We start from the raw sequence: 109,777 nt of genomic DNA, 5'->3' as shown, positions 1-109,777 counted from the left end.
CGTCGTCACGCTCGCCGTCTGCAGATAGGACGTCATGCCCGGCGCGATTTGAAGGCCGTAGCTCTGGAACATGGCGGCGACATAGGCGGCGGCGACACCCTCGTCCGGGGTGGCGCTGCCGCGGCCGCGCAGGGCGTCGCCGGCCAGGAAGGCCTCATGGGCGGCGACCCATTCCTGTTTGACCTGCCAGGTTCCGGAAGCGGTCTGGGCGTGAGCCGAGGCCGACGTGAGAGCGAGGATCGCGGCGGCGATCAGGGCGTGGCGCTTCGACATTGGATGGTCCCCAAAAGACAGGAGAGCACGGTTAGGCGGCCCCGCGCCGGGGCGTCAAGCGGGCGGTTCATCGCGCTGAAACAAGAAACCGCTCGACGTCGCCGCGCCGTGGATTTAACCGCCGGGGCAGCCTCATTCCTCATGCGAGTTCCGTCATGAAACGCTTCGCCCTCGCCGCCATCGCCATGCTGGCTGTCGCGGTCCCCGCCGCCCAGGTCGACGCCTGGGGTTCGACCGGTCACCGGCTGGTGGGTGTCGCCGCCGTGCGCGCCCTGCCGGACAGCCTGCCGGCCTTCATCCGGGGCATGGACGCCGCCGCCGAGGTGGGCGAGATTTCGCGCGAACCCGACCGCTCCAAGGGCGGCGGCCAGCCGCACGACCGCGAACGCGACACGGCCCACTTCGTCGATCTGGACGACACGGGCCACGTCATGAACGCCAACGGCATGTCGATCGACGCCCTGCCGACCCTGAAGTCCGAGTACGACGCCCAGCTCCTGGCCGCCGGGATCAAGGTCGATGACGCCGGATACCTGCCCTACGCCATCATGGACGGCTGGCAGCAGCTGGTGCGGGACTTCGCCTACTGGCGCGTGCTCAACGCCATCGAGCAGCGCGAGACCGATCCGGCCAAGCGCGCCTGGTACCGCGAGGACCGTCTTCGTCGCGAGGCCCTGACCCGCCGCGATCTGGGCTATCTGTCCCACTACGTCGGTGATGCGTCGCAGCCGCTTCATATGTCGATCCACTTCAACGGCTGGGGCGACTATCCGAACCCGGAAGGCTTCACCAACTCGCGACAGACCCACTCCATGTTCGAGGGCGGCTATATCCGCCGCAACGTCCGTCTGGACGCCGTCGAGGCGGCCATGCCGGCGCCGGCTCTGGAAGGCTTCCAGATGAAGCCCTCGATCGTCGCCTATCTGAAGGCGGGCGTCGCCCAGGTGATCCCCTTCTACCGGCTGGAGAAGGCCGGCGCCTTCGCCGAGGGCGATGCGCGCGGTGCGGCTTTCGCGACCGAGCGGGTGGCGGCGGGCGCGGCCGAGCTGCGCGACCTGACCATCCAGGCCTGGCAGGCCTCGGAGACCGCCACCGTCGGCTGGCCGGCGGTCAAGGTCGCCGATGTCCAGAGCGGCGCGGCCGATCCGTGGGCTTCCCTGTACGGCGAGGACTGATCCCCCCTCCCGCAGGCGTGCGACGGGGGCTATGAAGCCGCCATCATGACCAGTCCCGTACCTCCCGTCGTCATCCTCGACCGGCCGCAGATGGCCGAGAACATTGGCGCGGTAGCGCGGGTCATGGCCAATTTCGGCCTCGACCAGTTGCGTCTCGTCGCGCCGCGCGACGGCTGGCCGCAGGAGCGGGCCTGGGCCACAGCCTCGGGCGCCGACTGGGTGCTGGAGGGCGTGCGGGTTTTCGAGAGCGTGGCGGACGCCATCGCCGACCTGAACACCGTCTTCGCCACCACGGCCCGGCCGCGCGAGACCCGACAGCCGGTCCGCACCCCGCGCGAGGCCACCAGGGTTCTCTATGACGACCGCGCCTCGGGCCTCGAGATCGGTCTCCTCTTCGGCGCCGAGCGGGCCGGGCTGGAGACCACCGACATCGCCCTGTGCCAGGGCATCGTCACCATCCCTATCGATCCGCGCCACCAGAGCCTGAACCTGGCCCAGGCCGTGGCCATCAACGCCTATGAGTGGCGCACGCTCGTTCTGGACGCGCCGCCGCCGAACTTCCGCGAGGGCGAGCCGCCGGCCGCGGGCGAGCTGCAACTGGGCATGTACGAGCATCTGGAGAAGGAGCTGGACGCCGCCGGCTTCTTCCACCCGCCCGAGAAGTTCCGCTCCATGAGCCAGAACCTGCGCGTCATGCTGGGCCGCGCCGCCTTCACTGCGCAGGAAGTCGCCACCTTCCGCGGCGTGATCACGGCCCTGTCCAAGGGGCGGGGTCGGGTGCTGGAACGGTTGGCGAAAGAGAAGGCGGGGAAGGCCTAGAGGCTTCCGAAAAACGCCGGGACTGTCTCGGTCGCCGGGCCGTAGATCCGCTCGTCGAAGGCGCTGGCGCCGAGGCTGGGCTCCAGGTTGATCTCGACTGTTCGCGCGCCGGCCATCTTCGCCAGCTGGACGAAGCCCGCGGCCGGATAGACCGCGCCGGAGGTGCCGATGGAGACGAACAGATCGCAGCGCGAGAGCGCCGCCTCGATCCGGTCCATGTGGAGCGGCATCTCGCCGAACCAGACTATGTGGGGCCGCATCCGTCCCTCCGGGTGATCGGGAGAGGGTTCGTCAGGCGCCATGTCGCCGGTCCAGTCGCTGACCACGCCGGAGCGGGTGCAGCGGCCCTTGAGCAACTCGCCATGCATATGGATCAGCTCGAACCCCGGCGCGGGCGGAAACTCGGCTTCCGCGCGGTCGTGCAGGTCATCGACGTTCTGGGTCACCAGCAGGAAATCGCCCTCCCATCGCGCCGCCAGCTCGGCCAGGGCCCGGTGGGCGGCGTTGGGCTGGACCGTCGGCAGGGCCGCGCGGCGCAGATTGTAGAACCTTTGCACCAGCACCGGATCGCGCGCGAAGGCTTCGGGCGTCGCCACATCCTCGAACCGGTGGCCCTCCCAGAGCCCGTCCGCGCCGCGGAACGTCGGCACTCCCGATTCCGCCGAGACGCCGGCGCCGGTCAGGACGACGAGGTTCATGCGAGGAACTCCGGGCGAAGGTCGGAATAACCAGGGTTGATCAGGAGCGTCGCCTCCTTATTGATCATGGAATTCGCCCATAGGAAACTGCATGGCCCAAGACCTCTATGAGACCTATCAGGACTTCAAGGGCTGGTCGGATGTCGCTTCGGGCGGAGACCCCGAAACCTATGCGGACCTGCTGCGCACGAGCGGCAAGACGGGCGATCTGGACGTCCTGGAAATGGGGTTTGGCGATGGGTCCTTCATGGACTGGGCGCGTTCGACCGGGCACCGGATCGCAGGTCTGGAGATACTCGACTATTCGGTGACCACCGTCGCCGCCCGGGGCCATGAGGCCTATCTCGCCTGGACCGACATTCCCTCGGATCGACGCTTCGATGTGATCATGTTGATCGACGTGATCGAGCATCTGGGCGCGACAGGATTCGAGGGTCTGTTCGCGCTCGCCGACAAGCATCTGAGGGACGATGGCGTCGTCGTCGCGCGCTTCCCTAACGGCCAGAGTCCCTTCTCCGGCTGGTATCAGTACGGCGACATGACCCATGACAAGCCCCTGACCCCGGACGCGATCAGCCAGATGATCCGGTCTCGGGGCTATCGGCTCATCAAGGCTCAGAATCCCCGCCCCCTGCCACGCCGGTTTGGCGCGCGCCTGAAATATATGGCGGCCTATCTGTTGCGCGACATTGTCGAGGTCGTCCTGGGCTACGCCTATCTGGGCCAACGACTGCCGATGGACCCCAATGTGGTGGTGGTTCTGGGCCGACAGGTCGCCGCCAGGGGCTGAGCATGCGGGAGGCGGCCCTGATTTCCCTGTAGAGGCGGTTTCGGTCCGTGCGCCCGCCCGCTAGAACCTCTCCAGACTCACGGAAAGGACCTCCCCATGAAAACCCGCGCCGCCGTCGCCTTCGAGGCCAAACGTCCGCTGGAGATCGTCGAGGTCGATCTGGAGGGGCCGCGCGCCGGCGAGGTGCTGGTCGAGATCAAGGCGACGGGCATCTGCCACACCGACGCCTATACGCTGGACGGTCTGGACAGTGAGGGCATCTTCCCCTCGATCCTGGGCCATGAGGGCGCGGGCGTAGTGGTCGAGGTCGGCCCGGGCGTGACCTCGCTGGCCGTCGGCGATCACGTCATCCCGCTTTACACGCCCGAGTGCCGCCAGTGTAAATCCTGCCTCAGCCGCAAGACCAATCTGTGCACCTCGATCCGCGCCACCCAGGGCAAGGGTCTGATGCCCGACGGCACGAGCCGCTTCAGCTACAAGGGGCAGGCCATCGCCCACTATATGGGCTGCTCGACCTTCTCGAACTTCACTGTCCTGCCCGAGATCGCCCTGGCGAAGATCCGCAAGGACGCCCCGTTCGACAAGGCCTGCTACATCGGCTGCGGCGTGACCACCGGCGTCGGCGCGGTAGTCAATACGGCCAAGGTCGAGCCCGGCGCCAATGCCGTGGTGTTCGGTCTGGGCGGCATCGGCCTGAACGTCATCCAGGGCCTGAAGATGGTCGGCGCCGACATGATCATCGGCGTCGACATCAACGACACCAAGGAAGAATGGGGCCGCCGCTTCGGCATGACCCACTTCGTCAACCCGAAGAACGTCAGTGATGTCGTCGCCCATCTGGTCGAGATGACCGGCGGCGGCGCCGACTACACCTTTGACTGCACCGGCAACACCGTGGTCATGCGTCAGGCGCTGGAAGCCTGCCACCGCGGCTGGGGTGAGAGCGTTATCATCGGCGTCGCCGAGGCTGGCAAGGAGATCGCCACCCGACCCTTCCAGCTGGTCACCGGTCGCGTCTGGCGCGGCTCGGCCTTCGGCGGCGCGCGCGGCCGCACCGATACGCCCAAGATCGTCGACTGGTACATGGACGGAAAGATCGAGATCGATCCGATGATCACCCACACCCTGCCGCTGGAACGCATCAACGAGGCCTTCGACCTGATGCATGCGGGCGAGAGCATCCGCAGCGTCGTGGTGTTCTGAGACAACGATAACTGAGGGAGGAGAAACGCATGTTCACGCACCTGACGGTGGGCGCCAACGATATCGAGGCGTCGCGCAAATTCTATGATGCGGTTCTGCCGGCGCTGGGTATTCCGGCCTCGGTGGGGCCCGATCCCAAGGGGCGCTACTGGTGGCGCACAGACAAGGGCGGCTTCGCGATCGGCAAGCCGATCGACGGGGAGCCTGCCTGTCACGCCAATGGCGGCACCATCGGCTTCGCGGCCCGTGACGCGGCGATGGTGCAGGCCTTCCATGACGCCGGCGTCGCGGCCGGCGGCACCTCCATTGAAGACCCGCCCGGCGAGCGCAACGGCGCCTTCGGCACGCTCAACCTGGCCTATCTGCGCGATCCGTCGGGCAACAAGATCTGCGCCGTGCATCGCGTCGGCTGAGCGGCCGCGACGGATCGGCGGGGCGCGGGCGTTCAGGAAGCGGGAGACCGTTCGATGAAAAGCCAGATCACCCCCGTCGTCCTCGCCCTTTGCGCGGTCCTGTCCGCAGGAGGGTTGGCCGGTCCGGCGGCGGCCCAGCAGGTCGTCGACCAGGGCTTCACGCCCCATGTCGCCCATCCGGCCTGGACGTCTGACGGCCCCACGGTCGTGATCGACGAAGCCCACCGGAATTTCCACACGGCGGTGGGACGATACGCGCCGTTCGCCGCCCTGTTGCGGGCCGATGGCTTTCGCATCGCGCGGGGCGTGACGCCCTTCACCGACGACGGCCTGAAGGGGGTGAAGCTTCTGGTCATCGCCAACGCGGGGTCGGCCGACGGACGCGATACGACCGAGCCGGCCTTCACCGAGGCGGAGACGGCGGCGGTCGCGCGGTGGGTCTCCGCCGGCGGCTCCCTGTTGCTGATCGCCGACCACGCGCCCTTCGGTACGGCGGCGCGCGGACTGGCCGAACGGCTCGGCGTCGGCATGGGCGCCGGCTTCGCCTTCCACCCCGAAGGCCGGACGGTGAACCCGCAGCTTCAGTTCTCGCGCGGGGACAGGACCCTGGGCGATCATCCGATCCTCGACGGCCGGTCGCCGGCGGAGCGGGTCGAGACGGTGCACAGCTTCACCGGCCAGTCCCTGATTCCGCCGCCGGGGGCGACGCCCCTGCTGATCCTGCGCCCTGAGGATCGCGAGGCGCCGGACCGCGCGACCCTCCAGACGCTCCGCCGCCGCCTGAACGCCGGAGAGGACGTGGATGCGGTCCTGAACGCCCTGTCGGCTCCGGTCGGCGATCGGGTCCAGGGCCTGGCCCTGACCCATGGCGAGGGCCGGGTCGTGGTGCTGGGCGAGGCGGCCATGCTGTCGGCCCAGGTGGTCCGGGCTCCGGACGGATCGGAACGGCCGATGGGGATGAACGCCCCGGGCAGTCAGGACCAGCAGTTCGCGCTCAACATCCTGCACTGGCTGGCGCGGTTGGATTGAGCGGTTTCCGCCGTGCTCTGCGCCCGCTAGAAGGGCCCGCATGGCTCTCGAAACGACCAAGACCCACGCCGTCCACGGCGGCACGCTGCGCTATCTGAAGCACGACAGCACTGCCACGGGCACGCCCATGACCCTGTCGGTCTTCGTCCCGCCCGGGGCTGGACCCTTCCCGGTGCTGATCTGGCTGTCGGGCCTGACCTGCACCGAGGACAATTTCACCACCAAGGCCGGCGCTTATCGGGCCGCGGCCGAACACGGCGTGATCATCGTCGCGCCCGACACTTCGCCGCGTGGCCCGGACCTGAAGGGCAGGGCGGTCGCCGACGACGCGGCCTATGATCTGGGGCAGGGCGCCGGCTTTTATGTCGATGCGACCGAAAAGCCCTGGGCGCCGCATTTCCGCATGGAGACCTATGTCGTCGAGGAGCTGATCGCCCTCATCGACTCCGAATTCCCGACGACGAAGACGCGGTCGATCAGTGGCCACTCCATGGGCGGCCACGGCGCCCTGACCCTGGCCTTGCGCCATCCCGAACTGTTCAAATCGGTCTCGGCCTTTGCGCCGATCGCGTCCCCGACCCGCTGCGCCTGGGGTGAGAAGGCCTTCACCGCCTATCTGGGCGAGGACCGGTCTCTGTGGGACGCCCATGATGCGGCCAAACTGGTTGCGGGGGGCGCGGCCCAAAACCCTGGGGGAGGGGGCGCGTTCGACGACATCCTGATCGATCAGGGCGACGCCGACGGCTTCCTGACCGACCAGCTCAAGCCCGAATTGCTGGTTGAGGCGGCGAAGGCTGTGGGCCAGAGCCTGACGCTCAGGATGCAACCCGGGTACGACCATTCCTACTTCTTCATGGCCAGCTTCATCGCCGACCATGTGGCCTTCCACGCCAAACGACTGAAAACCTCATGACCGACACTGCCCAACCCGATTACGCCGAGATGTTCGCCGCCCTGTGCCGCGAGCTGGGCTACTGCCTGCATGTGAAGGGCGAGAAGCGGGTCATTGCCGCACTGCCGCAAGGGCTGGACGCCGCGGTCAAGGCGGTGCTGGAGGCCGAGGGCGCGGATTTCCTGAACACCTCGGGCTCGCTGAAGCGCCAGATCCGCGACTGTCTGAAGGCCAATCTGCCGGCGGGCTGACGCCGCCTCAGTTTCCGCCGGGGTGCAGCCGGTCGTCGATACGGTGATGCACCTTGCCGCGCAGCTGGCGGCGTGTGCGCAGGGCGTCATGCAGATGATCGGCGAGGCAGAGAATCTGTTCGTCCGCCATATAGTCCGCGGCCTCGCGGACCTGGCGGCACAGCTGTTCGAGCTGAGTTTCACTCAGTCGCGGGGGGTAATAGCTCAGCGACTGTCGCACGCGGCCGTCCTCCATGATGTCATGGCAGCCCCCCGTCCCTGAGCCCTCAATGGTTGCAGGAGCAGTTCTGTTCCCGAGCGAAATAGCTAACGACTCGCAACAGGAACGAAATCGCATCCTTCGGCTTGGGTTCGGCGAAAGGGCGGACTATCTGCTGCCTTACAACCTTGACCGCACAACCTGCCGCACGGAGCTCCCCGATGGCCTTCACCCTGCCCCCGCTGCCCTATGCCTATGACGGCCTGTCGCCGGTGATCAGCAAGGAGACGCTGGAGTTCCACCACGACAAGCACCATCAGGCCTACACCGACAACCTGAACAAGGCGCTGGACGGTCTGGCCGAGGCCGAAGGCAAGTCGCTGGAAGAGATCTTCGCCGAGATGTCGAAGTACCCCAAGGCCGTGCGCAACAACGGCGGCGGCTACTGGAACCACATCTTCTACTGGGAAAGCATGGCCCCCGCCGATGAGGCCGGCGCCCCCTCGGCCGAGCTGGCCGCCGCCATCGACGCCGACCTCGGCGGCATGGACGCCTTCAAGACCGCCTTCGAACAGGCCGGCGTGACCCAGTTCGGCTCCGGCTGGGCCTGGCTGATCTTCGCCGACGGCAAGCTGAAGGTGATCAATACGCCGAACCAGGACAACTCCCTGATGGACATCAACCCCGACAAGGGCGTGCCCCTGCTGGTCAATGACGTCTGGGAACACGCCTATTATCTCGATTACCAGAACAAGCGCCCGGCCTTCCTCGGCGCCTTCTGGCCGATCGTGAACTGGAACAAGGTCAACGAACGCTTCGCCGCGGCGAAAGCGGGCTGAAGCCTGAGGGTTTGAATACAGCGCCCGCCGGTCGATCCGGCGGGCGTTTTCGTCACTGGAGGATGCGTCCATGAAACTGCTGACCCCGAAACTCGTCACGATGGGCGCCGTCGCCGCCCTGATGCTGGGCGCAGCCGCCTGCACCCCGGCCGAGAACGCCAAACGGCCCGAGGCCAGGGCCGAGGCGGCGGCCGTTGTGGCGTCGAATGCGGTTTATCCGTTCAAGATCGGGGCGCTGGACGCCTTCGCCCTGCTCGATGGCGACAACCTCGTGCCGAACGACAACTCGGTCTTCGGCGTGGGTCAGACGCCGGAGGCGGTCGCCGCGGTGCTGACCGCCGCCGGCCAGCCGACGGACGGTCTGGCGCTGAGCATCCATCCCCTGCTGGTCAAGACCGGCGACCGCACGGTCCTGCTTGACGCGGGCGCCGGCGCGGCCTTCGGCGACAAGGCCGGCAAGCTGACGGTCAGCCTGGCCGAAGCGGGCGTTGATCCGGCCGCGATCACCGACGTCCTGATCTCTCACGGCCACCCCGACCACGTCGGCGGTCTGGTCACGGCCGACGGCGCCCTGACCTGGCCGAACGCCACCATCCGCATGTCGCAAGCCGAATGGGCCTCACTGCAGGCCAATCCGGATATGGCGGTCCTCGTTCAGGCCATCGCGCCCAAGGTTCAGGCCTTCGCGCCCGGCGCCGTCGTCGCCCCGGGCATCACCGCCATCGCCCTGGCCGGCCACACCCCGGGCCATACCCTCTACGAGATCGCCTCGGACGGTCAGAAGCTGCTCTACGCCGGCGACACGGCCCACCATTTCGTGGTCTCGCTGGCCCATCCGGAATGGGCCATGGGCTATGACGGCGACAAGGTCGCGGGCGCCGCGCAGCGTCAGGCCGAGCTCGCCGCCCTCGCCGCATCGGGCGAGCGCGTTTACTTTCATCATTTCCCCTTCCCGGGCATCGGGCGGGTTCAGAAGGCCGCTGAAGGCTATATCTGGGTTCCTGAGGGCTGAGGTCTGAGACCAAAGTCATACGGCGAGAATGTAAAACAATCTTTGGTTGCGAATCCAGTATTCACCAGTATTCCGGCGTCCGGTAACGCTCATACTGGGGCGGTTTATTAACCAGCGAGGGCTAGGGTGGGCTGCCCCGAAACAGCTCTCCCCGGCCGTTGATGCGTATTCTCTCCTGTCTGGTTCAGGATCATAACCTTCTGCTCGTCCTGCTGGCGGCCGCGATCTGCGTCGTCGGCGCCTGGACCAGCATCCGGCTGTTCAACCGCATTCGTAGCCGCCTCGACGGCCAGAAGGCGGCCTGGCTGTTCCTCGGGGCCGTCGCCGCCGGGGCGACCATCTGGTGCACCCATTTCGTGGCCATGCTGGCCTATCAGCCGGGCGTGGCGGTGACCTATGCCCCGGTCCTGACCGGCGTCTCCCTGCTGGTCGCCATGGTCGGCTGCGGTCTGGCCATGGGTCTCGGCGCCCTGAACCACCGGTTCGCGCCGGCGGTCGGCGGCGCCGTCTTCGGGGGGGCGGTGGCGACCATGCACTACACCGGCATGGCGGCCTTCGCGGTCGACGCCTTCGTCGTCTGGTCCGGCCCCTATGTCGCCGCCTCCCTGATCGCGGCCCTGGGCCTGGGCGCGCTCAGCTTCCATCTCGCGGCGCGCGAAGACACGCTGAAGAGCCATCTGATCGGCGCCGGCGTGATGGTTCTGGCCATCGTCGCCCTGCATTTCACCGGCATGGGGGCGATGGAAATCTTCCCCTTCGCCCCGCGCAACATGGCCACCACCGCCGACGACGCCTCGGCGATCATGGCCTTGGGCGTGGCCGGCGTGGCCTTCCTCGTGCTGGGCATCAGTGTCGCCAGCCATATGATCGACGCCCAGATGAGCGCCCAGTCGCGCTCGCGCCTGCACGACCTGATGGAAGGATCCGTCGACGGCATGGTGGTGACCCGCGACGGTCTGGTGATCGCCGCCAACTCGGCCTTCCTGACCCTGTCCGGCTTCGATCTGGACGCCCTGATCGACCAGCCGGTCGAACGCTTCATCGAATGCGCCGGAGAGATGCAGGAGGGCGCTCTGATCCAGTGCCAGCTGTCGTCCCTCGCCGACGGCGCCATCCCGGTCGAGGTCGCCGTCCGTCATGAGACAGGCGTCGGCGTCCAGGCGGTCATCTTCGCCGTGCGCGACCTGCGCGCCCGTCTGGCGCAGGAGCGCCGCATCAGCCATCTGGCCCGAAACGACAGCCTCACTGGTCTGCCCAACCGCACCTCCTTCCTGGAACGGCTGGAGCGCGGCGTCGCGGCGGTGAAGACGGGCGAGAGCCTGGCCCTGCTGGCCATCGACCTGAACCGGTTCAAGGAGGTCAACGACCTCTATGGCCATGCCGCGGGCGACCAGCTGCTGGTCCATGTCGCCGACCAGATGCGCTCGGTCCTTCTGGATGGAGAATTCGTCGCCCGTCAGGGCGGAGACGAGTTCGTGGTCATCGTGCCCGGCGTCGACCGTGACGGCGCCTTCCGCGCCGCCGAGCGCCTGCGCGCGGCCATCGTCGTTTCGACCGAGATCGATCGCGCCGAGGTGTCGTGCGGCGCCGCCATCGGCATCGCCCTCTATCCCGACGACGCGACCGAGCCCTCGAACCTGATCAATGACGCCGACCTGGCCATGTACCGGGCCAAGGGGTCGCTGACCCAGTCGATCTGCTTCTATGAAGAGGCGATGGACGAGGCCGTCCGCACGCGCCGCCGCCTGACCCAGGGGCTGCGCGAGGCGCTGGATCAGGACCAGTTCGAACTCCATTATCAGGTTCAGGGATCCCTCGAGACCGGCAAGGTCACCGGCTACGAGGTGCTGCTGCGCTGGCGCCAGCCCGATGGCTCCTTCATTCCGCCGGATCAGTTCATTCCGCTGGCCGAGGAGACCGGCCTGATCCTGCCGATCGGCGAATGGGTGCTGCGCCATGCCTGTCGCGAGGCCGCGACCTGGAGCGAGCCGCACAAGATCGCGGTCAATCTGTCGCCGATCCAGCTGGCCCACGTCGACCTGCCGCGTCTGGTCCACCAGATCCTGATCGAGACCGGCCTCAAACCGTCCCTGCTGGAGCTGGAGATCACCGAGACGGCGATGATCAGCGATCTGGACCGCACTACCCACATCCTGCGCCAGCTGAAGCTGCTGGGCGTGTCGGTGGCCATGGACGACTTCGGGACCGGCTATTCGTCCCTTTCCACCCTGCGCGCCTTCCCGTTCGACAAGATCAAGCTGGACCGGTCCTTCATGCTGGAGCTGGACGACAGCCCGCAGTCCAAGGCGATCATCCGCGCCGTCCTGGCCCTGGGTGAAAGTCTCGAAATCCCGGTCCTCGCCGAAGGGGTCGAGACCATGGAGCAGCTGATCTTCCTGCGCGAACAGGGCTGCGACGAGGTCCAGGGCTATCTGCTGGGCCGTCCCAAGCCCGAGGCCGAGCAGGTCGCGGCGCCGGAGGCCATCCTGTCGACCGAGGCCGACTTTGAGGACCATCGCCGGGTCGCCTGATCCCGCCAAAGTCCATACGGACATTGACTCCAGGGAGGCGGGCCGTCATAAGCCCGCCTTTCCCGCATTCGGCCCCTGGTCGAAGGCGCGAAGACACTACGGACGATGCGTGGACCGCCGTTGAGATCGTCTTCCCACTTTCGGGGAGGCCGGGCCGCATCAAAGTGAAGAGAATAGAATGTCCAAGCGCCACAGCGCCAAGTACAAAATCGACCGCGCCATGGGTGAAAACCTGTGGGGCCGCGCCAAGAGCCCGGTCAACAAGCGTTCGTACGGCCCCGGCCAGCACGGCCAGCGCCGCAAGTCCAAGGTCTCCGACTTCGGCCTGCAGCTGAAGGCCAAGCAGAAGCTCAAGGGCTACTACGGCAACCTGACCGAAAAGCAGTTCCGCAAGACCTATGACGAAGCCGCTCGTCGTAAGGGCAACACCTCGGAAAACCTGATCGGCCTGCTGGAAGCCCGTCTGGACGCGATCGTCTATCGCGCCAAGTTCGTCCCGACCGTCTGGGCCGCCCGTCAGTTCGTCAACCACGGCCACGTCACGGTCAACGGCAAGAAGGTGAACATCGCCTCCTACCGCGTGAAGCCGGACGACGTCGTCGCCGTCAAGGAAGCCTCGCGCAACATGGCTCTGGTGCTCGAAGCCCAGCAGTCGTCGGAACGCGACGTCCCCGACTACATCGAACAGGGCGACCGCGGCTTCTCGGTCCGCTTCGTCCGTCAACCCGAACTGGCCGACGTGCCGTTCGCGGTGAAGATGGAGCCGAACCTGGTCGTCGAATACTACGCTTCGTAAGTCGACTACCGGATCGCAAGATCGGAAGGGCCCCGGGGGAAACCCCGGGGCCTTTTCATTTCCGGCGAGCGTGCGATAGTCCTGCAGGTTGTGGGGAAGCTTCAATGCTTGGTGTTGTTCTGGCTCTCGCCCTGCTGTCCCAGACAGCGGATCCGCTCGCGGCGGCGATACAGGCGCAGCGCGCCACGCCGGTGACGGAGCCGGCCAGACGGCCGCCGTCCATAAATTTCTCGCCGACCGGGGCAGTGAGCTATGCCGTGCAACACGGCTGCGTGCCTGCGGCGGCGACCGGTCTGCCGGCGCGGCGCTTCTTTGAGCCCTCGGTCTTCTCGCGCGGACCGGACGAGGGGCCCGGTGTCCATATGGTCACTTCCACGGTCTTTCTGGAACAGGACCGGCTCGGCTTCTGCACGGTCAGTGCGATACGCGGCGATCCCGAGGAGCTGCGCGCTTCCGTTCTGGCCGCCCTGTCTGAAATGGGCGTGACCCAGATGGTCAAATCGGACAGCGGCCCGGGTTCGCGCGACTCGAACGGGTCGTTCCGGCAGGAACTGATCTGCCTGACGATCGACGGAAAGCCTGCCTTCTTGGTGATGTCGACGTCCAGCGAGCGCAACCGCAAGCGACTGATGGCCAGCTTCGGCCTCGACACCGACGCGGGCTGCAGAGGGCGCTGAGAACGACATCGGCGTTGATGCGTTGGGTGTCAGGAGGAGACACCGATGATCGACTGGGACGCGCCGACACGCCACAAACACCCGGGCACACGCCGGGCATTGGCGGCCTATGCCGCGATGGCGGGTTTTTCGCTCCTGATCTGGACCGGCGTCACCGCGATCCTCGCCTGGGCGGGTTGAGGGCCTAGAGGGCGGGCTGGGGTCCGTATTCCCACGCATAGGGCACGCCCGTCTCACCGAGTATGAAGCGCACAAGCGTCGGGAAGGCCGCTTCCGAGCGCACGTCATTGGACAGGATCAGCACGCAGCGACGGCTTTGCTCGACGCAGACCCAGCTGTTGCCGGTCGAGTCATTGTGCCCGCCCTTGAAGAAGCCCGGCCCCTGAGGACCCGTGAAGGTGACGACGCCGAGGCCGGCGGACAGACCGGGATGCTGTTCCGCCAGCGGCAGCTCGTCCTGAAAGCTGGGAAACTGGGTTGCGGTCCGGATCGGCAGTTGGGGCCGGACCAGTTCGGCCGCCGAAGCGGGGGTCAGGCCGTCGCGGCGGACATAGGCGGCGACGAAGTTCGCAAGGTCAGCGATGGTCGTGTCCATCGATCCGGCGGCACGGGGTTTTGAACGTTCGTCGTGCGGCTCGACCGAGCCATCCGCTTCCCAGCCGTCAGCCAGATTGGCCGCGAAGTCGGGCCGCCACATCATTCCGGTCATGGGCATGCCGAAGCGGTCGAAGACGCGGCGCTGCATCTCGGCGCCGATATCGAGGCCGAGACCCTGTTCCAGCACGAACTGCAGCAGGATCAGGCCGTCGCCGGAATAGGCGTAGCGCGTGCCCGGATCGAAATGGATCTTCAGCTTCCCGTCCGGCTCCAGGAAGCCGAAGTTGGAAAAGCCCGCTGAATGGGTCAGCAGGATGCGCGGGGTGATGGCCCGCCAGCGCGGATCGTCGGCCAGACCGCGATAGTCGGCGTAGCGGTCGGCGAGATCCTCGCTCCAGTATTCCGGCAGAGGCTTGGGCAGGTAGTTCGCGATCGGGGTGTCCAGGTCGATCTTCCCCTCATCGACCAGTTGCATCACCGTCCAGGCGAAGACGGTCTTGGTCAGGGAAGCGCCGTACATGACCGTGTCGGTCTGGAGCCGGTCCCCCTTGGCGTTGCGGTCGCCCCAAGCCCGCACGAGGCTCACCTGACCGTCGTCGATAACCGCCAGCGCCAGACCTTCGGAATGGGTCGCGGCCATCAATCGCTGGACCTCGGCGTCGACGGCGGCCGGCGAGGGGAGGGGGCGCGTCTGGGTCCCCGTCTGCGCCACGGCCGGGGCCGCGACAGACATCAGGGCGACCGCGGCGAGAGCCGCGAGAGACTTCACAGGCGTGGTCATCGTGGCCATGGGGGCAACTCGCTTTTCGGGTGCTTTCAGAGGCGAATTAAGCGCATAATGAGGGACTGGCTGTTGAGGGTAAGGGGCATGGCGCCCATCCGCGCATTAATTCTTTGTGGGGTTTCGGTCCTCGTCCTGACCGCCCTGTCCGGGTGCGCCTCCGTAGGCTCGCGCCTGGGGCTGGGTCAGGCCCAGCAGGCCGAGCTGCCGCCGCCGATGCCCGGCGTGCTTGAGCCTATCCACGCCGCCGCCCTGCTCAACAACACCGCCGTCTTCTGGGTCAGCTCCAACGGCTGCACCAAGAAGGACGACCTGCAGCCGTTCGTCTCCTTCCACGGCGACGCCTCGGTCATCACCCTGCGCCGCATTTCCGAGGACCGCTGCACCACTCCCGAGGACGAGGGGGTGGAGATCAAATGGTCGTTCGAGGAGCTGGGCCTCAAGCCCGGGGCGAAGGTGTCGGTCAACAACCCCTACCAACTGCCCCAGACCTGAGGGTTATGCCGGGGCGTGAACCCGGCGATAGCCCGGCCAGGTGCTGTCGGTCGCCCGCGCATATTGATCCGGCAGGCCCTCGGGCTGACCCAGGGCCGAGGCCGCGTGGTGCGGCCAGTTGGGATCGTCGAGCACCGCACGGGCGATAGCTATGGCGTCCGCCTGACCTGAAGCCACGATCTGCTCGGCCTGATGCGCGTCATAGATCATGCCTACGGCGATGACATTGGCCTCGGGAATCGCAGCCTTCACCGCCTCGGCGAAGGGCAGCTGATAGCCGGGCTGGTCGCCGGGGATCTTCGCCGTTGCGACATTGCCGCCGCTGGTCAGGTGCAGATAGTTGTAGCCCAGATCGTGCAGGGCCCGGCTGAAGGCAACGGCCTCATCCGGCGTGATGCCGCCCTCGGTCCAGTCCGATCCGTTCAGGCGCGCCCCCAGGGCCTTGTCGCGGGGCCAGGCGTCACGCAGGGCGGCGGCCACCCGCAGCGGGAAGCGCATGCGGTTCTCCAGCGCGCCGCCATACGCGTCCGTCCGATGGTTCGACAGGGGCGACAGGAACTGGGTCAGCAGATAGCCGTGGGCGGCGTGCAGTTCGACGACGTCGAAGCCGGCGCGCAGGGCTCGCTGAGCGGCCTGGACGAAGCCGTCGATGACGCGCTGCATGCCGGCCTCGTCGAGCGCCTCGGGCGTGTGCCAGTCATCGCGGAACGCCTCGGCGGAGGCGGAGAAGGTCTGCCAGGCCTTGTCGGCGCCGGCCGGGCCGCCGCGCTCGATCCACGGCGGATTGGTCGAGGCCTTGCGTCCGGCATGGGCCAGCTGGATGCCGATTGGGGTGTCGGAATAGGTGCGGATTTGCTGGATCAGGGTCGCGAAAGCGGCCTCCTGCTCGTCGTTCCACAGACCGGTGTCGGCCCATGAAATCCGGCCCGCGGCCTCGACGCCCGTCGCCTCCACGATCACCAGCGAGGCGCCCGACAGGGCCAGTTTGCCCAGGTGCTGGGCGTGCCAGGGCTGGGGCACGCCGTCAACGGCGGAATACTGGCACATCGGGGCAATGATGATGCGGTTCTTCAACGTCAGGGGGCCGACGGCGAGGGGCGAAAACAGCTGGCTCATGAAAGGCGTCCGTGGGGAGGAGGCTCAGTAGCTATGCCGGTTGCGGATCGGATCAAGGGGCGCCTGTCCCGGACCCGTCAGGCGTGAAACCCTTTCCGATTATTCACGTGTGTTTTGAACGGCGTCGGGTGATCAAGGATCACAAGCTTAGCCCAAGGGGATCATACCAATGCTTCGTCTCGCTCTCGCCATCGCCATCGCCGCCCCGCTGCTGTCGGGCTGCATCATCATCGCCACCGACAAGCCGACCACCCGCGTCGTCCAGACCGCTCCGGCCGAAGGCCAGTAATGCGCGCCGTCAAAGGCCTGCTTTTGGCGGCGGCGATCACGCCGCTGCTGGGCGCCTGCGTCATCTATGACGGCAGCGGCGAGGACAATGTCTCGGTCCGTCTCGGGTCGCACACCACCACCGCCTGGAGCGATGATTCCGAGGTGCTGCGCGCGGTCCGTTTCGAGCCGGGCGCCCTGGTCGTCCAGGCCGATTCCAACGGCTGCACCGAGGCCTCGTCCTTCGCGGTCGAGGTCGGCGAGGGCGACGGCCCGACCCGCATCACCCTGACCCGCCGGTCGCCGGATGTGTGCAAGGTCATGGTCCCCGACGGCGTCGAGCTTCGCTGGACCTTTGAGGAACTGGGCCTGAAGCCCGGTTCGGCGGTCGCGGTGAGCAATCCGGTCCGCCTGCCGTAAGAGTACAACGAGGGGCGGACGCAGTCGTGTCCGCCCCTTTTTCGTTCGCCCTTCTCCCAACGGCGGGGGACGCGCTAGAACGCCCCATGTCCTCCGCTCCGCTTCCCGACGCCCCCCTTCCTGACGCGAGCCGCAACTGGGTTGACGCCCATGCGCCGGAGGCCCTGAAGCCGTGGCTGAAGCTGGGGCGGTTCGACCGGCCCATCGGCATCTGGCTGCTGCTGCTGCCCGGCTGGCAGGGGATCGCCCTGGCCCACGCCCGCTATGGCGAGACGCCGGGCCTGTATGCGCTCTGGCTGTTCGTCGGTTTCGGTCTCGGCGCCTGTCTCATGCGGGCCGCAGGCTGCGCCTTCAACGACATCGTCGACCGCGACATCGACGCTAAAGTCTCGCGCACCGCCCTTCGCCCCATTCCGTCGGGCCGGATTTCGGTCAAACAGGCTTGGGTCTTCGTCATCGGTTGCAGCCTGATCAGCCTGCTGATCCTCCTGACCCTGAACCTGCCCGCCATCCTGCTGGGCGTCGGGTCGCTGGCGCTGGTGGCGGCCTATCCCTTCATGAAGCGGATCACCTGGTGGCCCCAGGCCTGGCTGGGTCTGACCTTCAACTGGGGCGCCCTGATGGGGTTCGCCGCCGCCGTGACGGTCGCAGCCGCAAGCTTCGTCGCCAGGGCCGCCTTGGAGACCGGCGCGGGCCACGACGCCCTGGAGCCCGTCTGGAGCCTGCAGGACGCCCTGCCGGCCCTGTTCCTCTATGCCGGGGGCGTGTTCTGGACCCTGGGCTATGACACCATCTACGCGCTTCAGGACATTGAGGACGACGCCATGGTCGGGGTGAAGTCCTCGGCGCGGCGGCTGGGTTCGGCGGCGGGCCGCGGCGTGGCCACCTTCTACGGCCTGACGGTTGCAGGCGCGCTCGCCGCTGGCTGGGTGGCCGGGCTGGGGCCGCTGTTCTACGCCGCCATCCTGATCTACGCCGGCCATCTGATCTGGCAGGTCCGCAGCCTTCGCCTCGACAACGCCACGCTTGCGCTCAAACTGTTCAAGTCGAACCGGGAAGCCGGTTTCATCCTGCTGGGCGCCATTGCGCTCGGCGCTGTCCATTTCGCCTGAGGATTCCGCATGACGCTCCCCCGCTCATCGACCCTGAAAGCCCTGCTGTTGGCTACGGCCGTCACCGCGACCCTGTCGGCCTGCAACCGCGACAAGGACAATTCCGCGGCGCCGGCGCCGGCTCCGGTCGCTACCGTCACGGAGACGCCCGCCACGGCCGGGGCGCCCTTCGGCTACAAGTCCGAGACCCCCTATGCCACGGTGGAGCTGAAGCTGCCCGAGGCGGTGAAGACACAGCCCGATCTGCACGTCCGGCTCTATGCGGACTCGGTCAAGGATCTGAAGGCCTTCGTCGAGGGCGCGCAGGCGGACCGCACCGAGGCTGGCGGCGATCAGGGCATGCCTGCCTATGAATCCCTGATCACCTTCGACACCCCGGTTGAGACCGGCAAGCTCTTCAGCCTGGCCCGCTCGGACTATGAGTTCACCGGCGGGGCGCACGGCAATACGGCCTATACCGGCGTCCTCTGGGACAAGGCGATGAAGCGGCCGGTCACGGCCTCGGGCCTGCTCAAGCCGGGCGTCGCCCTCTCGGCCCTGGACAACGCCCTGTGCGCCGCCCTGAACGTCGAGAAGCGCAAGCGCGATCCGCAAGCCGTGACCCTGACGCTCAACCCGAAGGCGGCGGGGGACTGGAGCTGCCCCCATGCCGCCGACACCCCCATCGTCCTGGCGCCCGGCACCGAGCCGGGCAAGGCGGGCGGGCTGGTCTTCCTGATCGGCCCCTATCAGGCCGGCCCCTATGCCGAAGGGTCCTATCAGGTGCCGGTGCCCCAGGCCGCGATCCGCAGCCTGCTGGCCCCCGCCTATGCCGACGAGTTCGCCGGTACGCCGCTGATGCCCAAGCCGAACTGAGGCCTACTTCAGGAAGTCGTCGACCAGTGCGTCGAAGCGGGCGGGCTGGTCGGCCATGATGAAGTGGCGGCTGCCATCGACACGGATCAGCTTCACCCCGGGCAGGGCGGCGTATTCGTGCGCCCAGAGGCCGTCGGCCATGGCGGCGGGCGCTCCGCCGTCGGCGTCCGAGGCGTAGAGGGCGGTGACCGGCGTGGTCATGGCGGCCAGACCCGGGCGGGCGTCAGTGGTCATGACGTCCTTCAGGGCCGCGGCCAGGGCGTCACGGTCGCTGGCCATGGACCAGTCGACGACGAGGGTGCGGGTGGCGGGATCGCGGACGAGACCGGCGGCCGTCTGGGTCTGCTGCGTGCGGAACGCGGCTTCGTCGGCCGACAGGATGCCGGCGGCGGCCTGATCGGCGAAGGGGCGGGCCTGTTCGGCGGTGACCTGCGGCCCGTACATGGCGCTGAAGAAGGGCAGGGAGTCGACGCTCATCAGCCGTCCGACCAGCTCGGGATGGGCCTGGGCCAGCAGCAGGCCCGACAGACCGCCCATGGAGTGGCCGATGACCGCGGGGCGATCGAGGTGGGCGGTGCGGATATAGCGGGCCAGTTCCTCGACTTCAGGCGCGACGAAGGCGCCGTCGCCATGGCTCCAGGGTTCACCCGCGAAGCCCGCCAGCTGGACCAGATGCACGCGGTGCGTCGCCGACAGCCGCGTGGCCAGCGGCCGCCAGACCTCGCGGGAGGAGGCGAGGCCGGGGATCAGGATGACGTCGGGGCCAGAGCCGATCACCTCCACCGACAGCCGATCGGAGGTGAAGGCCGATGCGGACGCCTGCGCTTGCGGCGCCTCGGCCTTGGCATGGTGGCTGCTGACGCTGATCGCCGTGATGATGGCGACGAGGACGGCGACCTTGGGGAAGGGGCGCGCACAGGCGCCGCGCAGGACCGCGTGGAACATCTCATGTATCCTTGTAAGGTTATCCTGACTTTCGGGTCGGGTCGGGTCGGGCCGGGTGTCAGGTGTCAGGTGTCAGGTGTTGGACGGCAGGATCAGGTCGGTCGCAGGCTCGGCGGCCAGGGCATGACCGGCGAGGACGCCCGCACCGATAATCAGGGCGACGGCGGAGGCGATGAACAGGACGCGCAGGCTCACGCCCCGCGGTGACGCAGGAAGAACATGTCGGTCTCCTTGGTGTGTGGGTCCGCCGGCCTCAGCCGTGCGGGTTTTCGAAGATGTCCTCGACCGGTCGGGCGAACAGCACGGCCACGCGATAGGCGAGGTCAAGCGAAGGGTCGTGTTTCTCGGTCTCGATGGCGTTGACGGCCTGACGCGAGACGCCCAGCGCCTGACCGAGCTGTTCCTGGGTCCAGCCGCGCTCGACCCGCAGCAATTTCAGTCGGTTCTTCATTTCGAGGTCTTTATGAAGGGGGCGACGAAACCATAGACACCCCAGAACAGGGGGTAGATCAGCCAGCCCGGCGCGTGCGGAGCATCGGCATAGCTTTCGGCGAAGCCCCAGGTGCTGAACAGGGCCATGGCGATCCCGGCGGCGATGATGAACTGTTTGGCCGTCAGGCTGCGCACGAACTCGTCGGATTCATTCATCAGCGAGAGCGTGGCCCACATCTGACCGGCAACGGGTGCGGAAACGACCAGCGCCAGCACCCATGCGGCAGGCTTGCCGTGGATCTCGTCGAAGGCGCCGAAGATGGCGGCGACATTCACCGCCACATAGCCGGCCATGAAACTGAGGGTCCGGATGACGTATTTCCGGTGCGCCGGAGTCGTGGATTTTCCCATTGCGAGCATGACGCATTCTCCTGACTTGATGTCAGGTGAACATGACACACCAAAAATGTAAGGTCAACGCGACATTTCGTCAGGCTGGCCTGACTTCTCAGAACGGGCCGTTCGAGACCACCCGTTCGTCGATGGTGGCGCGCAGTGCGGCGATGCGGCGGTCATAGGCGCGGCGCAGGCAGGGGACGTCGCCGGCGCAGCGGCCGCGCCCGGCCAGCCACTGGGCCTGTTCGCGACGAATGGCGTCGCGCGAACCCATCGGCACCAGCTTCAGGATCAGGCCGTAAAGGACCGACAGTTCGACGTCGCGGTCTTCCAATACCCGATTGCCGCAGATGGCGCGCTCATCGGGCGCTCTGGCGCGGGCGCAGTCGAAGCTGGCGGCCCGGGCGGTCGAGGCGAGGGGCGTCACGCCCTGCCCAACGACCAGAGCGCCGGCGAGGGCGAGGGTGGAAACGATCAGGCGAAGCGGGCGCATATCCGGTCTCCGATGACGGACTGAACTGACGGATCGGGACGCTAGTCCCGTCGGAAGCACGGCGCTATCCTGATCCCATGTCAGCCGCGCCGAGGATTTCCCCCTCCGACCTGTTTACGCCCGAGCAGTGGGCGCCGTTCCAGTCGCGCTCGGCGTGGAAGGGGCCGCTTCTGGTCGCCCACGCCTGGGGTGTCATCGCCCTGGCCGTCGTGGCCGGGGTGCTGTGGCCCGTGCTGATCCCGGTCTGTGTCATGATCATCGGCACGCGCCAGCTGGGTCTGGCCATCCTGATGCACGAGGCCGCGCACGGAGCCTTGGCGAAAAACCTCAAGCTCAACGACTGGCTCGGCCACTGGCTGTGCGCCGTGCCGATCGGGGCGTCGCTGACCGCCTACAGGCCCTATCATCTGTCGCACCACCGCTTCGCCCAGCAGCCGGAGGATCCGGATCTGATGCTGTCGGCGCCGTTTCCGGTGACGCCTGCCTCCCTGCGGCGGAAGATTTTCAGGGATTTGACCGGCCAGACCTTCTTCAAGCAGCGCGTCCTGCTGCCCATCGCCATGGCGCGCAAGGCGAAGTCGGAGGCGGGAACTCATGACTATGATTCCATCGTCACGGGCCGGTCCGTGCTGCCCTTCCTGTTGTTCAATATGGCGATGCTGGCCGGCTTCATCGCCGCCGGGGTCTGGTGGGCGTGGTTCGCCTTGTGGCTGCTGCCGATGGCGACCTGGTTCCCGCTGGTGACGCGACTTCGCAACATCGCCGAACACGCCTGCGTCGAGGGCTCGGCGACCGACCCTTACCGCGCCGCCCGGACGACACGCGCGAGCTGGTGGGAGCGCGCCCTCATCGCCCCCTACTGGGTCAATTTCCACGCCGAGCATCACCTGTTCATGCACGTCCCCTGCTGGAGCCTGCCACGCCTGCACCGCGAGATCGGCCAGCGTCCGCAGGCGAAGGGAATGGAGGTGGCGTCCGGCTATCTGGCGGTGCTGAAACAGGCGGCGTCGCGCCAGGCGGCTGTTCGTTGAGGGCCGCCGGTGTTCTCAGCGCGCTGTGGCTGCTGTTCTCGGCCGCGCCGGTCGCCGCCCAGTCGGATCGAACGGTCGCCCTGACCTTCGATGACCTGCCCTATGCCGGAGAGCTGGTGAGCGGCCCCGGCTCCGGCATGAGGTCGGCCGAGGTCGCGGCCCTGAATGCGAAACTGCTCGACGGCCTGCGCGTGCATCGGGCGCCGGCGATGGGCTTCGTCGTGGAGAAGACGCTGCAAGCGCTCGACGCCGGGGATCGAGACGCTGTGCTCGACGGCTGGACCCGGGACGGGTTCGACCTGGGCAACCACACCTGGAGCCACGCCGATTCCAACGGGCTTTCTCTCGACGAGGTTGAGACGGAGATCGTGCAGGGGGAGGCCTCGATCCGGCCGGCGATGGCGCGCGCCGGAAAGACTCTGCGCTATCTGCGAATGCCCATGAACCACACCGGCGACACGGCCGAAAAGCGCGCGGGCATCGAAGCCGTGGCGGTCCGCCATGGCTATGCGCTCGCGGCCTCGACCATCGACACGTCCGACTATGTGTTCGAAGCGGCCTATCAGCGCGCCCTAGGGCAGGCGGATACGGCCTGCGTCGCCCGCATCGCCGACGCCTATGTCGCGTTCAGCGCCGTGGAGATCGACTACTACGCCGGTCTGAACACCCGGGTTCTGGGGCGGGCGCCGGCCGAGGTCGCTCTGCTGCACGTCAACCGGATCAATGTCGACACGCTCGAGCGGCTGCTGGATCTTTATGCGGCGCGTGGCTACCGGTTCATCTCTCTGAGCGAGGCGCAGAGCGATCCCGCCTATGGCCGTCCGGCGACCTATGCCACCCGGTTCGGACCGATGTGGGGGTATCGCTGGGCGCGGGAGCTGGGCATCCGCGTCAATGGCGCGGAGGAGGCGGAGCCCCCGGCCTGGGTTGTAACCTATGGCGAGGCGGCGGGCGCGCCGTGCGTCGCTCCGGCCGCCTGACCGGCGGGGCGCAGGTCGTCGCCTACTCGGGTTCGCACCAGTACTTGAAGCCGGCGCCCTGGCCGTCGACGGGCGAACGCCAGAGCGTCTCTGTTACCTCACCCGGGTCGGCCGAAAACTGGTTGCCACCGCCGAAGCGCGACTGGAAATTCACCTCGATGCGGCGACGGGTGTGGTTGATCGCCCGGTCATAGGCCTGACCCCCGCTGATGCCGCGCTGGAACTCGATCTGGCCGGTCGGGCAATCGACATACTCGGTCGGCATGGTCTGGTCGGGATAGGTGTCCATCTCGGTCAGATAGGCCCAGTCAGAGGCCGAGCATCCAGCCAACAGCAACCCCGCCGCGGCGGCGAAAACTCCGATCTTCATATGTCCCCTCCCGAATGTGCGGGCGAGGCGCCAGGCTCAACCGCATCAGTGTTCTGCGATCAACGTTCCCTGATTATTTTATGTCGTCAATAGCTTGGCCTTTAGGTCAGGCCGCCGCCCGTTCCTCGGCGCGCAACGTCAGGACCCGCACCCCGTCCTTTGTCACCGCGACCGTGTGCTCGAACTGGGCGGAGAGCTTGCCGTCGGTGGTGACCACGGTCCAGCCGTCGTCCTCGGTGCGGACCGTGCGGCGGCCCTGGTTGAGCATGGGCTCGATGGTGAAGACCATGCCTTCGCGCAGGGTCATGCCATGGCCCGGCCGGCCGAAATGCAGCACTTGCGGCGCCTCATGCATCTCGCGCCCGATGCCGTGCCCGCAGAAGTCGCGGACCACCGAATAGCCGTGGCGTTTGGCGTGCTGTTCGATGGCGAAGCCGATGTCACCGAGCGTGGCGCCCGGCTTCACCGCCCGGATGCCCTTCCACATGGCGTCATAGGTCGCCTTGACCAGCTTGCGCGCCGGGCCCGCGACATTCCCGATCAGATAGGTCTTGGAGGAATCGGCGATGAAGCCGTGCTTCTCCAGCGTGATGTCGAAATTGACGATGTCGCCGTCCTTCAGGATCTCGTCGGGCGAGGGCACGCCGTGGCAGACGACGTCGTTGCGTGAGCTGTTCAGGGCGAAGGCGAAACCGTACTGGCCCTTGGACGCGGGGCGGGCGCGCAGCTTGTCGACGATGAAGGCCTCGACGAGGTCGTTGACCGCAAGCGTGCTCGTTCCCGCCAGCGGCTGCTCATCCAGATACGCGAAGACGGAGGCCAGCAGGGCGCCCGCCTCAGCCATCAGTTCGACCTCGGCCGGGGTCTTGGTCATGCCGCCAAGGTCCGGGCCGCCTGATCCACGGACTCAACGCCCGCCGCTTTCAGCTCGCGCGCGACAAGCTCCTGGAAGGTCAGACCAGGATTGAGCTCGCACAGCATGCCGATCTTGATCCAGAAGGCGGCTTGGCCATTGGTCGAGCGGCAGGCGGCTTTGGCGGCGCGGCGCAGCTGCTCGTGCAGCTCGTCTTCGATATTGACGATGCCCATGGGGTGTCTCTGACTATACGATACGTATGTGTTTCATATATCTCGATGGCTTTGGCTGCAATACGCTTCCGTTTCGGGAGGGAAAGCCGCAACAGGGAGGGGCCCTCAACCGTCTTCAGCCGGACCGCACCCTGACCCGCATCACCGATCCCGAGGCCTTCATACTGGCCAATACCCGGCTGCAGGTCGTGCCGCATACGCCGGAGATTTCGCTGTGGCTGGCCGACGAGATCACCCCGATCTGGCGCATGACCGAGGAGGAGCTGGGCGAGATCGGCCTGCCGCCCCCGTTCTGGGCCTTCGCCTGGTCGGGCGGGCAGGGGCTGGCGCGCTGGATCCTGGACAACCCGGCCGAAGTGGCGGGCAAGCGGGTGGTGGATTTCGCGACCGGGTCCGGGCTGGTGGGCGTGGCGGCGATGCAGGCGGGGGCGGCGGAGGTCCTGTGCGCCGACATCGACCCCTTCTGCGGCGCGGCGGTGAAGCTGAATGCGCAGGCGAACGGGGTGGTCCTGAACTTCACCGATGTCGATCTTCTGGACGGGTCGCCGCCTGAGGTCGACGTCATCTGCGCCGGCGACGTCTGCTACGAAAAGCCGATGACCGAGCGGGTTCTGGCCTGGCTGGCGAAGGCGCGGGCGAACGGGACGCGCGTCCTGATCGGTGACCCGCATCGGACCTATTTCCCGAAGGAGGGGCTGGAGTTTCTGGCTGAATATCGGGTGCCGACGACGCGCGAGCTCGAGGATTTCGAGATCAAGCGTTCGAGCGTCTGGGCCATGCCCTGAAAGCGATGAACGGCCGCGCCCGTTCGAGGCGCGGCCGAAACTCATCAGGCGGCGAGCGAGACCGAGGTCGTGCTGGTCGCGCTGTCGGTCGCCGAATTGGCGTTGGCCGCATAGGCGGCCAGTTGCTTCTCGAACAGGGCCTTGATCCCTGCCGTCAGTTCGTCCGACGCCAGTGAGCCGTCGCCGTTCGTGTCCAGTGACGAGAAGGCGCTGGTCAGGCTGGTGTCGTCGCTGTCCTTGCCGAGGATCGTATTGATCTCGCTCAGGCTCAGCGATCCGGTGTCGTCCGTATCGGCGGCGGACAGCAGGCTGGAAGCCGTGTCCGAAGCCGAGGCGGATTGTCCGGGAGGCGGTCCGTGCGGAGGCCCGCCCGGAGGCGGACCCTTGGCCTTGAAGCCCGCGTCCAGCTCCGTCGAGGTGATCTGGCCGTCGCCGTCCGTATCCACCGCGTTGAAGGCCTCCGTCAGGGTGGAGGAATCGGCGCTGAGCGAGGCCGCCAGCTCTTCCAGGCTCACCGTGCCGTCGCCGTTGGTGTCGGCGGCGTCGATGACCTCGGAGGAGAAGCTGGAGCTGGAAGAGCCAGAGCTCTCTTGGGCGCCCAGCAGGGACGACATTGTGTCAGCGCTGAAACCTCCGCCGTTCATCGAGGCGGGGGGAGGGCCCGGAGGCGGGCCCGACGGCGGGGCACTTCCGCCGCTTTCCGAGGCGAAGCCGGGCAAGGATTGCCCGGTCGACCCGGTGGAACTCGTCTGGAACAGGTCACGCAGGGCCTGGAGGGCCATGCTCGAACTCGCCGCAGACGATGAGGAGATCTGCATCTTCGGCTCCTTGAGAGGAAACGCCGGTGTCCCGAGGTCCTTTCAGGCCCCGTCCCGGCAGCCGGGAGGCATGCAAAAAACTCTCCGCGAATGGGGTGAAAACATTGAAAAGATTGAGATGTTTCAGTTCTGAAACATCGAGCGCCCGTCTCGGCCCGAAACCGGCCCCAGGTCTTGCCGAAAGATGAAGATCAGGCCGCGGTCGAGGCGTCGTCTTCGTCGGTCAGATCCGGCGAGAAGTGGATGTGGCGGTCCGGATTGGGATCCACGTCCAGGGTATGCGGATCCAGATCGGCGTCAGCGGGACGGCCGGTGCCACGCGTCTTCTCCAGCGCCTGATCGCGGCCGTAGCCGGGGTCGGAAGGGGTCATGGCGGTCATGAGCGTTCTCGCAAAGGCGTGGTCGTTTGTCGCTGACGGTAACCCTCTTGCGGCCCGGGCGTTCCGGTCACGCTTGGTGACGAATGGAAACGCGCCCATGTTCGAGGCCATGAAGACCCCTGTTCTGATGACCGTCCTCGCCTCTGCGGTTCTGGCTCTGTCGGTCTCGTCCGCCGGGGCGCAGGTGCGGCCCTGGACGCCCTTGGGGTCTGCCGGCGCCAGCGGTCTGGAGACCCAGCGCTACGCCATCGAACGTCAGCGTCAGCAGGCCGAGGCCGCCGAGGCTCTGGCCCGCCAGCAGCAACTGCAGACCCGGCTGACCCTGATGGAGCTGCAGGCGCGCCGGACCCCGTCGCCGACGCCGGACAATCCTGCGCCGGCCCTCAGGACCCCCGAACAGGAGCGCGCCGCGCGCGAGGCGGCGACGGCCCGGCGTCAGGCCACGGCGCAGGGCGTTGGACAGATCGACAGCTGGCTGGATCGCCAACCGCATTAGGGCGTTCGATCCCGGCGCTTTCCTCGCACGAGGCTCGGCGCTAGCGTGAACGAAGCTCCGGGAGGGATCGGCGATATGCGGTGGCAAGGCGGACGTGAAGGCGGCAACGTCGAGGATCGGCGCGGCATGGGCGGCGGCGCCCTCACCGGCGGCGGCATCGGTGTCGCGGTCCTGGGCCTGATCGGCTATCTGGTGTTCGGTATCGACCCCTCCACGACCCAGCAGGTCGCGGGCGCGCTCGGCGCGGGCGGCCAGGCCGAGCAACAGGGGCAGGTCGGTACGCCCAGCGATCAGGCGGGCCGCTTCGTCGATGTGATCGGCACTAATATCGACGACGTCTGGAAGTCGCGCATCCGCGGCTACGATTCCCCGACGGTGGTCATCTATGAACAAGGCACCCCGACCGGCTGCGGCTTCGGCCAGTCGGCGATGGGGCCGTTCTACTGTCCGTCGGACAACAAGGTCTATCTGGACCTCGGCTTCTGGCAGGAGATGGAGACCCAGCTGGGGGCCTCGGGCGCCGAGTTCGCGCGCGCCTATGTCCTGGCCCACGAATACGGCCACCACGTCCAGAACCTGGTCGGGACCTCCGACAAGGTTCAGGCCCAGGAGCAGCGCGCAGGGGGCGGGGCCGCGGCCAACCGCTATTCGGTGGCGCTGGAGCTTCAGGCCGACTGTTACGCCGGGGTCTGGGCGAAGAACGCCGCCGGCGCCTCCAACGGTCAGGTCGCCGTCGACGGCGCCGATCTGGAAGAAGGACTGAAGACCGCCAGCGCCATCGGCGACGACACCCTGCAACGCCGCGCGGGCCGCGAGGTCGCGCCCGACAGCTTCACCCACGGCTCCTCGGCCCAGCGGGTCCAGTGGCTGCGGCGCGGCTACGAGAGCGGCGATCCGTCGTCCTGCGACACCTTCGCCAGCCTGCCCGGAATGAGCTGAGGCTCAGGTTCGGGCTTCAGAGACCCGCCAGTTCCCCGGTGCGGGCGTTGTAGCATTCGCAGGCCAGTCGCTCGAGCGCGGCCCGATCGACGATGGTGATCCTGCCGCGTGAATAGGTGATAGCCCCGGCCTTCTGCAGGGTCTGGGCCGCTTCGTTCACGGTGGTACGCTGGGCTCCGAGCATACTGCCCAGATATTCCTGCGTCAGATGCAGTGTGTTGCCGTCGATCCGGTCATGGCAGCGCAACAACCATTTGGCGAAACGTTGATCTGCGCGGTGCAGGGCGTTGCAGGCGCCGGACTGTTCCAGCTCCGCCTGCAGACCCGAGGCATAGCCGGCGATCACCGCGCGCAGTCCATGGCGCTCGTTCATCAGTTCGCGGAGCTTCGACACCTCGATCCGACGAGACTGGCCGTCGGCCTGGGCGACGTGACGGGAATAGCTGCGGACCGGCCCGGGGCCCGTCGCCGACGGGTGGGTGACACCTTCCCGACCCACCATGAACACCTCGACCGTCCGGCCGTCCTCCATCGCCGCGACCGCGGAAATGATCCCGCTATCCAGGAAATAGACGTGTTCGATCTGGTCGCCGGCTTCGAGGAAGACATGGCCCACCTTGAAGTCGAACGGAACGGAAGCGGCCATCAAGGCCGCCCGATCCTCCGGTTGCAGGCTCTGAATGAGTGAATTGCGCAGCGTTGCGATAAGCATTGTCGCCGGATAGGGGAAAGCGGCGCGCGCCGTCCGTCGGAAACCGACTTTCGGTCACACTCAATACGCTGGCCCTTACGCAGCAGAACGGCCAAGGTTCTGTGCGGTTCCGTACAAAATATCGCGGGCGTCTATTTTGCCAGACGGTCCTGGCACTTGTCGGCGGCGAAGACGACGTCGGGGTCGGGCTTGTGGACCTTCGAGCCGGGCCGGTCGATGGCGTGCAGGATGTGGCGCAGGATGTTGATCCGGGCCGTCTTCTTGTCGTCGGTGGCGATGACGGTCCAGGGCGCATGGCCGGAATGGGTTTCGTCCAGCATGCGGTCGCGGGCGGCGCTGTAGGCGTCCCAGCGGGCCTGGGCCTCGCCGTCCAGCGAAGAGACCTTGAACTTCTTCAGCGGGTCCTCGATCCGCTCCTCCAGCCGCTTGGCCTGCTCCTCTTTCGAGATGTCGAGCCACAGCTTGATGATCAGGGTCCCGGCGTCAGCCAGCAGCCGTTCGAAACGCGGCGCATCCTTCAGGAACTGCTCGTGCTGCCGGGGCGTGCAGAAGCCCATCACCGGCTCGACGCCGCCGCGATTGTACCAGGAACGGTTGAGGATCACGATCTCGCCCGCGGCCGGCAGATGGCTGACATAGCGCTGGAAATACCACTGGCCGGTCTCGCGCTCGGTCGGCTTGGGCAGGGCGACGACCCGGGTCTGGCGCGGCGAGGCGAACTCGGTGATCCGCTTGATCGCCCCGTCCTTGCCAGCGCTGTCGCGGCCTTCGAAGACGATCAGGATCTTGAGCCCCTTTTCGATGGCCCAGGCCTGGGTGTCGACCAGTTCGATCTGCAGCTTTTCCAGATCGCGTTCGTAGTCGTTCTTCTTGCTCATGGTTCGAGAGTGGGCCCGGGCGCCCCAGACCGCAAGCATGTGACCGCAACGGGGGCGTGCTTCTGTTGCGGTTCTGGTCCAGTCTGCCGCGACGCCACTGGAGACCGCCGCATGACCCTGATCGACCGCCGCGCCCTGATGACCGGGGCGCTCGCCGTCTCCGGCCTGATCGTGAACCCGGCCTTCGCACAGTCAGCCGAGCCGGATGCGGCTCTGGATGCGGCCGTCGCCCTTGCCGGAGGACCGCCGGCCATCGCGGCCGGGATCGTCACGCGCGACGGGCTGGAGTGGTCGGGGGTGAGGGGCGTGCGTCAGGCGGGCGGGACCGACAAGGCGACCCTGGACGACCGCTGGCACCTGGGCTCGAACACCAAGGCCATGACCGCCGCCGTCTTCGCCCGGCTGGTCGATCAGGGGAGGGCGAAATGGGCCATGCCCCTGTCGGAGGCCTTCCCCGGCGCGACGCTCGACCCCGCCTTCGCCGACGTCACTCTCGACGATCTGATGCGGCACAAGGCCGGGCTGACCGATGCGGCCATGGCCTCGCCCAATGTCGCCCGCGCCGATCCCCGCCCCGTCATGGAACAGCGGGCCGCGGTGGTGGACAGCGCCCTGTCGCGTCCTCCAGCCGGGACAAAGGGCGCCTTCGCCTATGCCAACATCAACTATGTGCTGGTCGGCGCCGCCATCGAGCGGATCAGCGGCAAGCCCTGGGAAGAGGCGATGGGCTCGGAGATCTTCCAGCCGCTCGGCCTGACCACCGCCGGGTTCGGCGCCCCCGCGACCAATGCGAAAGGCGGCGCCAACGCCTGGGGTCACTACGTTGCGCCCGACGGCACGAAGACGCCGGTCGATCCCGCCGGGGTGTCGGACAATCCCCAGCTCTACGGCCCGGCCGCGACGGCCCATATGACGCTCGCCGACTATGCGACCTTTGTTCAGGCCATGATCGGCGGTGCGCCCGAGGGCTGGTTGCGGCCCGAGCGGATCGGCGTCCTCACCACGCCTCTGCCCGGCGACACCTATTCCCTGGGCTGGATCGCGCGGCCGGAGGCCTGGGCCGGGGACACGGTCACCATCGCCCATGAGGGCTCCAACACCCTGTGGCACGCCGTCACCGTGGCGTCTCCGGCAAAGGGGCTGGGCTTCATCGTCCTGTCCAACGGCGGGATTCAGGGCCGATCCGCCGCCGTGCCCCTCATCCAGAGGCTGATCCGGGAGCGGACGGCCGCCTGACAAACCTTAACAGTCTCGTGCGACCGGATGGCGTTCCGAGCGTTGCCGTAGGTCATCCGAGGGTCAAAGCTGAGGCGGCATGAAGCGCGACTTCGCCGATTTCTGGAATTTGTTGTGGGAGCTGGGGCTGGCCGCCTGCGCCGGCTTCGCCCTGATGAACGCCTTTGTCCCGCCCCAGGATCTGCCGTGGAAGCCGCTGGATCTGAACCATCCCGTCGGTCAGGCGACCAGCGCCAAGGTGGCGGATTTCGAACTGCCGTTCTCGGCCCCCGCCGAACAGGTCGAGGGGGCGACCGAGGCCTGTATCCAGACCCTGCGCGCAGCCGGGGTGGAGGTCGAACGCGTCCCGGACCGTAACGACGGCGGCTTCTGCAGGGTGCAGGGCGCGGTGCGGATCACGGGCGGGGCGGTTACGCCATTGGCCCCCAATGACGTGATCATGCAGTGCCCCCTGGCGGTCCGCTATGTCATCTGGGATCGCCAGATCCTGCAGCCGACGGCGCGAGAAGTCTTTGGTTCTTCAGTAAAATCCGTCAATGACTTCGGCACCTACTCCTGCCGTCGCATCTATGGCTCAACGGCGATCAGCGACCGGCCCAGCGAGCACGCGCGCGCCAATGCGCTCGACGTCGGCGGCGTGACCCTGACCGATGGGCGCAAGGTTTCGGTGCTGGACGACTGGAACGGGACGGGACCAACGGGACCCCAGGGCTCGGTCTTCCTCAAGCGGCTGAGAGACGGCGCCTGCCGCGTGTTTTCGACGGTTCTGACCCCCGATTACAACAAGGAGCACGCGAACCATTTGCATCTGGACGGCGCGCCCCGCAGCCTCTGCGCCATGGGGCCGTCACCGCAAACCCGGGCCGGGCAAGGGGCTCCGCCGCCCTGAGAGCGCGCAAACCTCCCTTCCAGCGCGAATCGGAATCCGGTTGACCGCTGTGGACAGACGCGAGAGAACGTCTGCGCAGTCCGGATTTTGTGCGTGGGGTCCAAACCCATGTCTCGCTCCTTCGCCTGAACGAGCCGTCCAGATGGACTGACGGGTACCTCTACGTGAGGGCCTGCCTGGAAAGCGCGTTTATGGAGAGCGCAGATATGGCGACCGGTACGGTCAAGTGGTTCAACCCCACGAAAGGCTTCGGCTTCATCCAGCCGGAAAGCGGCGGCGCCGATGTGTTCGTTCACATCACCGCCGTTCAGAAGGCTGGCCTGCAAGGCCTGGATGAAAACGCTAAGGTCGAATACGAGCTGGAATCCCAGCGCGGCAAGACCTCGGCGGTCAACCTGAAGCTGGTCTGATCCGGCTTCCTCTCCGAAAGGAGGGGGGACCTAAGGATTGACGGGCGCGGGATCTCCGGATCCCGCGCCCGTTTTCGTTTGGGCGTCTGTTTTGCGTGTGGACCACTGGGCCAGGATGATGGCGGCCAGCACCAGGGCCCCGCCGAGCGCCTGCACCGGCGTCAGGGTCTCGCCGAACACCCACCAGCTGACGAGGCCCGCGACCACCGGCTGGACCAGGATGGTGACGGCGGTGATCGTGGCGGGCAGCTTGCCCAGAGCCCAGGCCACGCCGCCCTGACCCGCCACATGCACGAGGCCCAGGCCGATACAGGCGGCCCAACCCCACGGACCGGTCGGGAGGATTTGCTCGCTCATGATCAGCGCCGCCAGCAGCATCAGGGGCGCGCCCACGGCGGTGGACCAAAGCATGACCTTCTGGGCCGAGGCGGTCTTGCGCGCCGCCTGGATGGTCAGGAAATAGGCCGCGTACCAGACGGTCACCGACAATGAGAGGGCGTCGCCCAGCAGGGACCGGTCGGCCCCGCCCGAGTGATCGGCCCCCAGCGCCATGGCCGCCGCCCCGACCATCGACAGGACAAGCGCCACGAGGAACAGGCTCCTGGGCCTCTGCCTCAGCACCACCCAGGCGAACAGGGTCACCACCACGGGCGTCAGGTTGCACAGCACCGTGGCGTTGGCGACCGAGGTCAGATGCAGGCCGTAGTGCCAGAAGCTCATGTCCAGGGCGAAGAACATCCCGGCCAGAGCCATCCATTTGCCGGGCCGGCCGATGCCGGTTCCGCCCAAGGACGCGGGCCGTCCGACGAAGGCCAGCAGCAGCGGCAGGGCGAACAGCAGCCGCCAGAAGCCCGCCGACGCCGGTCCTGTCTCGGTCAATCGCACCAGCACAGGCGCGAGACCCAGCACCGCCGCCGCCAGCATCAGGACGATCAGGGCGAAGGCGCGCGAGGTCGCGGGGGCAGACGTCGTGGGGGAGGACATGCGTCGGGATTAGACCCTCACGCAGCTCCGGTGAACCCTTTCAGGGCCGGATCACGGTCTGATCTGGCCGGTCCCGCGTACGACGTATTTGTAGCTGGTCAGCTGCTCCGCTCCGACCGGGCCGCGCGCGTGCAGGCGCGAGGTCGAGATGCCGATCTCGCCGCCGAAACCGAACTCCCCGCCGTCGGCGAACTGGGTCGAGGCGTTCCACAGCACGATGGCGCTGTCGACGGCGTTCAGGAAGGCGGCGGCGGCCCCCGCATCCTCGGTGATGATCGCCTCGGTGTGGCCCGAGCCGTGGGTGCGTATATGCTCCACGGCGGCGTCCAGCCCGTCGACGACGCGGACGGCCAGGATGGGCGCCAGATACTCGGTGGTCCAGTCGGCCTCGACGGCGGCGGTCATGGCCGGGACCAGCGCCTGGGCCCGGGCGTCGCCGCGCAGTTCACAGCCCGTGGCGATCAGGGCGTCGGCGATGGGCGGCAGCAGGCGGCCCGCGGCCTCGGCGTCGATCAGCAGGGTCTCGGTCGATCCGCACACTGAGACACGGCGCATCTTGGCGTTGACGACGATGTCGCGCGCCATGTCGAGATCGGCGGCGGCATGCAGATAGGTGTGGTTCAGCCCCTCCAGATGGCCGAGCACCGGCACGCGGGCTTCGGACTGGACCCGGGCGACGAGGCTCTTGCCGCCGCGCGGAATCAGCAAATCCACGTTTCCGTCCAGCCCGGTCAGCAGGGCGCCGACAGCGGCGCGGTCGGGCGTGGGGACCAACTGGACCGCATCGGCGGGCAGGCCGGCCGCGACCAGTCCCTCGACCACCGCCGCATGGATGGCCAGCGAACTGTCCAGACAGTCCGAGCCGCAGCGCAGGATGGCGACATTGCCCGAGCGGATGCACAGGGCGCCGGCGTCGGCGGTGACGTTGGGCCGGCTCTCATAGATGATGGCCAGCACGCCCAGCGGGGTGCGGACCCGAGCGATGTCGAGGCCGTTGGGCCGGGTCCAGCGCTCGGTCTCGACGCCCAGCGGATCGGGGAAGGCGGCGATCTCGTCCACGGCTCCGGCGATGGCCGCGACCCGGGCGGGCGTCAGGGCCAGCCGGTCGATCAGGGCCTCGGTCAGGCCATTTGTGCGGGCGCGGGCGATGTCGCGGGCGTTGGCGGAAAGGATGGCCTCGGCGCCGTCGCGGATGGCGGCGGCGATGGCGCTCAGGGCGGCGCTACGGGTCTCCGGCCCGGCCAGACGCACGGCGTCGGCGGCGGCGCGCGCGCGGCGGCCCATCCCGGCCATCAGGGCAGCGACGTCTTCCGTCTGCGTGGTCACGGCTTGAGCGGTCATACGGGATCCAGCACCAGATCGTCGCGGTGGATGGCGACGCCGGGACCCTTATAGCCCACCAGCCCCTCGATTTCGCCCGAGTGCCGGCCCCGGATCTTCTCCATCTCGTCTGCGGCGTAGGCGGCCAAGCCGACGCCCAGAGATCCGCCCTCCAGCCGCACGATGCGGACGCAGTCGCCCCGGTCGAACCGGCCCTCGACCCGTTTGACGCCCGAAGCCAGCAGGCTGCGCCCGCCCGCCAAAGCGGTCGCGGCGCCGTCGTCGACGACCAGCGATCCCGCCGGCTCCAGACTGCCCGCGATCCACGACTTGTAGGCGGCGATGGGCGTCGCCGGGGCGGTGATCATCGTATGGCGCGCGCCGTGGTCCAGCGCCTTCAGCGGGTGAGGCTCCAGCCCCGAGACGATCAGGGTGACGCAGCCGGCCGAGCGGGCGATGCGCGCCGCCTCCAGCTTGGTGGCCATCCCGCCCGTGCCGACGTCGGCCTCGGCGTTCGCGCCTCCGGCGGCGGCGAGGATCTCGGGCGTCAGGGCCTCGACGACGCCCAGATGTTCCGCACCCGGGTTCTTGCGCGGATCGGCGGTGTAGAGGCCGTCGACGTCGGACAGCAGGATCAGCAAATCCGCCCGCACCAGCTGGGCCGTCCGCGCCGCCAGCCGGTCGTTGTCGCCGTAGCGGATCTCTTCGGTGGCGACCGTGTCGTTCTCATTGACCACGGGCACGGCGCCCAGTTTGAGCAGGGCCTCCAGCGTCGCGCGGCCGTTCAGCCAGCGGCGGCGGCGCTCGGTATCCTCGCGGGTCAGCAGCACCTGGGCGGGGACCAGCGCCTGTTCGCTGAGCGCCTTCTCCCACGCCTGCATCAACAGAGGCTGGCCGACGGCGGCGGCGGCCTGTTTCTCGTCCAGCCGGGCGTTCTTCTCCAGACCGAAACGGCCACGCCCGAGGGCGACCGCGCCGGACGAGACCACGATCACCTCGCGCCCGTGCCGGCGCCAGTCGGCAATGTCCTCGGCCAGGGCTTTCAGCCAGGCGGCCGCCGGCGCGCGTGTCTTCGCATCCACGACCAGCGAGGAGCCGATCTTGATGACGACGCGGGTGATCGGGCGGGGAGAGGACGGGATCTGGAACACGGCGGGACCATTACGTCAGGATTTCGCGCGGACAAGCGCCAGCCCCGCCTTTTGCGACAAGTTTTGTCTAACGGGCCTCGAACGTGGGCAACATCGTTGCCGGAATGCGCTGGGGCCTCAGGGTCGCGGCCTCGACCAGGCACCATTCCGAGACGCCCTGGGCGCACAGCCGACCCTCGCCGTCCTCGATGCGAACATAGCGGTTGAAGCGCGGCCCCTGCGGATCGCCGACCCAGGTGCGGGCCACGACCGTCGCGTCGGGTTGCAGCGCGCGCAGATAGTCGATCTCGTGGCGCAGGGCGACCCACGACCATTTGGCGCGGTCCGCCTCGTCGAAGCGGGCGTTCCAGTGGGCCGTGCCGACTTCCTGCAGCCAGCCGACATAGACCACATTGTTCACATGGCCATTGGCGTCGATGTGCTCGGGCAGAATGGCCAAGGGCACGGTGAAGATCTCGCGATCCTCACGCGGCTGGAGCGTCGGCCGCGCCAAGCCGGATCAGTCCTGACCGAGGGCGACGCCCTTTTCCGCCAGCAGGGCCTGGAGCTCGCCGGACTGGAACATCTCGCGGATGATGTCCGAGCCGCCGATGAACTCGCCCTTCACATAGAGCTGGGGAATGGTCGGCCAGTCGGTGAAGACCTTGATGCCGTCGCGCAGGGCTTCGTCCTGAAGCACGTCGACACCGACGAAGGGCGCTTCGATCTGGTCGAGGATCTGGACCGACAGGGACGAGAAGCCACAGCGGGGCTGGTCCGGCGTGCCCTTCATGAACAGGACGACGGCATGGTCCGCGATCGTCTGGGCGATGAAGGCGTGAACGGGATCGGCGCTTTGCGCGACAGCCTGGTCGGTCATGGGAGTGGCCTCTGGTTGAGGCTCGTCAGCTAGGGACGAAGACCCCCTGGGTCAAGGCCGCCCGCGGTTTTGACGCGGCTCAGGCCACCTTGTTGGCCGCCCCGACCCGGGCCATTTCGATCTGGGCGGACAGGCCGGGCGGCATGTCGCGGTCAGGGATCTTCGACAGGGCTTCGAGCCGGGGAATGTCGCGCGCCTGGACCAGGACGGTGGCCACGGCGGGATCGTTCATGACGTGGGCCAGACAGATGGACTCGGCGTCCCAGTGCGGCGTCTCGTGCAGGAAGGCGAAAGTGCCGGCGCCCGCCAGCGGGTCGTCCTTGGCGCGCTTGGGACCGCCGCCGAAGCCGAACAGGCCCTTCTTGGGCTCGTGGAGAGTCGTGGCCTTCTTTTTCGAGCTCAGGGCCTCGGGGAAATAGTCATAGGCCATGACCGCCATGTCCTGTTCCTGGGCGGCGCGAATGCGGGCGCGCACCTTCCACGAGGAGTTGACGTTGGACGGGGTGGCGATGACGTCGAAGGCGCCGGTCGAGACATAGGCGTCCATAACCTCGTCGTCGCCGAAGACGCCGAGGAAGCGGACCCGCTGGGTCGCGCGCAGAGCCTTGAGGGCATTCAGGGAGGATTGGGGCAGTTCGTGCTCGCCCGGACGTTCCAGCAGGGCGACGTCGATCCAGCCCAGGCCGGAGACGTGCAGGGCCCGGTCGATGGCGTGGGTCATGCTCTCGGCCGAGAAGTCACGATCGAGGTCCTGACGGCGGCTGTCGCGACGGCCCAGCGTCAGGCTGACGATCAGCAGCTTGCGTTCGACCGAGGACAGGGCGTGGCCTACGACCTCGGCCAGCACCGGGTCGGCGCTTTCCAGACGGTAGCTGTTGATGCCGGCCTCGAGCGCCGCATAGATCAGCTCGGCGGCGGCCTCGGGCCCGCGCGAGACGGCGTCGATGCCCAGGCTCAGGGTGATGTTGGAAATGGCGGCGCCGGTGGAGCCGAAGGGGCGATAACGCATGGGATCAGCCTCCTGCGGGCACGGACGTTTCGAGGGCCAGGGCGTGCAGTTCCCCGCCCATCTTGCCCTTCAGGGCGGCGTAGACGAGCTGGTGCTGGCGCACGCGCGGCAGGCCCGCAAAGGCTGTCGAGACGATGCGGGCACGATAATGGTCGCCGTCGCCGGCCAGATCGTCGATGGCGATCTCGGCGTCGGGAAAGGCTTCGGCCAGATGGGCGTGCAGCGTTTCGACGGACATGGGCATGCGGGCGGTCTCGCGGTCTTCTCGCAGGGAAAATGACCGATAAACCTTAATGTCCCGCATACGCGGAAGAGGTTCACACGGCCGCGGGCCGCTCCAGCAGATGAACCAGATGGTCCTTGTAGAAGGCGTCGGCGTAGGGGCGGTAACCGACGCGCTCGGCGAGCTTCAGCGACGGGGCGTTGTCGGGCGAGATCATACAGACGGTGCGCGGCGCCTTCAGTTCGGTGTCGGCCCAGGCCAGGGCCGCTTCCAGCCCTTCGCGGGCCAGACCCTGTCCCTGAAAGGCCGTGGCCACGCCCCAGCCCAGTTCGGGGGCGTCGAAAGGCTTGTCCAGTTCGCGCAGATAGTGGAGCACCCCGACGCTGCCGACATAGACGCCGGTGTCGCGCGCGCGCATGGCCCAGTTGCCATGCCCTAGCGCCTGCCAGTGACCCAGATCGCGCAGCAGGCGGAACCAGACCTCCTCCTCGCCCAGGGCGCGGCCGGTGATAGCGCGGGTAAAGCCCTCGTCGGCCCAGACGGCCTTGAGGTCCTCGAAATCGGTAACGGCCACGGGCGTCAGGATCAGGCGGTCGGTGGTCAGTCTGGTCATGCGGACATTCCTTCCACCGCGGGTCGGGAAGGGGAAGCCCCTGCAGGGCGTCGCTAGCGGAAGACGGCCCCGTCGCCGACCGGCCAAAGGATCATATCAGCCCCAGCTGCTTGAAACTGGCCACGCCGTCGCGGCCGACAACCAGATGATCATGAACCTCGACATTGAGCGCGCGTCCGGCGGCGATGATCTGTTTGGTCATCTCGACGTCGGCGCGGCTGGGGGTCGGGTCGCCCGACGGGTGGTTGTGAACCAGGATCAGGCTGGAGGACGACAGCTCCAGCGCCCGCCGCACCACTTCGCGCGGATAGACGGGGGCATGGTCGACCGTGCCCCGGTTCTGGATCTCGTCCAGGATCAGCTGGTTCTTCTTGTCGAGATAGAGGACGCGGAACTGCTCGCGCGGCTCGTGCTGCAGGGCGACGCGCACATAAGCCAACAGGGCGCTCCACGACGAGATCACCGGCCGCTTCGACGCCGGTTCGCGCGCCACCCGCCGGGCCACGTCATAGATGAGCTGGAGGTCCAGCGCCGTGGCCCGCGACAGCTTCCCGCGCCCGATCGACAGGGAGCGGGCGACCTGATCATCGATGGCCTCATGGGTCGCCGCGCCGATACCTTCCAGACTGCCGAACCGGGCCAGCAAATCCTTGGCCAGGGGTTTGGTGTCCCGATAGGGAATGCTGCGGAACAACAGCATCTCCAGCAACTCATAGTCGGGCAGGGCGTCGATCCCGCCCCTGGCCGCCCGCTCCCGCAAACGTTCGCGATGACCCGAGTTGCGACTTTTGGCCGGCGGGGGCGTTCTGTCCTTCGGCGTGTCGTCGTCGGCGATGAAGTCGCTCAAGACCCGGCCCCGTGGATTCGACCGGAAAATGCTCCCGGAAGTTGTCAGGAACGGTAGCGGTTGCGCGATTTCGATCAAGGGTCGGCCAACAACCGTCACAGTGTATGTTTCCCTTACGGAAACGGTGGTTATCGCCCATTTTTGCGACTTTGGAGGCACAGTCTGCCCTTGAAGTGACCAATCTAACGGCGGTCTGCAACAAAATCGTCAAATCCGTTGCAACGGTTTGCCCGAATGCGCATTTGCGGGATCGAAGGCCTCCCCAGACCTTTTAAATCCCCCAGGAAACAGGGCCGCACCGGGCGAAACCGGGGCGTCCGCAAAAGGTAATTCCATGAACGCTTCCCACGTCGCCCGCCTCGGCGGCCTGACCCTGACCGCCGCCCTGCTGGCCTCGGTCGCCACCCCCTCGCTCGCCGGCTCCTTCTATCTGCAGGAACAGTCGGCCCGCGGCGCCGGCCGCGCCTATTCGGGTGAAGCCGCCGACACCGGCGTCGCCTCGATGTGGTGGAACCCCGCCTCGATCGCCCGCTCGGGCCGCGAGGTCTATGTCGGCATGCACGGCCTGCTGCTCGATTCCGACGTCGACAACGCCGGTTCGACCATCACCTATCCGGGCGGCGTGACCGTTCCGGTCCAGGGCCAGAACCACAACGGCGACCCGATCGAGAGCGGCCTGGTGCCGAACTTCGCCATCTCGACCCCGATCGGCGACCGTTTCGCGGTCGGCCTGGCCGTCGAAGCCCCCTACAACTTCACCACCAAATACGCTCCGAGCTCCTTCGCCCGCTATGACGCCCTGACCTCCGAGCTGCGCTCGGCCAATGTGAGCGTCGTCGGCGCGATGAAGGTCACGGACTGGCTGGACCTCGGCGTCGGCGTCGACGCCCAGTACGTCAAGGCCAAGCTGACCTCGGCCCTGCCGAACCTGTCGCCCCTGCTGCCGGACGGCTCCTCCTCGCTGGAAGGCGACGGCTGGGACTACGGCTGGAACATCGGCGCCCAGGCCCACACCGGCCCCTGGAATTTCGGCCTGAGCTACCGCTCCAAGATCGAGCATGAGCTGGACGGCGACGTCGCCATCGCCGGCCTGCTGGGTCCCATCGCCGTCGGCAACTACACCGGCACGGGCACGGCCGGCTTCAACACCCCGTGGTTCGCCTCGGCCTCGGTCCGCTACGCCGTCAACGACAAGCTGACCCTGAACGCCCAGGTCAACCGCATCGGCTGGTCCGAGTTCGACGCCATCCGCGTGCGCTACGCCGCGACCGGCGGCGACACCTACGTCCAGGACTACAAGGACGTGACCACCGGCGCCGTCGGCTTCGACTATGTCGCCAACGACCGCGTCACCTTCCGCGGCGGCATCGGCTATGACCCGACCCCGACCCGCGACGGCGAGCGCACCGCCCGTATCCCGGACGCCGACCGTTGGCTGTTCTCGGGCGGCGTTTCGGTCAAGGCCACGGACTCGATGACCGTCGACACCGGCCTGACCTATATCGCCTTCTCGGACAGCGACATCTCCAGCAACCACACCGCCTACGCCGGCACCGCCGCGGCCACGACCTCGCAACTGCGCGGCACGGCCGAAGGCTACGGCATCGGCGCCTCGGTCGGCGTGCGCTGGGCCTTCTGATCCAGCGATAGCGACCGATAACGGAAAGGCCGGTCCCTCACAGGGCCGGCCTTTTTGCTGCGCCGTCGCCAAAGAAAAAGCCCGCCCGGCGCGAACCGGGCGGGCTTCTTTTCAGTCAGGCCTGAGGCTTAGCCCTTGGCGACGTAGCCCTTGCCGCCGTTGGACGGGCGACGGCCGCGCGGGCGGCGCTTGAACTCGCCGTCGGGCTTGGCCTGGCCCTCGGGGCGCGGGGCCTGCGGGCGTTGGGCGTTCGCGGCCGAGCGGGCGCGGTCGGCGGCCAGCGGGTCGAACGGCTGGGTCGAGGCGACCGAACGGTCGCCGCGGTCGTTGTGGTGGGTGCGGTCGCGTTGACCCTCGCCGCCACCCCGGTTGCCGCCCCCGTCACGCGACTTGCGGACGCGGTGCGGCTGGCCGCCGTGCTCGGACTTGACGCCGTCACGACGCGGGTTGCGCGGACCGCGCTGCTGACGATCGCCACGGCCGTCGTCAGGCATGGAGGCCTTGGAGGCCACGCCCGAAGCCATGATCGACTGGTCGAGCAGACCCAGGGCCTTGTCGTTGCGGCGGTCGGTGGCCGGGATCTTCTGGCGCGTGACCTTCTCGATGTCGCGCAGCAGCTTCATCTCGTCGCCGGCGACGAAGCTGACGGCGGTGCCGTCCTTGCCCGCGCGGGCCGTACGGCCGATCCGGTGAACATAGGCTTCCGGCACGAAGGGCAGTTCGAAGTTCACGACGTGCGAGACGCCGTCGACGTCGATGCCGCGCGCGGCGATGTCGGTGGCGACCAGAACGCGCAGCTTGCCGGCCTTGAAGGCGGCCAGGGTGCGTTCACGCTGGGGCTGGGACTTGTTGCCGTGGATGGCGCCAGCCTGAACGCCGCCGGCTTCCAGATAGGCCGCGACCTTGTCGGCGCCGTGCTTGGTCTTGGTGAAGACCAGGCAGCGCGTGTACTCGGGGTCGGCGAACATCTCGGTCAGCAGGGCGCGCTTGCGGCCCTGTTCGATGTGCACAACCGACTGGGCGATGCGCTGCACCGTGGTCGACTGCGGCGTCACCTGGACCTTGACCGGGTCCTTCAGCAGTTCACCGGCCAGCTTGCCGATTTCGGTCGGCATGGTGGCGGAGAAGAACAGGTTCTGGCGCTTGGCCGGGATGCGGGCGACGATCTGACGGATCGGCTTGACGAAGCCGAGGTCCAGCATCTGGTCGGCCTCGTCGAGGACGAAGATTTCGGTCGACGACAGGTCTATGGTCTTCTGCTGCATATGGTCCAGCAGACGGCCGGGGGTGGCGACCAGGACGTCCAGGCCGCCCTGCAGGGCGCGTTCCTGCGGGCCGTACTTCACGCCGCCGAACACCACCGCGACCTTGAAGCCGAGGTGACGGCCATAGGCCTTGAAGCTGTCGGCGATCTGGCTGGCCAGTTCGCGCGTGGGCGACAGGATGAGGGTGCGGGTGGTGCGCGGCGCCGGGGCGACGCGATTCTCGGCCAGGCGATGCAGGATCGGCAGGGCGAAGGCTGCGGTCTTGCCGGTGCCGGTCTGGGCGATGCCCAGCAGGTCCTTGCCGAGCATGACGTCAGGAATGGCCTGGGCCTGGATCGGGGTCGGGTTGGTGTAGCCCTCGGCCGTCAGGGCCTGAAGGATGGCCTTGTTCAGGCCGAAGGATTCAAAGGTCTTGGTGGTCAATGCCGTTTCTTTCGCGTGCGGCGACGCGCATCAGCCATGGCTCAACGCCGAAAGGGCTGCGCGCCGCCAGTCCCGACGGAGCCTCTGCGTGAGGCCTTCGGGGTGGATCGGGCGCCGCCCCGCGTGTCCGGGCAGCGAATGATTTTGAGGGCCGGCCGCTGCTACAGTCAGGTCTTCGACGGGGAGGTGAAGACCCACACGCGCTGGAGCGCACCGGGGGCCGCAATTGTGCGACGCAGCGCAGATGGGCGCTTCATGTGGCGAAGTCAAGGCGGAACGGCGTTTTGCGGCCTCTAGTGCCCCAGCAGGCTGACGGCGAAATTCACCGCAAGGGCCACGATGACCGTGTTGAAGACGAAGGCAGTGACGCTGTGGATCGAGGAGATGCGGCGCAGGCGGCGGTCGGAAATCTGAATATCAGCCGTCTGGCTGGCCACGCCGATGATCAGGGCGAAGTGTATGAAGTCCCAGTAGTCGGGCTCGGTCTCACCCGGGAAGATCAGTCCACCCCGGTCCTTGATCTTGCCGTCCTTGCCCGTCTTGCCCGGGCCGTAGAAGCCGTGGGCGTAGTGTTCGGCGAAGATCAGATGGATGAAGCACCACGACAGGGCCACAGTGGCGATGGTCAGGAAGGCGCTGGACGCCGCCTCGCTTGCCGGGGCGCCGGCCGTCTCGCCGATGACGATGACCACGCTGGCCGCAGCCGCGATCCAGCTCAACGGCAGGACGGCTGTACCCGCGTCATCCAACTCGGCGGCGCGGGTGCGGATCGTGTCCACTGACCGGATGCGGGCCAGCTTGATCATGGTGACCAGAAGAAACAGGCCGACGCCCGCGTCCCACCCCGCGGCCACCCGCGTCGGCCAGCGCCAGTCGCCCGGCGTCAACAACCCCACCGCCACCGCACAGACCAGGGCGATCAACAGGGTCCAGTGCAGATGGATCAGGCGTTTGGGTGACGGCATGGGGCGATAGTGGTCCGGTCGACCGCCCGACGCCAGAGGGTTGGCGGGGCTATCCTTACAAGTCGGTAACTTGCGGCGGGCGCTCCCGGCTGACAAGGTCGCTTGACAAAGTCAGAGGCTGGGGCAGGACTGTCTCGAGCGTTTGGATAAGGGGCTGTCTCATGCTGTCGATCAAGAATCTCGTCCACGTCTACGGCAACGGGACGAAGGCCCTGGACGACGTCAGCCTGGAGGTCCCTACCGGAATGTTCGGCCTGCTGGGCCCGAACGGCGCCGGCAAGTCGACGCTGATGCGTTCGATCGCGACGCTGCAGACGCCTACCTCGGGCGCGATCGATTTCGACGGCATCGACGTGATCAAGAACCCGGACCTGCTGCGGCGCACCCTCGGCTATCTGCCCCAGGATTTCGGCGTCTATCCGCGCGTCTCGGCCTACGACATGCTCGACCATATGGCTGTGCTCAAGGGCATCGCCTCGGGCAAGGACCGCAAGGCGACGGTTGAAAGCCTGCTGCAACAGGTCAACCTCTGGCCGGTGCGCAACAAGGCCCTGGCCGGCTTCTCGGGCGGGATGCGCCAGCGCTTCGGCATCGCCCAGGCCCTGATCGGCAATCCGAAACTGATTATCGTCGACGAGCCCACGGCGGGCCTCGACCCCGAGGAACGCAACCGTTTCCTGAACCTGCTGGCCGAGATCGCCGACAATGTCGTGATCATCCTGTCGACCCACATCGTCGAGGACGTCGCCGACCTCTGCCCGCGCATGGCGGTGCTGGCCGGCGGCAAGATCCAGCGTCAGGGCGCGCCCCTTGAGCTGATCAAGGAGATGGACGGCCGGGTCTGGAAGAAGACCATCGACAAGGAGGCGCTCAAGGAGGCGCGCGACCGTTACGACGTCATCTCCACGCGCCTGTTCGCGGGCAAGACCGTCATCCACGTCCTGTCCGACCGCCGTCCCGGCGAAGGCTTCGAGCCCGTCGCCGGCGGGCTGGAGGACGTCTACTTCGCCACCCTGACCGCCTCGCGCAAAGTTCCGGCGTAAGGGCGACTGATCATGTTCGCCAAGGTCGCCGCATTCGAATTCCGCTACCAGTTGCGCCAGCCGGCCTTCTGGGTCATCGCCATCATGTTCGCCCTGTTCGGGTTCGGCATGCTGGCCATTCCGAACGTCAGCGTCAGCGCCGGCGGCAACGTCTTCAAGAACGCGCCCTATTTCCTGGCCGCGATCCACGTCTCGATGGCGCTCTTCTTCATGCTGGGGTCCACGGTGATCGTGGCCAATGTGATCGTGCGCGACGTCCAGTCCGGCTTCGGACCCATCGTCCAGGCCACGCGGATGTCGAACTTCGACTATCTGTACGGCCGCTTCACGGGCGCCTTCCTGGCCTCCGCACTGTGCTTCGCCAGCGTGACCATCGGCATGCTGGCGGGCACGCTCGCGCCTTGGATTGACCATGAGACCATCGGGCCGTTCCGGCCGCTGGATTATCTCTACGCCTATGCCGTGCTGGGCCTGCCCGCGCTCTTTTTGACCTCGGCCCTGTTCTTCGCCCTTGCGACAGCCACCAAGTCGATGATGGCGACCTATATCGGGGTGGTGGGCGTGCTGATCGCCTATCTGATCGCCTCGAGCGTCCTGGGCTCCAAGCCCGAATACGAGCACATCATGGCCTGGGCGGAACCGCTCGGTTCATCAGCCTATGGGCTGGCGACCAAATACTGGACCGCCGCCGAGAAGAACACGATCAACCTGCCCCTGACCGGCGTCTTCCTCTGGAACAAGCTGATCTGGACGGCTGTCGGCTTCGGTGTTCTGGCCGCGACCTACTGGCTCTATCAGCCAACCGGGCGCGGTGCGAAGGCGGGCAAGGCCGACGCCCTGCGCAAGATCGTCGCCACTGCCCCCGCGCGCGAGCCGATCACCGGCGCCCTGCCTGCCGCCAGCCATGGCTGGGCCAGCGGCTGGACCCAGCTGCGCGCCCGCACCGCCTTCGAAATGAGTCTGGTGTTCAAGAGCGTCGCCTTCGGCATCCTGATGGTCTTCGCCCTCGGCTTCGCCATCGTCGTGACCCTGGTCTCGGGCGAAATCTACGGCACCCCCGTCCTGCCGGTGACGCGGGTGATGATCACCGCCCTGCAGGGCTCGTTCGGCTTCGTCGCCATGATCGTGGCCATCTACTATTCGGGCGAGCTGGTCTGGCGCGACCGCGACCGCAAGATGCACGAGCTGATAGACGCCTCGGCGACGCCGGACTGGACCTTCCTCCTGCCCAAGACCCTGGCCCTGATCCTGGTCCTGGCCTCCATCCTGCTCGTCGGCGTGGTCGCCGGCGTCGGCATCCAGGCCTTCAAGGGCTACTTCAACTTCGAGCTCGAAAAGTACCTGCTCTGGTACGTCCTGCCGGTGACAATCCGCTTCGCCATGACCGCGGTCCTGGCCATCGTGGTGCAGTCGCTGTCGCCCAACAAGTTCGTCGGTTGGGCCATCATGGTGGCCTATCTGATCTCGACCATCGTCCTGTCGAACATGGGCTTTGACCACGTCCTCTACCGCTACGGGTCCGGTGTCGGCATGCCGCAGTCGGACATGAACGGCCTGGGCGACGCCTGGAAATTCGCCCTTTGGACCAACGGCTACTGGGCCATGGGCGCGACCCTGTTGCTGGTGCTGGCATACGGTCTGTGGCGGCGCGGGACCGAGACCCGCTACCTGCCGCGCTTCCAGCGTCTGCCGCACCTGCTGAAGGGCCCTGCCGGCGTCGTCGCCGTCGTGGCCCTGGTCGCCTTCATCGGTCTGGGCGGCTTCATCTTCGTCAACACCAATGTCTGGAACACCTACCGGAACTCCGACGCCGAGGAGAAGCGGTCGGCCGAGTACGAAAAGACTCTGCTGCGCTTCGAGACCACGCCCCAGCCGACCATTGTCGACGTCAAGCTGGACCTCGACCTGCATCCCCATGCGCCGCGTCTGGAAACGCGCGGCTCCTATGTGATCCAGAACAACACCGGCGCGCCTCTGGGCGAGATGCACCTGCGCTGGGTCGACGACCTCGAGATGAAGAACTTGACCGTCCAGGGCGCGCGAATGGTGCGCGAGTGGAAGGAGTTCGACTACCGCATCTACCGCTTCGACACCCCGATGCAGCCGGGCGAACGCCGCACCGTCAGCTTCGACACCGTGATGGAGCAGCGCGGCTTCAAGAACGACGGCAACATGACCCGGATCGCCGACAACGGCACCTTCGTGAACAATATGGAGTTCGCGCCGATTGTCGGGATGAGCCGCGCCGGCGGCCTGCTGACCGACCGGACCAAGCGCCGCAAATACGGCCTGCCGCCCGAGCTGCGTCCCGCGAAGCTCGAGGACCTGTCCGCCACGCGCCGCAACTACATCGGCGCCGACTGGGTCAATACCGACATCACCGTCACCACCGACGCCGACCAGACGCCCCTGGCGCCCGGCTACCAGCGCTCGGACGTCACGAAGAACGGCCGCCGCACGGTGCGTTTCGTGACCGAGGCGCCGGTGCTCTACTTCCTGTCGGTGCAGTCGGCCCGCTACCAGATCGCGCGCCAGAGCCACAACGGCGTCGACCTGGTCGTCTATTACGACGCCCAGCACGGCCGCAACGTGCCCAAGATGATGCAGGCCCTGGCCGCCTCGCTGGACTACTACACCGCCCACTTCGGGCCCTATCAGTTCCGGCAGGCGCGGATCAGCGAGTTCCCCTACGCCTCCTTCGCCCAGTCCTATCCGAACACCTTCGCCTGGAGTGAAAACCTCGGCTTCATCGCCGACGTCTCGGATCCGACAAAGGTCGACTATGTCACCTACGTCGGGGCGCACGAGTTCGCGCACCAGTGGTGGGCGCACCAGATCATCGGCGCGGACATGCAGGGCGCAACCTCCCTGTCCGAGACCCTGGCCCAGTATTCGGCCCTGATGGTCATGGAGAAGATGTACGGACCCAGCCAGATCCGCCGCTTCCTGAAGTACGAGCTGGACGCCTATCTGCGCGGTCGCGGCACGGAACGGCTGGAGGAACTGCCGCTCGAGCGGGTCGAGAACCAGCAGTACATCCACTACCGCAAGGGGGCGATGGTCATGTACCTGCTGCGTGACCAGATCGGGGAGGAGGCGGTCAACCGCGCCCTTCAGTCCCTGCTGCAGCGCTATGCCTTCCACTCCGCGCCCTACGCCCGGTCGGTCGATCTCGTTCAGGCCCTGCGCGCCAACGCCCCGGCCGACAAACAGGCCCTGATCACCGACCTGTTCGAGAAGGTGACCCTCTATGACCTGAAGACGACGCAGACCCGCGCGGTCCGTCGCGCCGACGGCAAATGGGACGTGACCCTGACCGTCGAGGCCAAGAAGCTCTATGCCAGCGGCAAGGGTGTGGAGACCGAGGCCCCGCTCAACGAAAGCATCGACATCGGCCTGTTCACCGCCGAGCCGGGCAAGGCGGGCTTCGACAACCGGTCGGTGGTGGTGATGGAACGCCGCCCGCTGCACTCGGGCGTCCAGACCTTCCGCTTCGTCACGGCGGTCAAGCCGACCTTTGCCGGGGTCGATCCGTACAACAAATGGATCGACCGGACGTCCGACGACAATGTGAAGGCGGTGAGCTGAAGTCTTCCTTCTCCCCCTGCGGGAGAAGGTGGGCCGCGAAGCGGCTCGGATGAGGGGTCACACCGGCGGATAAGGTGAGGGATTTCGCATGACGTCAGCCGTCAGCGTGACCCCTCATCCGTCAGGCTCCGCCTGCCACCTTCTCCCGCAAGGGGAGAAGGAAAGCGGTTAACCCAGAGCCGCTCGCACCGCCGCCAGACCGTCCTCGGCCTTGGACCCGTCCGGCGCGCCGCCCTGGGCGAAATCGGCCTTGCCGCCGGCGCCCTGGCCACCCATCGCCAGCACGGCCGCACGGGCCAGCTCAGCGGCGTTGACCTTGTCGGTCACGTCCGAGGTCGCGGCGACGGTGACCGCCGCCTTGCCGTCGGTGACGCCGATCAGGGCCACGACGCCCGAGCCGACCTGTTTGCGGAAGTCTTCGGCGACGCCACGCAAGCCCTTGCCGTCGACGCCGTCCAGAACCCGGGCGATCAGCTTGATGCCATTGATCTCTTCCGGCGCGGCCGAGGCGCCCGAACCGCCGCCCAGGGCCAGCTGCTTCTTCAGGTCGGCGACCTGCTTCTCCAGCGCCTTGACCGAGGTCTGCAGGCTTTCGACGCGGGCCGGAACGTCCAGCGGCTGGACCTTGAAGCCCTGGGCCAGACCCTTGGCCACACCGGCCTGGGCCAGCAGATACTGGCGCGCGGCCTCGCCGGTCAGGGCCTCGATACGGCGCACGCCCGCGGCGACGCCGGTCTCGGAGATGATCTTGAACAGGGCGATATCGCCGGTGCGGGCGACATGGGTGCCGCCGCACAGTTCGACCGAGAAGGCCTTGGCCTCGTCGGTCAGCGAGCGGCCCAGCGTCAGGACGCGGACCTCGTCGCCGTATTTCTCGCCGAACAGGGCCACGGCGCCGGCGTCGATGGCGTCCTGCGGCGTCATCAGCCTGGTCTCGGCCGGGATATTCTGACGGATGACCGCGTTGACCTCGACCTCCATGGCGGCCAGCTCGGCCTCGGTGACCGGGGCGTTGTGGCTGAAGTCGAAGCGCATGCGGTCGGCGTCGACCATCTGGCCCTTCTGGGCCACGTGGGCGCCCAGCACGTGGCTCAGGGCGGCGTGCAGCAGGTGGGCGGCAGAGTGGTTGGCGCGGGTCGTCAGGCGCTTCTCGGGCGAGACGCGCAGCTGGACCCGGGTCCCGATCTCCAGCGTGCCCGCCGTGATCTCGATGCGGTGGGCATAGAGGTCGCCGCCGTGCTTCTGGGTGTCGAGCACCGTGCCGGACCCTTCGGCCCATTCGATCTCGCCCTGGTCGCCGGCCTGACCGCCGCCCTCGCCGTAGAAGGAGGTCTGGTCGAAGACGATTTCGGCCGTCTGGCCGGTCTCGACGCGATCGACGGACTCGCCGTTGTGCACCATGGCCAGAACCTCGCCCGAGGCGTCGACGCTGTCATAGCCGGTGAAGACGGTCGGCCCGAGGCGGTCGCGCAGGGCCAGCCATTCGCCGGCGTTGGCCGATTGGCCAGAGCCCTTCCAGTTGGCCCGGCCGCGCTCGCGCTGCTCGGCCATGGCTTCCTCGAAGCCGTCGACATTGACCGAATAGCCGCGACGGCGCGCCTCGTCCTGCGTCAGGTCGAGCGGGAAGCCGTAGGTGTCGGACAGGGTGAAGGCGGTCTGGCCATCCAGCATGTCGCCGGGCTTGAAGCCCTGAACGGCGGTGTCGAACAGGGCCATGCCGCGGCCCAGGGTCGTGCGGAAGCGGATCTCTTCCTGCTTCAGCGTGTCCTCGATGAAGGCCTGCGCCCGGCCGAGCTCCGGATAGGCCTCGCCCATCTCCGAGACGAGCGTCGGCACCAGACGGTGCATCAGGGGATCGGTCGCGCCCAGCAGGTGGGCGTGGCGCATGGCGCGGCGCATGATCCGGCGCAGGACGTATCCACGGCCTTCGTTCGACGGCGTCACCCCGTCGGCGATCAGGAAGGACGACGAGCGCAGGTGGTCGGCGATGACCCGGTGGCTGCCGGCCTGTTCGCCCTGGGCCTTCGTCGAGGTCGCCTCTTCAGAAGCGGCGATCAGGGTCCTGAACAGATCGGTCTCGAACACCGAATGCACGCCCTGCAGCACGGTCGTCATCCGCTCCAGACCCATGCCGGTGTCGACCGAGGGCTTGGGCAGTTTGCGAACGATCTCGTCGTTTTCTTTCTCGAACTGCATGAAGACGTTGTTCCAGATCTCCACGAACCGGTCGCCGTCCTCATCGGGCGAGCCGGGAGGACCGCCGGCGATCTTGTCGCCGTGGTCCCAGAAGATCTCGGTGCAGGGGCCGCAGGGGCCGCTGTCGCCCATGGCCCAGAAATTGTCCGAGCCGGCGATGCGGATGATCTTGTCGTCGGAGAAGCCGGTGACCTTCTTCCAGATATTCGCCGCCTCATCGTCGTCGATATAGACGGTGACCAGCAGGCGCTTGGGATCCAGGCCGAAGTCCTTGGTCACCAGGTTCCAGGCGCGGTCGATCGCGTGTTCCTTGAAATAGTCGCCGAACGAGAAGTTGCCGAGCATTTCGAAGAAGGTCAGGTGGCGCGCCGTATAGCCGACGTTGTCCAGATCGTTGTGCTTGCCGCCCGCGCGGACGCATTTCTGCGAGCTGGTGGCGCGCGGGTATGGCGGGGTGGCTGCGCCCGTGAAGTAATCCTTGAACGGCACCATGCCCGCGTTGACGAACATCAGCGTCGGGTCGTTCTGCGGCACCAGCGGGGCCGACTGGACCTTGGCGTGACCATCGGCCGCGAAGAAGTCGAGGTAGGTCGAGCGGATCTGCTTCAGGGTGACGGTCATGGGCGGTCTTGATCTCGGGCGGCGTCGGAAGGGCCTGCGCCACGCGCGCGTGGGACAGGCGGAACGGGCCTCATATAGGGGTTTTGCGGAGGACGCATCACCCTGTTGCGGGAGAGGCTATTCCAAAGGCAGGGCGTGGGGCGCGACTACGATCCCATCCTCGTCGCCGTAGAGCCACTGGCCGGGAGCGAAGGTCACCCCGCCGAAGGTCACGGGAATATCGGCTTCGCCTACGCCGGCTTTGGCGGCTCTGGCGGAGTTGGTCCCGAGCGCCTTGAGGCCGAGCTCAAGGGTGGAGACGGCGACGCTGTCGCGAATGGCGCCATTGACCACCACGCCTGACCACCCGTTGGCGACGGCGAGGCCCGCGAGGACGTCCCCGACCAGGGCCCGGTTCAGGGACCCGCCGCCGTCGACGACGAGGACGCAGCCGTCACCCGGGGAGGACAGGGTGGATTTCACCAGCGCATTGTCCTCGAACACCTTCAGCGTCCGGATCGGGCCATGGAAACGCGTGCGCCCGCCGAGATTGCGAAACTGCACCGGGCAGGAAACGACGATCGCCTCATGGGCGTCGATCAGGTCGGCGGTCGCGGGAGAGGGGGTCATGGCGTGGGCTCCGGGAGGAGGCCGTACTGTGCCGGGGGAAGAGAGCGGCGGCTAGTCTTCCGGCTCGTCGCCGTCCACCGCATCGTCATCGGCCGAGATGAGGGCGTCGAGGGCTTCGATGATGGCGTCCAGCTGCTCGGCGGTGGCCTCGACGGTCAGCAGGCCGCCCTTGTCGCCGCCGATCTCCAGCAGATAGCCGTCGTCGGTCTCGGCCAGGTTGAACTGGGCCAGCTTCTGGATGGGGGCGGCCATGGGGAACTCCGGGCAGGCGAGTGGAAGTCAGGCGTGAACTCAGGCCTTCGGGCCTAGCATCCGCGAGGCGGTGAAGGCGAGGGCCAGGCCGAACAGGACGTGGGCCAGAAGCCCGAGGCCGAGCATGACGGCGGTCGGCGCATGCCGCTCGGGCGCGTTGGACAGGGGCACGACAATGGCGTTCATGATCCCGTAGACGCAGACGCCGAAGATCGGGCCGGCGATCAGCGGCTTCTTCAGCAGCACCGGCGCCTGACCGGCCGCCAGGACGAAGAGGGCGGCGAAGATCACGGCGATGGCGAAGTGGGACACAAGGCCCAACGCTGCGGCGGGCAGGCCGCCCTTGAACGACGCCTTGCCCAGCCACCCGCTGGCTACGGACTGCAGGATCACCACCGGCGTCGCCGGGCGATAGATGACGAAGGCGGTCAGAAGATCGGCCGCCCCGCCCGCGAGACCCGCGAGCAGGATGGCGATGGGTTTGCTGGACATGGGATCCTCCCGGATCGGCGCTCCCTTCCCGGAGCAGGGCGAGCGTCGCGCTTCGGCGGGTTGGTTTCAAGAGGGGCAGGGCAGGGGACGTTTCAACCTGGGCGGTGGATAAGCCTGGCCGAGAGAAATCTCTGGGTTGCCAACCTGTGATTGTCGGGAGACCGTTGTTGCGCACATGCCGTGCAGTTCACAGGAGGGTTCGATGAAGATGCGTATGCTCTGCGCCGTCTCGGCGGGTTTGATGATGGCGGCTTCTCTGGGGGCTGCGGCTCCAGCTCCTGCGGCTCCGGCCCCGATCGTGGCGACCTCGCTCACCACGGCGGCGGTGGCGTTCCAGCAATACTACCCGGGCCCGGGGATCTACTGCACGACGCCCAACGACTGCGCTCCGATCGCCTACAGCTATGAGGTCTATTCGGATCCGGAGCTCACCAACCTGATCGCGACCGGGCAGGACAGCTGTGTGGGCGGCATTGGCGGAACGGTCTATGTGACCTCGCCGCAGCTACCTTCTGGCTATGAGGTCAAGACGCCTATGTATGTCTGTTCCGGCATGGGTCCCTACCTGCCGCCGGAGTGGTGATCAGACGGTCCTGACGGACAAGCAGGAAGGCCGCCTGACCGATCCGGTCAGGCGGTCGCTCTGGCCGGCTCGCCAGGATTGGTGGCGGGTCTACGGGCGCAACATGATCAGAAGCGGCGCCTTGGCCTGACCGTCACATTTGGATTCTGCTGAGCCGCTCGTCTGCAGTCGCAACGCACAAGAAAAAAGGGCCGCCTCGCTTGCGCGGGGCGGCCCTTGCTCACTCCGGCCCGAGCCCCGCGGGGTCGGCGGCGGGTCGCGAGGACCAGCCGGAGGGAGTGTCCAGGTCCCCGCCTGCGCGGGGATGAGCGGAATTACCCTTCCAGGTCCTGACCTTCGTCCGGCTCGGGCGCGCCCAGCAGGTCGTCGGCGATCTTGTTCTGCGACTTGCGGACCTTGTCCTCGATCGAGTCGGCCATGTCGGGGTTGGCCTTGAGGAAGGCGCGGACGTTCTCGCGGCCCTGACCGATGCGGGTCGAGTCATAGGAGAACCAGCTGCCGGACTTTTCGATCACCCCGGCCTTGACGCCCAGGTCGATGATCTCGCCCAGCTTGGAGATGCCTTCGCCGTACATGATGTCGAAGATGACCTCGCGGAACGGCGGGGCGACCTTGTTCTTCACGACCTTGACCCGGGTGGTGTTGCCCACGACCTCGTCGCGGTCCTTGATCGCGCCGGTGCGGCGGATGTCCAGACGGACCGAGGCGTAGAACTTCAGCGCATTGCCGCCCGTCGTCGTTTCCGGCGAACCGTACATGACGCCGATCTTGTGACGGATCTGGTTGATGAACAGGACGATGCACTGCGACTTGTTGATCGAGCCCGTCAGCTTGCGCAGGGCCTGCGACATCAGTCGGGCCTGAAGACCCGGCAGGCTGTCGCCCATCTCGCCCTCGATTTCCGCGCGCGGCGTCAGGGCGGCGACGGAGTCGACCACCACGATGTCCACCGCGCCCGAACGGACCAGGGTGTCGACGATTTCCAGCGCCTGTTCGCCGGTGTCCGGCTGCGAGACCAGCAGGTCGTCGAGGTTGACGCCCAGCTTCTGGGCATAGCCCGGGTCGAGCGCGTGTTCGGCGTCGACAAAGGCAGCGGTGCCGCCGGCCTTCTGGATTTCCGCCACTGTGTGCAGGGCCAGGGTCGTCTTGCCCGAGGACTCAGGACCAAAGACCTCGATCACCCGCCCGCGCGGCAGGCCGCCGATGCCCAGAGCGATGTCCAGGCCGAGGGATCCGGTCGAGACCGAAGGGATCACATCGGCCACGCCGTTCTTGCCCAGTTTCATCACCGAGCCCTTGCCGAAGGCGCGATCGATCTGCGCGATCGCCGCCTCGAGGGCGCGCTGCTTGTCGCCGTCTTCCTTGCCCACCAATTTCAATGCCGCCTGCGAAGCCATTTTACCGCTCTCCCTTGCCATGATTCCCATCGATTGCCTGGGAGAGACCCGCCGCGGACCCGCTCCCTGTGAACAGATGTAGAACACGCTTTCGGGGTGTTGCCAAGACGTTCCGGAGAACATCAGTGGAACGTTTGCGAGTTATGCGACCGTTTTTGACGCATCCTGGAGCGGCTTGAAATGCAACCGTGACAGCCGCAGATCGTTAATAACGGCATGACCTGCCACCATGAGCCCCACGACCACGACTACCGCGCCGCCACGGCTTCGGGCGACCTTGCGGCCTTCCTGCATCGCCACAACCGTCCGCTGATCCTCATCGGAGCGGCCGTCGCGGCGGCGCTTCTGCTGATCGTGATCTAGCGGATCATCCGACCGAGGCCCCGGGCGCCGGCGCATCCATCGGCTCGGCGAAGCGCGCCGTCATCGACACCCCGCAGGCGAAGATCAGACAGGCCGCGGCGCATCCGGCCAGGGCGCGCGCCACCTGCGGCGGAGCCAGGGGGCGGACGAACATCAGGATCAGGAGACTGAGCGGGACCAGGACGCCGGGCAGGTCCATGCCGATGCCCAGGAAGACCGGATGGGCGAGGCTGACGATCCAGCCGCCGCCGACGACCGTGACCAGCGCTGCCGGGATCAGCGAAGCCTTCGAGACGAGCCGAGCCCCGATCAGGGCCGACAGCGCCGCTGCCGCCGCCGCCGCCAGTGCGGGCCAGACCAGCAGGAAGGCCGCTTCGGGGGCGACGGCCTGAAGTCCGGCGCCGAGCAGACCGATCAGCAGGATCAGGCCCAGCCAGCCGCCCCAGACCGAGCGCGGCGCGGCCTGCGACCACAGGCTGAGACCCACGGCGATGACGGCCGCGCCGGTCAGGACCGGGTTGAACCCGTCCATGACCGTGGCCAGCAGGGTTGCGCCGATGATTACGCCCGCCAGCACCCGCCGCCCGACGATGTCGCGTCCGGCCAGGGCCGCCAGAGCCACGGCGAGGATGGTCAGGGCCACCCCGCCTTCGATCCACGGCAGGCGCCGCAGCAGGACATAGTAGGTGTCGGCCGAGGCCACCCGGGTCGACATCGGCCCGGCCAGCAGCCGCACGGCCTGGGCCAGGACGAGGCCGGTCGTCAGCAGCCACAGCCCGCCCAGCAGCCCGCGCCCGACGTCGGCCGCGCTCAGGGCCGTGGCGTGCCGCCCGCCCCAGAAGGCGAACAGGAACAGGGCCGCCGTGATCGCCAGCAGGACCCAGCCCGTCGCCGGCGCATGGGCGAAGATCAGATGGTCGAGGACGTCGGCATAGACCCGGCTCTCGCCGGCGGCGGGCAGGGCGGGGGCGCGCAGCAGGGCGTCGGTCGCCTCCAGCGCCTGTGAGCCGATATGCTGGACGCTGCCCTGATCCAGAGCATCCGGCGTCGAGGTCGGGGAGTGGTACTGGGCCGGGCGGCCGATAAAGGCGAGGTTGATCCCCGGCAGCCCCTGTTTGCGCGGCACGGTGAAGTCGGTGCCGTTGGGCATCAGCGCATAGATCAGCACCGCCAGCGAGTTGCTGGTCGCCCCGCCGTCGGCCTTGGCCGCTGCGCGGGTGAACAGGTCGATGGTCTGGCGATTGCCGGGGCCGGTTTCGAACATCATGGCGCGGCCGCCGCCGCCCCGGGCCTCCAGATTGACGATGGCCCCGGCATGACCGCGCAAGGGATGGCTGGTGAAGAAGTTGCGGGCCCCGTCCAGACCCAGCTCCTCGCCGTCGGTGATCAGGACGATCAGGTCGCGCTCGGCGGCCCCGCGCGCCTTGATGGCGCGCACCGCTTCCAGAATGGCCGCGACCCCGGCCGTGTCATCGGCGGCGCCCGGCGATCCTGCGACGCTGTCATAGTGGGCCATCAGGACCACGGCGGGCTTTGACGGATCACGGCCGGGCAGGACGCCGATCAGGCTGATGGCCGGCCTGGACGGATCGAGGCCCCATCGGGTCAGGCGCTTCATGGCGGCCTCGCCAAGGGGACCGGACTGCAGGGCGGGGTTCAGGCCCAGCGCCGTCATTCGCCCGAACAGATAGCCGCGCACCGCCTCGTGTTCGGGCGATCCCAGCGGATGGGGTTTGGCCGCGATGATGCGCACATCCGTCATCGCACGAGCGGTGGAGAAGGCGGTCGCCGGCGTCTCCGGCCCTCTGGGCGACGGCGTCTGCAGGGCGATGACGCCGATGAACAGCGCAAGCGCCAGCGAGCCGAGAAGCAGGGCGAGCCGCATGAGATGATCCCCTCCGATCAGAGAGGAGACTGTAGGTGGGCGGACGATGGTTTGGGAAGCCGGTTCGCCTGCCAGAATGCCGGAATGGGCTGCGCGGAATCAGGCGGCGCGGCTGAGCGCGGACGGCGCCTTCACGAACAGGCCGCGGCGACCGTTGACCGGGCGGAAGGCGACCGTGTCCCCCTCCAGCCGCTCGTCGGCGCCCAGGAACAGGCAGCCGTCGTCGACCAGACGCCGCTCCAGCCCCTCGATGACCATGCCGCGTTTCGACGGATCCATGTCGTTCAGGACATTGCGGCAGAAGATGACGTCGAAGCGCGGGGCGCCGGCGACCGGCTCGTCCAGCAGATTGGCGCGCTCGAACTGCACGACCCGGCGCAACTCCTCGCGGGCGGCCCATTGTTCGTCGGACGGTTCGAACCAGCGCAGCATTGCCGAGGCCGACAGGCCGCGCTGGATTTCGAAGGTGGTGTAGCTGCCGGCCCGGGCTCGCTCGATGGCGCGTTGCGACAGGTCGGTGGCGAGAATCTCGACATTGGCCCCGGCCTCGAGCCCGCCCATGGCCAGGGACCAGGCCTCCTGACCGTTGGAGCAGCCCGCCGACCAGACGCGCACCAGTCCGTTTTCACGCACCCGGCCGATGGCGGGCAGGAGTTCGCGGGAGAAGGTGTCGAACGGGGCCCGGTCGCGACGGAACCAGGTCTCCGGGTTCAGCATGGTCTCGATGACAGCCCAGCCCAACGAGGCGACCGGCTTGGCCCAGAGGGCGGACAGCAGGGCGTCAACGCTGTCGAAGCCTTCGCGGCGGGCCACGGGGGCCAGGCGGTGTTCGGCCAGATGAATCCGGTCGCGCGTCAGGCGGAAGCCGGCCCGGGAGGCCAGCAGCGTCTGGAGGCGTTCGAAATCGTCCTGGGTCATGGCTTATCCAGAAGACGTCCTCAGACGGCTCCCACCTCCGCCAGTTTGGATTGCAGGATTTCGCCGTCGAACGGCTTCATCACATAGTCGTCGGCGCCGGCGGCCAGCGCCTCGGCGATCCGATCGGGCGCGGTCTCAATGGTGCAGAACAGCACCTTGGGCGTATTCCCGCCCGTCTGGGCGCGCAGACGCCGCAGGAAGGTCAGGCCGTCCATGACGGGCATGTTCCAGTCCAGCAGGACGATGTCGGGCATGACAGAGGCGCAGTAGGACAGGGCCTCGGCGCCGTCGGCGGCCTCATCGACCTCGAAACCCAGCCCTTCCACGATGCGCCGCGCGACCTTCCGGATGATCCGGCTGTCGTCGACGATAAGGCAGGTTCTGGCGTCCAAGTCCGGGGTCTCCAGCGGGGCCTAAAGCGCCCTCACTTCAAGGTTATTATCGCTTTACGCCGGTTAACGGGACGTTGGGAAAAGGGATTAAGCGGGCATCCGGGCGACCAGCGCTACGCGGCCTTCCTCGGCGATCACGCTCAGGCTGCCACCGGCTTCATGGGCCGTCAGCCACAGCCAGTAGGGCTGGATCCACTGTCCGGCCAGGCCTTCCTTGAGCCGTTCGCCCGACAGGCCGGTGATGGCCTCGGGCTTGAGCCGGGCGCGCGCGCCCTCGGCCAGACCGGTCAGGATCAGGGTGTCGCCGTCGCGCCGGCTGGTGATCACCGCCTCGCCGCCCGACGGCAGGGCGCCGGCGGTCAGATAGGCGAGGTTGAGCAGGGCCCGGGCCGAGGGCTTGTCGAAATCCGTTTCCGACACCCGCCAGTCCATGGTCGCCCGTCCGCCCTCGATCATCCCCGCGACCAGGGCCTTGAGCTCGTCGCCGGTGAACCGCTCGCTGGTGGTCGCCGCGCCGAAGGCCACCCGGCAGAAATAGACAAGGGAGAGCAGCTTGGAGGCGCTCTGGGTGATCAGGCCGAGCGCGTCGTCGCGCATGTCGGCGGCGGACGGATCGTTGAGCAGGTCCAGGCCCGAATTGATCGCTCCGGCCGGGCTGACGAAGTCGTGGCACAGCTTGGCGGCGATATAAGTGGCCAGTTCGGCGCCGGACAGTTCGGCGTTTACGTCGATGGTCAGATCGTCGGTCATGAAGCTTCTTTTTTCGGCCCGCGGAGAGGTGGCTGCGCAAACTGGGGTGATTTGCCGGTTCGCGAAACCGGTCGGATCGGCTATCGACCCGCCCCATGACCAAGAATCTGACCCGGGACCTCGCTTCCGGCGCCCTGCACGACGCCATCGCCGACATCGCCGAAGAAGCCGCGCGGGTGATCCTGCCCTACTGGCGGTCCGGCGTGACCGTGACCACCAAGTCCGACGACAGCCCCGTCACCCTCGCCGACCAGCAGGCCGAGGCCCTGATCCTGGAGCGGCTGAACGCCCTCTATCCCGGGGTTCAGACGGTCGCCGAAGAGGCTGTGGCCGCCGACGGCGCGCCCGAGGCGGCGGCCAAGCGCTTCTGGCTCATCGATCCGCTGGACGGCACCAAGGGCTTCATCGCCGGCAAGGAAAGCTTCACCGTCAACATCGCCCTGATCGAGGACGGCTTTCCCGTCGCCGGGGTGGTCTCGGCGCCCGCGACCGCGACCAGCTGGCGGCTCGGCCCCGACGGCGCCCAGCGCCGCCGCTTCGGCGAAGCCTGGACCGCCATCAAGGTCCGGAACCGGCCCGAGGAGGGGATCGCCCTTCTCAGCCACAGCGTGACCGATGAAGAGGCCGCCCGTCTGGCCGCCCGCCACGGCTGCACCCAGTGGCAGGGCACGGATTCCTCGCTGAAATTCTGCCTGATCGCCGAGGGCCGTTTCGACGCCTATCCGCGCACCGGCCCGACCCACGAGTGGGACACCGCCGCCGGTCAGGCCGTGCTGGAAGCCGCGGGCGGCCGCGTCCTCGGCGCTGACGGCCAGCGCATGGCCTACGGCAAGCCAGGCTTCAGGAACGGCGCCTTTGTCGCGATGGGTGGGTAGGTCGGGGTTCGGTCCCGGCCGGGGCGCTTTGCCCGCGACCGATCAGGCGTTTCCCAAACCGGGCCGTCGGAACGTCCGCTGTGGGTGGGAAGAGGACACAACCTTCAGCCTTGGGATTTGGACTGAACGCTAAGTCGAGCCTCAATGGCGCGCTTGCTGATCTCGTATCCTTCATTCGCGCTGGTCAACCTGAACACGGCATGATCCTCACCGGCCACGTGCGACACCTCCACGTCAGTCCGGCGCGCTTTCTCCGTATCAACAAAGGCCTCTACCGCGCCGGGCGCACCCCAGATTTTGACGGTTGTGCTGGACGCGGATGGCGTACACCCCGCTAATGCCACCGAGAAAAGCATCGCCATCAACACAGATCTGCTTCGAACCATAAGCTTTATCCCGGTGTAGATTCACACTCTCTGATGGCAATCAGAGCAGCTTGGCCGAACGTCCGCAATGGGTCGATCTGCGACATCGGTGCCCCGCTGGAAACCGGACATCAGACCGGTCCATGCATCAGGCGCCGCTACGGGATAGCTGGACCAGGAATTTATTCCTGACTGGGCCTTGCGCTCTCCACACGGCCGGCCCATGTCGCCGCGACGGTCTTTGACATGTCGAGGCAGCGGTTCAGGGTTTGTCCGCAGGCAGCCGGAATTTCGCATAATCTGGCAGGGTGCCAATCTGGCAATCGGACAAGCCACTGATTTTCCTCAATAGGAGAGTCAGTGTGGCAGGGTTTGGCGCCCGTTTTTTCATGTCACTGCGCCAACGGTTCGCCGATCGCCTCAGCCCTTCAGACTGAACACCGACGGCACGTCGCAGCGCCATTCCCTGAGCCGCATCGTGATGGCGAAGGCTTCGATCTGGGAGGCGACGCCCAGGGCGAGGACGATCCACAGCGTCGGCAGGACGGCGCCGGTCAACAGGGCCTGGGCGACCAGGGCCCACAGACCCAGTCCGAACAGCTTGGACAGATAGTGGTGCGGCGAGGCCTCGCGGCGGAAGCGGGCGAAGCTGACCAGATGATTGGCGATCTCCAGCGCCGCGATCAGGGCGGCGGCGGGCCAGAGCAGGGGGATCAGCCCGGGGCGGGCGATGGCGACCGCGGCGAAGGCCGAAATCCAGAAGATCACGTCGGCGCGGCTGTCCCAGGTGCGCAGGGCCTCGGTCGCCACCTTCAGTCGTCTGGCGATGATCCCGTCGAAGATGTCAGACAGAACGCCGAGCGCCAGCAACAGGGCGCACAGGCCCGGCCGGCCGAGGACGGCGAGGCCGATCATGGCGGGTCCGGCCGCGAGGCGGAACAGGACCAGCATCCAGGGCAGACGGTTCAGCATCCGCCAGAGCTAGCATACCGTCGCGGGACGGCCAGCAGATGTCAGGCGTTCAGCCGCACCGCCAGCAGGGACCGGGCGCGGGCGGCGAGGTCGGGCAGGCCGTGGTCGGTGGCGACCTCGGCGGCCTCCAGCAGGGCCAGGGACGAGGCGCTGGCGTCGAAGCCGGTCAGCAGGGCGCGGGCGCGGGCGATCCGGGCCATGGCGATCTGGTCGACGGCCCAGTCCAGATCGGACGGGTTGCTGGCCAGCCGGATGCGGGCGGCGGTCTCGACATCGGTCAGGCGCGGCACGTCACCGACGGAGGTCGCGGCGGCGATCTCGCCCTCGATCAGCATGTCGCGGGCCATGGCGCCGACGACCAGATGCTGGCCGGCAGTCAGGGCCTCGGCCTGACGCAGGGCGGCGAGCGAGACGGCGCCCGGGGTGCCGCCGCGCACGATCTGGATCACGACCCAGTCCAGCGGGCTGTGGTCGGGGGTGAACTGGTCGGCGGCGGCGTCGAACATGGCCCGGCCCTGTTCGCGGGCGGCCTCGTTGTCGGCCAGGGCGCCGAGCGCGGCCATGCCGGCCCCGCACAGGGTCAGGGCCCGGGCGCGGGTCAGGGGGCGGTAGTCGGGCGAGGCGCTCTCGACCAGACGCAGCAGTTCGCGCCCGGCCTGGTCCAGCAGGTTCGGATCGCGGCGGTCGACCCCGACTTCCAGCGCCAGGGCCGCGCGGTCCATGCGGATCTCGTCGAGGTTGCCGGCCCGGGTGCGGTCCATCTCATGGATGGCGGCGTCCAGCAGGGCGGCGGCGGCCATCAGACCCTTGCCGTCATCCTCGAACCGGGCCTGACGCATCCGGATGCGGGCGTGGACGGCGGAGATGAGGGCGACCGTCGCGGGCCGGCAATCCCGCGTCCCCGGCACGGCCTCGGCGGCCATGTCCAGAACCTCGCGGCCACCCGACAGGTCGAAACGGAGCAGCAGGGTCAGGGCCTTCTCGACCGCGGCCCGGGCGATCTCTTCGGTGGTCTTCGCTTGGCGGGCGGCGTCGAGCGCGGCGCCCAGGGCCTTGCGAATACTGTCGGCCGAGCCGGTGCGACGCGCATGCTCGCGCCACAGGGCGGCCCCGCGCAGCCAGGCGGGATGCGGCTTGGCGCAGGATACCCGGCCTGCGTCGGTGCATTGCTGACGCGCCTCGACGGCCAGAAGGTCCACGCCGATCAGCTCCAGCCAGCTCAGGTCCTCGCTCTCGCGCGCCTGGGCGAACAGCCGTCTCAGATCTCTTCCGAACTCGAACATGCGCCTCGTCAGCCTCTCGGTCGTCCCGCTTCGGGACCGCGGGGGCGGTCCTGAGGGGCTCCACGCAAACGCAGGGCCGGTTCGGCGGTTCAGCTCAGCTTTGTCGGGATAAGCCGGGTCGTCCGCCATCGGGTGTCACCCCAGGTCCGGCGTTCGTGCGCGGCACCGCTGCAAGGCCGCCTTCGCATCAGCGTCGCCAGCGTTGAGCTGCTGCACGGCCCGGATGCGGGCGCGGTTCTGGTCGGCGTCGGCGACGTTGGCGTTCCGGTTTGAGGCCTGGGCGGCCTGGGTCGCGGCCAGCGACCAGTAGAGAGCCGAATCCGACAGGGCCTTGCCCTCGGCCGTTTCCCCGCCCTCGAGTTCCGAGGCTGCCTGGGTCACGCCCGCGCATCGGACCGTCTCGTCATAGGAGATGAGCGTCGGCGCCGGCGCGGTCTGCGCCGCGGTGCTCATGGCGGCATTCAGGGCCGTTGCGGTCAGGGCGGCCATGAAGCCGGCGATGGTCGCAGTCATGTGATCCTCCACGACGCTTGCGCCGTTTCGAAGCGTCACAGAAGCATGAGCACATGGCGGAAGGAAGGCCCATCAGGCTTAACCCGAAGTCCTTTGCGGGGAACCCTGAAGGTTATCCCCGTTCTCTGGCCCGGTTGGAGGATCGGGCGGAAGCGACGCCGCGATCAGCGGCCCGCGTTATGCGGAGCTAAAGTCCTCAAGCCGGCATCGGTTCCGCCTGCCGGGCTACCCGCGTTCCTTCGTCTTGGTGAAAGCCACCTTGGGGAAGCGCTCCATCACATAGCCCGTCTCCCAGCTCGACTTGGCCAGGAAGACCGGGGCCTGATCGATGTCGCGGGCCATCTGGGAGCGGTATTTGGAGCTGAAGTCCTCGATGTCGGCGTCGGAGCCGTCGATCCAGCGGGCTTCGGCGTAGGGGCTGGGTTCGAAGATGACCTCCAGACCGTATTCCTCGCCCAGCCGGTCGGCCATGACCTCGAACTGCAGCTGGCCCACGGCGCCGACGATGAAGTCCGCGCCCAGTTCCGGGCGGAACAGCTGGGTCACGCCTTCCTCGGCCAGGCCGTCCAGCGCCTTCTTCAGGTGCTTGGCCTTGAGCGGATCCTTGACCCGCACCCGCTGCAGGATCTCCGGGGCGAAGTTGGGCAGGCCGGCGAAGCGGACCATGCCGGTCTCGGACAGGCTATCGCCGACGCGCAGGACACCGTGGTTCGGAATGCCGATGACGTCGCCGGCGAAGGCGTCCTCGGCCAGTTCGCGGTCCGAGGCGAAGAACATGATGGGGGCGTTCACCGACAGCTGCTTGCCGGTGTTCTGGACCTTCAGCTTCATGCCGCGCTTGAAGCTGCCCGAGGCCATGCGGAACATGGCGATGCGATCGCGGTGGTTGGGGTCCATGTTCGCCTGGACCTTGAAGACGAAGCCCGTGACCTCGTTCGCGCCCGGCTCGACGGTCAGGTCGACGGGGGCGGGGGCGTTACGGGTCTCGGGCGGGGCGGCCTTCTGGGCCTTCATGGTCTTGGGCGGCGGGGCCCAGTCGCCGATCGCCTTGAGCAGTTCGTCGATGCCGAAGTGACGCAGGGCCGAGCCCCACAGGATCGGCGTCATATGCCCTTCGAGGAAGCTCTGGTGATTGAAGGCCGGATAGCCGCCCTCGACCAGTTCCGCGGCCTCGCGCAGCTCCGTCAGCTCGCCCGCCTCGAAATGCTGCGAGGCGGCGTCAATGTGCAGGGCCTCAGGGTGGCCCGCGTCCTCGACCGCGCCGGGGACCTTGCGGGCGTAGGGCTGGAAGTTGCCGGTCCCGACCTCGATCATGCCGCGCAGGCGGTTGCCGCTCTGGGCCGGCCACCAGATCGGAGCGGGGTCGAGCTGCAGCTGGGACGCGATCTGGTCCAGCAGCTCCATCGGGTCCAGGGCCTCGCGGTCCAGCTTATTGATGAAGGTGATGATCGGGATGTCGCGCAGGCGGCAGACCTCGAACAGCTTCAGGGTCTGGGGCTCGATACCCTTGGCGGCGTCCAGCACCATGATGGCGCAGTCGGCGGCGGTCAGGGTGCGATAGGTGTCTTCCGAGAAGTCCTCGTGCCCGGGGGTGTCGAGCAGGTTGAACATCTTTCCGTCGTGCTCGAACGTCATGACCGAGGCGGAAACCGAGATGCCGCGCTCCTTCTCGATCTTCATCCAGTCCGACTGGGTGCGCCGGTTCTCGCCGCGCGCCCGCACGGCGCCCGCCGCACGGATGGCCCCGCCGGCCAGCAGAAGGTGCTCGGTCAAGGTGGTCTTGCCGGCGTCCGGGTGGGCGATGATGGCGAAGGTCCGCCGGCGGGCGGCCTCTTCAGGCAGGGTCAGTTTCGACATGGTCGCGGGGGACTAGCCCGCATCGCCATCCGGAGCAACGTCGGGCGAGCCCCCAGATGCGCCCGTGGGGACTTCCTCGGGCGGCGCGACCTCATCCGCCGCCTCGCCATCCGGCCGCAAGCTTTCCAGCCGGGCCCGGGCCTGGGCGGCCGCCGGACCGCCGTGGGGATCGCTGGCGAGCGGCAGCAGAAGGGCGATCGCCGTTTCGTTCTCGCCCGCGCGGCTGAAGGCCTCGGCGGCTTCCCAGCGAACGGCGCCGACCTGGGGCGCCAGTTGGGACGCCAGGCTCCAGGTCGCAAGGTCGTTGGCGTTGGGATACCCGGGCGAATACCGGCGGGTGCGCGCCAGGGCCAGATAGATTCGGTAATCGTCGGGATCGGCGTTCATGGCGCGGGCGAGGAAGGCGCGGGCCTCGCCGTTCCTCTGCGCCTGGGTTTCGACGTCGCCGGCCTGGGCGGCCACACCCGCCGCGGTCTGGCGCAGCCGGGCCAGCCAGCGCAGGGCTTCGGTGTCGGCCGGATCACCCGACAGGACCGTGTTCAGCGCGGTTTCGGCCGCCTCGGGCGTTCCCCAGGCGACCTCGGCCTTGGCCAGGGTCATATTGGCGAGGCGATCCGTGGGCCATCGCGCCTGGGCCGCCCGGACGCGGGCCAACATGCGGGGACCGTCATCGCCGCGCTGCGCATAGTTGAGCCGGATCGACAGGGGGAAGAGTTCGTCGGCAGAGGGCGGCAGGGTCTCGATTGTCATCGGCACATCGTCCGCGGCCGGCGTCGGATAGGTGGCGTAGGGCATGGAGCCATTCTGATACCGCCGCAGTGCGCTCTGCAGGTCTTCCGGAGACATGCCGAAGGCGGGCTGGACGGCCTCCATCGGGGGCACGCCCTCCGAAACGGCCTTGAGATAGGCTTCCAGCCGGGCTCGGCGGCCGGTGTCGCTGACCAGATAGTGGGTGAGCAGCCAGGATTGGGCGTAGAAGGCCGCCATCTGCCGGGGGTCGCTGTTCAGGGCGCGTCGGGTCAGCAGCCGGTCCATCGGTAACCACGGCAGGGCGTTCAGAGTCGCCACCCGCCCATCGTCGCGGAACCCCACGCGCGTCTCGCGATCGTCGATCCGCGCGGTCATGTAGAACTCCGCGACCCCCTCGCTGAACCAGGCGGGCATGGCGATCGGGAAGTTCTGGCGCATCACGTGATGCGTGTATTCATGAAGCAGGACCTTGTCGTCGCTGCGCCGGTCAAGAGCGGCGTAGATGTCCTGCTCGGTAGATGAATACCAGCCGCCGATGTTGCGAGGCACGTTCGGATAAATGGCCTCCATCCCGCCGCGCCCCGAAACCAGAAGGATGGTCAGGCGACGCGCCGGCGGGGCGTCGGACAGACCGAACGGCGCGCGCACCAGCCGGTCGAAACGGTGCAGCATCTGCACCTTGTCGCGCAGTTCCCGCTCCGGGCCCTCGCTGTAGACGATGAAGCGGTCGGTTTCGGCCTTTCGCCATTCGGCATGAACGGGCGTCGCTCCGAGGGTTGCGGCCGCGAGCATCAGAGCCAGGCCAAGGCGGCGGAACAGCGCGGACATGAAGACCTTTCGAACGATGACGTTCGCCATGGTTAGCCTTGCAATCAGACATTGTCATGAAGGTTGGAAAACACGGTTTGGGGCCGTGCGCGGAGTCGTTATCGACGATCTGTCGATAAAATCGCGAAAGACCCCTCGTCACCAAGGGCTTTTGGAGTCATTCTGCCGAAATCGCGAGACGTTTCCGGCCATGCAGTCGGGCGCAGCGAGGGAAACAAGGAAACGACCATGGCTCTGCTGGACCCTTCGGACGACACCTTCGCCCGGCCTGCCTCTTCAGACCACCAGAAGACGAACCACCCCTTCATGTGCGTGCTGGGCGGCTTCGGCTTCATCGTCGCCACCGCCTTGGTGGTGCATGTGGTGTTCAACGTCCTGGTCTAGGACGAAGGCCTTTCGGTCACCGGGAGTTCAGTCTCCCGGCGTCTCGGGATCTTCGGACGTATCGTCCGATCCGGTGTCGAGTATAGCGGCGGAGCCCGCCTCCGTCGGCGCGGCTTCGATCATCCTGCGCGCCGCGGCGGCAATGCCCGGGTTGTGCGGATCGTTGAGCAAGGGCCGCAGCACCGCAGCGGCCTCATCCTTTTCGCCCCTGTAGATCAGCGCGGCCGCAAGGTTGAATCTCGCGCCCGGAAGTTGCGGCGCCAGAATATGCGCCAGACTCAGGGTCTCGAGATCATTGTCGTTCGGATAGCCGGGTTGGCCGCGACGCGTGTCCGCCAGCATCGAGAAGGTGGTGAAGTTGGCGTCGTCGGCGCGGTAGGCGCGGCCCAGCATGGCGCGGGCCTGCGCCCTGAGCCGTTCCGAGGCGTCGACGTCCTGATCTTCATCGGCCTCCTTCATCAGGACGGCGGCCATCGTTTGCAGGGCTTCGACGTTGGCGGGCTGGCGGTCGAGTATGCGTGTCAGGGCCTGGGTCGCCAAAGCCTTGTCGCCCATTTCCAGTTCGGCCCGGGCCAAAGCGATCTGGGCCAGGTCGTCGTCCGGCCATCGCCCCGCCAGGGTCCGCACCTGTTGCAGAAGTGCGGCCTGCTGGTCTTCAGCGACAGGGCGTTTGAGGCGCTGTCCAAGAAGCAGCATGGCGTCCGCGGACGGACCCATTGATGTCACGGTCACCGGAACAGTGGGGTACGGGTAGGTGATCCGCCGGATCAGGGCGCGGCCGGCGATATAGCTTCTCAGGGTGCGTTGGAGTTGGTCAGGGTTCAGACCGGTGGCGCGCTGCATGGCCTCTACGGAATTCCCGCCCGCGTTGACGTCGGCCAGATAGGCGTCGAGTTGGCGTTTCCGGACGGGATCGCTCATGAACCAGTGCGTCAGGATCCAGGAGACCGGATAATAGGTTTCTCGCCCACGATCGACCTCGGAAAAGCGTTTGGACAGCAGGTCCGACATTGGGACCCATGAAGGCCCCTCGGTCAGCCACAGCGCGGAATTTCCGTTCGGGCGGCCGATGTCGACGGCGCCGGTACGAACCTGGGCGGTTGCGAAATACTCGGCGAAGCCTTCGACGAACCAGGCCGGGTAAGCCGTGTTCGCAAAATTCTGCAGCATGAAATGGTGCCCATATTCATGCAGCAGGACCAGGTCATTGTCCGGCTGTCGCCAGGCGACGGCGAAAATGTCCTCCTCCCCCGTCGTGTAGAAGCCGACGATAGAGTCCGGCACGTTCGGCCAGACAGCTTCAAGCCCGCGATGGTTGCGAACCAGATAGATCGGGAGCTTCCGGGGTGGGTCTTGTTCGATCGGCAGATTCATCAGAATCCGCATGACCCGATCGTAGCTTTCCAGCTCCTGGGCGAATTCGCGCAGCGAAGCCTCGCTTCCATCGCTGTAAAGGATGAAGCGCGGGCTTTCCGCCCGTTTCCACTCCGCCGAAGCGGGCGTCACCACAGCGGCGAGACATGCTCCGGCGCCAACCACCGCCGCGATCGCGCGCCAAAGACGACGCTGTTGTCCAGTCATGATCGGATCCCCACCCTGTTCGCGACAGGGTAGGTCGAGGAAGGCGTCGGGATCAACCCTGACGCGCGCCTTGTCAGGCCGCCATGCGGTTCCAGACGGCGCGGTCGGCGGCGACGGCGTCGAGGCGGCCGCGCTTCTCCTGACGGCCCAGCTGGCTGATCACAGCCTCGGGCAGGGCGCAGAAGCGGGGCTCGACCAGATCGGGATCGCAGTCGGCTTCCGGAGCAGCGAACAGGGCGGCGTTGATCTCGGGGCTGCGATCGGCGATCAGCCAGGCCAGACGACGCGCGCGGCCCGGATCGGTCCGGTGCAGCATCGGATCCTCGGCGAACAGCTCGCAGCCGAGCTCCAGCACATAGTCGAAGCCCAGCTTCTCGAACCGGCGCGCGTCGGCAGGCGTGACCGGGGTGGCCTCGTCCAGATCGAACACGACGTCGTTCAGAAGAAACAGCATGAAGCTCTACTCGCCAGACCTCGACGTTTCTCGCCGATGACTGCACCGTAGCGCGGCTCGCTTGCGGTCCCGTTCACGAACGCGGTTAAGGTATTCTGACCACCGGGTCGTCTTCGCGCGCATGTAAGAAGATCAGGTCTTCGCCACGTCCTCGGTGATGAAGTGGCGACCCTCGCGGTCCTCGATTTCGACGACCCAGATGTCGGGGTCGTAGCCGATCTGGCGCTGGATATAGGCGTCGAGCTCGCTTTCGAACTCGCTGGTCACCGGCTGGATCCACAGGCGTTCGCCGTCGGGGCCGAAGGCTTCGGTATAGAGCCGGGCCGCGCGGTCCAGGGTGTTGTACGCCTTGACGATGACGGTGCCGGCGCGTTGGTCGCCACGCCGGGCGACGGTCGCATTCGCCCCCGCCAGCTCGGCGCGGCGGATCAGGGCGCTGACCCAGAGATCGCTGGAAAGAAGCAAATCGCTAACCCTGCTCGGAAACGGGACCGGAACGCCCTTGGGGTTACGGTCGGGGTCATGAGGACTGCCCCTGCGACCCGATACGCCAGAACCACCGTGCTCGCCATGGCGATGCTGGCGGCGCCGTTCACCGCCCTGGCGGATGCGACGGCCCCCTATTACGAGCGCAGCTTCGTCCTGGCCGCCGACGCCAAATGCCGGCTGTTCGCGCCCGCCGTCACCACCGCCCTGACCGCCTCGGCCTGGCAGGCGCGCGGCGCGGCCGCCCGTGCGGGCGCCACCGACGTGGCCCTGGCCGAGACCGCGGAGCGCGCGCGGACCAGCGCCGCCCGCACGCCTTGCGCCGATCGGGAACTGGCCACTGTCCGCACCCGCGTCAGCGACGCCTTCGATGGCTGGTCGCGGATCGCGAAAATGACCTTCCCCGGCGGTCGCGCCGCCTGGACCGCCGACCGCAGCGAATTCTCCAGCGCCACCTGGCGGCTGATGCAGACGACCCGTGTCGGCGGCTCGCCCGTCACCTTCGGCTATGTCGAGGGCCGGGCCGAGCGTCAGACCCTGAAGGCCGTGGTCTCCTTCGTCGGCCAGTCGCGTCCCTATGCGGCGCGGGTTGTGATGCGCGACGTCGAACGCGCGCCGCATCCGTACATGACCTCTCCCGGCGTAGCCCTGATGCCGCCTGAAGCCGCGCGCCGGGCCTTCTTCGCCGCCGGAAACCTGCCCGCCGACAGGGGACTGCTGCAGCCCGAGAAGACGCAAGGCGAGGCCTGGCTCTTCCCCGCCGACACCGCTGACGCCCTGTCGAAGCTGGACCCGCGCGAGCCCTTCGCGGTCGATTTCCTGTTCAGTGACGGCAGTATGGCGCGGGCGACCTTCGAGGCGGGTGACTTCGCCGCCGGGCGCGCCTTCATCGGCATGGGATCGCTCTAGGGCGGTTCAGCCGGCGTCGTTGGCCGAGTTGAAGTCGGGGTGCAGCGGGATGATCTCTGCCCCGCCCTCGGGCGGGGCGGCTTTCGTCAGGCTGACCACCGGCATCCGCACCGTCACCGCCGTGCCCTCGCCGAGGGTGCTCTCGATGCTCATCCGGCCGCCGTGCAGTTCCGACAGGGCGCGCACCAGAGACAGGCCCAGACCGGTCCCTTGAGCCCTCTGCTCGGCCCCGCCCGCCTGTTCGAACGGACGGCCCAGACGGCGCAGGTCCTCGGGCGCGACGCCCACGCCGGTGTCTGCGACGACCAGCTCCATATACGGCCCGATCGCGTCGATGGTCAGGGTGACGGAGCCGCGCGCCGGGGTGAATTTGATGGCGTTGGACAAGAGGTTCAGCGTCATCTGCTTGAGCGCTCGCTGGTCGGCCTCGACCATCAGGGACTCGGGCGGCAGGACTCCGTTCAGGTCGACACCCTTGTCGGTCGCCGAAAGCCGCACCAGGGCCAGGGCGGCCGAAACCGCCTCGCGCGCATCGAATCGCTCGATCGACAGCTCATAGCGCTCGGCCTCGATCTTGGAGACGTCCAGCACGTCGTTGATCAGGTCCAGCAGGTGGCCGCCGGCCTCGTGGATGCTGTCGGCATAGTCGGCGTAACGGTCGGGCAGGGGGCCGAACAGCCGCTGGCGCATGATGTCCGAGAAGCCGAGCACGGCGTTTAGCGGAGTTCGCAGCTCGTGGCTCATATTGGCGAGGAAGCGGGTCTTGCCGGCGTTCTGGGCCTCGGCCTCGGCGCGGGCGCTTTCGAGACCGGACTCGCGCGCGAACTGGGGCGTGCCGTCAAAGGCCTGGGCGATCAGCCGGATGCTGTCATCGGCGCCGTCGAGACGGCGCAGCACGACGGTGACCCGGCGGTCCAGGGCGATGCGGGGCGCGAAGATGACCTGCGCCTCCAGCCCGACGCGGGCGCGTTCCAGCGCGGCGGAGACCATGGTCCGGTCCGGGGCGTGGACCTGGGCGATGAGCCCCTGGGTGAACAGGGCGTCGACGTCGAGCGCGGGCGGCGGCGTGCCGTACGCGCCCAGCACCCGGCCGTCGGGATCCATCACCAGGGTCAGTCCGGGCTGGCCGGCGAGGACGCTCTCGACCCGGCCGAGGTTCTCCTGAACCTGTCCCAGGACGTCGGCGCGGGGGCGGGTGGCGATGTGGATGGCGGCGACCGCGCCCAGACCGGTGATCACGGCGGCGGTGGTCGCCAGGGCCGGACTGTCGCCGGGCGCGCCGCCCAGAAGCACCGAGATCAGCCCCACGAGGGCCGACAGGACCACGGCGAAGGCGCCGGTCAGGGACAGCACTCTTCCGCCCAGCAGCAGGCCCGCGACCAGGGGGGCGAAGACGAAGGCGGACAGGGATCCGGTCAGGCCGCCGGACAGGGCCGAGGCCGCCACCGAGGCCAGGCTCCAGACACCCAGCACCAGGGCCCGGTCGCCGAGGCTATCGCTACGGGCGAGCCACAATCCCGCCAGACCCGGCAGGACCATGCCGATTAGACCGGCCAGAACCGTGCCCTGCAGGGCGGGGGACAGCCAGTGAGCGGCGGGGATCAGCAGCAGTGACGCAAGGGTCCAGCCCAGATGCCACGCGACCACGGCGCGCACGTCGTCGGCGCGTCCAGGAGCTGCGAGGGCGGGGGCGAGGTTCAATGCGGTTCCAGATGGGTTTCGGGGCGGGCTGCCCGACCGTGAAACCTAGCGGTGGCGGCGAGTCGGTGCGAGAGGCCGCACCTCTGAGGCGACTCCTCGCAAGGGGAGAAGGAGTCTCAACTGGGGACGGTCACGCCTGTTAGGGTTACCCCTCCGACTTGTCCCCAACTGGCCCCCTGCATTTGCAGGCGGTTGTCCTCACCCGGTGCGGCCTCTATCTGGCGCCCCATGACCGAACCCGCCGCCAGCATCGCCGAGACCTTCGCCGCCATGGTCGAGGATTTCGACCTGTTCGACGACTGGGAGCAGAGGATCGAATACGTCATCGACCTGGGCAAGGGTCTTGAGCCCTTGGCCGAAGCCGACCGGATCGAGGCCAACAAGGTGCCGGGCTGCGCGGCCCAGGTCTGGCTGGCGACCGAGCGCCGCGACGGGCGGTTGATCTTTCACGCCGATTCCGACAGCGCCATCTCCAAGGGCAATGTCGCCCTGCTGCTGGCCCTGTTCTCGAACCGGACGCCCAAGGAGGTCCTCGGCTTCGACGCCAAGGCCGCGCTCGACCGGCTGGGCCTGCCCCAGGCCCTGACCCGTCAGCGCGCCAACGGGCTGAATTCGATGGTCGGACGCATCCGTCAGGAAGCCTTGGCGGGCGCCTGAGCCCTCAGCCGATGCCATAGTGCTCCGCCAGCGCCTCCAGCCCCTGCTTGAGCAGGGTCTTGCCCTGACGGCGGCGCAGACCGAGCTCGCGTTCGGCCAGTTGCAGGCTGGAGCTGCGCAGGCAGACATGGACGACGAAGGCGCGGACGCGGGGGCTGACGGCCTGCAGCGCCGCCTCGACGCGCGCCGCGGCCGAGATGGCCCGGTCGCCCGGTTCGACCCGTGCCGCCGAGCCGCCGCCCGAGCGGGGCAGGGCGTCCCAGCGCATGGTCAGGGACGGTCCCGAGGCGGCGTATTCCCCGTCCTGTCTCAACCGTTCACCGGCCGCGACCTCGGCGGGGGACAGCCAGGGACGGCCGGACGGGTCGCGTCGGCGAGCCAGCCAGGCGATAGGGTTCTCGCCCAGATTGGCCGTGCGGGTCGTCAGTCGGCCGTCGCCCTCCATGACCGGGGTATCGCCGAGGACCAGACCCGGGCGGCCCGGGGCGGGGCTCGTCTCCCCGCCGGTCGGCCGGGCGGTCCAGCCACCTCCGGGCCGGGTGCGCAGGCCCGGATCGGCGATCAGGGCGCGGAAATCGGCCTCGTCGAGGGTCAGGCTGATCCGCGAACGCCGGTCTCCGCCCACCCGCACCGGATAGCGCTCGCCCTGTTGGTCGATCCAGGCCCCGGGCCGGACCAGCATGCGGCGCGCCCTGTCGGCGGCGACGCTCATGCCGGGGTCCCCGTCACACCGCTGAGCGCGAGCTCCAGTCGGGGTGTGTCGCAGATCTGGCGCAGGGTCTGCTCCATCCGGTCCAGGGCGGCGTCGATGGCGGGATCGTCGCGGGCGTCCTCGGACCAGCGGCAGCCGGCGCTGGCCGTCGCGCGATTGACCCCGAAGGCCAGGCTGACCCGCTCCAGCGTCCAGCCGTAACCGACATGGGCCAGATAGATGGCCAGCCAGCGCCCGCGGCATCCCTTCAGCCCCAGCCGATCGCCCCGCATCGCCGCGATGGGCACATCGAAGGTCAGGGCGATCATCTGCATCGCGAGCCCCGTTCGTGTCCGGTCACCCTCCGTGACCGGCGCCCGCCAACCCGTGTCTTCCATTCCTGCCTGCAACACCGTTCTGAACTCCATGATCGAAGACAGACATCCTGGGTCCGCTTTCGAGCCATGATAGGAATTATATCCTATATCGCGTCAGTTTCGGTCATATCCCCAGCCCGGGCCCGGATCTGGCGGTGGACGAATGCGCGGGCTGGCGGAATCCACCCGCGCTTTCAGGGCCAGGCTTCCGGGGCGTTCGCGCGACGGGCGAAGAAAAATGGAATCGTTGACTCGCGACGCTCGACGCGGATTCGCAAATCAGCCTACGATTCGACTCAATGACCGGCCATTAACTGTTCTTAAGGTTTTGACCGGTTAACTCACGAACAAGGTTACCCGGGCGTGTCCGAGACGGATAGTCGGGTCATATGATCAAGCTTTGCCTGGAGGGGCAGTGAATGCGCGTTCTGCTGATTGAAGACGATCACGCGACGGCCCAGAGCATCGAGCTGATGCTGAAGTCCGAGGGCTTCAACGTCTACACGACCGACCTCGGCGAGGAAGGCATCGATCTGGGCAAGATCTATGACTACGACCTGATCCTGCTCGACCTGAACCTTCCGGACATGAGCGGCCTGGAAGTCCTGCGCCAGCTGCGCGTCGGCAAGGTCAACACCCCGGTCATGATCCTGTCGGGTTCGACCGAGATCGAAACCAAGGTCAAGACGTTCGGCGGCGGCGCCGACGACTACATGACCAAGCCTTTCCACAAGGATGAGCTGATCGCGCGCACCCACGCCGTGGTCCGTCGCTCCAAGGGTCATGCCCAGGCCATCATCCACACCGGCGAGATCGCCGTGAACCTGGACGGCAAGACGGTCGAGGTGAACGGTCACCGCGTCCACCTGACGGGCAAGGAATACCAGATGCTGGAGCTGCTCTCGCTCCGCAAGGGCACCACCCTGACCAAGGAAATGTTCCTGAACCACCTGTACGGCGGCATGGACGAGCCCGAGCTGAAGATCATCGACGTCTTCATCTGCAAGCTGCGCAAGAAGCTGGCCACGGCCGCGGGCGGCAAGCACTACATCGAAACCGTCTGGGGCCGCGGCTATGTCCTGCGCGACCCGTCGGAAGCCGCCAACAGCGTCGCTGCCTGAGCCGACGTCGGCCCGAGACCAGTAAGCGTCAGGGAAGAAACGGCCTCTAAAAAATGAACGCCCGTCGGATCGCTCCGGCGGGCGTTTTCAATTTCAGCGCCGGTAGAGCCAGTCGGCGGGCAGGCCGAGACGCAGACAGGCCTGGGCGGGCGGGGCCTCCTTGAGCGGCAGGCGGTCGGCGGCCCGGGCGGCGACGCGGACGATCGGGGCCTGCCAGGACGAAAGGCCGTGACGCGGCTCCAGTCCGATGATGCGGGCGACCTCAAGCGGGGTCAGGTCGACGGCGGCGCGGATCAGCAGCGACTGCAGCGGCCGGGCAAGGCCAGGCAGCAGGGGCGCGGCGCGCATGATGTCGAGAAACTCGAAGACGATGGGCGAGGCGGTCAGCTTCGGCGTCATGGCGTCCAGTTGGGTTTGCCATTCGGCCCGCGATGACGGAGCGCCGGTCGCGCCGTAGAGGCGGGCGGCGGGACCGGCCTCGGCCCAGGCGCCGTCGCGGTCCTCGGGTGACAGGGGGCGGGCGAAGCGGTGGTAGGCCTCGACGAAGCCGTAGCTCGCCGTGGCCTGAACCCAGTTCAACAGCTCCAGATCGTCGGCGGCGTAGGCGCGGCCGTCATCGGCGGTGCCGGTCACCCGGGCGTGGCGGCGGTTGACGCCTGCGATCATGGCCTCGGCCTGGGACCGGGCCGCATAGACGGTGACCATAGCCGCGAGCCCCGTGCGCTTCAGGCGCGGGGCCGGATCGGTCCGGAAGCTGGTGTGGTCCCAGACCCCGGCCCGCACGCGCGGCTCGGCCAGTTCCAGGATCACCGCCGCCACCCCGCCGACGAACAGGGCGATCGGGTTCTTGAAGATCCGCCAAGAGACGGAGTCCGGCCCGATCAGGGCCGACTCGCCCTTCGGCTCGGAGAAGTCGACCACGGGCAGGCCGTCCGCACGCAGAAAACCCCCTGCGGCGGCCTCGACGCGGCGCTGCAGCGCTTCAGGCAGGACGATGGCGGTCATGGGAGGGGAAGGCGTGGCGGGGAGGGCGGTTCCCTCAGGCGAAGGCTCCGGCCACTGCCGCATAGGCGGGATTGGGCCGTCCCGCTCCGTCGAAGAACAGGGGCTGGTCCTGACCGTCGTCGCGGTCGCCCTGACGCAGCCAACTGTCGGTGTCGCGCGCGCCCCAGACGGAGAAGGCGAAGCGCTGGCGTTCGGGAAGGGCCATGAAGGCCTCGGCCAGTTCGCCGACGCGGGCGGTCTGTTGTTCGATGCGCTGGCTGTGGCTACGCAGATCGACGCGTTCGCCGCTGCGCCGTGAGGCGTCCAGCTCCGACACATGGATCGGCAGGCCCAGCGAGGCGGCGTCGCGGAAGAAGGCGCGGATCTGGCCGGCGGGGATGCGGATATCGAGGTGGGACTGGCTGCCGATGCCGCCGATCGGCGCGCCCGCCTTCATCAGCCGCTCGACCAGCTTCAGGAAGGTCGCGCCTTTCCGGGGCGTGTTTTCCAGATTGTAGTCGTTGAGGAACAGGACGGCGTTCGGATCGGCCGCGCGCGCCTTGTGGAAGGCCCGGATCATATAGCCGTCAAGGCCCAGCATTCGGCTCCAGTGGCAGTCGCGGAGTTCCGAGCCCTCGTCGGTCACCGGCTCGTTGACCACGTCCCAGCTGACCACCTGGCCGCGATAGCGGCCGGCGACGGTGGCGATATAGCGGTCGAAGGCCGAGGTGAAACGGGCGCGGTCGAGGCCGGCGAAGGCCTCTTCACCCTGGGCGTACCAGATCAGCGTATGGCCGTGCAGGCGCAGGCCGTAGTGACGGGCGAAGGCGGCGATGGCGTCGGGGGCGTCGAAGCGGAAATTCCCGGGCCCGTCGCCGAGGATATATTCCATCTTCATCTCCCACTCGGGCGTGAGTTGGGAGAATTGGGTGGTGACGAGTTCGACCCAGGCAGGGTCCTCGAACTGCGGGCTCTTGGCGCAGACGCCCACCGGGAAGGGGGCGAGGGCTTTCAGCGGCCGGGCGGGCGGAACAGCGGGTTCCGCCGAGGCGCCGCCCTTGCAGGCGACAAGGGCGAGCGGCAGCGCGAGAAGGACGCGCCGGTCGAGCATCAGCTGGCGCGGCGGCGCAGGCCCATTTCGTCGAAGGCGGCGGTTTCGCGCTTGCCGGCGGCGACGATGGCGTTGAGCCTGGTCATTTCGGCGACGTGTTCAAACTTCTTGAGCTCGCCGAAGGCGTCGGTCAGGGCGTCACGGGCGCCCGCTTCCTCGCCTTCGAGGGTGGTGAGGTCGGCTTCGGCGACGCCCTTGCGGGCCTTCCAGCCGTTCAGATAGGCGCCGAGCAGCATATTGGCGTTGGCGTCCGCACGGGCGCGCTCGCGTTCCACCTCGACCTCGGCGTCCAGCACTGCCAGGCGCATTTCGGCGGAGGCCTTGCGGGCGGTGATCTCGGCGAGGCGCTTCTGCAGCGTCTCGACCTCATAGTTCGAGATACGGATGAGCGAATGGGCCCAGGCGGTCATGCGATGTCTCTCCGATGAGGCACAGCTATTGCTGCGCCATCCCCTGGTTCAGGATTGCCTCCAGGCGGGTAAAGGAATCGGTAAGACGCGTGGCGTCGTCCTTGTCCTGGCCCAGAAAAGCTTCGAGTGCGGGGTTGAGGGCGATGGCCCTGTCCGTGATGGGATCGGCCCCCGCGCGGTAGGCGCCGATCTTGATCAGTTCCTCCATCGAGGAATAGGCCGACAAACATTGACGAGCGCGGCGGTTCAGCTCGCGCTCGGGCGGGGTCTGGCAGCCGGGCAGGGTCCGGCTGACGGATTTCAGGACGTCGATGGCCGGGAAGCGGCCCCGTTCGGCGATCTTGCGGTCCATGACGATGTGCCCGTCCAGAATACCGCGCACGGCGTCGGCGATGGGCTCGTCATGATCGCCGCCGTCGACAAGGACGGTGAACAGGGCGGTGATCGGCCCGGCCGTAGTGCCGTCCGGCCGGATCGGACCGGGGCCGGCGCGCTCGAGAAGCTTGGGCAGTTCGGTGAAGACGGTCGGCGTATAGCCTTTGGTGGTCGGAGGCTCGCCGGCGGCCAGACCGATTTCGCGCTGGGCCATGGCGAAGCGGGTGACGGAGTCCATCAGGCACAGGACCTCGAGATCCTGATCCCGGAAATATTCGGCGATGGCCAGGGTCATATAGGCCGACTGGCGCCGCTTCAGGGCCGGCTCGTCGGAGGTGGCGACCACGACGACGGCGCGGCGCAGGCCTTCTTCGCCAAGGGTTTCCTCAATGAACTCGCGGACTTCCCGGCCCCGTTCGCCGATCAGTCCGACCACGACCACATCGCAGGTGGCCTGTTTGGCCAGCATGGACAGCAGGACGGACTTGCCGACGCCGGAGCCGGCGAAGATGCCCAGACGCTGGCCGCGGCAGGTGGTGGTGAAGACGTCCATCGAGCGGACGCCCAGATCCAGACGCTCGCCCACCCGGCCGCGCGAATGGGCCGGTGGGGGCGAGGCGCGAAGGGGGTAGGGGGCCGGGCCCTGGGGCAGCGGCCCCTTACCGTCGATCGGATTGCCGAAGGCGTCGATGATGCGGCCGAGCCAGGCGGTGGTCGGCCGCACGCTGGCCTGTTGGCCGATGATGCGGATGTCGGCGCCGGGGGCCACGCCCTCGACCGGCCCGAAGGGCATCAGCAGGGCCTTGGAGTCGCGAAAGCCCACGACCTCGGCGGGCAGGGCGGTGGCGCCGCGCCGCACGATCTCGGCCCGGGCCCCGACGGCGAGACGCGACAGACCGCCCCGCGCCTCGATCAGCAAACCGCTGACGCCGGCGACCTTTCCGGTCACGACCAGCGGGTCGATGGCTTCGACGGCGGCGACGAGATTGCGCAAATTCACACCCGGGAACAGGCGTTAACCAATTGCGGGATCATGGTTAACGAGGGGTGAAAGTCGGGCTAGTTGGGTGTGGGAAACGGTGCGTCGGACGGAGCGGACGCCGGGCGGTCCGTAGTCAGGATCGCCCCGACCGAGGCGGTCACGATGCAGGCGATCGCGAACCATTGCAGGGCGTTCAGCTGCTCGTGCAGTAGCACCAGTCCGGCGACGGCGCCGACGGCCGGCTCTCCGGACAGCAGGACGCCGAAGGTGCGCTTGGGGATATGGCGAAGCGCGATCATCTCCAGCGAATACGGCAGGGCGCTGGACGCCAGGGCGACGCACAGGCCGATGGCAAGAACCGCGGGTGACAGCAGCGCCGATCCGGCGACGGCGACGCCGAAGGGGATGATGACCAGGGCCGCCGTGCTCATCCCCAGGGCGACAGACTGGCCCGCGTGCATATGGGACAGACGTTTGCCGAAGATGATGTAGAGCGCCCAGAACACCCCAGCCGCGGCCGCGAAAGCCACGCCGACAGGGTCGAGATTGTGGGCGCCGCTCCAGATCGGCAGCAGCATGGCCAGACCGGCGACGGCGCAAGCGATCCAGACGAAATGGATCAGGCGGCGGGCGTTCATCAGGGCCAGCACCAGAGGGCCGGAAAACTCGATCGCGATGGCCAGACCCAGGGGGATGGTGCGCAGCGACATGTAGAAGCTGAGATTCATCAGGCCCAGAACCAGGCCGTAGAGCAGCACCCGCACGGCGTCGGCGCGCGTCAGGCGAAACCGCCACGGACGCCAGATGGCGACCAGCACCAGGGCCGACAGGCCGACCCTTAGGGTGGACGTGCCCTCGGCGCCGATCACCGGAAACAGCTGTTTGGCGAAGGAGGTGCCAACGGCGAGGGAGACCATGCCCAGAAGCAGGCCGAGATAGGGGGCGGCCTGGCCGGTCGTGGGCGAGGCGAGCGTACGGCGGAGGGCGATCATCGACATGGGCTGAGGATAGCCAATACGCGGTTGCGCTTCCCGGCGATTTCAAGCTTCAATGCGCCGGGAATCGGCACGGATCGTATATTAATGACGGAATTCGTCACTCTGGACGCGTTCGACCGCAAGCTTCTGGCCCGCGTTCGCCAGAACAATCTGGAGCCGGCGCGGATTACGGCCGAGGCTGTCGGCCTGTCGGAATCCGCCGTGCTGAGACGGCTGCGCCGGTTGAGGGCCGAAGGCGTCATCGTCGGCGATGTTGCGATCATCGATCCGGCCCGGGTCGAACCGCGGATCGTCCTTCACGTGCTTGTCGAGATGGGCACGCAGGAGAGACGGCATACGGATGCGTTCAAGGCCGCTATGCAGCGCAGTCCGGAAATCCAGGGCGCCTGGGACGTGACTGGCCCAACGGACTTCCTGCTGACGGTGTCAGTGCGGTCGATGGCTGAATATGAAGCCTTCTGCCAGCGCGAGCTGACGACTGAGGCTCACGTCCGGGCGTTCCAGAGCATGATCACCATCCGTGAGGTGGTGGGGTTCGATCCTGCGCGGGCGGTGCTGTCCGCCTGAACCCGGCCGCCTCACGAAATCTCGCACGGCGGCGATCAGAAATCGCTTAGCTGCATCTTGCGATCGGCGTATGCGGCCTATCTGAAGACGACCTCGAACGACGGAGACGCCCATGTCCGCATATGACGCCAGCCGCCACGCCACCCAAGGCCGGGGCAAGATCTACGACTCGATCATCGACACCATTGGCGACACGCCTCTGGTCCGTCTGCCGCGCCTGTCGGCGGAATACGGGGCCAAGGCCACGGTCCTGGCCAAGCTGGAGTTCTTCAACCCGATCGCCTCGGTCAAGGACCGCATCGGCGTGGCCATGGTCGAGGCCCTGGAAGCGGCCGGCAAGATCACCGCCGACACCGTCCTGATCGAACCGACCAGCGGCAACACCGGCATCGCCCTGGCCTTCGTCGCCGCCGCCAAGGGCTACAAGCTGATCCTGGTCATGCCCGAGAGCATGTCGATCGAGCGCCGCAAGATGCTGGCCCTGCTGGGCGCCCAGCTGGAGTTGACCCCCGCCGAGAAGGGGATGAAGGGCGCCATCGCCCGGTCGCAGGAGCTGCTGGCCTCGACGCCGAACTCGGTCAGCCCGTCGCAGTTCGACAACCTGGCCAACCCGGCCATCCACCGCGTGACTACCGCGGAGGAGATCTGGAACGACACCGCCGGGGCTGTCGATATCGTCATCGCCGGCGTCGGCACGGGCGGCACCATCACCGGTGTCGGCCAGGCGCTGAAGGCCAAGAAGCCGTCGGTGAAGATGGTCGCGGTCGAGCCCACCGCCTCTCCGGTCCTGTCGGGTGGCGAGCCGGGTCCGCACAAGATCCAGGGCATCGGCGCCGGCTTCATTCCGGCCATCGTCGACCGCTCGGTGATCGACGACGTCGAACAGGTCTCCAACGAGGACAGCTTCGACATGGCGCGCAAGGTCGCCCGCCTCGAAGGCGTGCCGGTCGGCATCAGTTCGGGCGCGGCCCTGACCGCCGCCTTCCGGCTGGGCGCGAAGGACGAGAACGCCGGCAAGACCATTGTGGCGATCATCCCAAGCTTCGCCGAGCGCTATCTGTCGACGGCCCTGTTCGAAGGTCTTTGAGACCCGTCATCTGCGGTTAACCGCGCAAGCCTAGACTCCTTCGACCATGTCCGATCCTGCGGTCATTCCTGAAGGCGAGGCGCCGCAGCCGGCGGTGCGGGCGCGGCACGCCCTGCTCAAGCGGTTGGCCGACGTCGTCTCGTTGCCCGCGAGCCGGATCAACGCCTTCGAGCGGGCGGTGACCGGCGACCTGCTGGTGGAGATGCTGAGGCTGGCCGAGCCGCGCGAGCGCAAGCGCGTCGCGGAACGGCTTGCCCCGCTCTCGGAACTGCCCAACAGCCTGGCGCGGATGCTGCTGCGCGACGATCCGGCCATCGCCGGTCTGTTGATCGAGCAATGCGCCTCCCTGACCGACGCCGATCTGGTCGCCTGCGCCCGTGACGCCGGGCCCGAGCACCGTTTCCTGATCGCCAACCGCCGCAGCGTCTCCGAGGTCATCGCCGAGACCCTGGTCGGGTTCGAAGAGGCGGCGGTGATCGAGGCCCTGTTGCGCAACACCACCGCGCGGCTGTCGCAAAGCGCGGTGGAAAGCATCGTCAGCCTGAGCCGTCAGCACCCCGGTCTGTGCGGCCATCTCCTGCGCCGCGCCGAGCTGCGGCCGTCGGGGGCCTATGTGATGTTCTGGTGGTGCGGGGCGGACGACCGCAAGACCATCCTCCAGCGCTTCGCCGTGTCGCGCGAGGTCATGCAGGAAGTGGTCGAGGACGTCTTCGCCATGGCCGCCGAGGAGGGCTGGGCCGACCCGGTCTCGCGCAAGGCCCTGCAGTTCATCGAGCGCCGCCAGCGCAACCGCGCCGCCATCGCCAAATCGCCCTACGACAGTCTGGAGCAGGCCGTCGCGGTCGCCGGCCAGAACGGGCTCACGCGCGAGGTCGCGTCCGAAATCGCCTATCTGGCCGGGATCAAACCCCTGACCGGCGCCAAGATCCTGGGCGACGTCGGCGGCGAACCCCTGGCCATCCTGTGCAAGGCGACCGGCCTGTCCCGGATCGACCTGCTGAACCTGTGGCGTTCGATGCGCCGTCCCGAGGCGACCGCAGACGGCGCGATCGATCCGGGTTGGGAGCGGGTCTGCATTACCTTCGAGATGCTGGCGGTCGACCGGGCCCAGACGGTTCTGCGTTACTGGAACTGGTCGCTGTCCTCTGCCCTGACGCCCGCACTGCTGAAAGCGATCCGTGAGGGGGAGAATGAAACCCTTGATGAATATTCAGCGCCGGAGCGCGCGGCGATGATGGCGCTGGCGGACAACTTCGGCCGTTAGTCTGAACTGGCCGTTTCTCGGTTGCAACACTGGAAAACGCCGCTGTGTCGCCCTAGACGCAGCATCCATTGCTTTCGCCGACGAACGTCAGTATTGGCGGAATCACGGTTTAAGTGGCGATGTCAGTCGTCAGTGGGGAATAGCAAGTGGAAACGCCAATGGACGACAAGACCGAACTTCTGGAAATGACCGCTGACATCGTGTCGGCCTACGTCGGCAACAACAGCGTGGCGGCGAATGACCTGCCCGCGCTGATCGCCAACATCCATGCCGCGCTTTCGACCGTCTCGACTGGCGTCGTCGAAGTCGAGCCCGAGCCCAAGGAACCGGCGGTTCCGGTTCGCAAGTCGATCAGCCCCGATTTCCTGATCTGTCTGGAAGACGGCCGCAAGTTCAAGTCGCTGAAGCGCCACCTGCGCACCAAGTACGACATGAGCCCCGAAGAATACCGCGCCAAGTGGAATCTGCCGAAGGACTATCCGATGGTTGCGCCGAACTACGCCAAGGCGCGTTCGGACCTGGCCAAGCAGATGGGCCTGGGCCAGGGCGGCCGCAAACCCGCCCGCGCGACCCGCGGCAAGAAGTAGTCAAACCGGAGCTCCGGTCGAAGCGCCCGCTTCCGCAAGGAGGCGGGCGTTTTCGTATCCGGGATCAGGCCGCCTGGACGCCGCGACGCATGCGCCAGAAGCGCAGGGTGCGCATGGCCTGTTCGCGGGTGAGATCGGCGTAGAGGCGCGCATAGCCGTGCGCCTTGGCCATGGCCTCGCCGTCGTCGTTGAGGATCACCACGGCGAAGGTCAGGAACAGGGCGCGGTCCAGATCGGCGGCGCGGCAGATGACGGCCAGGGCGTCCAGTTCGCGGCGTTCGATGATCTGTCGCGCGGTGTGGAAATCGACGTCCGCCAACTGGGCGAGCGAGATCAGGAAGGGCGTACGAGAGCCGGAGCGCAGGAAGCGGGCCAGCATCTGGGGCGACAACTGGTTGGCGGCGGCCAGTTCCTGAACATAGGCCAGGCTCTCGGCGTAGTCGGCAGGGAGGACGCCGTCCTCGGTGGCGACGCGGGCGCGACCGGCGGCGAGGGCGGCTTCGAGCAGAACCGGGTCCATGGCGGCGTTGGTTTCGAGGATGTGCTGACGCAGCCGGGCCTCGACGACAAAATACATCTCGTTGAGCAGGTCGGCGGGCAGGGCGCTGCGTTCGACGGTCGCTGCATGCAGGGCCGGATTGACCTTGGCGCGCTCGACAGCGGTCTCGGAAGCCGTGCGCGACAGGCGGGCCCCGTCATTGCGCAGCAGGGTGCCGAGGGTTTCGTCATCACCGCGCTCGACGATGACTTCGGACACGGCCTCGGGGACTTCCGGGCGGCTGGAGACGGCGCGCAGATGCGCCTGACCATGGACGCGCACGACGCCCAAGAGGTCGGCCTCGGTCAGGACGGTCGAGGCCCGCAGGACGGCGTCTGCAACGTCGGCCTCGTCATTGGCGAGGCGGCGGATCAGGCCGCGCGGGGCGTCGGCCCGGACCGAGAAGCGCTCGGAAAGCTCCTTGCGGACTGCGGTCTCCATATCGGCGGAGAGATCGGAAAGAACCGAGCCGTAAAGCTCATCCTCCTTGGCGGTGCGCAGGGTGGAGCCGAAGAAGTGGTCGGTGAGTTCGCGCAGCAGGGCGCGTCGGCTGTCGCTGGACGGCTCCTGGGCCAGGGCGATGAGCGCGGGAAGGCGCGATCCCGTCAAGGCGATCTCATCGGCCGCGGAAAGGGGGGCGGCGACGTCACTCATGGCAGATTGGGATCCTGATTGGGCACGACGACCTGGGCCTGGCCGTTGACGGTGCGGGTCCGCACCGGGTTCGCGGGCGGTTCGGCGAGATCGATGGGGGCGTTGTCGAGATAGACCGACTCCGGCATGGCGATCGGGTCCGGCTGGCGGCCAACGGCGCGCTGGACCGAATAGTAACGGACGCCTTCACGCGGCGGCTCGGCGCCGGCGTAGGCCTGACCGCCGGAGGTGCGGCCGGCGACGGGCTGGGTCAGGACAGACGACTGGATCTCGCCCTGGGCATTGGTCTGGGTGGAGGCGGTTTGAGGCTGCGGCTGGGCCTGGGCTTCGGCGGGGCGCTGCGGCTGCTGCATGCGGAAGATGGGCGCGTCCCGGCGCGGGGCCATAGGATCATAGTCGGGGGCGGCCGTCGGAGCGGGACCGGCGTCGGCGCGCTGCTGGAGCGGCGCGGGTTGTTGTGCCTGCTCGGCGGCGGGGGCCTGCATATGCATGGCCTGCTGCTGCGGCTGCGGCATGGCGCGAACCTGGGCCTCGTACTGGGCCTGGGCTTCGGAGCGGTACCAGGCCTGGTATTGGGCCTGAATCTGCGCCTGATAAGCGGCCTGGGCGCGGGCCTGTTCAGCGGGATCGGCCTGGGGCGCCTGGGGGCCGGAATAGACGGGGATCGGGCCGCGGGGGGCGGCGTCCTGCGGGGCGGGTCCCTGCGTGGCGGCAAGCGGCGTGGGCGCGGGGGCCGGAGTACGGCCGGAGCCGGTCCAGGCGGAGGCGGGGGTCAGGCCGCCGCCGGAACCGACGCCGTAGCGCGAAGGCCGGGCCGAGGCGTTCTGGATGCCGGGGTAACGGGCGCCGTTGGCGGCGAGCGGCGTGGGCGGCCCCGCGACGGGGGAGCGGCGCAGGCCATCGTTGGGTGCGGCCGTGGCCTCAGGCTTGCCGGCCCAAGTCAGGTAGCGCAGACCCATGACCTCGCCGGGGCGCGCCTGCTGGGCGAGTGCGGGGGAGGCGGCAAATACACAAGCGCCGACGGCGAGCACCGGCGCGAACGCGGTCAGGACGTTGGAACGGTTGCGCAAATCGGACTCCCCGCGTTCGCACGGAACGTCCGATCAAGGTATCCGAAGGCGCATTAACCCGGGGCTAACGGCCAGAACGTCGTTTCAGGATTTCCCGGGCGCCGGCGGCGACGGCGAGGTTGAGCAGAAGGCCGAGGGCGGCGAGCCAGACGAGGGCAGCCAGAAGTTCGGCCGTGCGCAGGCGATTGCCGGCCTCCAGAAGACGCCAAGCGAGGCCCTGAGCACGGCCGGAGCCGGAGACGAATTCGGCGATCACGGCGCCGATGATCGCCTGCCCCGCGGCGACGCGCAGACCCTCGAGCGCGAAGGGCAGGGAGGACGGGAGTCGCAGGCGCATCAGGCGCTGGATGCGGCCGGCGCCATAGAGGTCAAACATCCGCTCGAGATCCGGATCGGCGGACTTGAGGCCCGTCAGAACGCCCGAGAAGACCGGGAAAAAGGCGACGGCGGCGGCGAGGGCGACCACGGCGAGTTCGGCGTTGTCGAGCCCGGCCCAGATCACGACCAGAGGCGCGATGGCGACAATGGGTGTCACCTGCAGAGCGATCGCCAGCGGCCGGACCGCGCGCTCGGCGGCGTCGTTCAGCGAAACGACGATGGCGAGACCACCGCCGAGGACCGTGGCGACAGCCAGAGCCTGGACCGCCATCCAGAAGGTTTGCAGGGCCGAGCCGGCAAGGACAGGGGCGCGCTCGATCAGGGCCACGGCGACCGCGCTGGGCGGCGGCAGGAAATAGGTCGGAAGGGCGAGGACGCGGCAGGCCGCCTCCCACCCCGCGAGCAGAAGGGCGATCAGAAGCAGCGGGGCGATGAGGTCGGCGGCGCGTTTCACGACATCGCCCCTATGGCCGAGGCGAGGGCGTCCGCGACAGCTTCGACCGTTTGGCGGTAGCTCGGGTCGGTTCGCCAGTGAGGCGGCCGGGGGATCGGGCCGGGAGCAGTGATCGCCGCGCGGGGCCGGCCGCTGGCGGCGTCGAGGACGACGATGCGCCCCGCCAGATAGACAGCTTCCTCAACGTCGTGGGTGACGAAGACGATGGCCGGCCGGGTTTCGGACCACAGCCGGTGCAGGTCCTCCAGCAGGCCGCGGCGGGTAATGGAGTCGAGTGCCGCGAAAGGCTCGTCGAGCAGCAGAAGGTCGGGGCGGGTGACCAAGGCGCGGGCGAGAGAGACCCGCATGGCCATGCCGCCCGACAGCTGGAACGGGCGGGCGTTCAGGCGATCGCCGAGACCGACGGCGGCCAGGGCCTTGACGGCGCGAGCGTGAGCCTCAGTGCGGACGACGCCGGTCAGTTCGAGGGGAAGGGCGACATTGGTCAGGGCGTCGGCCCAGGGCATCAGGGTGGGGCTCTGGAACACGAAGCCGGTTCCGCCGGGCGTGATCTGGCGGACGACGGCGCCGGCGTGAGGCCTCTCCAGGTCGGCGAGCAGTCGCAGGATGGTGGACTTGCCGGCGCCGGATGCGCCGACGAGGGCGACGATCTCGCCGGCGGAGACGGTCAGGTCGATGGGGCCGATCGGGGCGCGGTCCGGCCAGGCGACCGTGACGCCGGAAAGGCTGGCCGCGAGTCCGTCAGCCACGGCCGGGCAGGTAGCTGTCCGTGAAGGCGTTGCGCCAGTTCAGGTTCTGCGGATAGACGCCGGCGCCCGAGGTGGTGTCGAAGAAGGCCTGCCAGCGTTCGTTGGTCATGGCGCCGAGGCCATAGAGGGCCGCGTCGCCGCCCTCGACGATGGAGTTGGTGTTCAGGGCGTCGCGGGCCTGGGCGAGGACCGCGTCGGTCATGTCCGGATTGTCGCGTTTGATCAGGGCGTTGGCCTCTTTGGGGTCGCCGTTCATATAGTCGCGCCAGCCTTCGGCCGAGGCGGCGATGAAGCTGCGCAGGGCGGCGGCGTTGTCGCGCGCAAAGCCGTTAGGCGACAGGACCATGGCGGCGTAGGAAGGATAGCCCTCGTCGGCCAGCAGGAAGACCTTGGGCTTGAAGCCGCCGACCTTCTCGATCGTATAGGGCTCGGACGTCAGATAGCCCTGCTGCACCGCCCGCTCGTCGGCGAGGAAGGGCGCGGGGTTGAAAGTGTATTTGCGGACCTGATCGTCGGTGAAACCGTATTTGGACTTCAGCCAGACCCAGAAGGCGGTGATGGAGGCGTCGGCGAGCAGGAAGGGACGGTCCTTCAGATCGGCTATGGTCTTCAGCTCCGGATCGGGGTGAGCGATCAGGACCTGGGGGTCCTTCTGGAAGAAGGCGGCGACGGCCTTCACCGGCGCATCCTCAGCGACCAGGTTGAACGGGATAAAGGAATTGGAGCCCATGCCCAGCTCGACCGCGCCCGAGGCCAGCAGCTGGGGCACGTTCACGCCCGGGCCGCCCTGGACGATCTGGACGTTCAGATTGCGCTTCGCATAGAGGCCGGTCGCCAGGGCCTGGTAGAAGCCGCCATGCTCGGCCTGGGCGCGCCAGTCGGTGGCGAAGCGGATGCGGACCCGACCCTGATCGTCGACCGGCGCCTCGGAGCGGAAGCAGGAGGCGAGGCCGGTCACGGTCGTGGCCACGGCCGCAAGCGCACCGCCCGCGAGGACGAGGCGGCGGCTGGCGATGACTGGTCGATTCTGGTCCCGCGACATGCGGCGCAAGCTAGAGTGCGGAGGCGGCGAAGGAAAGGCGAACGAAGGTGGGAGCGTTGATCAGCGGCGGGCGTCGAGAACCAGACGCCCGACGAGTTCGCGCAGGCCGGTCGGCCGCTGCTCGCCGAACATCTGACCCATGCTTCCCGATTGGGCGCGGATCATAGCGACCATCGGATTCGCGGACTCGTCGGAGATCAGAAGGTCGCCGGTGTTTTCATCCACACTGACGCTGTTAATCCATTTGCCCATTTCCGGTAGAGCGGGCGTGTCTTGCGACTCTTCCGAACCATCCGCGTCCGCATGGGCTTCATCGTCGCCCGACATCACGGCCTGCATCACAGAGCCGTCGCCGAACATGCCCTTCATTGCGACGACCGAGGCGGTGTTGCGCTCATAGTTCGCTACGGCCGCGACGGGGCCGGCGCAAAGATAGCCCATGAGGAAATCAGCGGCGTCGGCGGCGCCGGTGCTGACGCGAACCGCGTCTGCGACCTTGTCACGAAGGCAGGTCTCGGCCCGGACAAGCACGGGAGGCCTGGCCGCGGCCGGCGCCGCGCTTTGCGCCAGACAGGGCGTGGCCATGGTCAGGATGGGGGCGAAGGCGGCGAGGATGAGGGGCAGACGCATGGCGATCTCCGATGACAGGAGACAGCTTAGCCGTGAGATTCGACCTGTCGATGACAATCACAGGCCGCATTGGTGCTGGCCAGAATTGAGCGAGGGGACGAACGCGCCGGCGAACCGTCGCTTTCGTCCCCTCACCAAGTCCGGGTTGGACTTGGCCATTGAGGTTCAGGGCCCTGGCTTCAGCATCCGCGAGGCAAGCCCCGGAGATGGTCAGCTGTATCCTGGCGGCTCCTGTCCGATGCCGGTCCGTCGAGGATTGCGTCCCCGCCGTCGTTCATCGATCCCGATCCGGTTCCCTTGCCGGGCCTTCCCGCCGAAGCGGTTCCGCCCTTCAGAGCCTGGATCCTGCCGTCCCGTCTCGCTTCGTCGCCCGAGGGCGCCAGTGGAAGACCGTCTGGTCAGAGAGCCGGACCGACCCGCTTGAGCCCCGGTTCTCACCGGATTTCCGCGCCGCCGTGTCCCTCGGCCTGATCAAGCTCGCTCCAAACCCAAGATCCAGCAATAGGTCTGAACACGGTAGATGTGGATCGAACGGGGGACAGATTTGGCCGAAGCTGGGGGATAAATCAGCTTCGACGCAAGGAAGTTGCTGATGTCACTGGATTGTCATGATTCTTAACGCCGCAAGCGGGGCGGTGGATAAGCGCCGAATTTAATGTCTAGCCCGCCAGAGCCTCACGCTTCTCCTCAAGCGCCAGCCATTCTTCTTCGGCGTCGGCCAGCTTCTGCTGGGCGGCTTCGAGGGCCTTCATGGTCGAGGCGAAGCCGGCGGGGTCGCGGGAGTAGAAGTTGACGTCGTCGAGACGGATCTGATGGGCCTTGATGGTGTCGGGCAGCTCGTGGATCAGGGCGTCCAGTTCCTTGAGGCGGTGGGTGTCCTTGAAGGACATCTTGCCCTTGGCGGCGGGCGCTGCCGGTTTGGCGGCCGGAGCGGGCGCCGGGGCAGGCGCGGCGGGCGACCCGGCCCGGCCCTCCGCGATCTGCTTCAGAAAATCCGGGTTCTGGCCGATGAAATCGGTCCAGCCGCCGGGGGTCTCGACGATGTCGCCACGGCCGTTCATGCCGATGGTCGAGGTGGCGAGGCGGTCGACGAAGTCGCGGTCGTGGCTGACCAGGATCAGGGTGCCGTCGTACTGCTCAAGCAGCTCCTCGAGCTTGTCGAGGGTGTCCATGTCGAGGTCGTTGGTCGGTTCGTCGAGGACCAGCATATTGGCGGGCTTGGCCAGGGCCAGAGCCAGCAGCAGGCGGTTGCGCTCGCCGCCCGACAGGGTCGAGATCGGCTGGCGCAACTGGGCCTCGGTGAAGAGGAAGTCCTTGGCATAGGCGGCGACGTGCTTGGAGATGCCGCGCACGATGATGCTGTCGCCGCCGCCGGGCGTCATGGCGTCCCACAGGGTCATGTCCGACTTCAGGCCTTCGCGGGACTGGTCGAGGTAGACGGTCTCAAGGCTGGCGCCGAGTTTGACTGTGCCCTCGGTCGGGGCCAGTTCGCCGAGCATGATCTTGACCAGGGTGGTCTTGCCGGCGCCGTTCGGGCCGACGATGGCGAGGCGGTCGCCGCGGATGATGCGGCTGGTGAAGGGCTTGATGACCACGCGGTCGCCAAAGGATTTGGTGATCCCCTTGAGGTCGGCGACCAGTTTGCCGGAGGTGCTTCCGGAATCGACGCCGAGGTACATCTCGCGGGGCCGGTCCTTGGCCTGCTCCGCGCGTTCGGCGCGCAGGGCGTCCAGAGAACGGGCGCGGCCCTCGTTGCGGCTGCGGCGGGCGGTGATCGAGCTGTAGAAGGTCGCGGTCTCGCGCTCGATGGTCTTGGTCAGCTTCTGGAAGGCGACGGCTTCTTCTTCCTGAACCTTGGTGGCCCATTCGTCGAAGGCGTCGAAGCCCTTGTTCAGGGTGCGGACCTGGCGGTTGTCCAGCCAGTGGCAGGACTGGGTGACGCGGTTCAGGAAGGCGCGGTCGTGGGAGACGATCAGGGCGGCGCAGCGGGCGGCGATGATCTCTTTTTCCAGCAGCTCGATCGCCAGGATGTCCATGTGGTTGGTCGGCTCGTCCAACAGGAGCAGGTCGGGCTCCTCGGCGAAGGCCTTGGCCAGGGCGGCGCGGCGGATTTCACCGCCGGACAGGCCCTTGGTCGACTTGTGCGGGTCCATGCCGAAGGTTTCGAGCCAGGCCTCGGCGGTCCAGTGCTCGGCGTCGTTGGAGGTGGCGTAGTCCAGCAGGGTGTCGCCGGCGATCAGCGGTTCCTGCGGCACATAGGCGAACTTAACGGCGCCCTGGACCGAGCGCGTACCGGAATCGGGCTCGATCAGGCCCATGACGACCTTCATCAGGGTCGACTTGCCAGCGCCGTTGCGGCCGACGAGGCAGGACCGGGTGCGCGGCTCGATGGCGAGGTTGACCCCGTCGAAGAGCGGCCGTTGACCGTCCTGCAGACGGACGTCGTTGAGCGAAACGAGAGGCGGGCGAGCGGCCATGGGTGCTTTCGGGAGCGGGGAAGGCAGGAGCGCGGTCCCGAAAAGTGGGACCGGTTTTCGGGCGGGATCGCGCTCCAGCATAGTGGAAAGGCCTGATTCACGACATCGGCGGAAGTGCGAAGCACTTCCTCCTCAGCCGATCAGGCCTTAGGGGAGGGCGTGGATGTAGAGCGTACCGACCCGGCAACCAAGCCCTTCTGGCAGACCAAGCGTCTGGAGCAGATGACCCGCGAGGAGTGGGAGAGCCTTTGTGACGGCTGCGGGCTGTGCTGCCTGATCCGTTTCGAGGACGAGGATTCCGGTGATGTCTTCGCGACCAAGGTGCATTGCAGGCTGTTCGACAGCGAGAAATGCACCTGCACCGACTATGCGAACCGCAAGGAGCATGTGCCGGACTGCATCAAGCTGACGCCCTGGAACATCGAGGCGTTGAAGTGGATGCCGAAGTCCTGCGGCTATCGCCGGATCAACGAAGGGCGGGGGCTGGCGAACTGGCATCCGCTGGTCTCGGGCGATCCGGAGAGCGTGCATAACGCGGGGGTGTCGGTGCGCGGTCAGACGATCTCGGAACTGGATCTGGCCGATCCCGACGACGCCGTGGAGCTGGCTGCGCCCGAGTGGGACGTCGAACGCGGCGTCCAGGCCGCGAAAGGGGCGCCCGATCCGGCGAACCCGCATGATTGACGCGTGCAATCCCAAGGCGGGCCCGGGTTTGCGATTTTCTCGAGCCGCTGAACCCGCCTGAGGGCGCTGGTCCGCTATAGTTTGGGCATGGACGGAAAAGGGGACGCGGCGGGGATGGACGTCGAAGCCCTGAGGCGCGACCTGCAGCTACGGCTGGTCGAGGCCGGCGGAGCGCCGCTCGAAGAGATGGAACGCACGGCGCGAGCGGTGACGACCATCGCCAAGGCCATCGACGGCCTGGCGTCGGCGGCTCCTCACAGCGACAACGGAATTCGGCATGAAGGACTCGACGCCAAGAGCGAGCAGCATCTTCGCGACCAGTTCCTGGCCCGGCTGGATGCTCTTGCAACCGCGCTCGAGTTGGAAGGCGTGGACCAATGTCCCGCGTGCGGAAGATTTGGACCGGATCGAGCGGGACTGGAACGGCTGGCGCGGTCCGGCGCAGACGCCGCCGGAGAGTGACTGGACGACCTGGCTTTTTCTCGGAGGCCGCGGGGCGGGCAAGACCCGGGCGGGCGCCGAATGGTTGAACCGTCGGGCAGTGGAGGGGGCGCGGCTGGCCTTGGTCGGGCCGACCCTGCACGATGTGCGCGAGGTGATGATCGAGGGGCCGTCGGGGCTGAGAGCGGTCGCGGCGCCGGGCGACCGGCCGACATACCATTCCAGCCGGCGGCTGTTGATCTGGCCGAGCGGGGCGCGGGCTTTCGCCTTTTCGGCCGAGGATCCGGAGAGTTTGCGCGGGCCGCAGTTCCACGGCGCCTGGGCCGATGAGTTTTGCGCCTGGAGAAATCCGGGCGAGGTGCTGGCGATGCTGAGACTGGGCCTGAGGCTGGGGGCGGATCCTGCACCGCGGCGGGCTGGATGATGTCGACTTCCACATCGGGCCGGTGAGATCATCGGTGCGGGGCTATGTGATCGACAGGACGATGCGGACTCGCGACGCGCTGGAGCCGCTGTTGGCCGCCTTCGGGATGACGGCGGCTGAGCGCGACGGGAGAATCGCCCTGGTTGGCGAGGAGGCACCGGTGACGATGCTGACCCTCGACGCCCTGGCCTTGCCGGATGATGGCGCGGCGATGACTCGCAAGCGAGAGATGGAGGCGACGCCTTCGGCCGCCCGTGTACGGTTCATTGACGAGAGCGCGGAATATCAGACCGGCTCCGTCACAGTCAGAAGCGATGAGGGCGAGGCTGGCGGCTCTGTCGACCTGGTCCTGCCGGCGGTTTGCGGCGCCGGTCTGGCGGGCCGGATGGCGCGAGAGGCCTTGAGCGGAGAGCAAGCGGAACGGTTGACCTTCGCGCCGGGGCCGCTTGAAGCGTTGGGACTGGAAACGGGCGATTTGATCCAACTCGAGGGCGAAGAGGGCGACTGGCGGATCGAGCAAGTTACCCTCGACGAAAGTTCGGCGATGACTCTGGTCCGGGCGTCGGCGGTCGAGACGTCTGATGTGATCGAGCACTGGCGAACCGCTGACGCCCCCGCAGCCTTTGGACCGCCATTGCTCGCCGTTCTGGACCTGCCGCCCTTACCGGGAGGGGAAAGCGATCCGCGGCCGGTGGTGGCGGTCGCCGCCGATCCGTGGCGACCGATGCAGGTGGTCGCGGGAGCAGCGGTCGACGGGCTGACGGCGCGCGGCGAGGCGACGTCGCCGGCGCGGGTCGGGCTTCTGACCGAGCCGTTGGCTCCCGGGATCGTGGGCCGCTGGGACGAGATCCATGCAATCACCGTTCGGGTAGAGGGTGAAGCGCCGGCCAGCATGGGTGAAGCGCCGGTTCTGGGCGGAGCCAATGCGGTCGCGGTTCAGGCGGCCGATAGCTGGGAGATCGTTCAGTTCCGGTCCGCCGAACTGGTCGGCCAAGGCGTCTGGAAGCTGACGGGCCTGTTGCGGGCTCAGCAGGGAACGGATGCGGAGATGGCGATCGGATCGGAGGTTGGCGGTCTGGTGGTGTTTCTGGACGAGGCGGCGAGCCGGGCCTCTCTCTCGTTGAGCGAGGTCGGATTGCCGATGATCTGGAGGGCTGGACCTGCGGGCGGCCCTCCCGGCGGCGCCGGTGTGTCCGAGCGGGCGGTCACTCTGCGAGGGCTATTCCATCGTCCCTGGAGTCCCGCCCATCTGAGGGTGAGCTTTGGCGCGACGGGGTTCGACATCAACTGGATCGTGCGATCCCGGCTCAATGGAGATATTTGGGACCGGGACATCGGGGTGGATCCGGTGCGGTTCAGGGTTCGGGTGCTGGACGGAGATGTCGTCATCCGGAGCTGGGAGACGAGCGCGGCCACAGCGATCTATGGAACGAGCGCCGTCGGTGAGGACTTTCCGAGTGGTCCCGGGCCGGATGTGCGGATCGCCGTCGCCCAAGCGGGGGAGGTTTTTGGATGGGGCGTCGAAGCTGTCGCGGCCCTTCCCGTCTGAAACCCATTGCTTTGACGCGTCCATGCCTTAACTGACGGCTTTCCCTTTCGGGCTCGGCGCGTAGTGTGTCGGGCCGATCTCGGTGGAGCGGTGCAGACGTGGCGGGCGATCCCTACAAGGAACTTGGCGTTTCGAGGGGCGCGAGCGCGGACGAGATCAAGAAGGCCTTCCGCAAGCTGGCCAAAGAACTGCACCCCGATAAAAATCCCGGTGACAAGGCGGCCGAGGAGCGGTTCAAGCGGATTACCGCCGCCTTCGATCTGCTGGGCGACGCCGAGAAGCGCGCCAAATACGACCAGGGTCAGATCGACGCTGACGGACGTGAGCAGTACGCCGGGTTCGGCGGCGGTCGTGCCGGCGGCGCGGGCCCGGGCGGATTCTCCGGCTTCGGCGGGTTTTCCGGCGCCGGCGCGGGCGGTTCGGGTGGACGGGCCAGTTTCGACGACATCGATCTGGAAGAACTGTTCGGCCGTTTCGGTGGCGGTGGAGCCAAGGCCGGTGGACGGTCGCCGTTCAACGGCAAGGGCTCGGACGTCCGCGCGACTCTGGATATCAGTCTGGAAGACTCGATCACGGGCGCCACGCGGCGGATTCAGTTTTCGGATGGCCGCACCCTCGACGTGGCCATCCCCAAGGGTGCGGGAGATGGCCAAACAATCCGGCTGAAGGGGCAGGGGGCGCCCGGCCGCGGCGGCCCGGCGGGTGACGCCCTGATCGAGCTGAAAATCTCGGCGCATCCAGTGTTCAAGGTCGATGGCGCCGATCTGACGATGGACCAGCCAGTGTCGCTTTACGATGCGGTGCTCGGCGGCAAGATTCCGGTCAGGACGCCGGAAGGCACCGTCAGCATGACCATCCCCAAGGGTTCGACCTCGGGCAAGGTGCTGCGCCTCAAGGGACGCGGCGCCTTCGCCAATGGCAAGCGTGGCGACCTGCTGGCCAAGCTGATGATCGCCTTGCCGGAAGGCGAGGACGAGGCTCTGACCAAACTCGCCCAGAAGCGGCGTGACGAGGGCCCGATGCGGCCTTTCCGGGACTGATGATGACCAAGCCTTCCGCCAAGCCTGCCCGTCCCTGGTTCGGTTCGGGGCCTACCGCGAAACGTCCGGGATACAGCTTGGGCGGTCTTCCCGCCGACCTGCTGGGACGCGGCATTCGCGCGCCGGAGGTGGTCGAGCGGTTCGCCCATGGCCTGCGGCTGACGCGAACAGTGCTTGAGGTCCCGGAGAGCCATGTGATGCTCTACACCCCGGGATCGGATACGGGCGCGGTCGAAGCGGCGTTGTGGGGTATGTTGGGTGAGCGGCCGGTCCAGGTCGTCGCCTATGAGAATTTCGGCCTGACCTGGCTGGCGGATGTGAAGACCCATCTGGGGCTGGACCCCAAGGCCCTGACGGCGTCGTGGGGCGAGCTGCCGGATTTGTCGAAGGTCGATTGGTCCAAGGATGTCGTCTTCCCCTGGAACGGCACGACCTCGGGCGTGCGCGTGCCGGACGGCGACTGGATCGCGGACGATCGTGAGGGTCTGGCGATCTGTGACGCCACCTCGGCCGCCTTCGCCATGCCTCTGCCGTGGGACAAGCTGGATGTCGTGACCTTCTCGTTCCAGAAGGCGCTGGGCGGCGAGGCGGGCATCGGGGTGATGGTCCTGTCGCCGCGTGCAGTGGCGCGGCTGGACGGCTTCAAGCCGGATCGACCGATCCCCAAGGTACTGCGGATCACAGACGGTAAGGGCTTTGACCGATCGCTGGCCGACGGGGTCGCGATCAATACCTTCTCTATCCTGACCATTGAGGACTGGATCGATGCGCTGGAATGGGCAGAGGGCGCGGGCGGCCTGACAGAGCTTATCCGCCGGACCGACGCCAACTATGCGGCGCTGGAGGCTTGGGTCGAGAAAACCGACTGGATAGCCTTCCTGCCGGATCGACGGGACATCCGCTCGACTACCTCGGTCTGCCTGAAGTTCACCGATGCGCGCGTCGCGGCCCTGGACGACAAGGCCCGGAAGGCTTTTGTCTTGCGGTTCAAGGCCTTACTGGAAGGCGAGGCGGCGGTATTCGACATGGAACCGCACCGCAATGCGCCTCCGGGACTACGCCTGTGGTGCGGCTGCACGGTCGAGACGGCGGATGTAATCGCAGCGGCGCCCTGGCTGGAATGGGCGTTTGAGACGGCGGTCAGCGAACTGCCCGTGAGATAAAACGTCCCGACCGGGACGACATTCGCCGATTCCCCCGCTATAGGCTGCGCCCGCCCATTACAGGCATGTGCGGAGAGACGGTTTTGGCGAACGTTGCAGTGGTCGGCGCCCAATGGGGCGACGAGGGCAAGGGCAAGATCGTCGACTGGCTGTCGAACCGGGCCGATATGGTCGTGCGGTTCCAGGGCGGTCATAACGCGGGCCACACCCTGGTCGTGGACGGCAAGGTCTACAAGCTGGCGCTGTTGCCCTCGGGCGTGGTGCAGGGCAAGCCCTCGATCATCGGAAACGGCGTGGTCGTCGATCCCTGGCATCTGGTCGGTGAGATCGAGAAGATTGAGGCGCAAGGGATTTCGATCAATCCCGGCATCCTGACCATCGCCGACAACGCGTGTCTGATCCTGCCAATCCATCCCGCACTGGACGTCGCCCGTGAGGCTGCAGCCAGCGCGCCGGGCGCCAAGATCGGCACCACCGGCCGGGGCATTGGTCCGGCCTATGAAGACAAGGTCGGCCGTCGCGCCATCCGGGTTTGTGACCTGGCCAACGAAGAAGACCTGAAGGTCAAGATCGACCGGCTGCGCTCGCACCACGATCCGCTGCGCGCCGGACTGGGTCTGGAACCGATTGATCCGGAAGCGCTGCTGGCCCAGTTGCTGGAGATCGCACCCAAGATCCTGCCCTACGCCCAGCCGGCCTGGCGGGTGCTCGATCAGGCCCAGCGCGCCGGCAAGCGCGTGCTGTTCGAGGGCGCGCAGGGCGCCTTCCTGGACGTCGATCACGGCACCTATCCCTATGTCACCAGCTCCAATACTGCGGCCGGTCAGGCCGCGGCGGGTTCCGGCATCGGACCCAAGGGCGTCGGCTATGTGCTGGGCATCGTGAAAGCCTATACGACCCGCGTCGGCGAGGGGCCTTTCGCCTGCGAACTGTTCGACGAGGTCGGCGAGCATCTGGCGACCGTGGGTCGCGAAGTCGGGGTCAATACGGGCCGCGCCCGTCGCTGCGGATGGTTCGACGCCGTCCTGGTGCGTCAGTCGGTGGCCATCAACGGCATCGACGGCATCGCCCTGACCAAACTGGATGTTCTGGACGGGCTTGAGACGCTGAAAATCTGCGTCGGTTACAAGATCGACGGGCAGGTTCTGGACTATCTGCCGTCCAGCCTGAAGGCCCAGGCGGCGGCCGAGCCGGTGTTCGAGGAGTTGGAAGGCTGGAGCGAAAGCACGGCCTCGGTTCGTAGCTTCAAGGACCTGAACGCCAATGCGATCAAATACGTGCGTCGCATCGAGGAACTGATCGGCGCGCCGGTCGCCATCCTGTCCACCAGCCCCGAACGGGACGACACCATTCTGGTCCGCGACCCCTTCTTGGGTTAGGGCGAAAAGGCTCGACGGTTCAACGTGGCCTTAACCGGAAGCAGTTAGGGATAACGCTCTATCGCGGAGTGTCCCCTTGTTTGCAGCCGACGCCAAAACCCTTGCTCGTATCGCGCCGACCATCCAGCGGGTGGTGGTGATCGATCCGAATCTGGCGGCCGCCCGTCTGCTGCTCGACCTCATGAAAAGTCTCGGCTCGCGGGAAGTGGTCCACGAGACCGACGAACTGCGCGCCATGGATTCCATCCGGGAGATCGAGCCGGGCCTGATCTTCACCGAGCGCGCCGGACCGCGCCTGGACGGCGAAGGCTTCACGCGCAAGCTTCGCCGGTCAAACCTGGCCAGCCGTCGAGCTCCGGTCATCATGGTGACGGCGGAGGCGACCGCGAGCTCCATCAAGGGCGCACGTGACTGCGGCGTGCATGAATTCCTGCGCAAGCCTTTCACGGCGTCGGATCTGTTCCGCCGTGTCGAGAATGTGGCCCTGAAGCCGCGTGACTGGATCGAGGGTGTCGCCTATGTCGGGCCGGACCGGCGCCGGTTCAACTCGGGCGAATACGCCGGGCCGCAGAAGCGCAAACAGGACAAGCCGGCCTCAGGCGCTGCCGCTGCTCTTGCGGTCAAGGACCAGGCGATGCGGATCCTGGCCGCCGCACTGGCGCAGTATGACAACGACCCGACGCAAGCCGTGAGAGCGGCCCGTCAGCAGGCCGAGACCCTGAAGGCTCTGGCCATCAAGACGTCCGACGCGAAGCTGGCGATTGCCGCGGCGGGCCTCGAAGCCTTGCTGGCGGCAGGAATGCCAACCAAGGCGGCGCTCGCCCAGCCGATCGGCGGGCTTCTGGCGCTGCACGAGCCCGAGCAGCTGGCGCGGGCCTCCTGAAATCAAAAAAGCCCGGCTCGCGAGCCGGGCTTTTCTTTCAGGTGCGGTCGGCGGTCAGGCGTCGACGAGGTTCCGCTCTTCAGCGGCGGCGCGCATGGCCTTCTGCAGCTTCTCGAAGGCGCGGACCTCGATCTGACGCACGCGCTCGCGGCTGACGCCATACTGGCTGGCTAGTTCTTCGAGGGTTACCGGATCATCCTTGAGGCGACGTTCGGTCAGGATGTGCTTCTCGCGATCCGTCAGTTCGCCCATCGCTTCCTGAAGCAGGCCCATGCGCAGCGACTTCTCTTCGTTGTCGGCGAGGGCGGTTTCCTGGGAAACGGCCGTGTCGTCGGCAAGCCAATCCTGCCATTCGCTTTCACCGTCCACGCGCAGCGGCGCGTTCAGCGAAGCGTCGCCGCCGAGACGGCGGTTCATATTGGTGACCTCTTCCTCGGACACGCCCAGCTTGGTGGCGATGGCCGAGAGGTGCTCCGGATGCAGGTCGCCTTCCTCGAAAGCCGAGATCTGGCTCTTGGCCTTGCGCAGGTTGAAGAACAGCTTCTTCTGTGCCGCGGTGGTGCCCATCTTCACGAGCGACCAGCTGCGCAGGATGTATTCCTGGATCGAGGCGCGGATCCACCACATGGCGTAGGTGGCCAGGCGGAAGCCCTTGTCCGGGTCGAATTTCTTGACGGCCTGCATGAGGCCCACATTGCCTTCGGAAATGACTTCGCCGATCGGCAGGCCGTAGCCGCGATAGCCCATGGCGATCTTGGCCACGAGGCGAAGGTGCGAGGTGACCAGGCGGTGGGCGCTCTCGGCGTCCTGGTGTTCAGACCAGCGCTTGGCCAGCATGAACTCCTCGTCCTTGGTCAACATCGGAAACTTGCGGATTTCCGTGAGATAGCGCGACAGTCCCTGTTCAGGCGACATCACCGCGATCGATTTCAGTGCAGCCATAGTCTGATCCCTCCGACCCGTATCAACGAGCGGGCTCTCCGGTTCCGGCCACCGAATGTGCGCCGGGCCCTCACCCCTCAACCAATCAAGTAGCTACGGGTTTCCGCACATTGTAGGGGCGGACTGTCACACATAAGCGTGACCGTGTTCCTGGCGCCACTTGCACCGGTCGACGAGCTATATAGCGATCAGTCCGTATTTAATCAAGACTGACTATGAGGCGTCTATTCAGAGCGCGGCGAGGAGAGCCTCAAGGGCCGCCATGTCCGGGGGAAGGGGGGTCTCGAAGCGCAGGGCCGCTCCGGTGACGGGGTGAACAAATCCGAGAACCGCGGCGTGAAGGGCTTGGCGGGTCAGCCCGGCCTCGGAGATCGCATTCCGCACCGTCACTGCGGGACTGCCTGAGCCGTAAACGGCGTCACCGAGGATCGGCGCTCCCTTCGAAGCCAGATGGACCCGGATCTGGTGGGTGCGGCCGGTGTGCAAGGTGCAGGCGACGCGGGCGGCGAGGGGCGCGGCGCCGGCCTTGGTGGGAACGGCGAACGCCTGTTGGACTACATAGTCGGTAATGGCCTCACGTCCGCCGGAGCGCAGCACAGCCATCTTTTTCCGATCCGAGGAGGACCGGCCGATCTGGGTCTGGATACGCCCGGAAGCCGGGGAGGGCGCGCCGCGTGTCAGCGCGATGTAGGTGCGTTCGATGTCGTGCGTCGCGAACAGGGCGGACAGGCCTGCGTGCGCCCGGTCCGTCTTGGCGGCGACCATGACGCCGGACGTGTCCTTGTCGAGGCGGTGGACGATGCCGGGGCGGGCGACGCCGCCGATGCCGGACAGGCTGTCCCCGCAGTGGGCCAGCAGGGCGTTGACCAGGGTGCCGGTCTCGCAGCCCGGAGCCGGATGGGCGGCCATGCCGGCGGGCTTGTCGATGACGATCAGGTCGGCGTCCTCATAGAGGACGGTCAGGGGAATAACCTCGGGCTGCGGCGTGGCCGGGGCGACGGGAGGCAAAGCGACCCGGTAGAGACCGGGCTGGGCCTTTGCCGAGCCGCCGGCCAGGACAAGGCCCTCCCGACTGACCGCCCCTTCGGCGAGGAGAGCCTGCAAACGCGCACGCGAAAGGGTCGGGAAGGCCTCGGCCAAGGCCTTGTCCAGCCGGATCCCGGACGCCTCGATGCGCGCTTCCAGAACTTCGGTCGGGAGAAGGCCGTCCTCGTCAATCAGATCAGGTTCGGACACCGGGGTGTCCTAGCACGAGGCGCGGCTTGCACGCGACATAAGCTGGTCCAATAGTGAAGCTTGGAAGGGGAGGGCATCCAATGAAGAGGGTTCTGATCGTCGGCGGCGTATTCGCTGGGGCCATGCTGCTGGGCAGTTGCGCGACCATGAGCGAGGACGAATGCTTGGCCGGGGCCTGGGGGGAGAAGGGGTATTCCGACGGGGCGGCAGGCTATCCGATGTCGCGTCTGGACGACCACGCCAAGGCCTGCGCCAAGTTTCAGGTGACGCCGGAGCCGGAAGTCTACAGCTCGGCGCGCGAGGCGGGCCTCAGGACCTACTGCACTTTCGATCGCGGCTGGGCCGAGGGACGGTCGGGCAATACCTATCACGGCGTCTGTCGTCCCGAGGAAGAGGAAGCCTTCATGCCGGCCTATCAGGACGGGTTGCGGCTGCACGGGGCTGAAGAGGCAGTGGAAACCGCGACGAGCGCCCTGAACAGCGCGGTGGCCCGAATCCGGGATCGCGAGGACAAGCTCGACGCCAAACAGCGTGAGTTGCGGGGCGAAGGCCTGACGGATGAACAGCGGCAGCAGATCCGCGATCGCATTCAGGAGGTTCGGGGCGAAATCCGGGACGCCCGCCGCGATGCCGACGCCGCCAACGCCGCGCTTGAGCAGGCCGAGTGGGAGGTTCGCCGGGTACGGCGCGAGCTCAGCGGCCGCTACCCCGTCTAGAACGAAAAAGGGGCGGCCTTTCGAGCCGCCCCTTGACCTTGTCAGGCTGCCTTGACGGCCGCGCCGCGGAACGACGGATCCAGGGCGCCGGAGGCATAGCGCTTGGCCATCTGGGCGGTGGACATCGGCGTGATCTTGTCGGCCATACCTTCGCAGCCGAACTGCATGTAGCGCTCCTTGCAGAGCTTCTTCATGGCTTCCTTGGCCGGCTTCAGGTAGGCGCGCGGGTCGAACTCGCCCGGCTTCTCGGCCAGGACCTTCCGGATCGCGCCGGTGATGGCCATACGGTTGTCGGTGTCGATATTCACCTTGCGCACGCCATGCTTGATGCCGCGCAGGATTTCCTCGACCGGGACGCCCCAGGTCTGGGGCATCTGGCCGCCATAGGCGTTGATGATGTCCTGCAGGTCCTGCGGCACCGACGACGAGCCGTGCATCACCAGGTGGGTGTTGGGCAGGCGGCGGTGGATTTCCTCGATCACGTTCATGGCCAGGACGTCGCCGTCCGGCTTGCGCGTGAACTTGTAGGCGCCGTGCGAGGTGCCCATGGCGATGGCCAGGGCGTCGACCTTGGTGGCGGCGACGAAGTCGACAGCCTGATCCGGGTCGGTCAGCAGTTGCGAGTGATCCAGCTTGCCTTCGAAGCCGTGGCCGTCTTCAGCCTCGCCCATGCCGGTTTCCAGCGAACCCAGAACGCCGAGCTCGCCCTCGACCGAGACGCCGCAACTGTGGGCCATCTCGGTGACGCGGCGAGTGACGTCGACGTTGTATTCGTAGCTGGCCGGGGTCTTGGCGTCTTCCTCCAGCGAACCGTCCATCATCACCGAGGTGAAGCCGTACTGGATGGCGGTGGCGCAGGTTGCGGCGCCGTTGCCGTGGTCCTGGTGCATACAGACCGGGATGTTCGGGTAGAGCTCGGCCAGGGCGTCGATCAGCTTGGCCAGGACGATGTCGTTGGCGTAATTGCGGGCGCCGCGCGAGGCCTGGATGATGACGGGGGCGTTGACCTCATGGGCCGCCTCCATAATCGCAAGGCCCTGCTCCATGTTGTTGATATTGTAGGCCGGCAGGCCGTAGTCGTTCTCGGCCGCGTGATCGAGCAATTGCCGCAGCGTGATGCGCGCCATTGTGTAGTCCCCTGATGTCAGTCGTTTTATTTTGGCGGGAGACTAGCGCCGCAGCGCAACAAAGTCACGTCATGTAACAGGGTTTACGCCGCGTCACGCTGACCCAAAGCCACGCGCTCAGATGCGCAGGGCCTCGACGCCCGGCAGGGGCTTGCCCTCCATCCACTCCAGGAAGGCGCCGCCGGCCGTGGAGACGAAGGTCAGGTCGTCGGCCACCCCCGCGTGATTCACCGCAGCGACCGTGTCGCCCCCACCCGCGACCGCGATCAGGACGCCGGCCCTCGTCTGGTCCGCGACGTGTTTCGCGGCGGCGACGGTGGCGGCGTCGAAGGGCGGGACCTCGAACACGCCGAGCGGTCCGTTCCAGATCAGGGTCTTCGAGCCGTCGATGGCGGCGTTCAGCTTCGCAACCGTCTCCGGGCCTGCGTCCAAGATCTTGTCGTCGGCGGAGAGGGTCTCGCCCGCGTTGACGGTGCGGGCGTCGGCGCCCGGCTTGACCTCGGTCGCGATCACGACGTCGACGGGCAACAGCAGTTCACAGCCGGCCTTCTCGGCATTGGCCATGATCTCGCGCGCGGTGTCGGCCATGTCCTTCTCGGCCAGCGAGCCGCCGATATCCACGCCCTGTGCGAACAGGAAGGTGTTGGCCATGCCGCCGCCGATGGCGAGTTTGTCGAGCTTGCCGACCAGGTTCTTGAGCAGATCGAGCTTGGTCGAGACCTTCGACCCTCCCACGATCCCGATCACCGGCTTCTGCGGATTGCCGAGCGCGGCGTCCAGCGCTTCCAGCTCGCGGCGCATCGACTCGCCGGCATAGGCGGGCAGATGGTGGGCGACGCCCTCGGTCGAGGCGTGGGCGCGGTGCGCGGCCGAGAAGGCGTCGTTGACATAGAGGTCGGCCAGTTCGGCGAGGCTGGTCGCGAACTCCGGATCATTGGCCTCTTCCGCCGCGTGGAAGCGGACGTTCTCCAGCAGGACCACGCCGCCGGCGTCCAGACCGTCGATGGCCGCATGGGCCGGACCACCGACGCAGTCCTCGGCGAAGTGGACCGGGGCGCCCAGCAATTCGGCCAGCGGACCGGCCAGTGGCTTCAGGCTCATCGACGGCACGACCTGGCCCTTGGGGCGGTCGAAGTGGGCCAGCAGCGCGACCTTGGCGCCGGCCTCACGCAGCTTGTTGATCGTCGGCAGGGCGACGCGCAGGCGGGTGTCGTCGGTGACCTTGCCCCCCTCCATCGGCACATTGAAGTCCACGCGGACCAGGGCGGTCTTGCCGGCCAGCGAACCGGCGTCGTCGAGAGTGCGGAAGGTCATCGTTGTCTCCTGTCTCCTCCCTGTCGCGCAGCGATGGGGAGGTGGCGCGGCGCTCTTTCGCCGTGACGGAGGGGTTCTTCACCCCAGGCGCGGTGTGTGGATCGATAGCCCCTCCACCGCTTCGCGGTCCCCCTCCCCATCGCCAGGCGGCGACGGGGAGGAGACGTTTTGGCTTAGAGGAACTTCGCCATCACCAGCGCAGTGTCAGCCATGCGCGAGGCGAAGCCCCACTCATTGTCGTACCAGGTCAGGACACGGGCCAGCTTGCCGTCGACGACCTGGGTCTGGGGCAGGGCGGCGGTCGAGGAGGCCGCGATGTGGTTCAGGTCGTGCGAGACCAGCGGCTCGACGGTCGTGGCCAGAACACCCTTCATCGGGCCGTCGGCGGCGGCCTGCAGCGCGGCGTTGATTTCCTCGACGGTGACGTCGCGCGAGGCGACGACCTTCAGGTCGACGACCGAGACGTTCGGGGTCGGGACGCGGATCGAGGAGCCGTCCAGCTTGCCCTTCAGCTCCGGCAGGACCAGGCCCAGAGCCTTGGCGGCGCCGGTCGAGGTCGGGATCATCGACAGAGCGGCGGCGCGGGCGCGGTACAGATCCTTGTGCATCGTATCCAGCGTCGGCTGGTCGCCGGTGTAGGAGTGGATGGTGGTCATGTAGCCGCGCTCGATGCCGAACAGGTCATGCAGGACCTGGGCGACGGGGGCGAGGGCGTTGGTGGTGCACGAACCGTTCGAGACGATGATGTCGTCGGCCGTCAGGGTCTCATGGTTGACCTTGTAGACGATGGTCTTGTCGGCGTTATCGGCGGGGGCAGAGACCAGCACGCGCTTGGCGCCGGCGGTCAGGTGGGCCGAGGCCTTGTCCTTGGAGGTGAAGATGCCCGTGCATTCGAACGCGATGTCCACGTTCAGCTCGGCGTGCGGCAGCTTGGAGGGATCGCGCTCGGCCGTGACCTTGATCTTGCCGGTGCCGACGTCGATCCAGTCCTCGCCCGAGGTCACCGTGCCGGGGAAGCGACCGTGCACCGAGTCATAGCGGAACAGGTGGGCGTTGGTCTCCACCGGACCCAGGTCATTGATCGCCACGACCTCGATGTCCGTGCGGCCATGCTCGACGATCGAGCGGAGGACGAGGCGGCCGATGCGGCCGAAGCCGTTGATGGCGACGCGAAGGGTCATGGGCGGGCTCCTGAAGCGGGTGGTTTATCGTTGGCGCTTCAATGGGGCTCTCGCGCACGAGGATCAACCCCGCGGGCGTAACATCGCGTGATGAACTGTGACGCTTGATGACGCGGAAACCGCTGTCAGGCGGTGCGGCGGATCCTCTGGGGCGGGCCGCTGACGCCGATGGCCTCAAAGCCCATGATCTTGCCGTCGTCGCCACGCAGGAATTGGTAACGTCGGCCGGGATCGCCCACGACGGTGAACAGGTCGTCGCCCAGTGGCGCGAGAAAGGTTGGGGGACGACGGCCCAGAACCACTTTCAAACGTCCGCCCTCCGCCGTGACGGCCCGGTCGCCATAGCCGCCGACATAGTCCGCCAGATCGACCGCCAACTCGGCCGGCAGATCCTGCGAACGCAGCGCCTCGAGGGCCCATGCGGCGTCGGTTCGATCCGCGTCGGCGGCGATGATCTTCTCCAGCGCGAGGGCATGGGCCGTATCCAGCGCCTTGTCCCAGGCGACGGGGACGTCGGCTTTGACGCCAGCGCCTTCCCAGTTGCCGCCGGTGATCGGATTGACTGGCGAGCCCATGGACACGAAGACGGCGAAGCCGGCCCCGGCCGGGACCATTCCACCGGGATTGGCCGCTCCGCCGCTGGCCTCTCCGACGATCACCGCCCGCCGCGCCGCCTGCATCGTATAGGGGAAGGCCTCGGCGGCGGAGCCGGTGCGGGCGCTGATCAGAATATAGACCGGCACGGTCAGGCGCGGATCGGCGTGATAGACCTCGGGCGCCTCGCTCTCGGTCCCCTCGCGGCTGTGGAAGACGTTGTAGATCGGAGCGTTGGCCGGGGTGAAGGCGCTGGTCAGATAGCCGACCATCGACGGCGCGCCGCCGCCGTTGTCGCGCAGGTCGAAGATCACCGCATCCGTCCCGCCGATGAAGGTCAAGGCCGCATCCGCCGCCGCCCGGGCCGGATCCTTTGGATCGTTGAAATCGATCTCCGAGAACTGGCGCAGGTCGATATAGCCGATGTTGCCCGGCAGGATCTGGACGCCCCGGAAGCCGTAGTGACCGCGCGCCTCCGCCGGGTTCACCGGGCGTGGCCCGGGCGGCGGTCCGGCTTGCGGACCTGGGCCCGGACCGCGCATGGGCGGTCCGTCGCCGAGCCCGGGATCGAAGACGACGTCGAAATGCCCGTCCAGAGGCCTGAGGCGCACGGTCAGGGCTGTCGCCAGATCGCGCGGATCGGTCAGGACGTCGAACTCTCCGGCGGCGGCGGCGCTCTCCAGACTCTTGGCGATCGCGTCTGCGCGGGTCGGGTCGAAGTAGAGGTCGCGGATCCGGGCCGCTACGGCCTGAACCGTATCGCGCGGGGCGCGGGCCGCCACCGAAGGAGCATTCGCTGACGCCGGTCCCGGACCTTGCGTCTGGGCCAGGGCCGGGACCGACGAGGTCGCGAGCAGAAGCAGCACAGTCGTGAAGGCGCGCATCAGATCGTCTCCGTCTTCAGGGGCAGAACCAGCAGGGCGGTCAGTCCGCCTTCGGGCCGGTTGATCAGGGTCACGTCGCCGCCCGCACTGCGCGCCGCCTGACGCGCGACCGACAGGCCCAGGCCCGCGCCGCCGGTCTCTCGATTGCGTGACCGCTCGCCGCGCGCGAAGGGCTCGAACACCGTCTCCAGCTCTTCTTCGGCCAAACCGGGACCATCGTCCTCGACAGAGATCACGGCTTGATCGTCCAACAGGAAGGTGCGGACCCGGGCGGCATCGGCGAACTTGACCGCATTCTCGATCAGATTGGCGATGGCCCGGCGCAGTGCGGCGGGGTCGCCCTCGACCGACAGGGCGCGGCCGCCATCGAAGGTCACCGCGGCGCCGGTCTCCGAAAAGCCCATGGCGCAGTGGCGGGCCAGCGCGTCCAGATCCAGCGGCTCGCGCCGGTCGGCCTGGGTTTCGCCCCGGACGAAGGCCATGGCCTGGCCGATCAGGGCATCCATCTCCTCGACATCGGCGACCATCCGGTCGCGTAGCTTCGGCGGCGCCTGCTCGACCCGGAAGCGGATCCGCGTCAGGGGCGTGCGCAGGTCGTGGGCGATGGCGGCGATGGTCTGGGTCCGCTTGCGCATGTGATCGCGCAGCGAGGCCTGCATGTCGTTGAACGCGCCAATGGCCGTGCGCACCTCGGTGGGGCCGGTGGGCTTCAGCGGTTCCGCATCGGGGTCGGCGCCGAGGCGTTCTGCAGCTTCGGCAAAGACCCGGATCGGCTGGGTCAAACGCCGCGCGAGCAGCCAGACGATCGGCGCCAGGATCAGCATCGAGATCAGCAGTGAAACCAGCAGTCGCATCTGCCATGGGGAGATCAGGCTGCGGGGCGGCTCCACCGTGGCCCACCGGCCGTCGGGGAGTTTCACCGAGGCCGAGAAGGGGTCGAAATTCAGCCGGTCGGCGATGATGTTGAAACGCGCCGTCTCCGCAGTCCCTGCGAAGCCCTGACGGCGAATGGTGACGTGGGTTGAGACTTCCGCAGAGGTGATCGCGCCGCCATCGGCGGCTGGTCGGGGCGGAGGAGGGGCGCCGGCCTCCCGAGGCGGCAGCGTTCCATCCGGCCTGACGAAAACGAAACTGGTCTGGCTGCCTGCGAAGGCCGGTCGCCCGTCTGGCCCTATTCCCGGTCCCATCCCGGGGCCGGGACCCTGACCCTGGAACGGACCCGGACCGTTCCGTCGCCGACCCATGCCGAAGGGCGGGCGGCGATGCTCGATGCGCACGCGGACATTCTCGACCGGCGTCTTCAGCCGTTGCGCCAGTCCCGCGGCGACGAAGGTCACCAGCGGGTCGTTCGGGCGCCGGTCATTATCGGCGTCGACGGCGATCGGATGATCGCCGACTTTGCGGATCAGGACGCGGCCGTCCATCGTCTTCGCCGGTTGTCCCTGCAGAGCGGCGACGGCCGAAGCCAGGCTGTAGCCCGCCGGGGGCGGTTCCGGAGCCAGAACAATCACCGCGAAGGCCACCGCCTGGGACATGACGACGGCGAAGGCGGCCAGCGCCCCGACGGACACCAGCACCGGCAGCGATGAGGGTCGCTTCACCGGCGGGTCACCTTGACGTCGAAGCGATAGCCTTCGCCACGCACGGTCTGGATCATCTCCAGACCCGAGCCGTCATCCAGCTTCTTGCGCAGCCGGCTGATCTGCACGTCCATGGCGCGGTCGAAGACATCCGCGTCGGCGCCGCGCGCCGCCTCCAGCAGCTGGTCTCGCGTCAGGATGCGGCCGGGCCGCTCGGCGAAGGCGTTCAGGAGGGCGAACTCTCCCCCCGACAGGCTCACCAGAATGCCGTCCGGCCGAGTCAGCTCGCGGCGCATCAGATCCAGGCGCCAACCGGCGAAGGTCAGGGCCGGACCGCCGGTGGGGAGTTCCTCGTCGCGCGGACGGCGCAGCACGGCGCGCACCCGGGCCAGCAGTTCGCGCGGATTGCAGGGCTTGGCCAGATAGTCATCGGCGCCCAGTTCAAGGCCGACGATCCGGTCGGTGTCCTCGCCCATCGCACTCAGCATGACGATCGGCGGGCCGTTGCCGCCGAGCCGCCGCACGACCGACAGGCCGTCTTCGCCGGGCATCATCAGGTCCAGCACGATCAGGTCGATGGAGCTGGCGGCAAGAGCGCGGTCCATCTCGGAGGCGGACGCGGCGCCGCTGGCTTCATAGCCGTGCTGACCGAGGTAGTCGCAGAGCACTTCGCGGATGCCGGGGTCGTCGTCGACGACAAGGATACGGGAGGGGATTTCCATGAGCATGGCCGCCTTATGCCGATGCTGATGCATCGCATCATTGCAGCGATGAAACAAATCCATGCGGTTCTGAAATATCCGTGCAAGCCGAACATGGTCGATGACGGCGTCCAGAACGGAGACATCACGAATGCTTATCGCCATGATCCTCGCCGGCATCGTCGCCGGTCCTGACGCCGCCCCCGACCTCGCCCAGACGCCGCCCGTTCCCGCCGAAGGGATCCATCGGGAAGTGCGCGTCATCACCCTGGATGGTCCCGGCGGCCCTGATGGCCCGGGTCCGCGCGGCCCGGCGCTCGACAAGAACGGCGACGGTTTCGTCACCCGCGACGAGTTCACCGCGCCCCAGACCCAGGCCTTCGACTTCCTCGACAAGAACCACGACGGCAAGATCTCCACCGAGGAGTTCGCCGAGGGGCGCGCGGCGGCCATCACCGTGCTCGGTGGCGCCGGCGGCCCCGGCGGCTTCGGTCGCGGACCGGTTCGCGTCCACGTCGGCGGCGGCCCGGAAGGCGCCCTGTTCAGCGGTGCGATGGGCGGCGACGGCCGCGTGGTCGTGATCCGTCGCGACGGCGCCGACGGCGACCTGCCCCCGCCGCCTCCGGGCGCCCGCATCCAGATCGACCGCATCGGCGGTCCTGGCGAAGGCCCCGGTGATCTGGACAAGGACCACGACGGCAAGGTCAGCGAGGAAGAGTTCCTGGCGCCGTTGCGCGAGGCCTTCCAGCGCATGGACGCCGACCATTCGGGCTATCTCGAAAGCGGCGAGAAGGGCGAGAGCGGCGTCCACGTCTTCACGCGCCGGATGAACACCTCTGCCGAATAAGGACGCCGACTGACAAGTTCGGCAT

General features: G+C 67.5%; 119 protein-coding genes (1 of these 119 only partly in view). 51 read left to right on the top strand and 68 right to left on the bottom strand.

What is annotated here, in order from left to right; translation table 11 throughout:
- Nucleotides 1–273 carry the start of a M28 family metallopeptidase gene (locus tag AC07U0_RS07505; RefSeq protein ID WP_494719405.1) on the bottom strand. Its footprint begins 1,101 nt before the window's first position, so 273 of the gene's 1,374 nt are visible here — the first part of the coding sequence; the start codon lies at nt 271–273; its stop codon lies off the left edge, out of view.
- Between the two features lie 155 nt (nt 274–428).
- Between AC07U0_RS07505 and AC07U0_RS07500 the strand changes: the two genes are divergently transcribed.
- Entirely contained in the window at nt 429–1,448 is a 1,020-nt protein-coding gene (locus AC07U0_RS07500; RefSeq protein ID WP_494719404.1) for a phospholipase C/P1 nuclease family protein, read from the top strand.
- A gap of 45 nt (nt 1,449–1,493) precedes the next feature.
- Nucleotides 1,494–2,267: an RNA methyltransferase gene (locus AC07U0_RS07495; RefSeq protein WP_494719403.1), complete on the top strand. Its 774-nt coding sequence runs from the start codon at nt 1,494–1,496 to the stop codon at nt 2,265–2,267.
- On the opposite strand, the gene AC07U0_RS07490 is transcribed toward AC07U0_RS07495, so the two are convergent.
- Nucleotides 2,264–2,965, bottom strand: a complete 702-nt coding sequence (locus AC07U0_RS07490) for an NAD-dependent deacylase (RefSeq protein ID WP_494719402.1) — start codon at nt 2,963–2,965, stop codon at nt 2,264–2,266. The genes AC07U0_RS07495 and AC07U0_RS07490 overlap by 4 nt on opposite strands.
- A 91-nt stretch (nt 2,966–3,056) precedes the next feature.
- Between AC07U0_RS07490 and AC07U0_RS07485 the strand changes: the two genes are divergently transcribed.
- From AC07U0_RS07485 to AC07U0_RS07460, 6 genes are all read left to right on the top strand, one after another.
- A complete protein-coding gene (locus tag AC07U0_RS07485) occupies nt 3,057–3,755 on the top strand; it encodes an SAM-dependent methyltransferase (protein ID WP_494719401.1) in 699 nt (232 codons plus the stop codon).
- Nucleotides 3,756–3,851: 96 nt separating this feature from the next.
- On the top strand, nt 3,852–4,958 hold the full coding sequence (locus AC07U0_RS07480) for an S-(hydroxymethyl)glutathione dehydrogenase/class III alcohol dehydrogenase (RefSeq protein ID WP_494719400.1): 1,107 nt from the start codon (nt 3,852–3,854) through the stop codon (nt 4,956–4,958).
- A 29-nt stretch (nt 4,959–4,987) separates the two neighbouring features.
- Entirely contained in the window at nt 4,988–5,371 is a 384-nt protein-coding gene (locus AC07U0_RS07475) for a VOC family protein (protein WP_494719399.1), read from the top strand.
- Between the two features lie 54 nt (nt 5,372–5,425).
- Nucleotides 5,426–6,400, top strand: coding sequence for a DUF4350 domain-containing protein (locus AC07U0_RS07470; protein WP_494719398.1), 975 nt, complete (start codon nt 5,426–5,428; stop codon nt 6,398–6,400).
- Between the two features lie 40 nt (nt 6,401–6,440).
- The gene (gene fghA, locus AC07U0_RS07465) at nt 6,441–7,313 is read left to right on the top strand and encodes an S-formylglutathione hydrolase (RefSeq protein ID WP_494719397.1); all 873 of its coding nucleotides are present in this window, start codon (nt 6,441–6,443) and stop codon (nt 7,311–7,313) included.
- The gene (locus AC07U0_RS07460; protein ID WP_494719396.1) at nt 7,310–7,543 is read left to right on the top strand and encodes a hypothetical protein; all 234 of its coding nucleotides are present in this window, start codon (nt 7,310–7,312) and stop codon (nt 7,541–7,543) included. The genes fghA and AC07U0_RS07460 overlap by 4 nt, the downstream gene beginning before the upstream one ends.
- Before the next feature lie 7 nt (nt 7,544–7,550).
- Here the strand turns inward: AC07U0_RS07460 and AC07U0_RS07455 are convergent, their stop codons facing one another.
- Nucleotides 7,551–7,763 carry a hypothetical protein gene (locus AC07U0_RS07455; RefSeq protein ID WP_494719395.1) on the bottom strand — a complete coding sequence of 71 codons (213 nt, stop codon included), beginning with the start codon at nt 7,761–7,763 and terminating at the stop codon, nt 7,551–7,553.
- Nucleotides 7,764–7,963: 200 nt separating this feature from the next.
- Here AC07U0_RS07455 and AC07U0_RS07450 point away from each other — a divergent pair, with 200 nt between their 5' ends.
- The 6 genes from AC07U0_RS07450 (at nt 7,964) to AC07U0_RS07425 (ending at nt 13,777) form a co-directional block, all read left to right on the top strand.
- The gene (locus AC07U0_RS07450; protein WP_207870675.1) at nt 7,964–8,581 is read left to right on the top strand and encodes a superoxide dismutase; all 618 of its coding nucleotides are present in this window, start codon (nt 7,964–7,966) and stop codon (nt 8,579–8,581) included.
- Nucleotides 8,582–8,651: 70 nt separating this feature from the next.
- The gene (locus AC07U0_RS07445; protein WP_494719394.1) at nt 8,652–9,593 is read left to right on the top strand and encodes an MBL fold metallo-hydrolase; all 942 of its coding nucleotides are present in this window, start codon (nt 8,652–8,654) and stop codon (nt 9,591–9,593) included.
- A gap of 161 nt (nt 9,594–9,754) precedes the next feature.
- Nucleotides 9,755–12,124: a bifunctional diguanylate cyclase/phosphodiesterase gene (locus tag AC07U0_RS07440; RefSeq protein WP_494719393.1), complete on the top strand. Its 2,370-nt coding sequence runs from the start codon at nt 9,755–9,757 to the stop codon at nt 12,122–12,124.
- A gap of 178 nt (nt 12,125–12,302) precedes the next feature.
- Entirely contained in the window at nt 12,303–12,920 is a 618-nt protein-coding gene (gene rpsD, locus AC07U0_RS07435; RefSeq protein WP_494719392.1) for a 30S ribosomal protein S4, read from the top strand.
- A gap of 104 nt (nt 12,921–13,024) precedes the next feature.
- On the top strand, nt 13,025–13,597 hold the full coding sequence (locus AC07U0_RS07430; protein WP_494719391.1) for a hypothetical protein: 573 nt from the start codon (nt 13,025–13,027) through the stop codon (nt 13,595–13,597).
- A gap of 45 nt (nt 13,598–13,642) precedes the next feature.
- On the top strand, nt 13,643–13,777 hold the full coding sequence (locus AC07U0_RS07425; RefSeq protein ID WP_494719390.1) for a hypothetical protein: 135 nt from the start codon (nt 13,643–13,645) through the stop codon (nt 13,775–13,777).
- Nucleotides 13,778–13,781: 4 nt separating this feature from the next.
- On the opposite strand, the gene AC07U0_RS07420 is transcribed toward AC07U0_RS07425, so the two are convergent.
- Complete coding sequence (locus tag AC07U0_RS07420; protein WP_494719389.1) at nt 13,782–14,984, bottom strand: serine hydrolase domain-containing protein; 1,203 nt, start codon at nt 14,982–14,984, stop codon at nt 13,782–13,784.
- 78 nt (nt 14,985–15,062) lie between these two features.
- On the opposite strand from AC07U0_RS07420, the gene AC07U0_RS07415 reads away from it, so the two are divergent.
- Nucleotides 15,063–15,470, top strand: a complete 408-nt coding sequence (locus tag AC07U0_RS07415) for a hypothetical protein (RefSeq protein ID WP_494719388.1) — start codon at nt 15,063–15,065, stop codon at nt 15,468–15,470.
- 3 nt (nt 15,471–15,473) lie between these two features.
- Here the strand turns inward: AC07U0_RS07415 and AC07U0_RS07410 are convergent, their stop codons facing one another.
- Nucleotides 15,474–16,586, bottom strand: coding sequence for an NADH:flavin oxidoreductase/NADH oxidase (locus AC07U0_RS07410; protein WP_494719387.1), 1,113 nt, complete (start codon nt 16,584–16,586; stop codon nt 15,474–15,476).
- 288 nt (nt 16,587–16,874) lie between these two features.
- Here AC07U0_RS07410 and AC07U0_RS07405 point away from each other — a divergent pair, with 288 nt between their 5' ends.
- The 3 genes from AC07U0_RS07405 (at nt 16,875) to AC07U0_RS07395 (ending at nt 19,240) form a co-directional block, all read left to right on the top strand.
- Complete coding sequence (locus AC07U0_RS07405; RefSeq protein ID WP_494719386.1) at nt 16,875–17,273, top strand: hypothetical protein; 399 nt, start codon at nt 16,875–16,877, stop codon at nt 17,271–17,273.
- Nucleotides 17,274–17,359: 86 nt separating this feature from the next.
- A complete protein-coding gene (locus AC07U0_RS07400; RefSeq protein WP_494719385.1) occupies nt 17,360–18,385 on the top strand; it encodes a UbiA family prenyltransferase in 1,026 nt (341 codons plus the stop codon).
- Nucleotides 18,386–18,394: 9 nt separating this feature from the next.
- A complete protein-coding gene (locus AC07U0_RS07395) occupies nt 18,395–19,240 on the top strand; it encodes a DUF3298 and DUF4163 domain-containing protein (protein WP_494719384.1) in 846 nt (281 codons plus the stop codon).
- A gap of 3 nt (nt 19,241–19,243) precedes the next feature.
- Here AC07U0_RS07395 and AC07U0_RS07390 read toward each other — a convergent pair whose 3' ends face one another.
- The 5 genes from AC07U0_RS07390 to AC07U0_RS07370 form a co-directional block, all read right to left on the bottom strand.
- Nucleotides 19,244–20,185 (bottom strand): alpha/beta fold hydrolase, encoded by a 942-nt coding sequence (locus tag AC07U0_RS07390; protein WP_494719383.1) that lies wholly within the window; start codon nt 20,183–20,185, stop codon nt 19,244–19,246.
- 72 nt (nt 20,186–20,257) lie between these two features.
- Nucleotides 20,258–20,380 carry a hypothetical protein gene (locus AC07U0_RS07385; protein WP_494719382.1) on the bottom strand — a complete coding sequence of 41 codons (123 nt, stop codon included), beginning with the start codon at nt 20,378–20,380 and terminating at the stop codon, nt 20,258–20,260.
- A 58-nt stretch (nt 20,381–20,438) separates the two neighbouring features.
- A complete protein-coding gene (locus tag AC07U0_RS07380; protein WP_494719381.1) occupies nt 20,439–20,636 on the bottom strand; it encodes a helix-turn-helix transcriptional regulator in 198 nt (65 codons plus the stop codon).
- Nucleotides 20,633–21,037 (bottom strand): hypothetical protein, encoded by a 405-nt coding sequence (locus AC07U0_RS07375; RefSeq protein ID WP_494719380.1) that lies wholly within the window; start codon nt 21,035–21,037, stop codon nt 20,633–20,635. Before AC07U0_RS07375 ends, AC07U0_RS07380 begins: the two co-directional genes overlap by 4 nt.
- Nucleotides 21,038–21,125: 88 nt before the next feature.
- On the bottom strand, nt 21,126–21,506 hold the full coding sequence (locus AC07U0_RS07370; protein ID WP_494719379.1) for a lysozyme inhibitor LprI family protein: 381 nt from the start codon (nt 21,504–21,506) through the stop codon (nt 21,126–21,128).
- A gap of 77 nt (nt 21,507–21,583) precedes the next feature.
- On the opposite strand from AC07U0_RS07370, the gene AC07U0_RS07365 reads away from it, so the two are divergent.
- The gene (locus AC07U0_RS07365) at nt 21,584–22,537 is read left to right on the top strand and encodes a fatty acid desaturase family protein (RefSeq protein ID WP_494719378.1); all 954 of its coding nucleotides are present in this window, start codon (nt 21,584–21,586) and stop codon (nt 22,535–22,537) included.
- Nucleotides 22,534–23,517, top strand: coding sequence for a polysaccharide deacetylase family protein (locus AC07U0_RS07360; protein ID WP_494719377.1), 984 nt, complete (start codon nt 22,534–22,536; stop codon nt 23,515–23,517). The genes AC07U0_RS07365 and AC07U0_RS07360 overlap by 4 nt, the downstream gene beginning before the upstream one ends.
- Before the next feature lie 22 nt (nt 23,518–23,539).
- On the opposite strand, the gene AC07U0_RS07355 is transcribed toward AC07U0_RS07360, so the two are convergent.
- The 3 genes from AC07U0_RS07355 to AC07U0_RS07345 all read right to left on the bottom strand — a co-directional run bounded on the left by AC07U0_RS07355 (nt 23,540) and on the right by AC07U0_RS07345 (nt 24,976).
- On the bottom strand, nt 23,540–23,887 hold the full coding sequence (locus AC07U0_RS07355; RefSeq protein ID WP_494719376.1) for a hypothetical protein: 348 nt from the start codon (nt 23,885–23,887) through the stop codon (nt 23,540–23,542).
- A gap of 106 nt (nt 23,888–23,993) precedes the next feature.
- A complete protein-coding gene (map, locus tag AC07U0_RS07350; protein ID WP_494719375.1) occupies nt 23,994–24,761 on the bottom strand; it encodes a type I methionyl aminopeptidase in 768 nt (255 codons plus the stop codon).
- Nucleotides 24,758–24,976 carry a ParD-like family protein gene (locus AC07U0_RS07345; RefSeq protein ID WP_492033836.1) on the bottom strand — a complete coding sequence of 73 codons (219 nt, stop codon included), beginning with the start codon at nt 24,974–24,976 and terminating at the stop codon, nt 24,758–24,760. Before AC07U0_RS07345 ends, map begins: the two co-directional genes overlap by 4 nt.
- A gap of 26 nt (nt 24,977–25,002) precedes the next feature.
- Between AC07U0_RS07345 and AC07U0_RS07340 the strand changes: the two genes are divergently transcribed.
- Nucleotides 25,003–25,761, top strand: a complete 759-nt coding sequence (locus AC07U0_RS07340; RefSeq protein WP_494719374.1) for a class I SAM-dependent methyltransferase — start codon at nt 25,003–25,005, stop codon at nt 25,759–25,761.
- A gap of 44 nt (nt 25,762–25,805) precedes the next feature.
- On the opposite strand, the gene AC07U0_RS07335 is transcribed toward AC07U0_RS07340, so the two are convergent.
- Nucleotides 25,806–26,405 carry an EF-hand domain-containing protein gene (locus AC07U0_RS07335; protein WP_494719780.1) on the bottom strand — a complete coding sequence of 200 codons (600 nt, stop codon included), beginning with the start codon at nt 26,403–26,405 and terminating at the stop codon, nt 25,806–25,808.
- A gap of 136 nt (nt 26,406–26,541) precedes the next feature.
- On the opposite strand from AC07U0_RS07335, the gene AC07U0_RS07330 reads away from it, so the two are divergent.
- A complete protein-coding gene (locus AC07U0_RS07330) occupies nt 26,542–26,712 on the top strand; it encodes a hypothetical protein (RefSeq protein ID WP_494719788.1) in 171 nt (56 codons plus the stop codon).
- A 58-nt stretch (nt 26,713–26,770) separates the two neighbouring features.
- Here the strand turns inward: AC07U0_RS07330 and AC07U0_RS07325 are convergent, their stop codons facing one another.
- On the bottom strand, nt 26,771–26,959 hold the full coding sequence (locus AC07U0_RS07325; RefSeq protein WP_494719373.1) for a hypothetical protein: 189 nt from the start codon (nt 26,957–26,959) through the stop codon (nt 26,771–26,773).
- 97 nt (nt 26,960–27,056) lie between these two features.
- Between AC07U0_RS07325 and AC07U0_RS07320 the strand changes: the two genes are divergently transcribed.
- Complete coding sequence (locus tag AC07U0_RS07320; RefSeq protein WP_494719372.1) at nt 27,057–27,455, top strand: hypothetical protein; 399 nt, start codon at nt 27,057–27,059, stop codon at nt 27,453–27,455.
- Between the two features lie 75 nt (nt 27,456–27,530).
- Complete coding sequence (gene ypfJ / locus AC07U0_RS07315; RefSeq protein ID WP_494719371.1) at nt 27,531–28,394, top strand: KPN_02809 family neutral zinc metallopeptidase; 864 nt, start codon at nt 27,531–27,533, stop codon at nt 28,392–28,394.
- A gap of 16 nt (nt 28,395–28,410) precedes the next feature.
- Here the strand turns inward: ypfJ and AC07U0_RS07310 are convergent, their stop codons facing one another.
- Both AC07U0_RS07310 and ppk2 read right to left on the bottom strand, forming a co-directional pair.
- Entirely contained in the window at nt 28,411–29,040 is a 630-nt protein-coding gene (locus AC07U0_RS07310) for a Crp/Fnr family transcriptional regulator (protein WP_494719370.1), read from the bottom strand.
- Between the two features lie 197 nt (nt 29,041–29,237).
- On the bottom strand, nt 29,238–29,984 hold the full coding sequence (ppk2, locus tag AC07U0_RS07305) for a polyphosphate kinase 2 (protein WP_494719369.1): 747 nt from the start codon (nt 29,982–29,984) through the stop codon (nt 29,238–29,240).
- A 111-nt stretch (nt 29,985–30,095) separates the two neighbouring features.
- Here ppk2 and AC07U0_RS07300 point away from each other — a divergent pair, with 111 nt between their 5' ends.
- From AC07U0_RS07300 to AC07U0_RS07290, 3 genes are all read left to right on the top strand, one after another.
- Nucleotides 30,096–31,220 (top strand): serine hydrolase domain-containing protein, encoded by a 1,125-nt coding sequence (locus AC07U0_RS07300; protein WP_494719368.1) that lies wholly within the window; start codon nt 30,096–30,098, stop codon nt 31,218–31,220.
- Nucleotides 31,221–31,299: 79 nt separating this feature from the next.
- Nucleotides 31,300–32,109 (top strand): extensin-like domain-containing protein, encoded by an 810-nt coding sequence (locus AC07U0_RS07295; RefSeq protein ID WP_494719367.1) that lies wholly within the window; start codon nt 31,300–31,302, stop codon nt 32,107–32,109.
- A gap of 206 nt (nt 32,110–32,315) precedes the next feature.
- A complete protein-coding gene (locus tag AC07U0_RS07290) occupies nt 32,316–32,519 on the top strand; it encodes a cold-shock protein (RefSeq protein WP_492948891.1) in 204 nt (67 codons plus the stop codon).
- Between the two features lie 30 nt (nt 32,520–32,549).
- Here the strand turns inward: AC07U0_RS07290 and AC07U0_RS07285 are convergent, their stop codons facing one another.
- The 9 genes from AC07U0_RS07285 to radC form a co-directional block, all read right to left on the bottom strand.
- Nucleotides 32,550–33,503, bottom strand: coding sequence for a DMT family transporter (locus AC07U0_RS07285; RefSeq protein ID WP_494719366.1), 954 nt, complete (start codon nt 33,501–33,503; stop codon nt 32,550–32,552).
- A 51-nt stretch (nt 33,504–33,554) separates the two neighbouring features.
- Nucleotides 33,555–34,844: a glutamate-5-semialdehyde dehydrogenase gene (locus tag AC07U0_RS07280; protein ID WP_494719365.1), complete on the bottom strand. Its 1,290-nt coding sequence runs from the start codon at nt 34,842–34,844 to the stop codon at nt 33,555–33,557.
- Entirely contained in the window at nt 34,841–35,974 is a 1,134-nt protein-coding gene (gene proB / locus AC07U0_RS07275; RefSeq protein WP_494719364.1) for a glutamate 5-kinase, read from the bottom strand. The genes AC07U0_RS07280 and proB overlap by 4 nt, the downstream gene beginning before the upstream one ends.
- 67 nt (nt 35,975–36,041) lie before the next feature.
- Nucleotides 36,042–36,467, bottom strand: coding sequence for an acyl-CoA thioesterase (locus AC07U0_RS07270; protein ID WP_494719363.1), 426 nt, complete (start codon nt 36,465–36,467; stop codon nt 36,042–36,044).
- A gap of 6 nt (nt 36,468–36,473) precedes the next feature.
- Nucleotides 36,474–36,833: a Grx4 family monothiol glutaredoxin gene (gene grxD, locus AC07U0_RS07265; RefSeq protein WP_492948896.1), complete on the bottom strand. Its 360-nt coding sequence runs from the start codon at nt 36,831–36,833 to the stop codon at nt 36,474–36,476.
- A gap of 79 nt (nt 36,834–36,912) precedes the next feature.
- Nucleotides 36,913–37,842, bottom strand: coding sequence for an aldo/keto reductase (locus tag AC07U0_RS07260; RefSeq protein WP_494719362.1), 930 nt, complete (start codon nt 37,840–37,842; stop codon nt 36,913–36,915).
- Nucleotides 37,843–37,846: 4 nt separating this feature from the next.
- Complete coding sequence (locus AC07U0_RS07255) at nt 37,847–38,086, bottom strand: BolA/IbaG family iron-sulfur metabolism protein (protein ID WP_494719361.1); 240 nt, start codon at nt 38,084–38,086, stop codon at nt 37,847–37,849.
- 73 nt (nt 38,087–38,159) lie between these two features.
- On the bottom strand, nt 38,160–38,678 hold the full coding sequence (locus AC07U0_RS07250; RefSeq protein WP_494719360.1) for a GNAT family N-acetyltransferase: 519 nt from the start codon (nt 38,676–38,678) through the stop codon (nt 38,160–38,162).
- 91 nt (nt 38,679–38,769) lie between these two features.
- Nucleotides 38,770–39,513, bottom strand: a complete 744-nt coding sequence (radC, locus tag AC07U0_RS07245) for a RadC family protein (RefSeq protein ID WP_494719779.1) — start codon at nt 39,511–39,513, stop codon at nt 38,770–38,772.
- Between the two features lie 346 nt (nt 39,514–39,859).
- Between radC and AC07U0_RS07240 the strand changes: the two genes are divergently transcribed.
- Nucleotides 39,860–41,164, top strand: coding sequence for an OmpP1/FadL family transporter (locus AC07U0_RS07240; RefSeq protein WP_494719359.1), 1,305 nt, complete (start codon nt 39,860–39,862; stop codon nt 41,162–41,164).
- A 128-nt stretch (nt 41,165–41,292) separates the two neighbouring features.
- Here AC07U0_RS07240 and AC07U0_RS07235 read toward each other — a convergent pair whose 3' ends face one another.
- Nucleotides 41,293–42,852, bottom strand: coding sequence for a DEAD/DEAH box helicase (locus AC07U0_RS07235; RefSeq protein WP_494719358.1), 1,560 nt, complete (start codon nt 42,850–42,852; stop codon nt 41,293–41,295).
- Between the two features lie 293 nt (nt 42,853–43,145).
- The gene (locus AC07U0_RS07230; protein WP_494719357.1) at nt 43,146–43,817 is read right to left on the bottom strand and encodes a DUF1345 domain-containing protein; all 672 of its coding nucleotides are present in this window, start codon (nt 43,815–43,817) and stop codon (nt 43,146–43,148) included.
- Between the two features lie 161 nt (nt 43,818–43,978).
- Between AC07U0_RS07230 and AC07U0_RS07225 the strand changes: the two genes are divergently transcribed.
- Complete coding sequence (locus AC07U0_RS07225; RefSeq protein WP_494719356.1) at nt 43,979–44,860, top strand: ABC transporter ATP-binding protein; 882 nt, start codon at nt 43,979–43,981, stop codon at nt 44,858–44,860.
- 12 nt (nt 44,861–44,872) lie between these two features.
- Nucleotides 44,873–48,448 carry an ABC transporter permease/M1 family aminopeptidase gene (locus tag AC07U0_RS07220; RefSeq protein ID WP_494719355.1) on the top strand — a complete coding sequence of 1,192 codons (3,576 nt, stop codon included), beginning with the start codon at nt 44,873–44,875 and terminating at the stop codon, nt 48,446–48,448.
- Between the two features lie 168 nt (nt 48,449–48,616).
- Here AC07U0_RS07220 and alaS read toward each other — a convergent pair whose 3' ends face one another.
- The 4 genes from alaS to AC07U0_RS07200 all read right to left on the bottom strand — a co-directional run bounded on the left by alaS (nt 48,617) and on the right by AC07U0_RS07200 (nt 52,618).
- The gene (gene alaS, locus AC07U0_RS07215) at nt 48,617–51,265 is read right to left on the bottom strand and encodes an alanine--tRNA ligase (protein WP_494719354.1); all 2,649 of its coding nucleotides are present in this window, start codon (nt 51,263–51,265) and stop codon (nt 48,617–48,619) included.
- A gap of 117 nt (nt 51,266–51,382) precedes the next feature.
- Complete coding sequence (gene rraA / locus AC07U0_RS07210) at nt 51,383–51,874, bottom strand: ribonuclease E activity regulator RraA (RefSeq protein ID WP_494719353.1); 492 nt, start codon at nt 51,872–51,874, stop codon at nt 51,383–51,385.
- 51 nt (nt 51,875–51,925) lie between these two features.
- Nucleotides 51,926–52,126: a hypothetical protein gene (locus AC07U0_RS07205; RefSeq protein WP_494719352.1), complete on the bottom strand. Its 201-nt coding sequence runs from the start codon at nt 52,124–52,126 to the stop codon at nt 51,926–51,928.
- Nucleotides 52,127–52,165: 39 nt separating this feature from the next.
- Nucleotides 52,166–52,618 carry a hypothetical protein gene (locus AC07U0_RS07200; protein ID WP_494719351.1) on the bottom strand — a complete coding sequence of 151 codons (453 nt, stop codon included), beginning with the start codon at nt 52,616–52,618 and terminating at the stop codon, nt 52,166–52,168.
- 202 nt (nt 52,619–52,820) lie between these two features.
- On the opposite strand from AC07U0_RS07200, the gene AC07U0_RS07195 reads away from it, so the two are divergent.
- On the top strand, nt 52,821–53,201 hold the full coding sequence (locus AC07U0_RS07195) for a hypothetical protein (RefSeq protein ID WP_494719350.1): 381 nt from the start codon (nt 52,821–52,823) through the stop codon (nt 53,199–53,201).
- Nucleotides 53,202–53,515: 314 nt separating this feature from the next.
- Here the strand turns inward: AC07U0_RS07195 and recA are convergent, their stop codons facing one another.
- On the bottom strand, nt 53,516–54,598 hold the full coding sequence (recA, locus tag AC07U0_RS07190; protein ID WP_494719349.1) for a recombinase RecA: 1,083 nt from the start codon (nt 54,596–54,598) through the stop codon (nt 53,516–53,518).
- Nucleotides 54,599–54,814: 216 nt separating this feature from the next.
- Between recA and AC07U0_RS07185 the strand changes: the two genes are divergently transcribed.
- On the top strand, nt 54,815–54,961 hold the full coding sequence (locus AC07U0_RS07185) for a hypothetical protein (protein ID WP_494719348.1): 147 nt from the start codon (nt 54,815–54,817) through the stop codon (nt 54,959–54,961).
- Between the two features lie 4 nt (nt 54,962–54,965).
- Here AC07U0_RS07185 and AC07U0_RS07180 read toward each other — a convergent pair whose 3' ends face one another.
- The 4 genes from AC07U0_RS07180 to chpT form a co-directional block, all read right to left on the bottom strand.
- The gene (locus AC07U0_RS07180) at nt 54,966–56,846 is read right to left on the bottom strand and encodes a M20/M25/M40 family metallo-hydrolase (RefSeq protein ID WP_494719347.1); all 1,881 of its coding nucleotides are present in this window, start codon (nt 56,844–56,846) and stop codon (nt 54,966–54,968) included.
- Nucleotides 56,847–56,945: 99 nt separating this feature from the next.
- The gene (locus AC07U0_RS07175; protein WP_494719346.1) at nt 56,946–57,764 is read right to left on the bottom strand and encodes a CheR family methyltransferase; all 819 of its coding nucleotides are present in this window, start codon (nt 57,762–57,764) and stop codon (nt 56,946–56,948) included.
- 20 nt (nt 57,765–57,784) lie between these two features.
- Entirely contained in the window at nt 57,785–58,156 is a 372-nt protein-coding gene (locus AC07U0_RS07170) for a response regulator (protein ID WP_494719345.1), read from the bottom strand.
- Nucleotides 58,157–58,243: 87 nt separating this feature from the next.
- On the bottom strand, nt 58,244–58,906 hold the full coding sequence (chpT, locus tag AC07U0_RS07165; protein WP_494719344.1) for a histidine phosphotransferase ChpT: 663 nt from the start codon (nt 58,904–58,906) through the stop codon (nt 58,244–58,246).
- Between the two features lie 95 nt (nt 58,907–59,001).
- Between chpT and cysQ the strand changes: the two genes are divergently transcribed.
- Nucleotides 59,002–59,781, top strand: coding sequence for a 3'(2'),5'-bisphosphate nucleotidase CysQ (cysQ, locus tag AC07U0_RS07160; protein ID WP_494719343.1), 780 nt, complete (start codon nt 59,002–59,004; stop codon nt 59,779–59,781).
- 785 nt (nt 59,782–60,566) lie between these two features.
- Here cysQ and AC07U0_RS07155 read toward each other — a convergent pair.
- From AC07U0_RS07155 to AC07U0_RS07135, 5 genes are all read right to left on the bottom strand, one after another.
- Nucleotides 60,567–61,118, bottom strand: coding sequence for a CDP-alcohol phosphatidyltransferase family protein (locus AC07U0_RS07155; protein WP_494719342.1), 552 nt, complete (start codon nt 61,116–61,118; stop codon nt 60,567–60,569).
- A 41-nt stretch (nt 61,119–61,159) separates the two neighbouring features.
- On the bottom strand, nt 61,160–62,401 hold the full coding sequence (locus tag AC07U0_RS07150; RefSeq protein ID WP_494719341.1) for a hypothetical protein: 1,242 nt from the start codon (nt 62,399–62,401) through the stop codon (nt 61,160–61,162).
- A 135-nt stretch (nt 62,402–62,536) separates the two neighbouring features.
- Nucleotides 62,537–62,914: a hypothetical protein gene (locus AC07U0_RS07145; protein ID WP_494719340.1), complete on the bottom strand. Its 378-nt coding sequence runs from the start codon at nt 62,912–62,914 to the stop codon at nt 62,537–62,539.
- A gap of 225 nt (nt 62,915–63,139) precedes the next feature.
- Nucleotides 63,140–64,771 carry a peptide chain release factor 3 gene (locus tag AC07U0_RS07140; RefSeq protein WP_494719339.1) on the bottom strand — a complete coding sequence of 544 codons (1,632 nt, stop codon included), beginning with the start codon at nt 64,769–64,771 and terminating at the stop codon, nt 63,140–63,142.
- Between the two features lie 12 nt (nt 64,772–64,783).
- Nucleotides 64,784–66,349, bottom strand: coding sequence for a hypothetical protein (locus tag AC07U0_RS07135; RefSeq protein ID WP_494719338.1), 1,566 nt, complete (start codon nt 66,347–66,349; stop codon nt 64,784–64,786).
- A 228-nt stretch (nt 66,350–66,577) separates the two neighbouring features.
- Between AC07U0_RS07135 and AC07U0_RS07130 the strand changes: the two genes are divergently transcribed.
- Nucleotides 66,578–66,733, top strand: a complete 156-nt coding sequence (locus AC07U0_RS07130) for a hypothetical protein (protein WP_494719337.1) — start codon at nt 66,578–66,580, stop codon at nt 66,731–66,733.
- Nucleotides 66,734–66,760: 27 nt separating this feature from the next.
- Here AC07U0_RS07130 and AC07U0_RS07125 read toward each other — a convergent pair whose 3' ends face one another.
- The 3 genes from AC07U0_RS07125 to AC07U0_RS07115 form a co-directional block, all read right to left on the bottom strand.
- Nucleotides 66,761–68,314: a tetratricopeptide repeat protein gene (locus tag AC07U0_RS07125; protein WP_494719336.1), complete on the bottom strand. Its 1,554-nt coding sequence runs from the start codon at nt 68,312–68,314 to the stop codon at nt 66,761–66,763.
- Nucleotides 68,315–68,387: 73 nt separating this feature from the next.
- Nucleotides 68,388–68,768 (bottom strand): hypothetical protein, encoded by a 381-nt coding sequence (locus tag AC07U0_RS07120; RefSeq protein ID WP_494719335.1) that lies wholly within the window; start codon nt 68,766–68,768, stop codon nt 68,388–68,390.
- A 132-nt stretch (nt 68,769–68,900) separates the two neighbouring features.
- On the bottom strand, nt 68,901–69,233 hold the full coding sequence (locus AC07U0_RS07115) for a DUF1491 family protein (protein ID WP_494719334.1): 333 nt from the start codon (nt 69,231–69,233) through the stop codon (nt 68,901–68,903).
- Between the two features lie 57 nt (nt 69,234–69,290).
- Here AC07U0_RS07115 and AC07U0_RS07110 point away from each other — a divergent pair, with 57 nt between their 5' ends.
- Nucleotides 69,291–70,163 carry a hypothetical protein gene (locus AC07U0_RS07110; RefSeq protein ID WP_494719333.1) on the top strand — a complete coding sequence of 291 codons (873 nt, stop codon included), beginning with the start codon at nt 69,291–69,293 and terminating at the stop codon, nt 70,161–70,163.
- Between the two features lie 6 nt (nt 70,164–70,169).
- On the opposite strand, the gene AC07U0_RS07105 is transcribed toward AC07U0_RS07110, so the two are convergent.
- Nucleotides 70,170–71,864 carry an ATP-binding protein gene (locus AC07U0_RS07105; RefSeq protein WP_494719332.1) on the bottom strand — a complete coding sequence of 565 codons (1,695 nt, stop codon included), beginning with the start codon at nt 71,862–71,864 and terminating at the stop codon, nt 70,170–70,172.
- Nucleotides 71,865–72,092: 228 nt separating this feature from the next.
- On the opposite strand from AC07U0_RS07105, the gene AC07U0_RS07100 reads away from it, so the two are divergent.
- Entirely contained in the window at nt 72,093–72,521 is a 429-nt protein-coding gene (locus AC07U0_RS07100; RefSeq protein WP_494719331.1) for a SufE family protein, read from the top strand.
- Nucleotides 72,522–72,525: 4 nt separating this feature from the next.
- Here AC07U0_RS07100 and AC07U0_RS07095 read toward each other — a convergent pair whose 3' ends face one another.
- Nucleotides 72,526–73,233: a DUF6456 domain-containing protein gene (locus tag AC07U0_RS07095; protein ID WP_494719330.1), complete on the bottom strand. Its 708-nt coding sequence runs from the start codon at nt 73,231–73,233 to the stop codon at nt 72,526–72,528.
- Nucleotides 73,230–73,547 (bottom strand): chromosomal replication initiator DnaA, encoded by a 318-nt coding sequence (locus AC07U0_RS07090; protein ID WP_494719329.1) that lies wholly within the window; start codon nt 73,545–73,547, stop codon nt 73,230–73,232. Before AC07U0_RS07090 ends, AC07U0_RS07095 begins: the two co-directional genes overlap by 4 nt.
- A gap of 461 nt (nt 73,548–74,008) precedes the next feature.
- Here AC07U0_RS07090 and ctrA point away from each other — a divergent pair, with 461 nt between their 5' ends.
- The gene (gene ctrA, locus AC07U0_RS07085) at nt 74,009–74,710 is read left to right on the top strand and encodes a response regulator transcription factor CtrA (RefSeq protein WP_207870745.1); all 702 of its coding nucleotides are present in this window, start codon (nt 74,009–74,011) and stop codon (nt 74,708–74,710) included.
- A 93-nt stretch (nt 74,711–74,803) separates the two neighbouring features.
- Here the strand turns inward: ctrA and AC07U0_RS07080 are convergent, their stop codons facing one another.
- The 5 genes from AC07U0_RS07080 to AC07U0_RS07060 form a co-directional block, all read right to left on the bottom strand.
- Entirely contained in the window at nt 74,804–75,715 is a 912-nt protein-coding gene (locus tag AC07U0_RS07080) for an oxygenase MpaB family protein (RefSeq protein WP_494719328.1), read from the bottom strand.
- A 34-nt stretch (nt 75,716–75,749) separates the two neighbouring features.
- Nucleotides 75,750–76,805 (bottom strand): endo-1,4-beta-xylanase, encoded by a 1,056-nt coding sequence (locus tag AC07U0_RS07075; protein WP_494719327.1) that lies wholly within the window; start codon nt 76,803–76,805, stop codon nt 75,750–75,752.
- Nucleotides 76,805–77,215 (bottom strand): flagellar export protein FliJ, encoded by a 411-nt coding sequence (locus tag AC07U0_RS07070; RefSeq protein WP_494719326.1) that lies wholly within the window; start codon nt 77,213–77,215, stop codon nt 76,805–76,807. Before AC07U0_RS07070 ends, AC07U0_RS07075 begins: the two co-directional genes overlap by 1 nt.
- 25 nt (nt 77,216–77,240) lie before the next feature.
- On the bottom strand, nt 77,241–78,584 hold the full coding sequence (gene fliI / locus AC07U0_RS07065) for a flagellar protein export ATPase FliI (RefSeq protein WP_494719325.1): 1,344 nt from the start codon (nt 78,582–78,584) through the stop codon (nt 77,241–77,243).
- A gap of 65 nt (nt 78,585–78,649) precedes the next feature.
- Complete coding sequence (locus tag AC07U0_RS07060; protein WP_494719324.1) at nt 78,650–79,570, bottom strand: EamA family transporter; 921 nt, start codon at nt 79,568–79,570, stop codon at nt 78,650–78,652.
- Nucleotides 79,571–79,594: 24 nt separating this feature from the next.
- On the opposite strand from AC07U0_RS07060, the gene AC07U0_RS07055 reads away from it, so the two are divergent.
- The 4 genes from AC07U0_RS07055 to AC07U0_RS07040 all read left to right on the top strand — a co-directional run bounded on the left by AC07U0_RS07055 (nt 79,595) and on the right by AC07U0_RS07040 (nt 83,075).
- A complete protein-coding gene (locus AC07U0_RS07055; RefSeq protein WP_494719323.1) occupies nt 79,595–80,137 on the top strand; it encodes an Lrp/AsnC family transcriptional regulator in 543 nt (180 codons plus the stop codon).
- A gap of 112 nt (nt 80,138–80,249) precedes the next feature.
- Nucleotides 80,250–81,224 carry a cysteine synthase A gene (cysK, locus tag AC07U0_RS07050; RefSeq protein ID WP_494719322.1) on the top strand — a complete coding sequence of 325 codons (975 nt, stop codon included), beginning with the start codon at nt 80,250–80,252 and terminating at the stop codon, nt 81,222–81,224.
- Between the two features lie 46 nt (nt 81,225–81,270).
- On the top strand, nt 81,271–82,488 hold the full coding sequence (locus tag AC07U0_RS07045; RefSeq protein WP_494719321.1) for a DUF2336 domain-containing protein: 1,218 nt from the start codon (nt 81,271–81,273) through the stop codon (nt 82,486–82,488).
- 158 nt (nt 82,489–82,646) lie between these two features.
- On the top strand, nt 82,647–83,075 hold the full coding sequence (locus AC07U0_RS07040) for a Ros/MucR family transcriptional regulator (protein WP_492948944.1): 429 nt from the start codon (nt 82,647–82,649) through the stop codon (nt 83,073–83,075).
- A 64-nt stretch (nt 83,076–83,139) separates the two neighbouring features.
- On the opposite strand, the gene AC07U0_RS07035 is transcribed toward AC07U0_RS07040, so the two are convergent.
- From AC07U0_RS07035 to AC07U0_RS07005, 7 genes are all read right to left on the bottom strand, one after another.
- Nucleotides 83,140–84,267 (bottom strand): DUF2336 domain-containing protein, encoded by a 1,128-nt coding sequence (locus AC07U0_RS07035; protein ID WP_494719320.1) that lies wholly within the window; start codon nt 84,265–84,267, stop codon nt 83,140–83,142.
- Nucleotides 84,264–85,337 carry a hypothetical protein gene (locus tag AC07U0_RS07030; RefSeq protein ID WP_494719319.1) on the bottom strand — a complete coding sequence of 358 codons (1,074 nt, stop codon included), beginning with the start codon at nt 85,335–85,337 and terminating at the stop codon, nt 84,264–84,266. Before AC07U0_RS07030 ends, AC07U0_RS07035 begins: the two co-directional genes overlap by 4 nt.
- Nucleotides 85,338–85,401: 64 nt before the next feature.
- A complete protein-coding gene (locus AC07U0_RS07025; RefSeq protein ID WP_494719318.1) occupies nt 85,402–86,169 on the bottom strand; it encodes an ABC transporter permease in 768 nt (255 codons plus the stop codon).
- Nucleotides 86,166–86,918 (bottom strand): ABC transporter ATP-binding protein, encoded by a 753-nt coding sequence (locus AC07U0_RS07020; protein WP_494719317.1) that lies wholly within the window; start codon nt 86,916–86,918, stop codon nt 86,166–86,168. Before AC07U0_RS07020 ends, AC07U0_RS07025 begins: the two co-directional genes overlap by 4 nt.
- Nucleotides 86,911–87,960 (bottom strand): ABC transporter substrate-binding protein, encoded by a 1,050-nt coding sequence (locus AC07U0_RS07015; protein ID WP_494719316.1) that lies wholly within the window; start codon nt 87,958–87,960, stop codon nt 86,911–86,913. Before AC07U0_RS07015 ends, AC07U0_RS07020 begins: the two co-directional genes overlap by 8 nt.
- A gap of 60 nt (nt 87,961–88,020) precedes the next feature.
- On the bottom strand, nt 88,021–88,590 hold the full coding sequence (locus AC07U0_RS07010) for a hypothetical protein (RefSeq protein ID WP_494719315.1): 570 nt from the start codon (nt 88,588–88,590) through the stop codon (nt 88,021–88,023).
- A 659-nt stretch (nt 88,591–89,249) separates the two neighbouring features.
- Nucleotides 89,250–91,067 (bottom strand): ABC-F family ATP-binding cassette domain-containing protein, encoded by a 1,818-nt coding sequence (locus AC07U0_RS07005; RefSeq protein ID WP_494719314.1) that lies wholly within the window; start codon nt 91,065–91,067, stop codon nt 89,250–89,252.
- A 159-nt stretch (nt 91,068–91,226) separates the two neighbouring features.
- On the opposite strand from AC07U0_RS07005, the gene AC07U0_RS07000 reads away from it, so the two are divergent.
- The 8 genes from AC07U0_RS07000 to AC07U0_RS06965 all read left to right on the top strand — a co-directional run bounded on the left by AC07U0_RS07000 (nt 91,227) and on the right by AC07U0_RS06965 (nt 98,630).
- Nucleotides 91,227–91,751, top strand: coding sequence for a YcgN family cysteine cluster protein (locus AC07U0_RS07000; RefSeq protein ID WP_494719313.1), 525 nt, complete (start codon nt 91,227–91,229; stop codon nt 91,749–91,751).
- Between the two features lie 114 nt (nt 91,752–91,865).
- On the top strand, nt 91,866–92,213 hold the full coding sequence (locus AC07U0_RS06995; protein ID WP_494719787.1) for a hypothetical protein: 348 nt from the start codon (nt 91,866–91,868) through the stop codon (nt 92,211–92,213).
- Entirely contained in the window at nt 92,095–92,616 is a 522-nt protein-coding gene (locus AC07U0_RS06990) for a terminase large subunit domain-containing protein (RefSeq protein ID WP_494719778.1), read from the top strand. Before AC07U0_RS06995 ends, AC07U0_RS06990 begins: the two co-directional genes overlap by 119 nt.
- 61 nt (nt 92,617–92,677) lie before the next feature.
- Nucleotides 92,678–94,165 carry a phage tail protein gene (locus AC07U0_RS06985; RefSeq protein ID WP_494719777.1) on the top strand — a complete coding sequence of 496 codons (1,488 nt, stop codon included), beginning with the start codon at nt 92,678–92,680 and terminating at the stop codon, nt 94,163–94,165.
- A 98-nt stretch (nt 94,166–94,263) separates the two neighbouring features.
- Nucleotides 94,264–95,205, top strand: coding sequence for a DnaJ C-terminal domain-containing protein (locus AC07U0_RS06980; RefSeq protein ID WP_494719312.1), 942 nt, complete (start codon nt 94,264–94,266; stop codon nt 95,203–95,205).
- A complete protein-coding gene (locus tag AC07U0_RS06975; protein ID WP_494719311.1) occupies nt 95,205–96,368 on the top strand; it encodes a phosphoserine transaminase in 1,164 nt (387 codons plus the stop codon). The genes AC07U0_RS06980 and AC07U0_RS06975 overlap by 1 nt, the downstream gene beginning before the upstream one ends.
- Nucleotides 96,369–96,451: 83 nt before the next feature.
- Nucleotides 96,452–97,747 (top strand): adenylosuccinate synthase, encoded by a 1,296-nt coding sequence (locus tag AC07U0_RS06970; protein ID WP_494719310.1) that lies wholly within the window; start codon nt 96,452–96,454, stop codon nt 97,745–97,747.
- Nucleotides 97,748–97,823: 76 nt separating this feature from the next.
- Nucleotides 97,824–98,630: a response regulator gene (locus AC07U0_RS06965; RefSeq protein ID WP_494719309.1), complete on the top strand. Its 807-nt coding sequence runs from the start codon at nt 97,824–97,826 to the stop codon at nt 98,628–98,630.
- A gap of 54 nt (nt 98,631–98,684) precedes the next feature.
- Here AC07U0_RS06965 and rpoH read toward each other — a convergent pair whose 3' ends face one another.
- Together rpoH and AC07U0_RS06955 are read right to left on the bottom strand one after the other, a co-directional pair.
- Nucleotides 98,685–99,572 carry an RNA polymerase sigma factor RpoH gene (gene rpoH / locus AC07U0_RS06960; RefSeq protein ID WP_492033760.1) on the bottom strand — a complete coding sequence of 296 codons (888 nt, stop codon included), beginning with the start codon at nt 99,570–99,572 and terminating at the stop codon, nt 98,685–98,687.
- 228 nt (nt 99,573–99,800) lie between these two features.
- Entirely contained in the window at nt 99,801–100,808 is a 1,008-nt protein-coding gene (locus tag AC07U0_RS06955) for an RluA family pseudouridine synthase (RefSeq protein ID WP_494719308.1), read from the bottom strand.
- An 80-nt stretch (nt 100,809–100,888) separates the two neighbouring features.
- Between AC07U0_RS06955 and AC07U0_RS06950 the strand changes: the two genes are divergently transcribed.
- Nucleotides 100,889–101,524 (top strand): DUF2799 domain-containing protein, encoded by a 636-nt coding sequence (locus tag AC07U0_RS06950; protein ID WP_494719307.1) that lies wholly within the window; start codon nt 100,889–100,891, stop codon nt 101,522–101,524.
- 41 nt (nt 101,525–101,565) lie between these two features.
- On the opposite strand, the gene fba is transcribed toward AC07U0_RS06950, so the two are convergent.
- The 6 genes from fba to AC07U0_RS06920 form a co-directional block, all read right to left on the bottom strand.
- Entirely contained in the window at nt 101,566–102,651 is a 1,086-nt protein-coding gene (fba, locus tag AC07U0_RS06945; protein WP_494719306.1) for a class II fructose-bisphosphate aldolase, read from the bottom strand.
- Nucleotides 102,652–102,768: 117 nt separating this feature from the next.
- Nucleotides 102,769–103,965 carry a phosphoglycerate kinase gene (locus AC07U0_RS06940; protein WP_494719305.1) on the bottom strand — a complete coding sequence of 399 codons (1,197 nt, stop codon included), beginning with the start codon at nt 103,963–103,965 and terminating at the stop codon, nt 102,769–102,771.
- A 173-nt stretch (nt 103,966–104,138) separates the two neighbouring features.
- Nucleotides 104,139–105,146 carry a type I glyceraldehyde-3-phosphate dehydrogenase gene (gap, locus tag AC07U0_RS06935; RefSeq protein ID WP_494719304.1) on the bottom strand — a complete coding sequence of 336 codons (1,008 nt, stop codon included), beginning with the start codon at nt 105,144–105,146 and terminating at the stop codon, nt 104,139–104,141.
- Nucleotides 105,147–105,271: 125 nt separating this feature from the next.
- On the bottom strand, nt 105,272–106,624 hold the full coding sequence (locus AC07U0_RS06930) for a S41 family peptidase (protein ID WP_494719303.1): 1,353 nt from the start codon (nt 106,622–106,624) through the stop codon (nt 105,272–105,274).
- A complete protein-coding gene (locus tag AC07U0_RS06925; protein ID WP_494719302.1) occupies nt 106,624–108,225 on the bottom strand; it encodes an ATP-binding protein in 1,602 nt (533 codons plus the stop codon). Before AC07U0_RS06925 ends, AC07U0_RS06930 begins: the two co-directional genes overlap by 1 nt.
- Complete coding sequence (locus tag AC07U0_RS06920; protein WP_494719301.1) at nt 108,222–108,926, bottom strand: response regulator; 705 nt, start codon at nt 108,924–108,926, stop codon at nt 108,222–108,224. The genes AC07U0_RS06925 and AC07U0_RS06920 overlap by 4 nt, the downstream gene beginning before the upstream one ends.
- A 130-nt stretch (nt 108,927–109,056) precedes the next feature.
- Here AC07U0_RS06920 and AC07U0_RS06915 point away from each other — a divergent pair, with 130 nt between their 5' ends.
- Complete coding sequence (locus tag AC07U0_RS06915; protein WP_494719300.1) at nt 109,057–109,752, top strand: EF-hand domain-containing protein; 696 nt, start codon at nt 109,057–109,059, stop codon at nt 109,750–109,752.
- The last annotated feature ends 25 nt before the right edge of the window (nt 109,753–109,777 follow it).

It is taken from the genome of Brevundimonas sp. GW821-FHT02A10, from assembly GCF_059422025.1.
Note: the sequence above shows the minus strand (reverse complement) of the source record. Positions and strands in the feature narration are given on the sequence as shown.

Coding starts and splice junctions, on each gene's coding strand:
- AC07U0_RS07075 (WP_494719327.1), bottom strand. CDS start 76,805: ATGCTCGACCGGCGCGTCCTTCTCGCGCTGCCGCTCGCCCTTGTCGCC.
- AC07U0_RS07015 (WP_494719316.1), bottom strand. CDS start 87,960: ATGTCGCGGGACCAGAATCGACCAGTCATCGCCAGCCGCCGCCTCGTC.
- AC07U0_RS07430 (WP_494719391.1), top strand. CDS start 13,025: ATGCTTGGTGTTGTTCTGGCTCTCGCCCTGCTGTCCCAGACAGCGGAT.
- AC07U0_RS07410 (WP_494719387.1), bottom strand. CDS start 16,586: ATGAGCCAGCTGTTTTCGCCCCTCGCCGTCGGCCCCCTGACGTTGAAG.
- AC07U0_RS07400 (WP_494719385.1), top strand. CDS start 17,360: ATGTCCTCCGCTCCGCTTCCCGACGCCCCCCTTCCTGACGCGAGCCGC.
- AC07U0_RS07080 (WP_494719328.1), bottom strand. CDS start 75,715: ATGACCGCCATCGTCCTGCCTGAAGCGCTGCAGCGCCGCGTCGAGGCC.
- AC07U0_RS06920 (WP_494719301.1), bottom strand. CDS start 108,926: ATGGAAATCCCCTCCCGTATCCTTGTCGTCGACGACGACCCCGGCATC.
- AC07U0_RS07365 (WP_494719378.1), top strand. CDS start 21,584: ATGTCAGCCGCGCCGAGGATTTCCCCCTCCGACCTGTTTACGCCCGAG.
- AC07U0_RS07495 (WP_494719403.1), top strand. CDS start 1,494: ATGACCAGTCCCGTACCTCCCGTCGTCATCCTCGACCGGCCGCAGATG.
- AC07U0_RS07500 (WP_494719404.1), top strand. CDS start 429: ATGAAACGCTTCGCCCTCGCCGCCATCGCCATGCTGGCTGTCGCGGTC.
- AC07U0_RS07340 (WP_494719374.1), top strand. CDS start 25,003: ATGTGTTTCATATATCTCGATGGCTTTGGCTGCAATACGCTTCCGTTT.
- fghA (WP_494719397.1), top strand. CDS start 6,441: ATGGCTCTCGAAACGACCAAGACCCACGCCGTCCACGGCGGCACGCTG.
- AC07U0_RS07420 (WP_494719389.1), bottom strand. CDS start 14,984: ATGGCCACGATGACCACGCCTGTGAAGTCTCTCGCGGCTCTCGCCGCG.
- AC07U0_RS07220 (WP_494719355.1), top strand. CDS start 44,873: ATGTTCGCCAAGGTCGCCGCATTCGAATTCCGCTACCAGTTGCGCCAG.
- AC07U0_RS06915 (WP_494719300.1), top strand. CDS start 109,057: ATGCTTATCGCCATGATCCTCGCCGGCATCGTCGCCGGTCCTGACGCC.
- AC07U0_RS07095 (WP_494719330.1), bottom strand. CDS start 73,233: ATGAGCGTCGCCGCCGACAGGGCGCGCCGCATGCTGGTCCGGCCCGGG.
- cysK (WP_494719322.1), top strand. CDS start 80,250: ATGTCCGCATATGACGCCAGCCGCCACGCCACCCAAGGCCGGGGCAAG.
- AC07U0_RS07140 (WP_494719339.1), bottom strand. CDS start 64,771: ATGTCGAAACTGACCCTGCCTGAAGAGGCCGCCCGCCGGCGGACCTTC.
- AC07U0_RS07120 (WP_494719335.1), bottom strand. CDS start 68,768: ATGCTGTTTCTTCTGAACGACGTCGTGTTCGATCTGGACGAGGCCACC.
- AC07U0_RS07200 (WP_494719351.1), bottom strand. CDS start 52,618: ATGTCCAGCAAACCCATCGCCATCCTGCTCGCGGGTCTCGCGGGCGGG.
- AC07U0_RS06985 (WP_494719777.1), top strand. CDS start 92,678: ATGCGGACTCGCGACGCGCTGGAGCCGCTGTTGGCCGCCTTCGGGATG.
- AC07U0_RS07035 (WP_494719320.1), bottom strand. CDS start 84,267: ATGAGTGACGTCGCCGCCCCCCTTTCCGCGGCCGATGAGATCGCCTTG.
- AC07U0_RS07255 (WP_494719361.1), bottom strand. CDS start 38,086: ATGCCCATGTCCGTCGAAACGCTGCACGCCCATCTGGCCGAAGCCTTT.
- AC07U0_RS07330 (WP_494719788.1), top strand. CDS start 26,542: ATGCTCGAACTCGCCGCAGACGATGAGGAGATCTGCATCTTCGGCTCC.
- AC07U0_RS07230 (WP_494719357.1), bottom strand. CDS start 43,817: ATGCCGTCACCCAAACGCCTGATCCATCTGCACTGGACCCTGTTGATC.
- AC07U0_RS07070 (WP_494719326.1), bottom strand. CDS start 77,215: ATGACCGCCTGGGCCCATTCGCTCATCCGTATCTCGAACTATGAGGTC.
- AC07U0_RS07450 (WP_207870675.1), top strand. CDS start 7,964: ATGGCCTTCACCCTGCCCCCGCTGCCCTATGCCTATGACGGCCTGTCG.
- AC07U0_RS06940 (WP_494719305.1), bottom strand. CDS start 103,965: ATGACCTTCCGCACTCTCGACGACGCCGGTTCGCTGGCCGGCAAGACC.
- AC07U0_RS07290 (WP_492948891.1), top strand. CDS start 32,316: ATGGCGACCGGTACGGTCAAGTGGTTCAACCCCACGAAAGGCTTCGGC.
- AC07U0_RS07185 (WP_494719348.1), top strand. CDS start 54,815: ATGACCTGCCACCATGAGCCCCACGACCACGACTACCGCGCCGCCACG.
- AC07U0_RS06930 (WP_494719303.1), bottom strand. CDS start 106,624: ATGCGCGCCTTCACGACTGTGCTGCTTCTGCTCGCGACCTCGTCGGTC.
- AC07U0_RS07150 (WP_494719341.1), bottom strand. CDS start 62,401: ATGTTCGAGTTCGGAAGAGATCTGAGACGGCTGTTCGCCCAGGCGCGC.
- AC07U0_RS07180 (WP_494719347.1), bottom strand. CDS start 56,846: ATGCGGCTCGCCCTGCTTCTCGGCTCGCTGGCGCTTGCGCTGTTCATC.
- fba (WP_494719306.1), bottom strand. CDS start 102,651: ATGGCGCGCATCACGCTGCGGCAATTGCTCGATCACGCGGCCGAGAAC.
- AC07U0_RS07310 (WP_494719370.1), bottom strand. CDS start 29,040: ATGGCCGCTTCCGTTCCGTTCGACTTCAAGGTGGGCCATGTCTTCCTC.
- AC07U0_RS07130 (WP_494719337.1), top strand. CDS start 66,578: ATGGCTCTGCTGGACCCTTCGGACGACACCTTCGCCCGGCCTGCCTCT.
- AC07U0_RS06950 (WP_494719307.1), top strand. CDS start 100,889: ATGAAGAGGGTTCTGATCGTCGGCGGCGTATTCGCTGGGGCCATGCTG.
- cysQ (WP_494719343.1), top strand. CDS start 59,002: ATGACCAAGAATCTGACCCGGGACCTCGCTTCCGGCGCCCTGCACGAC.
- AC07U0_RS07480 (WP_494719400.1), top strand. CDS start 3,852: ATGAAAACCCGCGCCGCCGTCGCCTTCGAGGCCAAACGTCCGCTGGAG.
- AC07U0_RS06975 (WP_494719311.1), top strand. CDS start 95,205: ATGATGACCAAGCCTTCCGCCAAGCCTGCCCGTCCCTGGTTCGGTTCG.
- rpsD (WP_494719392.1), top strand. CDS start 12,303: ATGTCCAAGCGCCACAGCGCCAAGTACAAAATCGACCGCGCCATGGGT.
- map (WP_494719375.1), bottom strand. CDS start 24,761: ATGACCAAGACCCCGGCCGAGGTCGAACTGATGGCTGAGGCGGGCGCC.
- AC07U0_RS07260 (WP_494719362.1), bottom strand. CDS start 37,842: ATGCGTTATCGCCCCTTCGGCTCCACCGGCGCCGCCATTTCCAACATC.
- AC07U0_RS07155 (WP_494719342.1), bottom strand. CDS start 61,118: ATGCTGAACCGTCTGCCCTGGATGCTGGTCCTGTTCCGCCTCGCGGCC.
- AC07U0_RS07125 (WP_494719336.1), bottom strand. CDS start 68,314: ATGACTGGACAACAGCGTCGTCTTTGGCGCGCGATCGCGGCGGTGGTT.
- AC07U0_RS07280 (WP_494719365.1), bottom strand. CDS start 34,844: ATGACCGCTCAAGCCGTGACCACGCAGACGGAAGACGTCGCTGCCCTG.
- AC07U0_RS06995 (WP_494719787.1), top strand. CDS start 91,866: ATGGACGTCGAAGCCCTGAGGCGCGACCTGCAGCTACGGCTGGTCGAG.
- AC07U0_RS07375 (WP_494719380.1), bottom strand. CDS start 21,037: ATGCTCGCAATGGGAAAATCCACGACTCCGGCGCACCGGAAATACGTC.
- recA (WP_494719349.1), bottom strand. CDS start 54,598: ATGGCTTCGCAGGCGGCATTGAAATTGGTGGGCAAGGAAGACGGCGAC.
- AC07U0_RS07240 (WP_494719359.1), top strand. CDS start 39,860: ATGAACGCTTCCCACGTCGCCCGCCTCGGCGGCCTGACCCTGACCGCC.
- AC07U0_RS07005 (WP_494719314.1), bottom strand. CDS start 91,067: ATGGCCGCTCGCCCGCCTCTCGTTTCGCTCAACGACGTCCGTCTGCAG.
- AC07U0_RS07325 (WP_494719373.1), bottom strand. CDS start 26,959: ATGACCGCCATGACCCCTTCCGACCCCGGCTACGGCCGCGATCAGGCG.
- AC07U0_RS07135 (WP_494719338.1), bottom strand. CDS start 66,349: ATGTCCGCGCTGTTCCGCCGCCTTGGCCTGGCTCTGATGCTCGCGGCC.
- AC07U0_RS07485 (WP_494719401.1), top strand. CDS start 3,057: ATGGCCCAAGACCTCTATGAGACCTATCAGGACTTCAAGGGCTGGTCG.
- gap (WP_494719304.1), bottom strand. CDS start 105,146: ATGACCCTTCGCGTCGCCATCAACGGCTTCGGCCGCATCGGCCGCCTC.
- AC07U0_RS07425 (WP_494719390.1), top strand. CDS start 13,643: ATGATCGACTGGGACGCGCCGACACGCCACAAACACCCGGGCACACGC.
- AC07U0_RS07010 (WP_494719315.1), bottom strand. CDS start 88,590: ATGCGTCTGCCCCTCATCCTCGCCGCCTTCGCCCCCATCCTGACCATG.
- AC07U0_RS07195 (WP_494719350.1), top strand. CDS start 52,821: ATGAAGATGCGTATGCTCTGCGCCGTCTCGGCGGGTTTGATGATGGCG.
- AC07U0_RS07355 (WP_494719376.1), bottom strand. CDS start 23,887: ATGAAGATCGGAGTTTTCGCCGCCGCGGCGGGGTTGCTGTTGGCTGGA.
- AC07U0_RS07090 (WP_494719329.1), bottom strand. CDS start 73,547: ATGCAGATGATCGCCCTGACCTTCGATGTGCCCATCGCGGCGATGCGG.
- AC07U0_RS07415 (WP_494719388.1), top strand. CDS start 15,063: ATGGCGCCCATCCGCGCATTAATTCTTTGTGGGGTTTCGGTCCTCGTC.
- AC07U0_RS07490 (WP_494719402.1), bottom strand. CDS start 2,965: ATGAACCTCGTCGTCCTGACCGGCGCCGGCGTCTCGGCGGAATCGGGA.
- AC07U0_RS07470 (WP_494719398.1), top strand. CDS start 5,426: ATGAAAAGCCAGATCACCCCCGTCGTCCTCGCCCTTTGCGCGGTCCTG.
- alaS (WP_494719354.1), bottom strand. CDS start 51,265: ATGACCGTCACCCTGAAGCAGATCCGCTCGACCTACCTCGACTTCTTC.
- rpoH (WP_492033760.1), bottom strand. CDS start 99,572: ATGGCTGCACTGAAATCGATCGCGGTGATGTCGCCTGAACAGGGACTG.
- AC07U0_RS07060 (WP_494719324.1), bottom strand. CDS start 79,570: ATGTCGATGATCGCCCTCCGCCGTACGCTCGCCTCGCCCACGACCGGC.
- AC07U0_RS07205 (WP_494719352.1), bottom strand. CDS start 52,126: ATGGCCGCCCCCATCCAGAAGCTGGCCCAGTTCAACCTGGCCGAGACC.
- ctrA (WP_207870745.1), top strand. CDS start 74,009: ATGCGCGTTCTGCTGATTGAAGACGATCACGCGACGGCCCAGAGCATC.
- AC07U0_RS07395 (WP_494719384.1), top strand. CDS start 18,395: ATGACGCTCCCCCGCTCATCGACCCTGAAAGCCCTGCTGTTGGCTACG.
- AC07U0_RS07110 (WP_494719333.1), top strand. CDS start 69,291: ATGAGGACTGCCCCTGCGACCCGATACGCCAGAACCACCGTGCTCGCC.
- AC07U0_RS07460 (WP_494719396.1), top strand. CDS start 7,310: ATGACCGACACTGCCCAACCCGATTACGCCGAGATGTTCGCCGCCCTG.
- AC07U0_RS07440 (WP_494719393.1), top strand. CDS start 9,755: ATGCGTATTCTCTCCTGTCTGGTTCAGGATCATAACCTTCTGCTCGTC.
- AC07U0_RS07145 (WP_494719340.1), bottom strand. CDS start 62,914: ATGACTGCGACCATCGCCGGCTTCATGGCCGCCCTGACCGCAACGGCC.
- AC07U0_RS07475 (WP_494719399.1), top strand. CDS start 4,988: ATGTTCACGCACCTGACGGTGGGCGCCAACGATATCGAGGCGTCGCGC.
- AC07U0_RS07300 (WP_494719368.1), top strand. CDS start 30,096: ATGACCCTGATCGACCGCCGCGCCCTGATGACCGGGGCGCTCGCCGTC.
- AC07U0_RS07380 (WP_494719381.1), bottom strand. CDS start 20,636: ATGAAGAACCGACTGAAATTGCTGCGGGTCGAGCGCGGCTGGACCCAG.
- AC07U0_RS07370 (WP_494719379.1), bottom strand. CDS start 21,506: ATGCGCCCGCTTCGCCTGATCGTTTCCACCCTCGCCCTCGCCGGCGCT.
- AC07U0_RS07345 (WP_492033836.1), bottom strand. CDS start 24,976: ATGGGCATCGTCAATATCGAAGACGAGCTGCACGAGCAGCTGCGCCGC.
- AC07U0_RS07250 (WP_494719360.1), bottom strand. CDS start 38,678: ATGACCAGACTGACCACCGACCGCCTGATCCTGACGCCCGTGGCCGTT.
- grxD (WP_492948896.1), bottom strand. CDS start 36,833: ATGACCGACCAGGCTGTCGCGCAAAGCGCCGATCCCGTTCACGCCTTC.
- chpT (WP_494719344.1), bottom strand. CDS start 58,906: ATGACCGACGATCTGACCATCGACGTAAACGCCGAACTGTCCGGCGCC.
- AC07U0_RS07285 (WP_494719366.1), bottom strand. CDS start 33,503: ATGTCCTCCCCCACGACGTCTGCCCCCGCGACCTCGCGCGCCTTCGCC.
- AC07U0_RS07040 (WP_492948944.1), top strand. CDS start 82,647: ATGGACGACAAGACCGAACTTCTGGAAATGACCGCTGACATCGTGTCG.
- AC07U0_RS07295 (WP_494719367.1), top strand. CDS start 31,300: ATGAAGCGCGACTTCGCCGATTTCTGGAATTTGTTGTGGGAGCTGGGG.
- AC07U0_RS07335 (WP_494719780.1), bottom strand. CDS start 26,405: ATGAACGGCGGAGGTTTCAGCGCTGACACAATGTCGTCCCTGCTGGGC.
- AC07U0_RS07320 (WP_494719372.1), top strand. CDS start 27,057: ATGTTCGAGGCCATGAAGACCCCTGTTCTGATGACCGTCCTCGCCTCT.
- AC07U0_RS07225 (WP_494719356.1), top strand. CDS start 43,979: ATGCTGTCGATCAAGAATCTCGTCCACGTCTACGGCAACGGGACGAAG.
- AC07U0_RS07175 (WP_494719346.1), bottom strand. CDS start 57,764: ATGACCCAGGACGATTTCGAACGCCTCCAGACGCTGCTGGCCTCCCGG.
- AC07U0_RS07045 (WP_494719321.1), top strand. CDS start 81,271: ATGTCCGATCCTGCGGTCATTCCTGAAGGCGAGGCGCCGCAGCCGGCG.
- AC07U0_RS07390 (WP_494719383.1), bottom strand. CDS start 20,185: ATGTTCCACGCGGTCCTGCGCGGCGCCTGTGCGCGCCCCTTCCCCAAG.
- ppk2 (WP_494719369.1), bottom strand. CDS start 29,984: ATGAGCAAGAAGAACGACTACGAACGCGATCTGGAAAAGCTGCAGATC.
- ypfJ (WP_494719371.1), top strand. CDS start 27,531: ATGCGGTGGCAAGGCGGACGTGAAGGCGGCAACGTCGAGGATCGGCGC.
- AC07U0_RS07445 (WP_494719394.1), top strand. CDS start 8,652: ATGAAACTGCTGACCCCGAAACTCGTCACGATGGGCGCCGTCGCCGCC.
- AC07U0_RS07100 (WP_494719331.1), top strand. CDS start 72,093: ATGACCGAACCCGCCGCCAGCATCGCCGAGACCTTCGCCGCCATGGTC.
- rraA (WP_494719353.1), bottom strand. CDS start 51,874: ATGACCCCCTCTCCCGCGACCGCCGACCTGATCGACGCCCATGAGGCG.
- AC07U0_RS07405 (WP_494719386.1), top strand. CDS start 16,875: ATGCGCGCCGTCAAAGGCCTGCTTTTGGCGGCGGCGATCACGCCGCTG.